A 115343-nucleotide genomic window follows, 5' to 3' on the forward strand; every position below is an offset into this window, starting at 1 on the left:
GCTGCGCCGCGCGCTGGTCGACCCCTCTCGTGACACCGATGCCAAGCGTCAGCTCGGCGACCGGCTGTTCGAGGGCAAGGTCGGCGACGCGGCCCGGCAGGTCCTCGGCTCGCTCGTCGGCCAGCGCTGGTCGGCCGAGCGGGACATGTCCGACGCCCTCGACCTGCTGGGCGCCGAGGCGGTCACCGCCGCAGCCGAGCAGGCCGGTCGTCTGGGGCAGGTCGAGCAGGAGCTGTTCCAGGTCGAGCGCCTCGTGGCCGGCACCCCCGAGCTGCGTGACGCCCTGACCAACCGTCAGCGCGGCGGGCAGGACAAGGCCGACCTCGTGGGTCGGCTGCTCGACGGCAAGGCCGCGCCGGAGACGGTGCAGCTGGCCCGGCTGGCGGCGTTCAACCCGCGCGGGCAGCGGTTCGACCAGGCGATCGAGCGTTACCAGGGCGTGGCCGCGCAGCGGCGCGAGCAGCTGGTGGCGCTGGTGACCGTGGCCAAGCCGCTGAGCCCCGACCTGGCCGAGCGCCTGGAGCAGGCGCTCTCCCGGACGTACTCCAAGCCGGTGCAGCTCAACGTGGTCATCGACCCCGACGTGGTCGGCGGCCTGCGCGTGCAGGTCGGCGACGAGGTCATCGACGGCACGGTGGCGCGCCGCCTCGACGACGCCCGACGGGCGCTGGCCGGCTGAGCCGGCGGGCGACCCGCACCCCACAACTGCAGCAGACAGACCACACCTCGGGACCACCGGTCCCGGCCATGAAGGAGTAGATGATGACGGAGCTCTCGATCCGTCCGGAGGAGATCCGCGACGCGCTGGACGGCTATGTCCAGTCGTACGAGCCGGGCACCGCCTCGCGCGAAGAGGTGGGCCGCGTGGTCGACGCCAGCGACGGCATCGCCCACGTCGAGGGTCTGCCCTCGGCGATGACCAACGAGCTGCTGCAGTTCGAGGACGGCACCCTCGGCATCGCGCTGAACCTCGACGTGCACGACATCGGTGTCGTCATCCTCGGCGAGTTCGGCGGCATCGAGGAGGGCCAGGAGGTCAAGCGGACCGGCGAGGTGCTCTCGGTGCCCGTCGGCGACGCGTTCCTCGGCCGGGTCGTCGACCCGCTGGGCCAGCCGATCGACGGTCTGGGCGACATCCAGTCCGACACCCGCCGCGAGCTCGAGCTGCAGGCGCCCAACGTGGTGTCGCGCAAGTCGGTGCACCAGCCGCTGATGACCGGCATCAAGGCGATCGACTCGATGACCCCGATCGGTCGCGGTCAGCGTCAGCTGATCATCGGCGACCGCAAGACCGGTAAGACGACGATCGCCACCGACACGATCATCAACCAGAAGCAGAACTGGGAGACCGGCGACCCGGAGAAGCAGGTCCGCTGCATCTACGTCGCCGTCGGCCAGAAGAACTCCACCGTCGCCGAGGTCAAGGGCACGCTGGAGGAGGCGGGCGCGATGGAGTACACCACCATCGTCAACGCCCCCGCGGGCGACCCGGCCGGCTTCAAGTACCTCGCGCCGTTCACCGGCTCGGCCATCGGCCAGCACTGGATGTACGACGGCAAGCACGTGCTCATCGTGTTCGACGACCTGTCCAAGCAGGCCGAGGCCTACCGCGCGATGTCGCTGCTGCTGCGCCGCCCGCCGGGCCGCGAGGCCTACCCGGGTGACGTGTTCTACCTGCACTCGCGGCTGCTGGAGCGCTGCGCCAAGCTGAACGACGAGCTGGGCGCCGGCTCGATGACCGGCCTGCCGATCATCGAGACCAAGGCCGGCGACGTGTCGGCGTACATCCCGACCAACGTCATCTCGATCACCGACGGCCAGATCTTCCTGCAGGCCGACCTGTTCAACTCCAACCAGCGCCCCGCGGTCGACGTGGGTGTGTCGGTGTCGCGAGTCGGCGGTGCGGCCATGACCAAGGCCATGAAGGCGGTCACCGGCTCGATCAAGGTCGACCTCGCGCAGTACCGCGAGATGCAGGCGTTCGCCATGTTCGCCTCCGACCTCGACGCGGCCTCGCGCCACCAGCTGGCGCGCGGTGAGCGGCTGATGGCGATGTTCAAGCAGCCGCAGAACGACCCCTTCCCCATGGAGGAGCAGGTCGTCACGATCTGGGCCGGCACCACCGGCAAGTTCGACGACGTCCCGGTCGACGACGTGCAGCGGTTCGAGTCGGAGTGGCTCGACTTCCTGCGGCACAACGACTCGGGGCTGCTCGACGCGATCCGCGAGACCACCAAGCTCGACGACGACGGCAAGAACAAGCTGGAAGACCACATGAAGGCCTTCAAGCAGCAGTTCCAGCCGACCGAGGACCGCGGTGGTGAGGGCTCGGAGCGGCACGACGAGATCACCCAGGACCAGATCGACCAGGCCAAGATCGTCAAGCAGGGCTGACGCCCCGCAGGCTGCAACGTTAAGGAGAGTGCCCGATGGCAGGGCAGCAGCGGATCTACCGCCAGCGCATCCGCTCGGTCCAGGCGACCAAGAAGATCACCCGCGCGATGGAGCTCATCGCTGCCTCGCGCGTGGTGAAGGCGCGGCAGGCGGTGGAGCGTTCCACGCCGTACGCCCTCGCGCTCACTCGCGCGTGCTCGGCGGTGGCGAGCTACTCCGACACCGAGCACCTGCTGACGACCGAGCGGGAGAGCCCGCGCCGGGCGGCGGTGCTGATCTGCACCAGCGACCGCGGCCTGGCCGGGTCCTACTCGGTCAACGCGATCAAGAAGAGCGCCGAGCTGATCGAGCGACTGCAGAACGAGGGCAAGGAGGTCGTGCCCTACCTCGTCGGCCGCAAGGCGGTGAGCTACTACAAGTTCCGCCGCCGCGACTACGCCGCCGAGTGGTCCGGCTTCACCGACTCGCCCCGGTTCGAGGACGCCAAGGAGATCGGTGAGCGCCTCGTAGAGGAGTTCACCAAGGGCTCCGACGAGGGCGGTGTCGACGAGGTCCACGTCGTCTACACCCAGTTCCGCTCGATGGTGACCCAGGAGCCGCGCGACCTGCGGCTGCTACCGCTGGAGGTCGTCTCGGCTGACGAGGCCGGCGAGGAGCAGGTGCACGGCCCGCTGCCGCTGTACGACTTCGAGCCGAACCCGGCCGAGGTGCTCGACGCGCTGCTGCCGAAATACATCACGGCGCGGATCTACAACTGCCTGCTGCAGTCGGCGGCCTCCGAGCTCGCTGCCCGTCAGCGGGCGATGAAGTCGGCGACCGACAACGCCGAGGACCTCATCCGCACCTACACCCGTCTCGCCAACCAGGCCCGCCAGGCGGAGATCACCCAGGAGATCTCCGAGATCGTCGGTGGCGCCAGCGCGCTCGCCGAGGCCTGACCCGGAAGTAAAGGAAGCACAGGACAATGACTGCAACCACCGCAGCCCCGCAGCAGGAGCAGAGCTCCCCGGGTGGCGTCGGTCGCGTCGCCCGGGTCATCGGCCCGGTCGTCGACGTGGAGTTCTCCGGCGACTCGATGCCCGACATCTACAACCTGCTGACCACCGACGTCCAGATCGAGGGCGACGAGCCCAAGCGCATCAACCTCGAGGTCGCCCAGCACGTCGGCGACAACATGGTGCGCGCCATCTCGCTGCAGCCGACCGACGGTCTGGTCCGCGGCGCCCAGGTGCAGGACACCGGCGGCCCGATCACCGTGCCCGTCGGTGACGTCACCCTCGGCAAGGTCTTCAACGCGACCGGCGACTGCCTCAACCTCGAGCCGGGCGAGACGCTCGACGTCACCGAGCGCTGGGGCATCCACCGCAAGGCCCCGGCCTTCGACGCGCTGGAGTCCAAGACCCAGATGTTCGAGACCGGCATCAAGGTCATCGACCTGCTCACGCCGTACGTCCAGGGCGGCAAGATCGGTCTGTTCGGCGGTGCGGGTGTCGGCAAGACCGTGCTGATCCAGGAGATGATCGCCCGCGTCGCGCGCGACCACGGTGGTGTGTCGGTGTTCGCCGGTGTCGGCGAGCGCACCCGTGAGGGCAACGACCTGATGGTCGAGATGGACGAGGCCGGCGTGCTCCCGCAGACCGCGCTGGTGTTCGGCCAGATGGACGAGCCGCCGGGCACCCGCCTGCGGGTCGCGCTGTCCGCGCTCACGATGGCGGAGTACTTCCGCGACGTGCAGAACCAGGACGTGCTGCTGTTCATCGACAACATCTTCCGGTTCACCCAGGCCGGCTCGGAGGTCTCGACGCTGCTCGGCCGCATGCCGTCGGCCGTGGGCTACCAGCCGACCCTGGCCGACGAGATGGGCGTGCTGCAGGAGCGGATCACCTCGACGCGCGGTCACTCGATCACCTCGATGCAGGCGATCTACGTGCCCGCCGACGACTACACCGACCCGGCGCCGGCCACGACGTTCGCCCACCTCGACGCGACCACCGAGCTCTCGCGTGACATCGCCTCGATGGGCATCTACCCCGCCGTGGACCCGCTGACGTCGACCTCGCGCATCCTGGACCCGCGCTACATCTCCAAGGAGCACTACGACACCGCGGTGCGCATCAAGGGGATCCTGCAGCGCAACAAGGAGCTGCAGGACATCATCGCGATCCTCGGCATCGACGAGCTCTCCGAGGAGGACAAGATCCTCGTCAACCGGGCCCGTCGCATCCAGCGCTTCCTGTCGCAGAACACCTACGTCGCCAAGCAGTTCACCGGCATCGAGGGCTCGACCGTGCCGCTGGCCGACACGATCGAGGCGTTCACCAAGATCGCCGACGGCGACTACGACCACGTCCCGGAGCAGGCGTTCTTCATGTGCGGTGGCCTCGACGACGTCGAGCGCAAGGCCAAGGAGCTCGAGCAGAACGGCTGAGCCCGCTCGCCTCGCGACGCACGCAGGATGCACCCTCCCGACCCGCTCGGGAGGGTGCATTCATGTCTGCTCCCGGTGGGTTAGGGTCGGGCTCGTGGCCGAGAAGTTGTTCCTCGAGTGGCCGGTCCTGCGACAGCTGAGGTCCGGTGACTGGTTCGGTCGTGGACCCACGTCCACGTCGAAGAAGACGCGCGCGATCCAGCCGCGCACCGCCACCGCCGACCGGGTCGTGCAGAGCGTCTGCCCGTTCTGCGCCGTCGGCTGCGGCCAGCGGGTGTACGTCAAGGACGAGCGCGTCATCGGCATCGAGGGCGACCCCGACTCGCCGATCTCCCGCGGGCGGCTGTGCCCCAAGGGCGCCTCCAGCGAGCAGCTGGTCAACAACCCGCTGCGCCAGACCACGATCCGTTACCGCGCGCCGTACGCCACCGACTGGCAGGACCTGGACCTGGACACCGCGATCGACATGATCGCCGACCGGTTCCTGGAGTCGCGTCGCCGCGGGTGGCAGGAGCTCGACGACGAGGGCCGCAAGCTGCGCCGCACGATGGCGATCGCCTCGCTCGGCGGCGCGACCCTCGACAACGAAGAGAACTACCTGATCAAGAAGCTGTTCACCGCAGCAGGCGCGATCCAGATCGAGAACCAAGCTCGCATTTGACACTCCGCCACCGTCCCCGGTCTGGGGGCTTCTTACGGTCGAGGCGGCGCGACCCAGTCGCTGCAGGACATGGCCAACGCCGACTGCGTCATCCTCATGGGCGGCAACATGGCCGAGGCGCACCCGGTGGGCTTCCAGTGGGTCTCCGAGGCGCAGGCCAAGGGGGCCAGGGTCATCCACATCGACCCCCGCTTCACGCGCACCGGCGCGGTGGCCGACCGGCACGTGCCGATCCGCGCAGGGTCCGACGTCGTGCTGCTCGGCGCGCTGATCAACCACGTGCTGAGCAACGACCTGTACTTCCGTGACTACGTCGTGGCCTACACCAACGCCGCGACGCTGGTGAACGAGAGCTACCGCGACCCCGAGGACCTCGGCGGGCTGTTCTCCGGCTTCGACCCCGAGACCGGCACGTACGACCCGGCGAGCTGGGCGTACGACCACCCCGACGTGGAGCAGGGCACGGTCGACTCTCCCGGCAAGGACGAGGACGGCGCCGAGGCGACCGCCCGTGCCGCGGGTGACCAGCACGGGTCGGGAGGCCCGTCGCTGGAGAGCGCCGAGGTGCTGCGCGACGAGACGCTGGAGCACCCGCGCACGGTCTTCCAGATCCTCAAGCGGCACTACGCGCGCTACACCCCCGAGATGGTGCGCGACATGTGCGGCATCAGCCTCGAGGACTTCGCCTACGTCGCCGAGTCGATCACCAGCAACTCCGGCCGCGAGCGGACGACCTGCTTCGGCTACGCCACCGGCTGGACCCAGCACACGTTCGGCGCGCAGTTCATCCGCACCGCCGCGATCCTGCAGCTGCTGCTCGGCAACGTGGGCCGCCCCGGCAGCGGGATCATGGCGCTGCGCGGGCACGCCAGCATCCAGGGCTCGACCGACATCCCGACGCTGTTCAACCTGCTGCCGGGCTACCTGCCGATGCCCTCGGCCGGCCAGCACGACACGTTCCAGGACTACCTCAGCTCGCTGTTCTCCAAGGAGCAGAAGGGCTACTGGGCCTACGCCGACACCTACGCCGTGAGCCTGCTCAAGGCGTGGTTCGGCGACGCGGCGACCGCCGAGAACGACTGGTGCTACGACTACCTGCCGCGTCTCACCGGGCCCGCGGGGACGTACCAGACGACGGTCAACATGCTCGACGACGTGGTCGAGGGCTACTTCGTGCTCGGCCAGAACCCGGCCGTCGGCTCGGCGAACGGGCGGCAGGCGCGGCTGGGCATGTCGCACCTGAAGTGGCTGGTCGTGCGCGACCTGAACATGATCGAGTCGGCGACCTGGTGGAAGGACAGCCCCGAGATCGCCTCGGGCGAGCTGCGCACCGAGGACATCGGCACCGAGGTGTTCTTCCTGCCCGCGGCCACCCACGTGGAGAAGGCCGGATCGTTCACCCAGACCCAGCGGATGCTGCAGTGGCGCCACCAGGCCGTGCAGCCGCCGGGCCAGGCGCAGAGCGAGCTGGACTTCTTCTTCGAGCTGGGCCGGCGCATCCGCGCGCGGCTGGCCGACTCGACCGACGAGCGCGACCGTCCGCTGCTGGACATGACCTGGGACTACCCGCTCGACGCGCACGGCAACCCCGACCCCGAGGCGGTGATGTCGGAGATCAACGGTTTCTACGTCTCCGGTCCCGACAAGGGCAAGAACCTGTCGGCCTACGGCGAGATGCGGGCCGACGGCTCGACCGCCGGCGGCTGCTGGATCTACACCGGCGTGTACGCCGACGGCACCAACCACGCCGCCCGCCGGGTGCCGCAGGGCGGGCCGGGGCAGGCGCAGTCGGAGTGGGGCTGGGCCTGGCCCGCCGACCGGCGGATCCTGTACAACCGCGCCTCGGCCGACCCCGAGGGCAAGCCGTGGAGCGAGCGCAAGAAGTACCTGTGGTGGGACGAGCAGGAGCAGCGCTGGGTCGGTCCCGACGTGCCCGACTTCCCGGCCGACAAGGCGCCGGGGGAGCGACCTCCGGTCGGAGTGGGCGGGGCCGAGGGCCTCGCCGGCGACGACCCGTTCATCATGCAGGCCGACGGCAAGGGCTGGTTGTTCGCGCCGCGCGGTCTGGTCGACGGGCCGCTGCCGACGCACTACGAGCCACAGGAGTCGCCGGTCGACAACGCGCTCTACCCGCAGCAGCAGGCGCCGGCGCGCATCATGTTCCCGCGCGAGGACAACCTCGACGCCCCGAGCGCGGGGGAGCCCGGGGTGGAGGTCTACCCGTTCGTCTTCACGACCTACCGCCTCACCGAGCACCACACCGCGGGCGGCATGAGCCGCTGGTCGCCGTTCCTGGCCGAGCTGCAGCCGGAGATGTTCTGCGAGATCTCGCCGGCGCTGGCCGCCGAGCGCGGCCTGACCAACGGCGGGTGGGCGACGATCGTCTCGCCGCGCGCCGCGATCGAGGCGCGGGTGCTGGTCACCGACCGCATGACGCCGCTGCGCATCAACGGCCGGGCGGTGCACCAGGTGGGGCTGCCCTACCACTGGGGAGTCGGGACCGAGGCGGTCGTGCAGGGTGACGCCGCGAACGACCTGATCGGCGTCACGCTCGACCCGAACACCCAGATCCAGGAGTCCAAGGTCGGCTCATGCGACATCGTCGCAGGCCGCCGGCCGCGCGGCGCGGCGCTGCTGCAGCTGGTGCGCGACTACCAGGAGCGCGCGGGCGCCACGACCCAGACCGACAACGTCCGGCTCACCGAGCAGCCGACCAGTCCCGAGGAGGGAAGGACGACCGATGGGTGAGTTCTCCGGCCCGTCCGACCCCGCACCCGACGCGGGGTGGACGGACGACCTGCCGCGCAAGGGCTTCTTCACCGACACCTCGATCTGCATCGGGTGCAAGGCCTGCGAGGTGGCCTGCAAGGAGTGGAACCACAACCCGCGCGACGGCGACCTGGAGCTGTCCGGGATGTCGTACGACAACACCGAGCAGCTCGGCGCGAGCACCTGGCGGCACGTGGCCTTCATCGAGCAGGGCCGTGAGCGCATCGAGGAGGCGCGGGCCAGCGGCCAGCAGCTGATCGACCTCGGCATGCCGCGGGTGGGTCCTCCCGAGACCCGCGCCGCCGCGCAGACCGACACGCTCGTCGACACCACGCCGCCGGACACCCCGGAGTTCCGCTGGCTGATGTCGTCCGACGTGTGCAAGCACTGCACGCACGCCGGCTGCCTCGATGTGTGCCCGACGGGCGCGCTGTTCCGCACCGAGTTCGGCACGGTTGTCATCCAGGACGACGTGTGCAACGGCTGCGGCACCTGCGTGGCCGGCTGCCCGTTCGGGGTGGTCGAGCGGCGCAGCGACGGCACGGCCGCGCCCAAGACCGACAAGCGCGGCCCGCGCGAGCAGCCCGACGTGCCCAACGTGGGCGTCGCCCAGAAGTGCACCCTGTGCTACGACCGGCTGCTCGACGACGAGACGCCGGCGTGCGCCAAGACCTGCCCCACGACGTCGATCAAGTTCGGCGACCACGACGACCTCGTGGTGACCGCGCACGAGCGGCTCGCCGAGCTGCAGGCGCAGGGCCGCACCGAGGCGCGGCTCTACGGCGCCAACGAGCACGACGGCGTCGGCGGCACCGGGTCGGTCTTCCTGCTGCTGGACGAGCCCGAGGTCTACGGCCTGCCGCCCGACCCGCGGGTGCCCACCGCGGACCTGCCGGAGATGTACAAGCGGGTCGGCATGGCCATGGCCGGGATGGCCGCGGCCGCCGCGCTCGCCTTCGTGAAGGGAGGGTGATGACCACCTCGGAGTTCGACGCCTACCGCCCGCCGGAGAAGCCCCGGCGCCGGTTCGGACGTCGCCCCGGTGGACGGCGCCGGCACGGCAACCTCGGCACCCAGCCCGGGGGCGACGGCACCCGCGAGGTGCCGATGGTGCCCGACGCCGAGTTCGTCTCCTACTACGGCAAGCCGGTCGTCAAGCCGCCGCCGTGGGAGTGGCCGGTCGCGCTCTACCTGTTCGTCGGCGGGGTCGCCGGCGGCTCCGGCGTGATCGCCGCCGGCGCGCAGCTGGCCGGGCTCGACACGCTGCGCCGCAACGCCCGGCTCGGGGCGATGACCGCGGTCGGCATCTCCGGTGCCGCGCTGGTCGCCGACCTCGGCCGGCCGGAGCGGTTCTACAACATGCTGCGCACGTTCAAGATCACCTCGCCGATGAGCGTCGGCTCGTGGATCCTCACCGGGTTCAGCTCGGGCATGGGCGTCGCCGTCGCGAACGAGGTGGACCGGATCAGCGGCAACCGGCTGCCGATCGGCCCGGTGCGTCCGGTGCTGCGCGCCGTCGAGGGTCCGGCCGGCATCGGTGCCGGCGTCTTCGGGCCGCCGCTCGCCGGCTACACCGCCGCGCTGCTGTCCAACACCGCCGTCCCGACCTGGAACGGCGCCTACAAGCACCTGCCGTTCGTCTTCGCCAGCTCCGCGAGCCTGGCCTCCGGCGGCCTCGCGATGGTCACCACGCCGACCTCGCAGACCCGGCCGGCGCGCACGCTCGCCGCCATCGGCTGCGCCGCCGACCTGGTCGCCACCAAGGTCATGGAGCGCCAGATGGACCCGGTGCTGGTCGAGCCGCTGCACCACGGCACCCCCGGGAAGCTGCTGCGCTGGAGCGAGCGGCTCGTGGTGGCCGGCGGCATCGGCACCCTGTTCGCCGGTCGGTCGCGCGCGGTCGCCGTGGCCTCGGGCCTGGCGCTGATGACCGCCTCGGCGTTCACCCGGTTCGGGGTGTTCGAGGCCGGGCTGGAGTCGGCCAAGGACCCGCGCTACACCATCGAGCCGCAGAAGCGCCGGCTAGCCGCCCGCCGCGCCGCCGGCATCACGGGCGACTCCATCACCACCGCCTGACCCGCCCGCCCCACCCCGCCCCACCAGCATCAGGGCGCAGGTACCCCACCCGGAGGTGCGCCTCCACCCGCGCATGAAACCGGGTTACGTGCGTTTGACCTCGATGCATCAGGGTCAAACGCACCTAACCCGGTTTCATGCGGGCGTTCTCCGGAGCTGTGACGGTGGTCCCTAGACTGCCGCGGTGATCCAAGGAATGGGCCGGCTCGGCCTGAGCTGGAGCGTGCACGGAGGCGACGGCCGGTTGCGGCCCGACGAGGTCGTACGTCCGGGGGAGCGGCTGACCTGGCCGCGCACCGTCGGCATCGGGGCCCAGCACGTGGTGGCCATGTTCGGCGCGACGTTCCTGGTGCCGCTGATCACCGGCTTCCCGCCGGCGACGACGCTGTTCTTCTCCGCGGTCGGCACGATGATCTTCCTGGTCGTCACCGCCGGCCGGGTGCCGTCCTACCTCGGCAGCTCGTTCGCCTTCCTGGCGCCGATCGGCGCGGCCAAGGCCGAGCACGGGATGGCCGGGGCGCTCGGGGGCGTGGTGCTCACCGGCATCGCCCTGGCCGCCGTCGGGCTCGTCGTCCAGGCGGCCGGCGCCGGGTGGCTGCGGGCGCTGATGCCGCCGGTCGTCACCGGCGCCATCGTGGCCCTCATCGGCCTCAACCTCGCGCCCGCGGCCAAGGACAACTTCGTGAAGTCGCCGCTCACGGCGCTCGCGACCCTCGTGGTGATCCTGCTCGTCACGGTGCTGGCGCGCGGCATCCTCGGCCGGCTCTCGATCCTGGTGGGCGTCGTCGCGGGGTACGCCGTCGCGGCCGTGCGCGGGGAGGTCGACCTGGCCGCCGTGGGGCAGGCCGGCTGGGTCGGGCTGCCGGAGTTCACCACCCCGACCTTCCACCTGGACACCGTGGGCCTGTTCGTGCCGGTCGTGCTGGTGCTGGTCGCCGAGAACATCGGCCACGTGAAGTCGGTCGCCCAGATGACCGGTGACGACCTAGACCCGATGTCCGGCCGGGCGCTGATGGGCGACGGGCTGGCCACGACGCTCGCCGGGCTCGGCGGCGGGTCGGGCACGACGACGTACGCCGAGAACATCGGGGTCATGGCCGCCACGAAGGTCTACTCCACCGCGGCCTACTGGGTCGCCGCGCTCGTCGCGCTGGGCCTGTCGTTCTCGCCCAAGTTCGGCGCCGCGATCTCGACCGTGCCGCCGGGGGTGCTCGGCGGGGCCGCCGTCGTGCTCTACGGGATGATCGGGCTGCTCGGCGCGCGGATCTGGGTCGAGAACCGGGTCGACCTCGGCAACCCGGTGAACCTGATGACCTGCGCCGTGGCGCTGATCATCGGCATCGCCGACTTCACCTGGCGGGTCGGCGAACTGCAGTTCGCGGGCATCGCGCTCGGCACCGGGGCGGCGCTGCTGACCTATCACGTGATGCGCGCGATCGCCCGGCTGACCCGAGCGGTGCCCGACCCGCAGGCGCCGGTACGATAGTTGAAACGCTGCCCCACCCATCGGAGGATCCCGTGAGCCAGCTGACCGTCGAGGTCGTCGCCGCCGACCGCAAGGTCTGGGAGGGCGAGGCCAGCCGGGTGACCGCTCGCACGCTCGACGGCGAGCTGGGCATCCTGCCCGGCCACGAGCCGATGCTGTCGCTGCTCGCGGAGAGCGACGTCAAGGTCGAGCCGCTCGACGGCTCCACCCGAACGGTCCACGTCGACGGCGGTTTCCTCTCGGTCGACCACGACACCGTGCGGATCGTGTCCGAGACGATCACCGACGGCGCCTCGGTCTGACCGAGGCGGTGTGACCGGGTGGGCGAGCTGGTCGTCACAGGAGAGATCCTCGGCGGCCTGCTGCTGCTCTTCGCCCTGATCCTGGCCCTGCTGCTCCTGCGCCGCTCGCGCATCTCCCGCGGCGGCCCGATGGTCCTGATGTCGCTGCACCGCGACGGCTCCTGGCGCTCGGGCATGGCCCGCGTCGGCGGCGAGGACATCGCCTGGTTCCCGTTGTTCGGGGTCACCACGCGCCCCGCGGCCCAGTGGGAGCGCGGCCGGCTCGCGCTCGGCGTGCCGCGCGACAGCGACTACCGCCCCACCGGCATGCCCGACCCGGTGCTCGTGCCGTTCGAGCTGCCCGAGCAGACCGTCGACGTGGTGCTCAGCCGCGCCGACTACACCGCGGTGCGGTCGTGGTCGGAGTCGGCGCCCCCGGGGCTCAACGCCAACAACGTGGCCTAGCGCCCGGGCGCGCGCTCAGCGCTCGCCGCCGGGCACCCACGGCACGTCGCCCTGGGGCAGGTTGGCGACCCGTCCGAGGATGAACAGCAGGTCGGAGAGCCGGTTGAGGTACTGCGCGGTCAGCGGGTTGACCCCGCCGACGCCGCGCTCGCTGCCCGCGGGGGCGACCTCGGTGCCGTACTGCTCGATGGCGGCCCAGGTGGCGCGCTCGGCCCGGCGGACGACCGTGCGGGCGACGTGCAGCTGCGCCGCGGCGGGGGTGCCACCGGGCAGGATGAACGAGCGCATCGGCTCCAGGCCCTCGTTGTAGGTGTCGCACGCCTCCTCCAGCGCGTCGATCCACTCCTGCTGCACCCGCAGCGGCGGGTGCTCGGGGTTCTCGACCAGCGGGGTGCACAGGTCGGCGCCCACGTCGAACAGGTCGTTCTGCACCCGGGTGAGCAGCGCGCGTACGTCCTCGGCCACCTCGGTGGTCGCGAGGACCACGCCGATGCTGCTGTTCGCCTCGTCGGTGTCGGCGTAGGCCACCAGCCGAGGGTCGGTCTTGGACGTGCGGCTGAAGTCGCCGAGCGCCGTCGTGCCCTTGTCGCCGGTGCGGGTGTAGATCCGGGTGAGGTTGACCATGGCGACGATCGTCGCAGACCCGTGACGAGATCGTGACCGCAGCACAGGGCAACTCGTGGGCTCGCCGTGCGTCAATACGCATACACGCGACGGACGACGATCGGGGACGTGATGCGGGGGCACACGGCGAGGGACCAGGTCACGGCGACGATGGATGTCGAGGGCATCACGCTGCAGGGCAGTCTGGGGGTGGCGACCGCCGCCGACGTGCGCGCGCTGCTGCACACCGCGATCGACACCGGCTCGGGCGACCTGGTGCTGCACCTCGGCGAGGCCGAGGTCGAGGACGCCACCGGCCTGGGCGTGATCGTCGAGGCCCACCGGCGGGCCCGGCGGGCGGGGCGTCAGGTGGTCATCGCCGACGCCACGCCGCGCATGCGCCGGCTGCTGCGGGCCACGAAGCTCAGCCGGATCATCCCGACGGCCCCGGTGGCCGAGGCCGTCGCGGTCGCCGGCCCGGTCCCGGCCTGAGCCGGGTCGCCCGGTTCGCCGGGCCCGGCCGGGTCACCCCACGGCGGTCGCTGCGGCCCGGCGCGGGTCGCCCGCGGCGCTGAGGTCGCCCTCGCGCGACACGAGCGCGCCGCCCACGCCGCCGAAGTACATCGCGACCGGGTCGTGCACGTTGCTCGGCCAGCCCAGGGCCTGGACCGCCGCGTCGATGCGCGGGTCGGGCTCGTGCTCGACCACCACCTCGTCGCCGGCGAGCACCCGCAGGTGCAGGCGCGGGTGGTCGATGGCCTGCTGCAGCCCCAGCCCGCCGCACAGGAACCACGCGAGCGTCTGCTGCAGCGCGGTGGTGATCCGGTCGGCCCCGGGGCTGCCGACCGCCAGGGTCGAGCCGTCGGGGTGGCGCGCGGTCGTGGGGGCCATGTTCGACGCCAGGCGGGTGCCCGGCGGCAGGGCGTGCACCCCGTGCCGGTTGAGCTCGGGCTCGCCCAGCGAGTTGTTGAGCAGCAGGCCGGTGCCCGGCACCGTGACGCCCGAGGAGTATCCCGAGGAGGCGGTGATCGCGCAGGCCAGGCCGTCGGAGTCGACCGCCGACACGTGGGCGGTGTTGGGGGAGCGGGGGACGCGGTTCAGCGACAGCGCGTCCAGCGAGGCGAGCAGCTCGGGCCCGGCCACCTCGAGATCGGCGGCGGTGTCGAGGTTGTCGCGGCGATAGGTCAGCACCTCCCGCTGCACCCGGGCCAGGGTCTCCGGGTCCGGGGTGCCGTCGCCCATCAGGCGCAGCATCGTGGCCAGCACCGGGCCGCCGATCGACGGCGGCGGGTTGGTGGCCACCTGCCAGTCGCCGACCGCGCTGAGCGTCGCGGGGCGCACGACCACCTCGTAGTCGGCGAGGTCGGCGCGGGTGACGAGCCCGTCGAGCTCCTGCAGGTGGTCGGCGATGCGGTGGGCGAGGTCGCCGCGGTAGAGCGGCGCGGTGCCTTCCTCCGCCAGCTGCGTCAGCACTCGGGCCATGTCGGGGTTGGTCAGTGCCGCCCCCGGCCCGTGCGGCACCCCGTCGTCGGTGAGCGCGGCCCGGGTGTCGGGGTCGAACGTGAACAGCCCCTCGCCCACCTGCTGCAGGTAGCTGCCGGCGGCCGCGCCGACCCGCCACCCGCGGTCGGCGACGTGGATCGCCGGCGCGAGCACCTGAGCCCACGACGCTCCGCCGAACATCTCGTGCGCGCGCTCCATCGCGGCGAACGCGCCCGGGGTGGCCACGGACCCGGCGCCCGCCTGGATCTCCATGCCGCCGGCGTAGTCGAGCCAGACGTTGCGCACGCCTCGGCCGAACCGCTCGGGCGGCAGTCCGCGCCCCGGCATCTCGGCGTTGCCGTCGACGACCACCGGGTCGCCCTGCACCGGCCAGACCGCGACGAACGCGCCGCCCATCGCACTGACGATGCCGGGCTCGCTGACGAAGGTGACGGCCATGGCGGCCAGGGCCGCGTCGACGGCGGTGCCGCCGAGGGCGACGGCGTCGACACCCGCCTGGGCGGCGAGGGCGTTGGGGGCGGCCACGGCCGTACGTCGTGCTCGGGTCATGCGGGCGATTCTGCACCGTAGGTTGGACCGACCATGACGACATTCACCACTCGACCCACGCTGGCCGGAACCTTCGGGATGGCCGCGAGCACCCACTGGAGCGCGACGGCCACGGCGATGAGCGTGCTGGAGCGGGGCGGCAACGCCGTCGACGCGGCGTGCGCCGCGGGCTTCGTGCTGCAGGTGGTCGAGCCGCACCTCAACGGCCCCGGGGGCGACGCCCCGATCATCGTGTCGGTGCGCGGGGAGCGACCCCGCGTGCTGTGCGGGCAGGGCGTCGCCCCGGCGGGCGCGTCGGCCGAGCGCTACCGGGGGCTCGGGCTGGACCTGGTGCCCGGCACCGGCCCGCTCGCCGCGGCCGTCCCCGGGGCCGTCGAGGCGTGGCTGGTGCTGCTGCGCGACCACGGCAGCTGGGCGCTGCGCGACGTGCTCGACCACGCCATCGGTCTCGCCGAGCGCGGGCACCCGTTCCTGGAGCGGGCGAGCGGCACGGTCGCCTCGGTGCGCGACCTGTTCACCGAGCACTGGCCGACGTCGGCGCAGGTGTGGCTCCCCGGCGGCGCGGTGCCGGCCCCGGGGCGGTTGTTCACCAACCCGGCGCTGGCCGCGACGTGGCAGCGGGTGCTGCGCGAGGCCGAGGCCGCCGGCGCCGACCGCGAGGCGCAGATCGAGGCCGCGCTGCGCACCTGGAAGACCGGCTTCGTCGTCGAGGCGATGGTGCGCACCGCGCAGACGCCCGCGATGGACTCCAGCGGCGAGCCGCACGCCGGCGCGATGACGGCCGACGACCTGGCCGCGCCGCAGGCCCGCTGGGAGGACACGGTCGACGAGCGCTGGGGCGACTGGACGGTGCACAAGGCGGGGGCGTGGAGCCAGGGCCCGGCCTTCCTGCAGCAGCTGCAGCTGCTGAACGACGTTGCGCCGCAGGACATCTCGGACTTCGACCCCGACCTGATGCATCGGCTGGTGGAGGGCACCAAGCTCGCGCTGGCCGACCGCGACGCCTGGTTCGGTGACGCCGCGCCGGTCGACGTCGCCGCGCTGCTCGACCCCGGCTACGCCCGCGCGCGGGCCGGGCTGATCGGCGAGAAGGCGTCGGGCGAGTGGCGGCCGGGGCAGCCGTACGGCCGGGAGGCGCAGCTGCCCGCGCACGTCCGGCGGTTGCTGAGCGGCGACGCGGTGCCGGTCCGGGGCGCGGGCGCGGGCGAGCCCACCGTGCAGGACCACGCGGCCCCGCAGGTCGACCGCGTCGGGCGCACGGCCGGCGACACGTGCCACCTCGACGTCGTCGACCGCTGGGGGACGATGGTGTCGGCGACGCCGAGCGGCGGCTGGTTGCAGTCCAACCCGGTCGTGCCCGAGCTCGGCTTCCCGCTCGGGACCCGGCTGCAGATGACCTGGCTCGACGAGGGGCTGCCGAACACCCTGACGCCGGGCCGTCGGCCACGCACGACGCTGAGCCCGTCGATGGCCTCGCTCGGCGGGGTGCCGGCGATGGCGTTCGGCACGCCGGGCGGCGACCAGCAGGACCAGTGGTCGTTCCACCTGTTCCTGCGGGTGGCGGCCGGCCACGCGCGCACGGGCGAGCTCGACCTGCAGGGCGGCATCGACGCACCCGACTGGCACACGGACGCGCTGATCGGGTCGTTCTGGCCGCGGGCGTACGTGCCGAGATCGGTCGTGCTGGAAGCGAACCACGGGCCGGACGTGGCTGCGGCGCTGCGCGCTCGCGGGCACCAGGTGACCGTGGGTCCGGCGTGGTCGGAGGGCCGGCTGAGCGCGGTGGCGCGCGACCCCGAGACGGGGATGCTCTATGCCGGTGCCAACCCGCGAGGGATGCAGGGGTACGCCGCCGGGCGCTGACATTCGGGTCCGTAGGGAGGTTCCTCGGGGGTCCTGCTGGTGGTTGGCTGGCCGGCATGACGACGCAGGTCACCTTGCAGGTCGACGGTGCCGCACGCACCGTCGACATCGACGTCCGGACCACCCTGCTCGACGCGCTGCGCGAGCGGCTCGGCGAGACCTCTCCGAAGAAGGGCTGCGACCACGGGCAGTGCGGTGCGTGCACGGTGCTGCTGGACGGGCGCCGTCACCTGACCTGCCTCAGCCTCGCGATCGACCACGACGGGGCCGAGATCACGACCGCGGCCGGGCTCGCCGACGGGGAGCGGCTGCACGAGGTGCAGGAGGCCTTCGTCGAGCGCGACGCCCTGCAGTGCGGCTACTGCACCCCCGGCCAGGTGTGCAGCGTGGTCGGCATGCTGGCCGAGGTGCGGGCGGGGCAGCCCAGCTATGTCAGCCCCGACCTCTCCGCCGCGCCGGAGCTGGACGAGGCCGAGGTGCGCGAGCGGCTGAGCGGCAACCTGTGCCGCTGCGGGGCCTACGTCAACATCTGCGCCGCCGCGCTCGACGTCGCCGACGCCGACGTGGACGCGGTGACCGAGGAGGTGGCCGGATGAGCGCCCCGACGTATGCCCGCCCCACCTCGCCCGACGAGGCGGTCTCGGCGGTCGCGGACGACCCGAGCGCGGTCTTCCTCGCCGGCGGCAGCAACCTGGTCGACCACCTCAAGCTCGGCATCGTCGCGCCCAGCACGCTGGTGAGCGTCGCCGGTCTGGGGCTGGACGAGATCACCGAGCAGGACGGCGGCCTGCGCGTCGGCGCCCGGGTGCGCAACAGCGACCTGGCGTCGAATCCGCAGGTGCGCCAACGCTATTCGGTGCTGTCGCGGGCACTCCTGTCGGGCGCTTCCGCGCAGATCCGGCACCAGGCCACGACCGCCGGCAACCTGCTGCAGCGCACCCGCTGCGTCTACTTCCAGGACCGCACGGTGCCGTGCAACAAGCGCGAGCCGGGCTCGGGCTGTCCGGCGCTCGAGGGCTACGGCCGCTACAACGCGGTGCTCGGCGCCTCCGACCGCTGCGTCGCGGTGCACCCCTCGGACATGGCCGTCGCGATGCTCGCGCTCGACGCGCAGGTGGGCGTGCTCGGGGCCGGCGGCGCGCGGTCGCTGCCGATCGACGAGCTGCACCGGCTGCCGGGCGACGACCCGTCGCGCGACACCACGCTCGAGCACGGTGACCTGATCACCCACGTCGACCTGCCCGCCCAGCCCGAGGGCGCCCGCTCGGACTACGTCAAGGTGCGCGACCGAGCGTCCTACGCCTTCGCGCTCGTGTCGGTCGCGGCGAGCCTCACCGTCGACGACGACGGCACGGTCACCGACGTACGCGTGGCGTGGGGCGGCATGGCCCACAAGCCTTGGCGCGCAACGCTTCTCGAAGATGCGATGGCAGGAGGATCGGTGACCGCGGAGAACGTCCGGACGGCCTGCGCGCGCGAGCTGGAGCAGGCCTCGCCGAGCCAGCAGACGGCGTACAAGCTGCCGATGGTCACCGAGGCCACGGCGATGCTGCTGACCAAGCTGGCCGCCGGCGAGGAGTGGACCGATGAGCGAGGCGACCCTGCCCGAGCAGATCCGGGCCCACGCGATGGGCCGGCCCGACCGGCGGCGGGACGCGCGCCTGAAGGTGACCGGACGGGCGACCTACGCCGTCGAGCACGAGACCGACGACACGCTGCAGGCCCACCTGGTGCTGTCGACGGTGGCCAAGGGCGCATCCGGCAGATCCACGCCGACGAGGTGCGCGAGCTGCCGGGCGTCGTCGACGTCGTCGACCACACGAACGCGCCGCGGGTCGCGAGCGACGCCGACCCGGAGCTGGCGATCCTGCAGGACGATCGGGTGCACTATCGCGGGCAGGTCGTGGCCGTGGTGCTCGCCGAGACCGCCGAACAGGCGCGGGCGGCCGCGCAGCAGCTGCGCGTCGACTACGACGAGGAGCCGGCACGCACCGAGTTCGACGCGGACTCCGAGGGCTACGAACCGGATTCGGTCAACGCAGGGTACGAGACCGCCACCGACAAGGGTGAGGTCGACGCGGCTCTGCGCACGGCGGCGGTGGTGGTCGACGAGACCTACCGCACGCCGTACGAGCACCAGATGCCGATGGAGCCGCACGCCACGCTCGGACGGTGGCGGGGCGAGGGGAGACCGACGAGGACCAGCCGACGCTCTGGCTCTACGACTCCACCCAGGGCGTGCACCCGGCGGCGTCGACGGTGGCCGAGCTCATGGGGCTCGACGCGGCCGACGTGCGGGTCACCGCGCCGTACGTCGGGGGCGGCTTCGGGTCCAAGGGCCTGCCGCACCCGCAGGTGGCGACGGTCGCGCTGGCGGCCAAGAAGCACGCCGGTCGGTGGGTGCGGCTGCCGGTCACCCGGCAGCAGATGTTCACGGTGACCGGGTACCGCACGGCCACCGTCCAGCACGTCCGGCTCGGCGCCGACTCCGACGGCAGGCTCACCGCGGTCGACCACCGGGTGCTCGAGCAGACGTCAGCCATCAAGGAGTACGGCGAGCAGACGGCAGAGGTGACGCGGCACGTCTACGCCACGCCCAACCTGCGCACGGCCCACCGGCTGGTCGAGCTCGACGTGTCGGTCCCGACCTGGATGCGGGCGCCCGGCGTCATGCCCGGGATGGTCGGTCTCGAGATCGCGATGGATGAGCTCGCCGAGCGTTGCGGGATCGACCCCATCGAGCTGCGCCGCCGCAACGAGCCCGAGGTCGACCCGGAGTCGGGCAAGCCGTTCGGCCACCGTCGGCTGATGGAGTGCTTCGACCGGGGAGCGCGCGAGTTCGGTTGGGAACAGAGGGCTTCCGAGCCCCGACAGACGCTCGAGGGCGACTGGTGGGTGGGGCTCGGGGTCGCGACGTCGACGTATCCGGCGCACCCCGCGCCGGGCAACACCGCGACGGTGCGGTCAGAGCCGGGGAGCGCTACACCGTCGCGATCGGCGCCGCCGACATCGGCACCGGCGCCTGGACGGTGCTCGCCCAGATCGCTGCCGACGCGCTCGAGGTCGACGCCGACCGGGTGGAGATGCGCATCGGCGACACCCGCGACCCGAAGGCCACCGTGGCGGGCGGCTCGACCGGCACCAGCGGGTGGGGGTCGGCGATCGTCGCCGCGGCGCTGGCCTTCCGCAAGGAGCACGGCGACACCCCGCCGCCGGGGCTCGAGGCGACCGCCGACGCGGCGAGGAACCCGGCGTACAAGACCTTCTCGCTGCACTCCTTCGGCGCGCAGTTCGCCGAGGTGCGGGTCAACCGCTGGACCGGGGAGATCCGGGTGCCGCGGATGCTCGGGGTCTTCTCGGCGGGGCGCATCGTCAACCCCGGCTGGCGCGGTCACAGCTCATCGGAGGCATGACGATGGGCATCGGCGCAGCGCTGTTCGAGGAGTCGGTGCGCGACCCCCGCTTCGGCCACTTCGTCACCCAGGACCTCGCGAGCTATCACGTCCCGGCCCACGCGGACATCCGCGACGTCGAGGCGGTCTGGTTGGACGATGTCGACCCGCGCGCCAACCCGATGGGGCTGCGCGGGGTCGGTGAGATCGGCATCGTCGGAGCGACCGCTGCGGTGGTCAACGCGATCCACCACGCCACGGGCGTGCGCGCCCGCAGCGTCCCGGTCACCGCGGACGAGCTGCTGCCCCGTTCCTGACCGCTCGGTACCACTCGGTCTCGATACGCGCTCGCCCAGCGGCTCGCGCTGCTCGACCAGCGTGGGCTCGCGGTCAGAACAGGCGGGTGGTGGCGTCGTCGATGCCGCGCAGCTCGTCGTAGTCCAGCGTCACGCACCGGATCCCGCGGTCGGTGGCGAGGGTGCGGGCCTGCGGCTTGATCTGCTGGGCGGCGAACACCCCGCTGACCGGGGCCAGGTGCGGGTCGCGGTTGAGCAGCTCGAGGTAGCGGGTCAGCTGCTCCACCCCGTCGATGTCGCCGCGGCGCTTGATCTCGACCGCGACCGTCGCGCCCGTGGGGTCCTTGGCGACGATGTCGACCGGGCCGATGGGGGTCTGGTACTCCCGGCGCACCAGCGTGTAACCCTCGCCGAGGGTGTGGATGTGCTCGGCGAGCAGCGCCTGCAGCTGCGCCTCGACCCCGTCCTTGACCAGGCCCGGGTCGATGCCGAGGTCGTGGCTGCTGTCGTGCAGCACCTCGTGCAGCAGGATGCGCAGCCGGTCGTCGGACTTGGCGTGCTGGACCTGCCAGCACTGGCGTACGCCCTCGGCACGTTCGTCGTCGGTCGGCTCGACCTCGGCCATCGCGCACGGCGGCGCCATCCAGTTGAGCGGCTTGTAGGAGCCGCCGTCGCTGTGCACCAGCACCGACCCGTCGGCCTTGACCATGAGCAGCCGGGTCGCGAGGGGCAGGTGGGCGGTGAGACGGCCCATGTAGTCCACGGAGCAGCGGGCGATGACGACACGCACCCGGACAACCTACCGACCGCCCGCCTTGGAAGACTGGCCCCCATGAGTGATGAGCGCACGAGCGGCATCGACCGCGTCGGAGTGGTCGGGCTCGGCACCATGGGTGCCGGCATCGTCGAGGTGTTCGCCCGCGCCGGGCTGAGCGTCGTGGCAGTGGACGGTACGCCCGAGCTGGCCGAGCGCGGACGCGGCTTCCTGGAGAGGTCGACCGGCAAGCAGGTGCAGCGCGGCCGGCTGAGCGAGGCCGACCAGCAGGCGCTGCTCGAGCGGGTCACCTTCGCGCACGAGCTCACCGCGCTCGCCGACGTCGACCTGGTGGTCGAGGCCGTGCCGGAGCGGATGGAGATCAAGCACGACATCTTCGGCACGCTCGACGGCATCGTGCGCGACGACGCGATCCTGGCCTCCAACACCTCGAGCCTGTCGCTGACCGAGATCGCCGCCGCGACCGCGCGCCCCGAGCGGGTCGTCGGCATGCACTTCTTCAACCCCGCGCCGGTGCTCAAGCTCGTCGAGGTGATCACCACCATCCTCACCGACGAGGCCGTCGTCACGAGCGTGCGCGACCTGGCCGAGCGGCTCGGCAAGAAGCCGGTCGTCGTGCGCGACCGGGCGGGCTTCGTCGCCAACGCGCTGCTCATCGCCTACCTGGCGCGGGCGATCCGGACGTACGAGACCGGTCACGTCACCCGCGAGGACCTCGACGCCGCGGCGACCGCCGGCATCGGGCTGCCGATGGGGCCGCTCACCCTCAGCGACCTCATCGGGCTCGACGTGGTCAAGGAGGTCTGCGACGTGCTCTACGCCGCGACGCACGACCCGGCGTCGGCGCCGCCGGCTCTGCTGCAGCAGATGGTCGCGGCCGGTCGGCTCGGCCGCAAGACCGGTCGCGGGTTCTACGACTACGCCGACGGCGCCCCCGAGACCCCGGCCCCCGAGGGAGAGGTGGTCACCGCCGACACCCCGGAGGCGCTGGCCCAGGCGCTCGCCGCCGACGGGGTGCGGGTCGAGCTGCACACCGAGTCGCCCAAGGGCCGACTCGCCGAGATCGTCTGCGGCGCAACGGCTTCCGAGGCCGACGTCGCCAAGGCGCGGGCGAGCCTCGCCGCCGCCGGGCTGGTGCCGGTCGTGTCGCGCGACCGGGCCGGGCGGGTGCGTGACGCGCTGCTGCTGCCGCACGTCAACGAGGCCGTGAAGATGCTCGACTCCGGCTATGCCTCGGCCGAGGACATCGACACCGCCATGACCGCCGGCTGCGGCTACCCCGAGGGCCTGCTGCAGATGCTCGACCGCTGGGGCGCCCAGCGGGTGCTCGAGGGGCTGCGGGAGATGACGGCCGAGACCGGCGAGCCGGCGCTGCACCCCTCGCCGCTGCTGGTCGAGCACGCCGCCACCGGCCGCCCGTTCCGCGGCTGAGCGATGCCGCGGCGCAACCGCCCGAAGCGGACCGAGCCACGCGGCGATGTGGCCCGGGCCTTCGGCGGGGGCACCCGGCGCGAGGCGTACGCCGGTCGCACCTACGAGGTGCGCTCGGTGCGCGGCAACGACGCCGGGCGCAGCTATGTCTGCCCCGGCTGCCAGTCGCAGGTCAGCAGCGCGGTGCCGCACGAGGTCGTCTGGCCCGCCGACGGGCTGGGCGACGTGAGCGATCGCCGGCACTGGCACACACCGTGCTGGCGGGCGCGCGACCGCAGGCCGCCCCGGGGGTCGTGGCGCTGAGTGGGCTCGCCCCGAGCGCTCAGGCGTGCGCCTGGCGCGGCACCAGCACCTCTTCGTAGAGCAGCAGCAGCCCCGCGGCGATCGGGATCGCCAGCAGCGCGCCGAGCACCCCGAGCAGCGTGCCGCCGGCCAGCGCCGCCACGACCGTGACCGCGCCGGGCACCGACACGGTGCGCTGCATGACGCGCGGGACGATGACGTAGTTCTCGAACTGCTGGTAGATCAGGTAGTAGATGCCGACGACCAGCGCCGTCTGCGGCGAGACGAAGAACGCCACGATCGCCACGATCACGGCGCCGATCGTCGCGCCGACCATCGGGATCAGCCCGAGGAAGCCGACGACCACCGCGAGCACCGCCGCGTAGGGGACGCCGAGCAGCGTCATCATCACCCAGCTGCAGACGGCGTTGATGCTGGCGACGATGACCTGGCCGATGGCGTACGACCCCGTGCGCCGCATGATCTCCTCGGCCAGCGACACGAAGCGGGGGCGGCGGCTGGCCGGCACCATCGCGTAGACCGCGCGCTTGACGGTGGGGAAGGAGGCGAGGAAGTACAGCGTCAGGATCAGCACGGTGAACGCCTGGAACAGCCCGCTCGCGACCGCCTTGCCGGCGCCGAGCACGCCGCCGAAGACCTGGCTGACGAACGCGCCGTCGGTGGTCTTCTCGGTCACCTGCTCGTTGATCTTCTGCCCGATCTGGTAGTCGTGGTCGAGCTGCTGCACCCACTCCTGCTCGGTGAAGCTCTCGGCATAGCTCGGGGCGTTCTCGACCAGCTGCGTGGTCTCCTTGATCAGCGGCGGCACCACGACCCACGCGAGGATCGCGAAGACGCCGACGAGCCCGAGACAGACCAGGGTGACCGCGAGCGAGCGCCGGGCGCCGCGCCGCTCCAGCGCCTCGACGATCGGGTTGAGCGCGAGGGTCAGGAAGAACGCGACGAGCAGCACCGTGAGCGTGGTCTGCAGCTCGGTCAGCATCTTGACCAGGCCGTACGCCAGCGCCACCCCGATCGCGGCCGTGAACCCCAGGTAGAGGGGAGTGGCGGTTGAACGCCTTCCCCAGCTGCCCGTACGCCGTCGCCGCCCGACGCCCGGACGTCGCGTGGGCCGCTCGGCTGGCTCCGTGCCCGCCGGCCTCAGCGGCCTCGTCGTCGGTCGCCTGTCCCGCGCTGGCTCGTCCCGCAGCCGGCTGCCTCGCGTCGTCCCCCGCGGCGTCGTGCTCCGCGGGGTCGTGCTCCGTCGCGTCGCGCTCGACGGCGTCGCCGAGCTCGGTGCGCCCCTCGTCGGGGTGGTCCGCGCCGGTCCGGCGGGCGTCGTCGACGGCTGCGGTGCCGGGGACGTACATCTCGTCGGGGTCCGCCGGCCCCGTCGGCCCCCGCTCACCGGGTGGGTGTCGGGCCGCTGGATGCGGTTGCTCTCGCGCAGCGTCTGCAGCTGCTGCTCCTGGAACTGGCGCCAGCGGCGCATCGCGTCGCCGGGCCGGTACCCACGGCGCGCGGCGCCCTCGGCCTGGGCGTCGGTGCCGGACCCCGGCCCGGTCCCGGAGCCGTGCTCGCCCGCGGGGGTCGCCGCGTCGTCGATGGGCTGTCCGGGGCGCTCCACGGAGAGGCGGATGCGCGGCAGCTGGGGACGGGGCAGGCGCGGCACGACGGCGACTGTGCCACACCCGGGCAGGGACACACAGTGTCCTTGGGGGTGATGTCGTCAGGTGCGGCCCGGCCGCGCGCCGGGTGCTCGCGCGGTGCCTGCGGAGGGCAAGACTTACAGTGGTGCAGGTCACGCCCTCGCGTGCACCCACGTCACCACCGCCGTCGCTGGAGGCTCTTTCGTCATGGCGCAGAACGCTGATCGCACCCCCGTCCTGGTCGCCGGGGCCCGCACCCCGATGGGCCGGCTGCTGGGTTCGCTGAAGGACTTCTCCGGCGCCGACCTGGGTGGCGCGGCCATCCGGGGCGCGCTCGACAAGGCCGGGGTCACGCCCGAGCAGGTCGACTACGTGATCATGGGCCAGGTGCTCACCGCCGGCGCGGGCCAGATCCCCGCCCGGCAGGCCGCGGTCGCCGCGGGCATCCCGATGAGCGTCCCCGCGCTGACCATCAACAAGGTCTGCCTGTCCGGCGTCGACGCCGTCGCCCTGGCCGCGCAGCTGGTGCGGCTCGGCGAGTTCGACATCGTCGTCGCGGGCGGCCAGGAGTCGATGAGCCAGGCGCCGCACCTGCTGGAGAAGAGCCGCGAGGGGTTCAAGTACGGCGACGTCACCATGCGCGACCACATGGCCTACGACGGGCTCTGGGACGCCTTCACCGACCAGGCGATGGGCAACCTCACCGAGTCCGCGAACACCGGGGACCAGGGGTTCAGCCGCGAGGAGCAGGACGCCTTCGCCGCCCGCAGCCACCAGCTCGCCGCGCGCGCCTGGAAGGACGGGCTGTTCGACGACGAGGTCGTCTCGATCTCGATCCCGCAGCGCAAGGGCGACCCGATCGAGTTCAAGTCCGACGAGGGCATCCGCGCCGACACGACCACCGAGTCGCTGGCCAAGCTGCGCCCGGCGTTCAGCAAGGACGGCACGATCACCGCGGGCTCGGCGTCGCAGATCTCCGACGGTGCCGCCGCGGTCGTCGTGACGAGCAAGGCCAAGGCGGAAGAGCTGGGTCTGGACTGGCTGGCCGAGATCGGCGCCCACGGGGTCGTCGCGGGCCCCGACTCCACGCTGCAGTCGCAGCCCGCCAACGCGATCAAGGTCGCCTGCGTCAAGGAGGGCATCGAGCCCACCGACCTCGACCTGGTCGAGATCAACGAGGCGTTCGCGGCGGTCGGCCTGGCCTCCACCAAGGAGCTCGGGCTCGACCCCGACAAGGTCAACGTCAACGGCGGCGCGATCGCCATGGGCCACCCGATCGGGATGTCCGGCGCGCGCATCTACCTGCACCTCGCCCTCGAGCTCGCGCGCCGCGGCGGCGGGGTCGGCGCGGCGGCGCTGTGCGGTGGCGGGGGCCAGGGCGACGCCCTGGTCGTACGCGTGCCGAAGGCTTCGTCCTGACCGACCAGCAGGCGCGGCCCGCCCGGCGGCGACGCCGGGACACCGACGTCACCGGCCTGGTGGCGCAGGCCCGCGAGGGCTCGCCGCGCGCGGTCGCCCGGCTGATCACCCTCGTGGAGAACGCCGACCCGGCGCTGCGCGAGGTGATGGCGGCGCTCGCGCCGCACACGGGGCACGCGCGGATCATCGGGCTCACCGGCTCGCCCGGCGTCGGGAAGTCCACGTCGACGTCGATGCTGGTGCGGGCGTACCGCGACCAGGGGCTGCGCGTCGGGGTGCTCGCGGTCGACCCGACCTCGCCGTTCAGCGGCGGGGCGCTGCTCGGTGACCGCATCCGGCTGGCCGAGCACGCCACCGACCGGGGCGTCTACATGCGCTCGATGGCCAGTCGCGGCCACCTCGGCGGGCTGTCCTGGACCACGCCGCAGGCGCTGCGGGTGCTCGACGCCGCCGGGTGCGACGTGGTGCTGCTGGAGACCGTCGGTGTCGGCCAGTCCGAGGTCGAGGTCGCCGGGCTCGCCGACACCACCGTCGTACTGCTCGCGCCGGGCATGGGTGACGGGGTGCAGGCCGCCAAGGCCGGCATCCTCGAGATCGGTGACGTGTTCGTCGTCAACAAGGCCGACCGTGAGGGCGCCGACGTCACCGTGCGCGACATCCGCGGCATGATCAGCCTCGGCGACCGCACCGAGCCCGGCCTGTGGCGCCCGCCCGTCGTGAAGACCGTGGCCGAGCGCGGGGAGGGCGTCGAGGAGGTCCTCGAGGCGCTCGACAAGCACCGCGCGTGGATGGAGCAGACCGGCACGCTGCGCCAGCGGCGGCTCGACCGGGCCGCGCGCGAGGTCGAGGCCATCGCGGTGCGCACGCTGCGCGACCGGATGGGCGACGTGCGTGCGGGGCGCGGCCTGGACGAGCTGGCCGCCCAGGTCGTCGACGGCCGCACCGACCCGTACGCCGCCGCCGGCACCCTCGTCGCCGAGATCTGATTCCGCTGGCCTCGGTGGGGCGGGCAGGTGGGGTCGGTATCGACCCGAGGTGCCCGGTTTCGTCCGTTCGGGGCGGGCAGGTGGGGTCGGTATCGACCCGAGGTGGCCGGGGCCGCCGCGTAGCCTTGAGGCCATGCTCTTCGCCTTCTCCGTCGCCCCGTCCACGACCGACGACCCGGAGGGGTCGGTGAGCGCGGCCGTCGCCGACGCGATCGCCGTGGTGCGCGACTCCGGCGTGCCCTACCGGCTCGACTCGATGTTCACCACGCTCGAGGGCGAGTGGGACGAGTGCATGCCGGTGATCAAGGCCGCCTGCGACGCCGTCGCGAAGCACTCCCCGCGGGTGAGCCTGGTCGTCAAGGCCGACCTGCGGCCGGGGTTCACCGGGCAGCTGGACGCCAAGGTCGAGCGCGTCGAGCAGCGCCTGCGCGACGCCGGCGCATGAGCGAGGAGCTGGTCCTCTACACCGTCCGCCCACCGCGGCTCGCCGACGCCCCGCAGCTGGGTGAGCTGCACGTGCAGGTCTGGCGCCAGGCGTACGCCGGGATCATGTCCGAGGAGTACCTCGCCGGCCTGCGTCCGGCCGACCGGGCCGAGCGCTGGCGGGCGATCGCGGCGGAGGAGGCCGAGGGGGTCGCGGCCGCCGACGGCAAGGTGACGCGGGTCGCGCAGCACCCCGACGGCCGCCTCGTCGGCTTCGCCACGGTGGCACCGGCGCGCGACGACGAACCGCCAGTTCCGTTGGAGCTGTGGGCGATCAACGTGCTGGCCGAGTTCCACGGCACCGGAGCCGCGGGGCAGCTGCTGGCCGCGACCCTGGGCGACCGCTCGGCATACCTCTGGGTCGTCGAGGGCAACCAGCGCGCCATCGCCTTCTATCGCAAGCACGGCTTCGAGCTCGACGGGGAACGGGCCGTGCACGACGCCAGCGGGACGCCCGAGGTGCGCATGGTGCGCCGCCCCGCCTGAGGCGAATCGGTCCAGGACGACGGCGGCCGCTAGTTTGGCGCCGTGCCGAAACCGTTGCCGTTCGACCCGATCCGCCGCGCGGCGCAGCTGTGGGAGGAGCGGTTCGGCGAGGACAGCCCGGTGGCGGCGATGGCCTCGGCCACGTCGGTCATGCGGGTGCAGCAGATCCTCGTCGCCCGCCTCGACGCCGCCGTCGCGCCGTTCGACCTGACCTTCGCGCGCTACGAGGCGCTGGTGCTGCTGAGCTTCAGCCGCAACGGCGAGCTGCCGATGAGCAAGGTGGGGGAGCGGCTGATGATCCACCCCACGAGCGTGACCAACATCGTGCAGCGGCTGGCGGCGCAGGGTTATGTCGAGCGGGTGCGCAACCCGCGCGACGGGAGGGGATGCTCGCGCGGCTGACCCCGCAAGGACGTACGGCGATGGAGCGGGCCACCGAGGCCCTGCACGAGATCGAGTTCGGGCTGGGTGCGCTCGACGACGACCAGCACCGCGACCTGTTCCGGCTGCTGCACGCCGTGCGCACCGAGCAGGGTGACTTCGAGGAGGGCGAGGCATGAGCGAACGCCTGGACGTGCTGGTCTTCTACGTCCCGGTCGAGGACGCCGAGCGGGTGCTGGCGGCGGTCTTCGCGGCCGGCGGCGGCCGCATCGGTGCGTACGACTCGTGCGCCTACCGCCAGACCGGCACCGGGCAGTTCCGCCCGCTCGACGGCGCCAACCCCGCGATCGGGCGCGTCGGCGACGTCGAGCAGGTCGCCGAAGAACGGTGCGAGCTGGTGCTGCCGCGCCGGCTGCGCGCCGAGGTGGTGGCCGCGCTCGTGGCCGCGCACCCGTACGAGACGCCCGCCTTCCACGTGCTCGAGACGGCCGACATCGACAACTACTAGGACGTCCTAGTATTCTGGGGTCATGTCGACGCAGCCTGACCCCACCACCGGCCGCTCCCGCTGGGAGCAGCGCTTCGCCGCCGCGCAGAGCAAGGGGCAGGTGCGCGACGCCGACTTCACGACCCTGTCCGGCATGGAGGTCGAGCCGGCCTACGGCCCGACCAACGGCGAGGCCCCCGAGCGCATCGGCTGGCCGGGCGAGTTCCCTTACACCCGAGGGCTCTACCCCACCGGCTATCGCGGCCGCACGTGGACGATCCGGCAGTTCGCCGGGTTCGGCAACGCGGTGCAGACCAACCAGCGCTACAAGATGATCCTCGAGCGCGGGGGCGGCGGGCTGTCCGTCGCGTTCGACATGCCGACCCTCATGGGACGCGACTCCGACGACGCGCTGAGCCTCGGCGAGGTCGGCCACTGCGGCGTCGCCATCGACTCGGCGGCCGACATGGACCTGCTGTTCTCCGACATCCCGCTGCAGGACGTCACGACGTCGATGACGATCTCCGGCCCGGCCGTGCCGGCCTTCTGCATGTACCTCGTCGCGGCCGAGCGCCAGGGCGCCGACATCAGCAAGCTCAACGGCACCCTGCAGACCGACATCTTCAAGGAGTACATCGCGCAGAAGGAGTGGCTGTTCGCGCCCGAGCCGCACCTGCGGCTCATCGGTGACCTCATGGAGTTCACGACCGCGAACATCCCTGCGTACAAACCACTTTCGGTCTCCGGCTACCACATCCGCGAGGCCGGCTCGACCGCCGCGCAGGAGCTGGCGTTCACCCTCGCCGACGGCTTCGGCTACGTCGAGCTGGGCCTCTCGCGCGGGCTCGACGTCGACGCCTTCGCCCCGGGCCTGTCGTTCTTCTTCGACAGCCACCTCGACTTCTTCGAGGAGATCGCCAAGTTCCGCGCCGCCCGCCGCATCTGGGCGCGCTGGATGCGCGACGTCTACGGCGCCAAGAGCGAGAAGTCGATGTGGCTGCGCTTCCACACCCAGACCGCCGGCGTCTCGCTCACCGCGCAGCAGCCGATGAACAACGTCGTGCGCACCGCCGTCGAGGCGCTCGCCGCCGTGCTCGGCGGCACCAACTCCCTGCACACCAACGCGCTCGACGAGACGCTCGCGCTGCCGACCGACCAGTCGGCCGAGGTCGCCCTGCGCACCCAGCAGGTGCTCATGGAGGAGACCGGCGTCGTGAACGTCGCCGACCCGCTCGGCGGCAGCTGGTACGTCGAGGCGCTCACCGACAAGATCGAGGCCGAGGCCGAGAAGATCTTCGACAAGATCCTGCAGCTGGGCGGCAGCGACCTCAGCTCCGCCGACCACGCCGGCCTGGCCGCCAAGGTGCGCTCCTCGGTCGGCCAGGGCGGCGACGGCGACTGGCCGATCACCGCCGGGATCCTGCGCGGCATCGAGGACGGCTGGTTCATGTCCGAGATCGCCGAGGCCGCCTTCCAGTACCAGACGGCGCTGGAGAAGGGCGACAAGAAGGTCGTCGGCGTCAACGTGCACACCCACTCGCTGGCCAACGAGCTGGAGATCCTGCGGGTCAGCCACGAGGTCGAGCGCGATCAGGTGCGCGAGCTCGGCGCCCGGCGCAAGGCACGCTCCCAGGCCGACGTCGACGCGGCGCTGCGCACCATGACCGAGGTCGCGCGCGGCGAGGGCAACCTCATCCCGCCGATGCTCGAGGCGGTGCGCGCCGAGGCGACGCTGGGCGAGATCTGCGACGCGCTGCGCGACGTGTGGGGCGTCTACCGCGAGCCCGCACGGTTCTAGATTCCTTCTGGTTCAGCTCCTCCTCCGGGAGCCGCTTGCTGCGCTGCGCGTCTCCCGGCATCGTCGCCGAACCGCTGCGTCCAGGTGGACTGGGTACTCCTGCTCCGGGAGGCGCTTGCTGCGCTACGCGTCTCTCGGCATCGTCGCCGAACCGGGTTCCCGCCGGGGTGAACCATCGGTGAGAATGACGGCATGACTCAGCAGCCTCTGAACGCCGCGCTGCGCGGTGCGGTGGACCTGTCCGGACTGGCCAACAAGCGCCCCGACGCCGGCGGCGCCGCAGCCGGAGCCCCCGGGGCGGGCGGCGGAGGCGGCTCGACCGGCGGCATGGTCGTCGAGGTCGCCGACGCCCAGGCGTTCAGCTCGCTGGTCAGCGCCTCGGTGCGCTACCCCGTGATCATCGCGCTCTACTCCGCCTCGCAGCCCGGCACCCGCACGCCGGTCGACGAGCTGGCCACCGCCGTGCGTGCCCAGGGCGGCAAGATCCAGCTCGGCGCGGTCGACATCGACCGGGTCCCCGAGGTCGCGCAGGCCTTCGCCCAGCTCGGGCAGCAGGTCGCCCAGCAGGGGCAGCTGCCGCCCGGCACCCAGGTGACCACCGTCGCGTTCCTGCAGGGGCAGCCGATGCCGCTGCCGCCGCTGCCCGACGCCGAGGCCGCGACCCAGCTGGTCGACGAGCTGCTGAAGGTCGCCGTCGCCAACGGCATCGCCGGTCGGGTGCCCGACCCGGGCGCCGACGAGGGCGCGCAGGACGACGCCGAGGGGAGGGCGCCGAAGAGGCGCCGCTGTCGCCGGAGCTGCAGCAGGCGTACGACGCGATCGAGGCGGGCGACTACGCCGGCGCCGTGACGGCGTACGAGTCCGCGCTCGCGAAGAACCCCGCCGACGAGGAGGCGCGGCTCGGCCTCGGGCAGGTCAAGCTGCTGCAGCGCACCGAGGGGCTCGACGCCACGGCGGTGCGCGCCGACGCCGCGGCCGACCCGAGCAACCTCACGCTTGCCGCCCAGGTCGCCGACCTCGACGTGCTCGGCGGCCATGTCGAGGACGCCTTCTCGCGGCTCGTCGACCTGGTGCGCACCACCTCCGGGGACGAGCGCAACGCGGTGCGCGAGCATCTCGTGGGGCTGTTCGACATCGTCGGCGCGAGCGACCCGCGGGTGAAGAAGGCGCGCACCGCGCTGATGTCCGCGCTCTACTGAGCGCACCCCGCGCACGGTGGCTGCACGGCGAGAGCCGGCCTGGCTGAGCGCGCCCGCGACCGGCGGGCGCTCGGTCGACCTCGCGCTGGCCAGCGCGCTCGCGCACCCGTTGCCGGTGACGCTGTGGACGCCGGACGGGCTGGGCGACGCCGACGCCGCGCCGCTGGTCTGGTGCCACGACGGCCCGGAGTACGCCCAGCGCGCCGCCCTGCTCCAGTGGGCCGGCGCGCACGTCGAGGACGGTTCGCTGCCGCCGTTCCGGCTGGCGCTCGCGCAGCCGCAGCGGCGCAACCAGATCTACTCCGCCTCGCCGCGCTACCTGCGCTCGTTCGACCGCGCGGTCGCCGACCTGCGGGATCGGGTGCCGGTCGAGTCGCCCCTCGCGGTGATGGGCGCGAGCCTCGGCGGGCTCACCTCGTTGCTCGTCGCCCTGCACGACCCGGGCGTGGGTTGCGTTCTGTCCCAGTCGGGTTCGTTCTTCGAGGCCGGCGGCGAGGACCGCGCGTGGCGGTGGTTCGAGCGGGTGGTGGGCGCCGCCGACCGGGTGCGCGACGGGGCGTTCGCCGACCGCAGCGACGACCTGCTGATCGGGCTCACCTGCGGGCGCGACGAGGGCAACCTGGCCGCCAACCGGCGGATGCGCGACGCGTTGCGGCGCCAGGGGTTCGACGTCGCGTGGCAGACCGCGCGAGGCGGCCACGACTGGGACACCTGGCGCGACACCCTCGACCCGGTGTGGCCCGACCTGCTGCGCCGCGCCTGGTCCGGCTGAGCCGGACCGTCAGGCGCAGGCGGCGGAAGCGGCCTCGGGGCAGGTACGCCCACCGCCCGACCCGCGCTCGACCCGCCAGCTGGCGGTGGCGACGGTGAGCGACGTCAGGCCGAGGGCGATGGCGACCCAGATCGGTGCGCGCAGGCCGAGGCCGGCGTCGATCACCAGCCCGCCGAGCCACGGGCCGGCGGCGTTGCCGACGTTGAAGGCGGACACGTTGACCGAGGCGGCCAGGGTCGGAGCCTCGCCGGCGAAGGCGAAGACGCGGCCGTTCAGCGCGGCGGCGATCGAGAACGAGGTCGCGCCGAACAGGAACGTCGCGACCACCACGCCGACCGGGGACCCGGCGAGCGTGACGAGCGCCAGCAGCGCGAGCACCATCGCCCCGAGGCTGACGAACACGTTGAGCAGCAGGTTGCGGTCGGCGAACCGTCCACCGATCGTGACACCCACGAACGTGCCTACCCCGAAGAGCAGCAGCACCAAGGGAACTCGCGAGGCGGAGATGCCCGACACGTCGGTTAGCAGGGGCGCGAGGTAGGAGAAGCAGGCGAACACGGCCGCCTGGAAGGTCGCGGTGGTCGCCAGAGCGAGCCACACGCGGCGGTCACGGAAGGCGGCCACCTCGCGGCGGACCAGCACCCGCATCGGCGTCGACGCATCGGCGTGCTCCTGGGCGGGAACCATCACCCGCAGCACCACCGTCACCGCGAGCGTGGCAACAGCGACGGCGACGAACGCCGCCTGCCACCCCAGCTGCTCGCCGATCCACGTGCCGAGCGGGACGCCGAGCACGTTGGCCAGGGTGAGCCCTCCGACGATCGCTGCGAGTGCCCGGGCCGTCTGGCCCGGCCCGGCGAGGCGTACCGCGATGACCGCGCCCACGGCCCAGTAGGTCGCGCACGCGACGGCGGCGACGACACGGCCGACCAGGATGGCGGCGTACCCGTCGAACGCCAGCGGGAGCAGGTGCACCGCCGCGAAGACCAGCGCGGCTCCGAGCAGCGTCGCGCGGCGGGGGAGGCGCAGGGTGGCCAGGGTCATCAGCGGCGCGCCGAACGTCATGCCGAGCGCGAACGCCGTGATGAGCAGGCCCGCGCGCGCGATGGACACGTCGAGCCCCGCGGCCAGCTGCGGCAGCAGCCCGGCGAGCATGAACTCCGAGGTGCCGATGCAGAAGGTGCCGAGCGCGAGCACGTAGACGGCCAGCGGGAGGCGGGTGCGGGTGGGTGAGGTTTGGGTCGCGAGGGACACGACGGGACCTTTCTGGACGGATCGGTTCAGAAACATGCCGGGCGTCGATGCCGAGCAGTTCGGGCGGGGCGGGGGTCAGAGGAGCGAGAGGAGCGTGTGCAGTGCCTTCGTGTGGGCCGCCGGGTCGCTGCTGACGCGGGCGCTGATCTGCAGGCCGCTGAGCGTGGCATGGACCACGGCGGCGAGCTCGGCGGCAGGAGTGGTGGCGCTGATCGACCCGTCGTCCTGGCCGCGGGCGATCAGCGCGGCGACCACCGCGCGGAAGCTGTCGAAGCTCGCCCGCGAGAGCGCCGCGATCTCGGGGTCGCTGTCGCCGAGCTCGACGGCAGCGTTGATCGCCATGCAGCTGCGCCGCTCGGGGCTGTCGCACTGCGCATGGAGCACGTCGCCGAGCAGTGCGGCCAGCACCTCACGCCCGGTGCCCGCGCGGTCGAGGTAGTCGCCACGCTCCGCGGCGCGCAGCTCGTCGTAGCGCTCGAGCGCGCGGCGGTAGAGGTCGGACTTGCAGGTGAAGGTGTTGTAGAGGCTGCTGCGGGACAGGCCGGTGGAGGTGCACAGGTCCTGCGTGCTCGTGGCGGCGTAGGTCCCCGACCAGAACGTCTCGAGCGCATGGTCGAGCGCGCGCTGCTCGTCGAACTCCTTGTGCCGGGCCACGGGCTGAGCCTGGCACGTTCTGTACCGATGTGTCCAGAATCGGTCTCGTCAGGCGTCGGACGACCTCGCCCAGATGTTGATGCCCGCGTCGACCGCGTGCTTGTCGATCTTGGCCAGCTCGGCGTCGTCGAACGCGAGGTTGTCGAGCGCACCCACGCTGTTCTCCAGCTGCTCCACGCTCGAGGCGCCGACGAGCACCGACGTCACCCGCGGGTCGCGCAGCACCCACGCCAGCGCGAGCTGCGCCAGCGACTGGCCACGCGACCGCGCGATGCGGTTCAGCGCCCGGATGTGCTTCAGCGCCGTGTCGTCGATCATCTTCGGGTCGAGCGACTTCCTTGTGCCGCACGGGAATCGGCGGGAATCCCCTTGAGGTACTTGTCGGTGAGCATGCCCTGCGCCAACGGCGAGAACGCGATGCAGCCGACACCCTCCTCGCCGAGCACGTCGAGCAGGTCCTCCTCGACCCAGCGGTTGAGCATCGAGTACGACGGCTGGTTGATCAGCAGCGGAGTGCCCAGGTCGCGCAGGATCCGGACCGCCTCGCGGGTGCGCGGCCCGGAGTAGGAGGAGATGCCGACGTAGAGCGCCTTGCCCTGTCGCACCGCCGTGTCGAGCGCGCCGAGCGTCTCCTCCAGCGGCGTGGTGTCGTCGAAGCGGTGGCTGTAGAAGATGTCGACGTAGTCCACCCCCATCCGGGAGAGCGACTGGTCGAGCGAGGCGAGGACGTACTTGCGCGAGCCGCCGCCCTGGCCGTACGGCCCCGGCCACATGTCGTAGCCCGCCTTGGTCGACAGGATCAGCTCGTCGCGGTAGCGACGGAAGTCCTGGGCGAAGACCGTGCCGAAGTTGCGCTCGGCCGAGCCGTACGGCGGGCCGTAGTTGTTCGCCAGGTCGAAGTGGGTGATGCCGAGGTCGAACGCCCTACGGAGAGTAGCCCGCCCGCGCTCCAACGGGACGTCGTCGCCGAAGTTGTGCCACAGGCCGAGCGAGACCGCGGGCAGATCGAGACCGCTCCGCCCGCAGCGGCGGTAGAGCATCGAGTCGTAGCGCGAGCGGTCGGCCTGGTAGTCGTCGGCGTGCAGCGTCATGCCCACCATCCTGGTCCCGGTGTCAACGCTCCGCCGCCGGTGCCGCCCCGGGGTGCGCGCCCCGGGGTGCGCGCATGAAACCCGGTCAGGTGCAGATGACCCTGATGCATCGAGGTCAGACGGACGTAACCGGGTTTCATGCGGCGTGGGGGTGTGCGGGGGTGTGCCGGGGGTCAGGCGGAGGCGGGGACCTCACCGTCAGCCCGTACGTCCTCGTTGGCTCCCGCGACGGGCGCCGGCTCTCCCCGCAGCTGGGTGGCGACGAGCAGCGCGGCCGCCGCGACGACCGCTGCGTCGACGCCGATCGCCACGCGCAGCGCGCCCAGCGACTCCAGGGAGCCGACCGTCGTGGCGACCGCGCTCATGACCGGGACGCCCATGGCGACACCCACCTGCTGGGTCATCGTGGCGAGGCCGGTGGCCAGGCCCTGCTCGTGGTCGGGCAGCCCGGAGGTGGCCGCGACCATGAAGCCGACGATCACGCACACGTGGCCGATCGCGCCGAGGAAGGTGGCGCCGAGCACCAGCCAGATCCAGCCCACCGCGGGGCCGACGAGCAGCAGCAGCGCGGTGAAGACCGCCTGCACAGACAGCCCGCCGACGAGCGCACCGCGCACCCCGAAGGTGGCGATGACCCGCGGCCCGGTCACGCCGCCGAGGATCGCGCCCAGCCCGAGCCCGCCGAGCGTGAGCCCGGTCTGCAGCGGGGTCAGGTCCAGCACGTGCTGCAGGTAGAGCGTCAGCAGGAAGACCAGCGAGCTCTCCATCGAGAAGGTGACGAAGCCCGCGGCGTTGCCCCAGCCGATGGTGCGCCGGCGCAGGATCGCGGTCGGCACCAGCGGGTGCGGGTGGTGCGACTCGGCGCGCCAGAACGCGACGAGCAGCACGACCGAGGCCAGCATCGCCGCGACGGCCCACGGGTCGGTGAAGCCCTCCTCGCCGGCGCGGGTCACGCCGAACACCAGGGCGAGCAGGCCGGTGGTCACCAGCACCGCCCCCGGGACGTCGAGGGGCGACCGTTCGCGGTCGGCGCTGTCGGTGAGCAGCAGCGGCGCGAGCAGCACCACGACCGCGGCGACGGGCACGTTGACCAGGAACGCCCAGCGCCAGCTCAGCAGGTCGGTGAGCACGCCGCCGAGGATCGCGCCGGCGGTGAAGCCGGTCGACATCATCACGCTGTTGAGGCCGAGCGCGCGGGCACGCAGCGGACCCTCCGGGAACGAGGTCGTCAGCAGCGACAGGCCGGCGGGGGTCACGGCCGCGGTGGCGAGGCCCTGCGCCACCCGAGCCGTGAGCAGCATGGCCGGGTTGGTCGCGAGTCCGCCCACGAGAGAGGCGATCCCGAGCGAGGCCATGCCGATGAGGAAGATGCGCCGGCGGCCGACGTAGTCGCCGACCCGGCCGAGCAGCAGCGTGAACCCTGCCGCGCACAGCGCGAACGACGTGGCGATCCACTGCAGGTCGGCCTCGGCGAAGCCCAGGCCGGCGCCGACGGTGGGCAGCGCGACGTTGAGGATGGAGAAGTCGACGGCGAGCATGAACTGAGAGGCCAGCAGCAGCAACAGGATCAGCAGCTGCTTGCGGGTCATCGAGGTGGGGGCCTCGACGGGTGGTGCGGCGGTCACGGGGATCCCCTTCGGGGTCGACGGTCGTGGAACGACCACCAACCTCGGCCCGCGCGGCCGGGCCAGCCAGACCCCCGCGCTGCCTACCCACCGCGTGACTATCACTGACAGGGACAGGCAACCCCGGGCGTACGTCCGCACAATGGTGGGCATGACGACCGAGCTGGGCGAGTTCCTGCGGATCCGACGGGCCGCGATCAACCCCGAGGACGTCGGCGTGGTGTCCTACGGCGCGCGCCGGGTCCCCGGTCTGCGCCGCGAGGAGCTGGCGCAGCTGGCGGGGGTGAGCGCGACGTACTACACGCGGCTGGAGCAGTCGGCGTCGCACAACGCCTCCGACGGCGTCATCGACGCGCTGGCCCGGGCGCTGTCGCTGAACCCGCAGGAGCACGAGCACCTGCGCCGGCTGGCCCACCCCGAGCCCGGTCGGGTGCCGCGGCGGCCCAAGCCGACGCAGGCCCGCCCGGAGACCGTGGCGATGATCAGGTCGATGCACAACCCGGCGGTGATCCTCGACCACTGCAACGACGTGCTGGCGTGGAATCCGTTGGGGCACAAGCTGATCGGCTACCAGACCTGCTTCGAGCACCCGCGGCAGACGCGCAACCGGCCCAACCTGCTGAAGATGTTCTTCCTCGACCCGGACGGCCGCGACCTGTATGTCGACGCCGACCAGGTCGCCAAGGACATGGTCGCCTTCCTGCGCTTCTCCTCCGGCAACAACCCCGAGGACCCGGCGCTCACCGCGCTGGTCGGGGAGCTGTGCCGCAAGAGCGACGAGTTCGCCAGGCTGTGGTCCAAGCACCTGGTGCAGGACTGCGGGTTCGGCGTGAAGCGCTTCCAGCACCCGCTGGTCGGGCGCATCGACGTGGCGTTCGAGGTGCTCAGCCTCTCGGACAGCACCCACCGCATCGGGATCTATCACGCCGAGCCCGGCACGCCGGCCGCCGACGGGCTGGAGCTGCTCGCCCGCAGCTGAGCGAGCGCGTACGTCCTGCGCGGCTCGTTCGACAGGCGGACCCGTTCCCCGTGAACGCTGTGCGCGGCCTCACCCGTAGGACAGGATGTCCCCGTGGACGGCGAGCGGACCCAGCTCCAGGTCCCGGGCACCGACGTCGAGCTCGGGGTGATCCGGCACGGCCACTGGGGCCGGCCGGTGCTGGTCTTTCCCAGCGAGGCCGGGCGGGCCGAGGACTTCGCCGGCAACGGCATGGTCGAGGCGGTGCGCGACCTCGTCGACGGCGGGCGGGTCAGCTTCTTCTGCGTCGACTCCGCCGACCGCTGGTCCTGGTCCGACAACGCCGCCACCACCGAGGAGCGCGCGCACCGGCACCAGGCGTACACCCGGTGGCTGGAGCACGCCGTGGTGCCGTGGATCCGCGGCCAGGTGGGCGACCAGGCGCCGCCGCTGATGACCCTCGGGGTCTCGCTCGGCGCCTACCACGCGGTGCACTTCACGCTCACCCACGCGCACGTCGTCCCGCTCGCGATCGGGATGTCCGGCAGCTACGACGTGACCAGCTGGCACGGGCACGGCGAGCACGGCGACGCGACCTACTTCGCCAACCCGATGAGCTATGTCGCCGGCATGCACGGCGAGCACCTCGAGTGGCTGCGCCGGCACGCGTCGGTCCTGCTGACCGTCGGGCAGGGGCCGTTCGAGGTGCAGCCCACCCGCGCGCTGCCGTCGACGCAGGAGCTCGCGGAGCTGCTGCAGCGCAAGGGCATTCCCTGCGAGCTCGACCTGTGGGGCCACGACGTCGCGCACGACTGGCCGTGGTGGCGCAAGCAGCTGGCCCATCACCTGCCGCGGTTCTGCTGACCGCCGAAGCTGCCCGAGAGTCCGCCGAACCGAGCGAAGGAGCACGATGACCGAGCATCTGATCGGACTGCTGCTGGGGGCCGAGGAAGACTGGCCCCAGGCGCTGGAGGAGCTCGTGCGCCGAGTCGGCCCGATCGCCGGGCCCGACGGCGACAAGCACGAGCTGCGCACCGAACGGCTCACGATCGAGCCGTTCAACCTGCGCTCCACGCCACGGCAGCAGCTGGTCATCGATCGGTTGGCGCACTGGTACTACCACCCGCGCGAGTGGCTCAAGAAGGCCGCGCTGATGGACGACGTCTACCTGCTCAACAGCCCGTTCACGTTCCAGTCGATGGAGAAGCACTCGGCCTACTGCGCCCTCATGCGGCTCGGGATGCACGTGCCCGAGACGGTGCTGGTGCCCTACAAGAACCCCCTCGACAACGTGCGCTGGGCCTACACCTCCTCGAAGTACAACCGCTCGTTCGACCTCGACGCGGTCGCGGCCGAGCTGGGCTACCCCATGTTCATGAAGCCGTTCGACGGCGGCGCCTGGCGCGGCGTCTCGATGATCCGCGACGAGCGCGACCTGCACCAGTCGTACGACGACTCCGGCGAGATGCTCATGCACCTGCAGAAGGCCGTCGACGGGTTCGAGGTGTTCGCCCGGGCGCTCACCATCGGCCCCGAGACGATGGTCATGAAGTTCCGCCCCGACGAGCCGATGCACGAGCGCTACGCGGTGTCGTACGACTTCCTCTCGCCCGAGGTCGGGCAGGAGACGGTGACGATCGCCCAGACGGTCAACGCCTTCTTCCGGTGGGAGTTCAACTCCTGCGAGATGCTGGTCAAGGACGGCGTCGTCTACCCGATCGACTACGCCAACGCCTGCCCCGACGTCGCGCTCACCTCGCTGCACTACTACTTCCCCTGGGCCATCAAGAGCCTGCTGAAGTGGTCGGCCTACTGCGTGGTGTTCGACCGCACCGCCAAGACCCAGATCGACACCGGGCCGTGGTTCGAGGTCGCCGACGACGACGCGCTCGACTACGGCGCCAAGCTCCAGGCCTACCAGGAGCTGGCCGACGACCACTTCGAGACCGAGCGGTACCGGGAGTTCGTCGACGACGCCCTCGGGCACGTCGACGAGATGGTGCTCGACTGGGTCGTGTCCGACGACTTCGACCGGCTGCTGGTCGAGACGGTGCGCTCGACCTACCCCGCCCACGAGCACGAGAAGTTCCTCGGGCACTTCCGCGGCCTCACCGGGCTGTGGGCCAAGGACGAAGCCGGCCGGCTGGGCTGATCGACGTGCAGATCGGCATTCCGCGGGAGACCGCGACGGGTGAGACGCGCGTGGCCGCCACCCCCAAGACCGTCGGGCAGATCCGCGACCTCGGCTACGACGTGGTCGTCGAGTCGGGTGCGGGGGAGCGGTCCTCCTACCCCGACCAGGCGTACGCCGACGCGGGCGCGACGATCAGCGACGCCGCCGCCGTGTGGGCGAGCGACGTCGTGCTCAAGGTGCGCGCGCCGTCCGAGCCCGAGGTGGCCGCGCTGCGACGCGGGGCGACGCTGATCTCGCTGCTCAGCCCGGCGCTGTCGCCGGAGCTGGTGCAGCGGCTCGCCGACCAGGGCGTCACCGCGCTCGCGATGGACGCGGTGCCGCGCATCTCGCGCGCGCAGTCGCTCGACGTGCTCTCGTCGATGGCCGGGCTCGGCGGCTACCGCGCGGTCATCGAGGCGGCGCACGAGTTCGGCTCGCTGTTCACCGGGCAGGTGACCGCCGCCGGGAAGGTGCCCCCGGCCCGGGTCTTCGTGATCGGTGCGGGCGTCGCCGGGCTGGCCGCGATCGGCACCGCCTCCAGCCTGGGCGCGGTGGTGCGCGCGTTCGACGTGCGGCCCGAGGTGGCCGAGCAGGTCGAGTCGATGGGGGCCGAGTTCGTGCGCCTCGACGTCGACGCCTCCAGCGACTCCGGCTATGCCACCGAGCTCACCGGCGACGCCGAGCGGATGACGATGGAGCTGTATGCCGCCGAGTGTGCCGCCGCCGACATCGTCATCACCACGGCGCTCATCCCCGGGCGGCCCGCGCCGCGGCTGATCACCGCCGAGACGGTGGCGGCGATGCGGCCAGGCTCGGTGATCGTCGACATGGCCGCGGCCAACGGCGGCAACTGCGAGCTGTCCGAGCCCGACCGGATCGTGTTGAGCGACAACGGAGTTCGCGTCGTCGGCTACACCGATCTGCCGGGGCGGCTGCCCACGCAGGCGTCGCAGCTGTTCGGCACCAACATCGTCAACCTGCTGAAGCTGCTCACGCCCGAGAAGGACGGTGAGCTGCGGCTCGACCTGGACGACGTCGTACAGCGGGGGCTGACGGTCACCCGCGACGGCGAGGTGCTCTGGCCGCCCCCGCCGGTGCAGGTGTCGGCCGCCCCGGCGCCGGCGAAGGCCGCGGAGCCGGTCGAGACCGAGCCGCCCCCGCCGCCCGACCCGCGGCGGCGATACGTCGCGATGGCGCTCGGCGCGGCGCTGTTCGCGCTCGCCGCGGCGTTCGCGCCGGCATCGTTCCTCGGGAGCTTCACGGTGTTCGCGCTCGCGGTGATCGTCGGGCTGTACGTCATCTCCAACGTCGCGCACGCGCTGCACACGCCGCTCATGGCCGAGACCAACGCGATCAGCGGCATCATCCTGGTCGGCGCGCTGCTGCAGGTGGGCAGCGACGACCTGCTGGTGCGCACGCTCGCGTTCGCCGCGGTGGTGGTCGCGAGCATCAACATCTTCGGCGGCTTCGCGGTGATGGGCCGCATGCTGCGCATGTTCACCCGGGACGACACCCGATGAGCGGCAACCTGGTGCAGGCGGCGTACGTCATCGCGGCCGTGCTGTTCGTGATGTCCCTCGCCGGGCTGTCCAAGCACGAGACGGCCAGGCGCGGGAACGCGTACGGCGTGATCGGGATGGTCGTCGCGCTCGGCGCGACGATCTGGCTGGCGGCCGACCGGGCGAGCAACCCGGGGCTGACGGTGCTGCTGATCGCGGTGGCGATGTCGATCGGCGCGGCGATCGGTCTGTGGCGCGCGCGGGTCGTGCAGATGACCGAGATGCCGCAGCTGATCGCGATGCTGCACAGCTTCGTCGGCCTCGCGGCGGTGCTCGTGGGCTACAACTCCTACCGCGAGTCGCACGGGCTGACCGGCGCCGAGGCCAACGTGCACCTGGTCGAGGTGTTCCTCGGGGTGTTCATCGGTGCGGTCACGCTGTCCGGCTCGGTCGTGGCCTTCCTGAAGCTGTCGGCCAAGATGTCGTCGAAGCCGCTGATGCTGCCGCGCCGGCACCTGCTCAACCTGCTCGCGCTGATCGTCTGCGCCGGGCTGCTGGTGTGGTTCGTCGCGGCGCCGTCGTTCGTCCCGCTGATCGCCATGACCGTGATCGCGCTCGCCTTCGGTTGGCACCTGGTCGCCTCGATCGGTGGCGGCGACATGCCCGTCGTGGTGTCGATGCTCAACAGCTACTCAGGGTGGGCCGCGGCGGCCGCCGGCTTCATGCTCGGCAACGACCTGCTGATCGTCACCGGAGCGCTCGTGGGCGCCTCGGGTGCGATCCTCAGCTACCTGATGTGCAAGGGCATGAACCGCTCGTTCGTGTCGGTGATCGCCGGCGGGTTCGGTTCGGACGGAACGGTTTCCGGCGAGGAGCGCGACTACGGCGAGCACCGCGAGACCTCCGTCGACGAGGTGGCCGAGCTGCTGCGAGAGGCGAGGTCGGTCGTCATCGCGCCCGGCTACGGCATGGCGGTGGCCCAGGCGCAGTACCCCGTCGCCGACCTGACCTCGCGCCTGCGCAAGGCCGGCGTCGACGTGCGCTTCGGCATCCACCCGGTCGCCGGCCGGCTGCCCGGCCACATGAACGTGCTGCTGGCCGAGGCGAAGGTGCCCTACGACGTCGTGCTCGAGATGGACGAGATCAACGACGACCTCCCCGAGACCGACGTGGTGCTGGTGATCGGCGCCAACGACACGGTCAACCCCTCGGCCGCCGAGGAGCCCGGGTCGCCGATCGCGGGGATGCCGGTGCTGCACGTGTGGGAGGCCAAGGACGTCGTCGTGTTCAAGCGTTCGATGGCCACCGGCTACGCGGGGGTGCAGAACCCGCTGTTCTTCCGCGACAACACCCGGATGCTGTTCGGCGACGCCAAGGAGCGGGTGGAGCAGATCGCCGCGGCGCTCTGAGCGGTCGACGCCCCTTCGTCAGGGGGTGCTGCTGACCACCCAGGCGATGCCCGCGGCGAAGCACAGGAGCATCGCGAGCCCGGCGTACGCCATCGGCCGGCGCGGGTTCGCCCGTCCCTTGCCTCGACGGAGCCAGGCGAGCGCGATGCCGACCACGGCGAGCGGGATCTGCGGGGCGGCCGCGAGCACGCTGCCGCGTGCGACGCCCGTCTCGCACGCGACCTGCGCGCAGTCCACGGCCAGGACCCGCGAGCTCATGCCCACCCACGACAGCACCAGCGCCAGCAGGGCCAGGATGATCGCGGCGCCCTCGATGTTCTGCTGCGGCCCGGGCTGCTGCGACTCGCTCTGCTGCGGGCCGGATTGATCGGGAGTCGCCACGGCCTCAGCCCTCCGGGGTCTCGACGACGGCCTCGTGCTGGCGCTTGATGATCTCCAGCACCGTCTCCGGCACGTCACGCTCGGCCGGGTCGAGCCGCAGGCCGACCGCGTCCGAGCCGTCGGTCGCACCTGCGTCGCCCGTCGGTCCGAGCAGCACCAGGTGCAGCGTCTCGGGGGCGGCGATCTCGAGGTAGTCCTCGAAGAACAGGCTCGGGATCTCCTCGGCGATCACCGCGTCGAACCCGGCGGCGCGGTAGGTGTCGGCCAGCACCAGACCGCCGGCGTAGCGGAAGAGCAGCTGCTCCACCGCCTCGCTGCTCGGCTCGTCGCCCACCTCGGCGCGACCGCTGACCACGACGTCGCCGACGACCTCGCCGTCGATGAACACCGCCTTGGTCAGCGTCTCGGCCAGGGCACGCCCGACCGTGGTGCGCGCCGGCTCGGCGCTGCTGATGACGAACAACCGCCCCGTCTCGGTCTGGTCCTCCACGGGCGCCACTCTGGCACAGGCGCGCTCAACCCAGCGCCGCGCCCACGACCTCGCGCGCCTCGGCCTGCACCTGCTCGAGGTGCTCGGGGCCGCGGAAGGACTCGGCGTAGATCTTGTAGACGTCCTCGGTGCCCGACGGGCGCGCGGCGAACCAGGCGTTCTCCGTGGTGACCTTCAGCCCGCCGATCGCGGCGCCGTTGCCTGGCGCCTCGGTGAGCTTCGCGGTGATCGCCTCGCCGGCGAGGGAGTCGGCCTCGACGTCGTCGGGCGACAGCGCCTTGAGCTTGGCCTTCTGCGCACGGTCGGCCGGTGCGTCGACCCGGGCGTAGGCCGGATCGCCATGCGCCGCAACGAGATCGGCGTAGTGCTCGCTGGGGCTCTTGCCGGTGGCGGCGAGGATCTCCGAGGCGAGCAGCGCCAGGATGATGCCGTCCTTGTCGGTGGTCCACACGGTGCCGTCGGTGCGCAGGAACGACGCACCCGCCGACTCCTCGCCGCCGAACCCGACCGAGCCGTCGAGGAGTCCGGGCACGAACCACTTGAACCCGACGGGCACCTCCCACAGCTCCTTGCCGAGGTCGGCGGCCACCCGGTCGATCATCGAGGAGGAGACGAGCGTCTTGCCGACGCGGTCGGAGCGCCAGCCGGGCCGCGCGCCGCCGTAGAGGTACTGGATCGCCACGGCGAGGAAGTGGTTGGGGTTCATCAGGCCGCCGTCGGGCGTGACGATGCCGTGCCGATCGGAGTCGGCGTCGTTGCCGGTGGCGATCTGGAACTCGTCCTTGCGCGAGATCAGCGACGCCATGGCGTACGGCGAGGAGCAGTCCATCCGGATCTTCTCGTCCCAGTCCAGCGTCATGAACCGCCACGTCGGGTCGACCAGCGGGTTCACCACGGTCAGGTCGATCCCGTGCCGCTCGGCGATCTCGCCCCAGAAGGCGACGCTCGCACCGCCCAGCGGGTCGGCCCCGATGCGGATGCCGGCCTCCTTAACCTTGGCCAGGTCGACGACGTTCGGCAGGTCGTCGACGTAGGTCCCGAGGAAGTCGTACGTCTGCGCGGCCGCGCGCGCCCGCGCCAGCGAGACCCGGCGCACCTGCTCGTCCTTGCCGCGCAGGTAGGCGTTGGCGCGGTCGGCGATGACCGTCGTGGCGTCGGTGTCGGCCGGGCCGCCGTGCGGCGGGTTGTATTTGAAACCGCCGTCGGCCGGCGGGTTGTGCGACGGCGTGACGACGATGCCGTCCGCGAGCCCGATTCCCTTGCGGCTCAGGTCTTTTCCGCGGTTGGCGCGCAGGATCGCGTGCGACACCGCGGGCGTCGGAGTGAACCCGTCGCGGTCGTCGACCAGCACCGTCACGTCGTTGGCCGCGAGCACCTGCAGCGCCGACGACCACGCCGGCTCGGACAGCCCGTGCGTGTCGCGGCCGAGGAACAGCGGCCCGTCGATGCCCTGCTCGCGGCGGTAGTCGCAGATCGCCTGCGTGGTCGCGAGGATGTGCCCCTCGTTGAACGCCCCGGCGAACGAGGAGCCGCGGTGCCCGGAGGTGCCGAACGTGACCTGCTGGTCGACGTCGTCGGGATCGGGCTCGGTCATGTAGTACGCCGTGACCAGCGCGGCCACGTCGACCAGGTCGCGCGGCTCGGCCGGCTGTCCTGCACGGGAGTCACTCATCGTCGCCATCCTTCGTTCGAACCATCATCGGGGTCTCGATACGGCCTCCGCAGGCTCCGGCCTACTCGACCGGCTTGGGTGCCTCGACCGGCTTGGTGGCCTCGACCGGCTTGGTGGCCTCGGCCGGCTTGGTCGTCTCGACCGGCTTGGTCGTCTCGGCCGGCTTGGTCTCCTCGGGGACGAACCACACGGTCGACAGCGGACCGAGCGTGACGCGGGCGGAGGCGGGCTGGCCCTGGTGCGGCTCGGCGACGGCCTCGACCGCGCCGAGGTTGCCGGCGCCGCTGCCGCCGTACGCCTCGGCGTCGGTGTTGAGCACCTCCAGCCAGCGGCCCTGGTGCGGCATCCCGATGCGCAGGTCCTGACGCTGCGACCCGCTGAAGTTGCAGACCGCCACCACGCTCGGCCGGTCGGCGCCCTCGCCCTCGCCGTAGCGCACGAAGGCGTACGTGTTCCCGGCCGCGTCGTCGGCGTCGAGCCACTGGAAGCCGTCGGGGACGTGGTCGTACTCCCACAGCGCCCGGTGCTCGCGGTAGATCCGGTTGAGGTCCTTGGTCAGCGCGTGCACGCCCCAGTGCGCCGGCTGGTCGAGCAGCCACCAGTCGAGGCTGCGCCCGTCGGCCCACTCGGCCTCCTGCGCGAACTCGGTGCCCATGAACAGCAGCTGCTTGCCGGGGTGGGACCACATGAAGCCGAGGTAGGCGCGCAGGTTGGCCAGCTGCTCCCACCGGTTGCCGGGCATCTTGCGCAGCAGCGAGCCCTTGCCGTGCACGACCTCGTCGTGGCTGATCGGCAGCACGAACTTCTCGCTGAAGGCGTACGTCAGCCCGAACGTCATCTTGTGGTGGTGGTACTTGCGGTAGACCGGCTCCTTGGCGAGGTACTCCAGGGAGTCGTGCATCCAACCCATGTTCCACTTCAGGCCGAAGCCCAGGCCGCCGTCGCTCGTCGGTGCGGTGACCCCCGGCCACGAGGTGGACTCCTCGGCGATCGTGACCACGCCGGGCACCCGCTTGTAGACCGTCGCGTTGGTCTCCTGCAGCAGCTGGACGGCCTCGAGGTTCTCCTTGCCGCCGAACTGGTTCGGCACCCACTGGCCGTGCCCGCGGGCGTAGTCGAGGTAGAGCATCGAGGCGACGCCGTCGATGCGCAGCCCGTCGACGTGGAACTCCTCGAGCCAGTAGACGGCGTTGGCGACCAGGAAGTTGCGCACCTGCGGCCGGCCGAAGTCGAAGATGAACGAGCCCCACTCGGGGTGCCAGCCGCGCCGCGGGTCGGGGTGCTCGTACAGCGGGGTGCCGTCGAAGCGGGCCAGCGCCCACTCGTCGGTGGCGAAGTGGCCGGGCACCCAGTCCAGGATCACGCCGATGCCGTTCTGGTGCAGCGTGTCGACGAGCTGCTTGAAGTCGTCGGGGCTGCCGAACCGGGCGTTCGGGGCGTAGTAGCTGGTGACGTGGTAGCCCCAGCTCGGCGGGTAGGGGTGGTCCATGACCGGCATCAGCTCGACGTGGGTGAAACCCAGGTCCTTGACGTAGTTGACCAGGTGCTCGGCCAGGTCGAGGTAGCCGTGGTCCTGGCGCCAGCTGCCGAGGTGGACCTCGTAGGTGCTCATCGGCCCGTGGTGCGGGTTGTGCTCGACCCGTCGCCGCATCCACTCCTCGTCGTCCCACTCGTGGGTCGAGTCGGTGACGACCGACGCCGTCTGCGGAGCCACCTGCGCGCGCCGCGCCATCGGGTCGGCCTTCGCGCGCCACTCGCCGTCGGCGCTGAGGATGTTGAACTTGTACGCACTCCCCGGCTCGACGCCGGGCACGAACAGCTCCCAGACGCCCGAGCTGCCGAGCACCCGCATCGAGTGCCCGCCGCCGTCCCAGCGGTTGAAGTCGCCGACGACCTGCACCGCGCGGGCGTGCGGCGCCCACACCGCGAACGAGGTGCCGCGCACCTCGCCCAGCTCGCTGGGATAGGTGCGCACGCGGGCGCCCAGCACCTGCCACAGCTGCTCGTGCCGGCCCTCACCGATCAGGTGGATGTCGATCTCGCCGAGCGTCGGGAGGAAGCGGTAGGGGTCGTCGGCGACGTGCTCGACGCCGTCGTCGTACGTCGTCACGACCCGGTAGTCGGGCACCCCGTCGCCGGGCACCAGGCCCGACCAGATGCCCTCGTAGTCGTGCTGCAGGTCGACCGTCTCGCCGTCGGCCAGGCGCAGCTGCACGCGGTCGGCGAGCGGGCGCAGCACGCGCACGGTCGCTCCGTTCTTGCTCGGGTGCGCCCCGAGGAGGAGTGCGGCCCGCGGTGCAGCCCGCGCAGCAGCAGGTCGGCCTCGGCGTGGTCGAGGGGGCCGGACCCGAGCCGTCGGCGCGCTCGTCGCCGGTGGTGGGCGCGGGCGCGGCTGCGGGGGCGGCGGCCCGGCCGGGCAGCGGAGCCGCGAGGCGACCCTGGCCCCCGCCGCGTGCGAGGTAGACCGACGACGCGGTGGAACCGGTCCGCGCACCTGTGGTGGTCGGCGAATCTCCTTGCGGTCGTTCGGTGTTCATGTCATCTCCAGTCGACTGTGCGGTGGCCAGACGGTCCACCGCAGCACGCGGGATCCCGACCCAGTCGGGCCGGTGGCGGGTCTCGTAGACGAGCTCGTAGAGCGCCTTGTCGAGCTCGTACGCCCGCAGCAGCGGGTCCTGCTCGCTCAGTCCGCCGTCGGCGGCGTAGCCCTCGAGGAAGGCGGTGCGCGCGTCGCGCGCCCAGGCCGTGCGGTCCAGGCCGTCGGTCTGCTGGACCGACCCGGCGGCGTAGTCGAACGAGCGCAGCATGCCGGCCACGTCGCGCACGGCGGCGTCGGGCTCGGCCCGCTCGGCCAGCGGCCGCAGCGGCTCGCCCTCGAAGTCCAGCAGTACCCAGCCGAGGCCGGGGGCGTCGAGCACCTGCCCGAGGTGGTAGTCGCCGTGCACCCGCTGCAGCGGCGGCCAGTCGGCCGACTCCAGCCGCTGGAAGACCCGCTCGACGGCGTCGCGGTGCTCGGCCACTGACGGGTCGGCCGCGATCGCCTCCTCGAGCCGGGCGCGCATCCCGGCGATGGTGCCGGCGACGCGCTCGGCGTCGGCGTCGGCGGTCGGCTGCCCCGCGGCGAGCTGGGCGTGCACGTCGGCCGTCGCCTCGCCGAGCGCGCGCGCCTCACGGGTGAAGTCGCGGTTGTCGGTGGCCGCGCGCAGCGCCTCGCGCCAGGCGTCCTGCACCCCGGGGAGGAACTGCTGGGCCATCGCGAGGTCGCCGGTGTGGCGGGTCCCGGTGGCCTGGTCGGTCCAGCCGCCCTGCAGCCACCCGAGCATCCGCGGCACCCGCGTGCTGCCCGCGGCGGTGAGGCTGCCCTGCAGCTCCACGTCGGGGTTGCGCCCGTCGTGCAGCACCCGGAACACCTTGGTGATGACCTGCAGCTCCTGGCCGTCGAGGGTCACGTTGGCGATGAGCGAGGTGTTGGACTGCTCACCGGTCAGCACCCGCGCGCTGGTCACCGCCAGGTCGTGCTGGGTGCCGTCGCCGTGCCGCGGACGGGTGCCGAGCAGGCCGCTGCCCTTGCACGTCGCGGTGCTGGGGCGGGACTCGCCGGAGTCGGCGACGACCTGGCCCGCCTCGCTGCCGCCCTGCACGATCGCGCGCAGCAGCTCGGTGGCGTACACCGGGTCGTAGGCCGCGTCGTAGACGTAGCGGGTGCCGAGCACCGAGTGCTGCATCTCGCCGAGGAACGCGCGCTCGGGCGCGCTCTCCAGCGGCGCGCCGCGATAGCTGAGCGGCACCTGGTAGAGCACCGGCGAGGCCCCGGACTCGTCGAGCAGCAGCAGGGTCTCCAGGCCCACCTCGCCGTCGGGGTCGTCGAACCGGTACGCCGCCAGCTGGCGCAGCGCGGGCGTGCCGGTGCCGGCGTACCACCGACGGTCGGCGATCCAGCGGGAGACGATCGTCACCTTGTCGGGCTCGAGGGTGGCCCGGTGGATGGTCGCCATGTCAGTCCTTGTCCTGGGTCGTGAGGGAGAACCAGAAGAAGTCGCGCGACCCCAGGGTCAGCTGCAGCGTCCCGTCGTCGGCGACGTCGGGGAAGCCGACCCCGCCGAACAGGTCGCCGACCTCGGCCCCGGCCAGCTCCTCGGGCAGCTGGATGCGGGTCGCCTGCGGGCGGGAGGACAGGTTGTTGACGCACAGCACCCGGCGGTGCCGGGCGTTCTCGGACTGGGCGTCCGCCTTGCTCATCGTGCGCGTGTAGGCGAGCACCGCCTCGTTGTCCGCGGGGGCGACCACGAAGTCGCCGAGCCCGAAGACCGGGTGCTGCGCGCGTACGGAGAGCATGCCCCGGACCCAGTGCAGCAACGAGGAGCTCGACGCCATCTGCGCCTCGACGTTCACGTTGTTGTAGTGGTAGACGAGGCTGGACACGATCGGCAGGTAGAGCTTGCCCGGGTCGGACGCGGAGAACCCGGCGTTGCGGTCGGGCGACCACTGCATCGGGGTGCGCACCGCGTCGCGGTCGTCGAGCCAGATGTTGTCGCCCATGCCGATCTCGTCGCCGTAGTACAGGCACGGCGAGCCGGGCAGCGACAGCAGCATCGCGTGCGCCAGCTCGATCTCCGGCCGCGAGTTGTCCAGCAGCGGAGCCAGCCGCCGACGGATGCCGACGTTGGCGCGCATCCGGGCGTCGGGGGCGTACCAGCCGTACATCGCGGCGCGCTCCTCGGGCGTGACCATCTCGAGCGTGAGCTCGTCGTGGTTGCGCAGGAACGTGCCCCACTGCGTGCCGCCCGGGATCGCGGGGGTCTCGGCGAGCACGTCGATGATCGGGGCGGCCTTCTCCTCGCGCAGCGAGTAGAACAGCCGCGGCATCACCGGGAAGTGGAAGCACATGTGGCACTCCGGCTCCTCCTCGGTGCCGAAGTAGTCGACCACCTCGTGCGGCAGCTGGTTGGCCTCGGCGAGCAGGATCCGCCCGGGGTACTCCTCGTCGACCTTGGCGCGCAGCCGGGCGAGGAACTCGTGCGTGCGCGGGTGGTTCTCGCCGTTGTGCCCGTCCTCCTCGAACAGGTAGGGCACGGCGTCGAGCCGGAACCCGTCGATGCCCATGTCCAGCCAGAACCGCATGACGTCGAACATCGCCTCGGCCACGGCCGGGTTCTCGAAGTTGAGGTCGGGCTGGTGGGAGAAGAAGCGGTGCCAGAAGAACTGCCGGCGCACCGGGTCGAAGGTCCAGTTCGACACCTCGGTGTCGACGAAGATGATCCGCGCGTCGGGGTAGCGCTCGTCGGTGTCGGACCAGACGTAGAAGTCGCCGTAGGGGCCCTCGGGGTCCGAGCGCGACGCCTGGAACCACGGGTGCTGGTCGCTGGTGTGGTTCATCACCAGGTCGGTGATGATCCGGATGCCGCGCGCGTGCGCCTGGGTGACCAGCTCGGTGAACTCCGGCAGCGTCCCGAACTCGGGGAGCACCGCGGTGTAGTCGCTGATGTCGTACCCGCCGTCGCGCAGGGGAGAGGCGTAGAACGGGGGCAGCCACAGGCAGTCGACGCCGAGCCACTGCAGGTAGTCGAGACGTTGCAGCAGGCCGGAGAAGTCGCCCGAGCCGGACCCGGTCGAGTCGCCGAAGCCGCGCACGAGCACCTCGTAGAACACGGCTTTCTTGAACCACTGCGGGTCGTGCCGCAGACCCGGCTGCTGCAGGTTGAGACCTTGCACCACTGCTCAGAACCTCCTGACCTGGACGATGTGCACGGGTTCCTTCCCTGCCCCCAGCTCCACCCAGTTGTGCTGCCCCCAGCGCCACTCCGCGCCCGTGATCAGGTCGTGCGCGGTGAACGACTCGTCGGGCTGCAGCCCCAGCTCGGCCAGGTCGAGGTGGATCCAGGTCTGCCGCGTGCTGTGCGGGTCGCAACCGGCGACGACGACGATGACGTCCTCGGTCCCGTCGTCGAGCACCCGCCGCTTGGAGAAGCACAGCACCGTCTCGTCGTCGGTCTCGTGGAAGCGCAGGTTGCGCATCCAGTCCAGGGCCGGGTGCTGGTGGCGAATCTCGTTGAGCCGCGTGAGGTACGGCGCGAGCGACTGCCCCTCGCGGGGACCGCCCGGCTCGTAGTCGGCCCAGCGGCGGTCCTTGAACTCGTACTTCTCGTTGTCGATCTGCTCCTCGGCGCCCGGCCGCGCGACGTTCTCCATCAGCTCGTAGCCGGCGTAGATGCCGTACGTCGGCACCAGCGTCGCGGCCAGCGCCGCCCGCATCTTCCAGGCCGTCGGGCCGCCGTACTGCATGAACGGGGTGAGGATGTCGTGCGTGGTCGGCCAGAACGAGGGCCGCATGTAGTACGACGCGTCGCCGGCGAGCTCCTCGCAGTACTCCCGCAGCTCGGCCGCCTCGTTGCGCCAGGCGTAGTAGGTGTAGCTCTGCTGGAAGCCGACCTTGGCCAGCGTGTGCATCATCGCCGGGCGGGTGAACGCCTCGGCCAGCCAGATCACGTCGGGGTAGGTCTGCGCCACGTCGGCGATCAGCCACTGCCAGAACTCGGTGGGCTTGGTGTGCGGGTTGTCGACCCGGATGATCCGCACCCCGTGCTCGAACCAGACCTCGAGCGCGTCGCGCACCGCGCGGTAGAGCCCGTCGGGGTCGTTGTCGAAGTTCAGCGGGTAGATGTCCTGATACTTCTTCGGCGGGTTCTCGGCGAAGGCGATCGTCCCGTCGGCGCGCGTGGTGAACCACTCGGGGTGCGTCTGCACCCACGGGTGGTCGGGCGCGCAGTTCAGCGCCAGGTCGAGCGCGACCTCCATGCCGAGCTCCTCGGCGCGCTCGCGGAAGGCCTCGAAGTCGGCCCAGCTGCCGAGCTCGGGGTGCACCGCCTCGTAGCCGCCCTCCTTGCTGCCGATGGCGTACGGCGAGCCGGGGTCGCCGGGCTCGGCGGTGAGGGTGTTGTTCTTGCCCTTGCGGTTGACCGCGCCGATCGGGTGGATCGGGGTCAGGTAGACCACGTCGAAGCCCATCGCCGCGATGCCGGGCAGCCGGTCGGCGGCGGTGCGCAGCGTTCCGGTCGTCCACTCGCCGGTCTGCTCGTCGCGGTGCGCCCCCTCGCTGCGGGGGAAGATCTCGTACCACGCGCCGGTGAGCGCGCGCTCTCGCTCGACGAGCCAGGCGTACGTCCGGCTCGCGCTCACGACGTCGCGCAGCGGGCGGCGCACGGTCAGGTCGCGCAGCTCCTGGCTGAGTCCGGCGCCGAGCCGCGCGTCGACCGGCAGGTCGGTGTCGCGCAGGTCGCTCGTGGCGCCGGTGACCAGCGTGCGGTCGGCCGGCTCGAGGTCGAGCTCGGCAGCGAACCGCTCCAGCAGCCGGGCGCCCTCCTCGAGCATCAGCTCGGTGTCGACCCCGGCGGCCACCTTGATCGCGGCGTCGTGCGCCCACGTGCCGTAGGGGTCCGACCAGCCTTCGATGCGATAGCTCCACAGCCCCGTGCGGTCGGCCGCCACCTGCGCCTCCCACCGGTCGAGACCGGGGTTGGTGCAGGTCATCGGGACGTAGGTGACGGCTCCGTCGGGGTCGGTCACGACGACGCTGGCGTTGACCGCGTCGTGCCCTCGCGGAAGACCGTGGCGCTCACCTCGAGCGGCTCGGCCACGACGCTCTTGGTGGGCAGCGCGCCCCCGTCGACGGCAGGACGGACGTCCTGGACGGGGATGCGACCGATCGGTCTGGGCTCGGGCGCGCCGGAGCGGGTCGTGGCGGTCGTGGCGGGCAGTCGGTACGAACGTTGCTGCTGCTCAGTCACGTCGCCGACGCTACTCGTTCCGGGCAGGGCACAGCACCCCGATCCCGCCGGTGGGTCCGGTGAGCTCGGGGGAGGTGCGGGGTGCGGATGCCTGGGGCGTCCCACCCGACCGCGTTGCTGACTGACCCCGACGGTTCTGACCCGCCCCCGCGTTCCTGACACACCTGCCTGCTGCAGCACACCGGTGTGTCAGAAACGTCGAATCGGGGTGTCGTCGGGGCGTTCTCGACGTACCGCTACGCGTGACCCGACAGGATGCCGCCATGCTGAGACTGCTCGAGGCGGCGCGCGCCCGTCCGTTCGGGCGACGCTGGCGCCGTTTCGCGCGGTGGCGTCACGAACGGGGGCAGCAGCCCGGTGCGGTTGGTTCAGTGCTGGGCACGCTGGACGAGGGGCCCAAGGACTGGCGCGACCGCGAGGTCGTCAAGCTCGTCGCCGTCGCGGTTCTCGCCATGCTGCTGGTCGCGGTGAGGTTCTCGACTCGGGACGCCTGGGCGTGGGTGGCCCTGCCGGCCGTCGTGGCTTTCCTCGCCTGGTGGGCGCTCGAGCTGGGTGTCGTCCGCCCGGACGCTCGGAGCGCGTGTTCGATCTGGGCGCTGATCGACGATCGGCTGGTGTCCGGTGGCGAGGTGCCCACGCCGGCCCCGGGCGTGGTCGTGCCCCAGCGCGCCATGCGGGCCGGCTGCTCGGAGCTGCTGCGATCGCGTGAGCGGGACGCGCCCGCCCAGCTGCGGCGCATCGAAGGCACGCGACTGACGTACGCCTTCACCGGAGTGATCGAGTGCTCGCGCCCACCGAGCGCGGCCGTGCTGAGCACCGCGCTGGCGACCTTCGTCGCGGTGCCGGACGAGGCGCGGCCGGCTCGCCTCCGCGACGGCACGGTCGCGTCGATCTCGCCACGCTTCCTCGCACCGGAGGTCGGTTCGGTCGCGGCGGGTCGGTGCACCTTCCGGCTGATGGCCGACGACGAGCCCGGCGGTCTCGACCAGTCGGACGTCCGACGCGACTGGCGCGTCGTCGAGGTCGTGGACGATGCCGCCTCGGCGGCGCGGCGGGGGACGTGGGAGGTCCGGATCGAACCGGTCCACGTCATCGGTGAGCCGGATCGGTGACCAACCGTGCGCTCAGCCGCACGCCTGCTCACCGATCCGACTCACCGATCCCGGTGGCACGCCGCTCAGGCGAGCCAGACGCGGTCCAGGTAGTCGCGCATCGAGCGGTCGCTGGAGAAGAAGCCGGTGCGGGCGACGTTGAGGATCGCCGACCGGGTCCAGGCGTCGCTGTCGCGGTAGGCCTCGTCGACCCGCGTCTGCGCGTCGAGGTAGGACCGGAAGTCGGCGAGCGCCATGAATGGGTCGTCGTGCAGCAGGTTCTGCACCAGCGGGGCGCTGGCCGAGGCGTCGCCGCCGGTGAAGATGCCGGAGCCGAGCAGGTCGAGGGTGCGGCGCAGCTTCTCGTCCGAGCGGTAGAACGTCTTGGGGTCGTAGCCGTCCGCGCGCAGCTGCTCGGCCTCGGGCTCGGTGAGCCCGAACAGGAAGAAGTTGTCGTCGCCGACCAGTGCCCGGATCTCGACGTTGGCGCCGTCGTCGGTGCCGATCGTCAGGGCCCCGTTGAGCGCGAACTTCATGTTGCCGGTGCCCGAGGCCTCCTTGCCGGCGAGCGAGATCTGCTCGGACAGGTCGGCGGCCGGGACCACCTTCTCGGCCAGGGTCACGTTGTAGTTCGCCGGGAACGCGACCGACAGTGCGCCCTCGATCCGCTTGTCCTCGTTGATGGTTCGGCCGACGGAGTTGATCAGATAGATGATCTCCTTGGCCATGTAGTAGCCCGGCGCGGCCTTGGCGCCGAAGACGAACGTGCGCGACACCATGTCGGCGGGTGAGACGTCCCCGGAGATGAGGTCGTCGTACAGCGAGACGATGTGCAGCAGCTTGAGGGTCTGGCGCTTGTACTCGTGGAGCCGCTTGACCATCACGTCGAGCATGGCGTGCCGCGGCAGCTCCAGCCCGTCGCGGGCGCGCAGCTCGCGGTAGAGCCGCTCCTTGTTGGCCTGCTTGACCGCCTGGAACTGCTCGCGGAAGCCGGCGTCGTCGGCGTAGGGCTCCAGCCCGCGCAGCTGCTCCAGGTCGGTGACCCACGACGGGCCGATCGCCTCGGTGATGAGGGTCGACAGCAGCGGGTTGGCCTGGTGCAGGAAGCGGCGCGGCGTCACGCCGTTGGTGATGTTGGTGAACTTGTCCGGCCACAGCTCGGAGAAGTCGGGGAGCACCTTCTCGCGCAGCAGCTGCGACTGCAGCTCGGCCACACCGTTGACCCGCGAGCCACCGATCGTCGCGAGGTACGCCATCCGCACCGCGCGCTGCGGACCCTCGGCGATGATCGACATCCGGCTGACCCGGTCGGCGTCACCGGGGTAGGCCTCGCGCACCTCGTCGAGGAAGTTGTCGTTGATCCGGTAGATGATCTCCAGGTGGCGCGGCAGCAGCCGTCCGAGCAGCTCGACCGGCCACACCTCCAGCGCCTCAGGCAGCAGCGTGTGGCAGGTGTAGGCGAAGCACTCGCGGGTGATGTCCCAGGCCTCGTCCCACTCGAATCCCTTGAGGTCCACCAGGATTCGCATCAGCTCGGGGATGCCGATGACCGGATGGGTGTCGTTGAGCTGGAAGATGATCCGCTCGGGGAGGCGGCGCAGGTCGAAGTCGCGGGGGAGGGTGTTCTCGATGAAGTCGTGCAGCGAGCAGGCCACGAAGAAGTACTGCTGCTGGAGCCGCAGCTCCTTGCCCTGCGGCGTTGAGTCCTCGGGGTAGAGCACCTTGGAGATGTTCTCCGCGAAGGTCTGCGAGCGGACGGCCTCGGCGTAGTCGCCGGAGTTGAAGATCTGCAGGTCGAACGCCTGGGTGGCCTTCGCGCTCCACAGCCGCAGCGTGTTCACCGAGCCGTTGCGGTAGCCGGGAACCATGTAGTGGTAAGGGATTCCGAGCACGTCCCACGCCGGGACCCAGGTGGTGCGCTCGCGGCCCTGCTCGTCCGTGGTGGTCTCGGTGCGACCGCCGAACGCGACGCGCACCTGACGCTCGGGGTGGGGGAACTCCCACGGGCTGCCGAGCGACAGCCACGAGTCGGGCACCTCGGCCTGCCGGTCGTCGACGAAGGTCTGGCGGAAGATGCCGTACTCGTAGCGGATGCCGTAGCCGATGCACGGCACGTCGAGCGTGGCCAGGGAGTCGACGAAGCACGCCGCCAGGCGCCCGAGGCCGCCGTTGCCCAGCCCCGGCTCGATCTCCTGCGCGCGCAGCCGCGCCAGGTCCAGACCGCACTGGGTCATCGCCTCCTCGGCGATCTCGCCGAGCGTCGTCGCCATCAGCGCGTTGTCCAGCTGGCGCCCGAGGAGGTACTCGGCCGAGAGGTATCCGATGATCTTGCGGTCGCCCTGGCGCCGCCGCGCCCCGGTCTCGAGCCAGCCGGCCACGAGGTACTGCTGCACCGTGCGGGCCAGCGCGAGGTACTGGTCGTTGACGGTCGAGCGCGACAGCAGCACGCCCTGCCCGAAGTTCAGCTCGCGCAGGAACGCCTCGACGAACCCGTCGACCGTGTGCGCCGGCGGGTTCACCGGCCCCTGGGCGACCGGGTTGCGCACCGGCATCGTCGGACCGACCACGTTGGCGTCGGTCGTCTGCAGTTCGTCGGCGGCGGACTTGCCCGTGTTCGCATCAGTCACGGCGTACAGATTGCCGCACTGCCCGCCGCCGCGCGTAGTGCGACCGGCGATCAGGCCGTTCGTGTCGAGGACGTACGCTTTCCTGCCGTGGTCCCCGTCCTCACCGGCGCCCTCGTGGCCAGCCTGCTGCTGCTCGCCGGGCTCGCCGCCCTCGCCACCGCGCGCGGGCGGGCGGTGGACAACCCCACCTTCTACGCCGCCGCGCTGGTCGAGCTGCTCCTCGTGGTGCAGGTCGTCGTCGGGATCGCGCTGCGCGACGACGCCCCGCACGGCCTCTCCACCGGCCTGTTCGTCGCCTACCTGCTCGGCATGGCCGTGGTGCCGCCGGCGGCGTTCTACTGGGCGCTGGCTGACCGAGAATCCCGTTGGGGCACAGGAGTTCTCGCGGTCGCGGCGCTCGGGCTCATGGTGATGGTCGGCCGCCTCCTGCAGATCTGGAACGGCCAGTGAGCGGCGACGGCCGCGTCGAGCGGCGCAGCACCAGCAGCGGCCCGGGCCGCGTGCTCGTCGCGGTCTACGCGTTGTTCGCGCTCGCGGCCACCGGCCGGTCGGTGCTGCAGATCACCGAGTACTTCGACCGCGCGCCCGCGGCCTACCTGCTCTCGGCGCTCGCAGCGTTCATCTACGTCGTGGCGACGGTCGCGCTCGCGCGCGGGGATCGTACGTCCGCGCGCGTGGCACGCATCACCATCGCGATCGAGCTGGTGGGCGTGCTGGGGGTCGGGCTGTGGTCGTACGTCCAGCCCAGCGCGTTCCCCGACAAGACGGTGTGGTCGCACTTCGGCCAGGGCTACGGCTTCGTGCCGCTGCTGCTGCCGCTCGTCGGTCTGTGGTGGCTGCGCCGCACCGGCAACCTCACGCCGGCCGACTAGTTGCGGACGGACGTGCGAGGCTGGGGCCACTCGACGAGGGAGGCACCCATGAGCACGTTCCGTTGGCCCGAGCTGCGGGTCGAGGACTGGGAGGACACGCGCGACACCCTGCACCTGTGGATGCAGATCCTCGGCAAGGTGCAGCTGGTCTCGACCTCGCTGGTGAACCACTGGTGGAACGTCTCGTTCGAGGTGAGCGCGCGCGGGCTGCGCACGCACCTGATGCGCGGGCCGGAGGCCGAGGTCGACGGCGAGTTCGACTTCGTCGACCACCGGCTGGTGCTGCGCAGCACCAACGGCGAGCAGCGCGAGATCGCGCTGGAGCCCAAGACGGTCGCCGCGTTCTGGCAGGAGGTGCAGGAGGCGCTGCCGCAGCTGGGCGCGGAGTGCTCGATCGACGCGCGTCCCAACGAGCTGGCGACGGCGATCCCGTTCGCCGAGGACACCGAGCACAAGTCGTACGACGCCGCCTCCGCGAACGCCTTCTGGCGCCAGCTGGTCAGCGCCGAGAACGTCTTCAGCGCCTGGCGCGCGGGCTTCGCGGGCAAGGACAGCCCGGTCCAGGTGTTCTGGGGCTCGATGGATCTGGCCTGCGCGCGGTTCTCCGGGCGGCCGGCGCCCAAGCACACCGGGAGCGTGCCGAACTGCCCGCCGTGGGTGATGCAGGAGGCCGAGTCGCGCGAGAACTCCGCGGCCGGCTTCTGGCCCGGCGGCTCCAGCGAGGGCACGTTCTACGCGTACGTCTATCCCGAGCCCGACGGCTACCGCGACGGCGACCTGTCGCCCGCCACGTTCGACACCGAGCTGGGGGAGTGGGTGCTGCCCTACGAGACGGTCCGCACGAGCGACGACCCCGACCAGACGCTCATGGACTTCCTCGACCGCACCTACGCCAAGGCCGCTGACCTCGCCGGCTGGGACCGCAAGTTGCTCGAGGTCGACCCGCACCGCCTGGACCGCTACCTCTACCCCCGCGGCGAGAAGCACTGGCCGCGCAGCGCGAAGAGCTAGCAGGCGCCGGCCGTCGCGCTGCATTTCGTACGTCAACGCACGATCTGAGGCGGCGCCGCCCGGGATTCCGGGGTGGCCGCTGCATTTCGTGCGTCAACGCACGATCTGCCAGACCCGGCACCCGCCGCGCCGCTCCCGTCCGGCGCTCAGACCCCTTGGAACAGCAGGAAGTTCGCGCCCACCACCGGGTAGGCCTCGCCGGGGGCGGCCTCGCGGTCGGTGACCTCGCCCGGGTGCTCCCAGGCGCTGTCCCACAGCAGCCGCCACCGACGTACGCCGGGCTGACGGGGAGCACCACCTCGCCGCCGTCGGTCGAGCCGTGCAGCACCATCAGCAGCCGGTCGTCGCCCACGTCGGCGCCGTCGAACACCGCCTGCAGCGTGCGGGTCTCGGGGAGTCCCACCGCTGCGCGGTCATCAGCTCGCCGTCGATCGCGTGCCAGTGCAGCGCGGCGCGCTCGTCGCCGTCGATCGGGTCGCCGGGGAAGAAGTGCCGCTGACGCAGCACCCGGTGCTCCCGGCGCAGCCGCAGCAGGGCGCTCGTGGTGTCGATCAGGTCGTGCTGCCAGGGCGCCAATCCCCAGTCGTACCAACTGATCTCGTTGTTCTGGCAGTACGGGTTGTTGTTGCCGCCCTGGGTGCGGCCGAGCTCGTCGCCGCCGAGGAGCATCGGCACCCCCGACGACAGCGCGAGCGTGGCGAGCAGGTTGCGCCGCGACCGCCGCCGCAGCGTCTCGGTCTCCTCGTCGGCGGGCCCCTCGACGCCGTGGTTCCACGACCGGTTGTCGTTGCTGCCGTCGCGGTTGCCCTCGCCGTTGGCCTCGTTGTGCTTGCGGTCGTAGGCCGTGAGGTCGGACAGCGTGAAGCCGTCGTGCGCGGTGACGAAGTTGACCGACGCGAGCGGTCCCCGGTGCGCCGAGCCGAACCGGTCGGCCGAGCCGGCGATGCGGGTGGCGAGCTCGCGCACGCCGTGCCCCGGCCGCCCGTCGAGCGTGCCGGCGACGTCGGGCAGCCAGAAGGTGCGCACGGTGTCGCGGAAGGTGTCGTTCCACTCGGCGAACGGCGGCGGGAACTGCCCGGTGCGCCAGCCGTCCGGCCCCAGGTCCCACGGCTCGGCGACGAGCTTCACCCGCGACAGCACCGGGTCGGTGCGCAGCGCCACGAGCAGCGGGTGGTCGGGGTCGAACGCGCCGTCCTTGCCGCGCGCCAGCGCCACCGCCAGGTCGAACCGGAAGCCGTCGACGTGCATCTCCTGCACCCAGTAGCGCAGCGAGTCCAGCACCAGCCGCACCGGCACGGTGTGCTGCGGCGCGACGGTGTTGCCGCAGCCGGTGACGTCGACGTCGACGCCCTGCTCGTCCAGCCAGTAGTAGGTCCGGTTGTCGAGCCCGCGCCACGACAGCGTCGCCCCGCCGGCCGCCGACTGCTCGGCGGTGTGGTTGTAGACGACGTCGAGCAGCACCTCGATGCCGGCCGCGTGCAGCAGCTTGACCATGCCCTTGAACTCGGCGACCACACCCTGCGGGTCGCGCGCGGCGGCGTGCCCCGCGTGCGGCGCGAAGAAGCCGAGACTGTTGTAACCCCAGTAGTTCTCGAGCCCGCGCTGCACCACGGCCGGCTCGCTGGTGAAGCTGTGCACCGGCAGCAGCTCGACGGTGGTCACGCCCAGCCGTCGCAGGTGCTCGATCGTCACGGGATGCGCCACCCCGGCGTACGTCCCCGCAGGTGCTCGGGCACGTCCGGCAGGAGCATGGTCAGTCCGACCACGTGGGTCTCGTAGATCACGGTGTGCCGCCAGCTGTGCTGCGGCGGCCGGTCATCGCCCCAGTCGAAGGTGGGGTCGACGACGACGCTGCGCGGGACGTACGCCGCGCTGTCGCGGTCGTCGCGCGTCAGCCCGTCGCCGGCGAACGACTCGTCCACCCGGTGCCCGAAGACCTCGGGGCGCCAGTCGACCGTGCCGTCGACGGCCCGGGCATAGGGGTCGAGCAGCAGCTTGGCCGGGTTGTGCCGGTGGCCCGCGGCGGGGTCCCACGGCCCGTCGACGCGGTAGCCGTAGCGCTGACCGGGCCCGACGCCCTCGACCCGCAGTGACCACGCGCCGTGCGAGTGCTCGTCCATCGCCAGGTGGCGCTCGCGTCCCTGCTCGTCGAACAGGCACAGGGTGACGGCGTCGGCGTGACCGGCGTGCACGCAGAACTCCACACCGCCCTCGACGGGGTGCGCCCCGAGCGGCGGAGGGACGTCGGCGGGGGCGGTGCGAGCAGCGCGTGCGGCGGCCTCGACGGGCAACGGGGCGGGCATGGTGGCCAGCGTATTGAGCGGTTACGTTGGCCCCATGACTGATCCCACGTCACTGCCGAACTTCCCGCCCCCGTCCGACGAGTCGCCGCTGCGCGGTCGCGTGCTGGATGCGCTGCAGGACGACGGCTATCGCCCCGACATCGACGCCGACGGCGACGTGAGCTTCAAGGTGCAGGGCCAGCAGCTGTTCGTGAAGGCCATGGACGGCGACGTGCCGCTGATGCGCGTCTTCGGCCAGTGGCAGATCGCCGACGAGCTGCCGAGCGACCTCCTCACCCAGCTCGACGCCGCCAACGACGTCACCCTGAGCCTCAACATCATCAAGGTCGGGATCGCCGGCGGCACCCTCGTGGTCACCGCCGAGCACCTCGTCGGCCCCGACGCCGACCTGAAGACCCTGCTGCAGTCGACCGTCCAGATGCTGCTGCAGGCGGTGCAGATGTGGCACATGTCGGTCAACGGTGACCAGCACGTCTCGACCGGCGGCACCCCCGCCTTCATGCAGGACCCGCCCCCGGCGCCGGCCCCGACGGCGCGCCGCAGGACGGGCCGCAGTGACCCAGTTCGGCGAGTTCGTCTCGACCAGCGTCGAGGACGGCATCGGCACGCTGCGCATCGACCGGCCCAAGCTCAACCCGCTCAACGCCGCGATCCAGGAGGGCATCGCGGCCGCGGCGGCCGAGCTGGCGGCCGACGACGCCGTCGCGGCGGTCGTGCTCTACGGCGGCGAGAACGCCTTCGCCGCCGGAGCCGACATCAAGGAGATGCTGGACATGTCGTACGCCGACATGGCCAAGCGCGCCGGTCGCCTCAGCGAGTGCTTCACGGCCGTCGCCCGCATCCCCAAGCCCACCGTCGCCGCCATCGAGGGCTATGCCCTCGGCGGGGGCTGCGAGCTGGCGATGGCCTGCGACTTCCGGGTCGCGGGCCAGAACGCCAAGCTCGGCCAGCCCGAGATCCTGCTCGGCGTCATCCCCGGCGCGGGCGGGACCCAGCGCCTGGCGCGCCTGGTCGGGCCGGCCCGGGCCAAGGACATCGTCTTCTCCGGCCGGTTCGTCGACGCCGACGAGGCGCTCGCGATCGGCCTGGTCGACGAGCTCGCCGAGCCCGGCGAGGTCTACACCGCCGCGCTCGCCCGGGTGAAGCCGTACGTCGGTGCCGCCGCCATGGCGCTGCGCGCCGCGAAGGAGGCCATCGACCGCGGCCTCGACGGCGACCTCGACACCGGCCTCGCCATCGAATCCCAGCTGTTCGCCGGGCTGTTCGCGACCGACGACCGCGAGATCGGCATGCGGTCCTTCGTCGAGAACGGCCCCGGCAAGGCGACCTTCACCGGCCGCTGACGGGTCGCGCCGAGGCGGGTGCGCGGTACATTGCGCAGCACGTCGCGCCGTACCCGCGACACCCGCCCCGGTCGCCGACCGTCACTGCCCGGAGAGGAACAGCCGTGACCATCAAGGCCTGGCACATCGACAAGGACTGGCAGGAGACGTTCGTCGCCGCGCTGGGCAAGCGGGGGCGTCGCCGCAGGCCGTCAACCACGCGCTCGAGGTGGTCGACGACGCGCTGACCGCCAGCGGCAGCACCGCCCAGGAGGAGTTCGGCGACCCGGAGGAGTACGCCGGCAAGGTCAGCATCGCCGACGACCCCGAGGCCGCCCGCGCCTCGCAGACCAAGGCGGTGCTGCTGGCGCTGCTCGGCCTGGTCGGCATGTTCCTCGCGCTGTGGGGCTTCACCGCGCTGACCCGCGACGTCGACCGGCTGATCGGGATGCCGCCGGTCCTGCCCCTGGTCGTCGGACTGGTCGTCGTGGTCGGCGCCGCGGTGGCCGACAGCCTGCTCGGCCAGCGCGCCGACATCTACCGCGCCCGGGTCGGGGCCGCCGAGGCGCCGGGCGTGCTGGCCTTCGTGGTCAACCGGCTCGGCCCCTGGATCATCGTGCTGCTCACCCTCGTGGGGATGCTGCTGATCTGGATCCGCTACGCCTGAGGGTCGCCCACCGACCCTCACCCCTGCGCCCCGTTACCGGTCGGTAGCATCAGGGTCGCAGGACTCCCTCGCACGACAGCGACAGGAATGAGGACGAACGACATGAACATCGTCGTCTGCGTGAAGTACGTGCCCGACGCCCAGGCGGAGCGCACCTTCACCGAGGACAACACCACCGACCGCGAAGGCGTCGACGGGCTGCTCTCCGAGCTGGACGAGTACCCCATCGAGGCCGCGCTGCAGATCAACGAGGCGGCGGGCGGCGGTGAGATCACCGTCCTGACCGTCGGCCCCGAGCAGGCCGCCGACGCGGTGAAGAAGGCGCTGCAGATGGGTGCCGACAAGGCCGTGCACGTCGTCGACGACGCGATCGCCGGCTCCGACGCGCCCGCGACCTCGCTGGTGCTCGCCGAGGCGATCAAGAAGATCGGCAACCCCGACCTGGTCCTCATGGGCCTGGCCTCCACCGACGGCTCGATGAGCGTCGTGCCGGCCATGCTCGCCGAGCGCCTCGGCCTGCCGCAGGTCACCCAGATCTCCACGATCGAGGTCACCGACGGCAAGGTCACCGGGCGCCGCGACGGCGACGTCGCGAGCGAGACCCTCGAGGCCTCGCTGCCGGCCGTCGTCTCGGTCACCGACCAGACCAACGAGCCGCGCTACCCCTCGTTCAAGGGGATCATGGCCGCCAAGAAGAAGCCGGTCGAGACCTGGAGCCTCGCCGACCTCGGCGTCGACGCCGGTCAGGTCGGCCTCGACAACTCCTGGACCGAGGTCGAGTCCTTCACCGCGCGCCCGCCGCGCGAGCAGGGTCAGATCGTCACCGACGAGGGCGACGGCGGCAGCAAGCTCGCCGAGTTCCTCGTCTCCAAGAAGTTCGTGTGAGGGAGAGCATCCATGGCTGAAGTACTCGTCCTGGTCGACCACACCGACGGTGAGGTCAAGAAGACCACCGCAGAGCTGTTGACCATCGCCCGCCAGTTCGGCACTCCCGCAGCGGTTTTCGTCGGCAGCAACGTCGAGGCCGCCCGCCCGCGCCTCGCGCAGTTCGGCGCCGAGAAGGTCTACGTCATCGACAACGCCGACGTGTCCGACTACCTCGTGGCCCCGCTCGCCGAGGCCCTCGCGGCGGTCGTCGAGCAGTCCCAGCCCGCCGCGGTGCTGCTGCCCGCGACGCCGCACAACACCGAGGCCGGCGCCCGCCTGGCGATCAAGACCGGCTCCGGCCTGGTCACCGACGCCGTCGCGGTCGAGGGCTCCGAGGGCGCGCTCACCACGACCCAGTCGGTGTTCGCCGGGTCCTACACGCTCACCGGCAAGGTGAAGCAGGGCACGCCGATCATCACGGTCAAGCCCAACGTCGTCCCGCCGTCGGCCGCGCAGGCCAGCGCGACGGTGGTGCCGGTCGAGGTGTCCGTCAGCGACGGCGCCAAGACCGCCCGCATCACCGACCGCAAGGCCAAGGAGAAGAGCGGCCGTCCCGAGCTGACCGAGGCCGCGATCGTGGTCTCCGGCGGCCGCGGCACGGGCGGCGACTTCAGCCCGGTCGAGACGTTCGCCGACAGCCTCGGCGCCGCCGTCGGCGCCTCGCGCGCCGCGGTCGACTCGGGCTGGTACCCCCACTCCAGCCAGGTCGGCCAGACCGGCAAGCAGGTGTCGCCGCAGCTGTACGTCGCGTGCGGCATCTCCGGTGCCATCCAGCACCGCGCCGGCATGCAGACGTCCAAGACGATCGTCGCGATCAACAAGGACGAGGAGGCGCCGATCTTCGAGCTGGTCGACTTCGGTGTCGTCGGCGACCTGTTCACCGTGCTGCCGCAGGCCACCGAGGCCGTGCAGAAGGCTCGTTCCTGACGCGCTCTTCCACGCCAGCAGCGAGGCCCTCCGGTTCCGACCGGAGGGCCTCGCTGCGGCTAGCCGCAAGAGTCACGCTGGTCGAGCGCCCTGAGGAGCGCGAGGGACGAGCGCTCCCAAGGTGGTCGAGTAGGCCGAGCCGCTAGGCGAGGCCGTATCGAGACCCGTCACCTCGGTCTGCGGTCACCGAAAGGCGCCTGGAGGCGGGAGTGGGTGCCTGGTCGGCCCGGTCTGGCGGCTCGCGGTGGTGACGTTTCTGACAGAGCCCGACGTTGTTGACACGGACTGGCGTTGTTGACAGACCTGGGTGCTGTAGCAGCCCTTCGTGTCAACAACGCACTGCCGTGTCGAGATCGTGGGGTCGGGTCAGGAAGGACCCCGCCCAGGCTGGCCAGAAACTCCCAGACTGGTCGCGAGCTAACAGACGGGTCAGTTGCAACCGACCAGTTTGTTAGTTCGTGACCATTCTGGCGATGTACGCCGGCGGCGACTCGCGAGTCCGACGTCACCACAGGCGTACTCACGCCTCCCGGCGCCTTTCGGTCACCACTCGACAAGGTGACGTGGTCTCGATACGGGCTCCGCTGCGCTCCGCCCTACTCGACCAGCTTGGTGACGTGGTCTCGATACGGGCTCGCCTAGCGGCTCGCCCTACTCGGCCGACGTGCCGGGGCGGGGGTGACTAGCTGCTGGGGCTCGGCGCGGGCGTACCCGACCCGGTCGAGGGGGCAGGCGAGCTCGAGCCCGACGGCGCCGAGGACGACGGCGCCGACGAGGACCCGCTGGGCCTGGGCTTCGGGGCCGGCTTGGGGTAGGGCGGGTTCTCGTTCTTGTTGTAGAACGCCGCGTCACCGGTGTTGGAGGTCGCCCGCGAGCGGTAGATCACCTGCAGGTCCTTCAGGTCCGACGCCGAGCCCTTCGGGGCCCAGAAGATCAGCGTGTACGTCCGCGTCTGGCCCGCGGGGACCAGGTCGCTGGAGAGGTTCTCGCCCTCGGTGCCGAGCTGGCTGTAGCCGCACAGGTTGTTCTTGCCGTCGACCATCTGGAACATGTTGCGCTCGACGAACGCGACCGAGCCCACGGCCTCGACCTTCACGGTGACCTCGAGGCCGTCGACGTTGTTGGGGTGGCGGTCGCTCGGCTCCAACGTCTTCGGCCGGGGTGGCTGACCGCGACCCGGACCGCGCCGGTGCGGGGGTCGCCGATCGTGTCGCGCTCGCCACCGAAGGAGGTGCGCTCGACACCGTCCTCCAGACCCATCGGGCTCGGCTTGTTGCTGCAGGTCGTGGCGCTCACGGACTTGGGGGCCGTGCCCTCGGAGGACCACTTGGCCGCCGCGGTGCGCGAGCTGGGGTCGCCGACGTAGACCACGGAGTACTCGGACAGGTCGGCGTCGTCGGGCACCAGGAAGCCCACGGTCCCGGTGACCGACTTGCGCTCGTCGATCTCGCTCACCGCGAGCGGCGAGGGCAGTGCGCTCGTGCGCGGGCGGGTGCACTGCTTGCCCTGCGGGTCGACCAGCACGAACGAGTCGGGACTCACCGCGAAGACACCGTTGGTCAGCACGCTCGCGTGCACCTTCAGCTGCGCCACAACCCAGCCCCGCGCGCCGCTGGACACCTTGGTGAGGGTCGGCTCCGAGGTCTGCACGCCGACCGACTCGTCCTGGTCGACCTTGGCGACCGAGTCGTACGCCTGGGTCGTGCCCGTGAACTTCGGCGCCGCCGGGCCGTCGCACCCGGTGAGGGTCGGGCGGGCCGAGGAGGAGGGGCGTCGCTGCGCGAGTCGGACGCGGAGTCGTCGGACGAGCACGCGCTCAGCGCGGTCGCCAGCGAGACGGCGGCGATCACCGGGAGGACGCGGCGGGGAGCAGGACGCATGAAGGCACCTTGGCTGGGGGAGCGGGCGAGGGACAGTGTGACAAACCCCGTGGTCGGGAGCGAAACCTCGTCCGGTGGCCGGGCCGGGCCGTCGGTGCCCCGACGTACCATCGACGAGTGCCTTCCCAGCCCGTCTATCTCGACCACGCCGCCACCACCGCGGTGCTGCCCGACGTGGTCGCCGAGGTCTCCGCGCAGCTGAGCACCCTCGGCAACGCCTCGTCGCTGCACGCCCAGGGCCGGGCCGTGCGCCGGGTGGTCGAGGAGTCGCGCGAGCGCATCGCGACCGCGCTGGACGCCCGCCCGTCGGAGGTGGTGTTCACCTCCGGCGGCACCGAGTCCGACAACATCGCCGTGCTCGGCGCCCACCGGGCCCGCCGGGGCGCCGACCCGGCCCGCGACCGGCTCGTGGTCAGCACCGTCGAGCACCACGCGGTGCTCGACGCGGTCGAGCACCTGGTCAAGCACGAGGGCGCCCGGGTGACCTGGCTCGAGGTCGACGAGACCGGCCGGGTCGACCCCGCGGCGCTGACCGACGCGCTCACCGGTGGCGACGTCACCGTCGCCAGCGTCATGTGGGCCAACAACGAGGTCGGCACCGTGCAGCCGGTCGCCGAGCTCGCGAGCGCCGCCCACGCGGCGGGCGTGCCGCTGCACACCGACGCCGTGCAGGCCGTCGGTCAGGTGCCGGTGTCGTTCGCCTCCTCCGGCGTCGACCTGCTGAGCATCACCGGCCACAAGCTCGGCGGCCCGGTCGGGGTGGGCGCGCTGCTCGCCCGGCGCGACGCGACCGTCGAGCCGCTGTCGTACGGCGGTGGCCAGGAGCGTCAGCTGCGCTCGGGCACGCTCAACGCACCCGGCATCGCCGGCCTGGCGCTCGCGGTCGAGCGGGCCGTCGCCGAGCAGGAGCAGCACGCCCGGCGGCTGGCCGCGCTGCGCGACCGGCTCGTCGCGGGCGCGCTGGCGCTCGACCTCGGCATCACGGTGAGCGGTGCGTACGCCCCGGGCGAGGTCACCCGGCGGCTGCCCGGCAACGCCCACCTGGTCGTGCCCGGGTGCGAGGGCGACTCGCTGCTCTACCTGCTCGACGCGGCCGGTGTCGCGGCCTCCACGGGTTCGGCGTGCACCGCCGGGGTGCCCCAGCCGAGCCACGTGCTGCTCGCGATGGGACTGCCCGAGCAGGCGGCCCGCGGCGCCCTGCGCCTGACGCTCGGTCACCCCTCCACCGAGGCCGACGTCGACCGCTTCCTGCAGGTGCTGCCCGGGGCGGTGGAGCGCGCCCGCAAGGCCTCGTCGGCATCGCGGGGTGCCTCGTGAGGATCGTCGCCGCGATGAGCGGCGGGGTCGACTCGGCCGTCGCCGCCGCCCGCATGCTCGACGCCGGCCACGACGTCGTCGGGGTGCACCTGGCGCTGTCGCAGTCGGCCGCCACGCTGCGCGAGTCGGCCCGCGGCTGCTGCACGATCGAGGACGCCGGCGACGCGCGCCGGGTGGCCGACCGGCTCGGCATCCCGTTCTACGTCTGGGACATGGCCGAGCGGTTCCGCGCCGACGTGGTCGACGACTTCGTGTCGGAGTACCAGGCGGGTCGCACCCCAACCCGTGCCTGCGCTGCAACGAGCGCATCAAGTTCGCCGGGCTGCTCGACAAGGCGCTCGCGCTCGGCTTCGACGGGGTGGCGACGGGTCACTACGCGCAGATCGTCGAGACGCCGCAGGGGCGCGAGCTGCACCGCGCCGTCGACCCCGCCAAGGACCAGTCCTACGTCCTCGGCGTGCTCACCGCCGACCAGCTCGCCGCCGCGCACTTCCCGCTCGGCGACACCACCAAGCCGCAGATCCGGGCCGAGGCGGCCGAGCGCGGCTTCGCCGTGGCCAAGAAGCCCGACAGCCACGACATCTGCTTCATCGCCGACGGCGACACCCGCGGCTGGCTGACCGAGCGGCTCGGCGAGCAGCCCGGGCCGATCGTCGACACCGACGGCGAGGTCGTGGGCGAGCACGCGGGGGCCTACGGCTACACCGTCGGTCAGCGGCGCGGCCTCGGCCTGAAGGTGCCGCGGGCCGACCACGCCAAGCGCTACGTCGTCGGCGTCGAGCCGCAGCGCCGCACCGTCGTCGTCGGCACGGCCGACCTGCTGGGGGTCGACCTGATCGAGGCCGACCGGCTGCGGTGGTGCGGTGCTGCGCCCGAGGGTGAGCAGGCGTACGGCGTGCAGCTGCGGGCGCACGGCGAGGAGCTGCCCGGCCGGGCCCGGGTCGACGAGCAGGGCGGCTCGTGGTGCGGCTCGCGGAGCGCACCCGCGGCGTCGCCCCCGGCCAGTCCGTGGTGCTGTACGCCGGCACCCGCGTCGTCGGGTCCGGCACCATCACCGGCGCCCGCCGCGCGGACCGCGATGCCTCGGAGTCGTGAGCGCGCCGCACTAGTCTGAGCGCAGACTTCGCTCAGGGAGGGATCGCATGAAGCCTCGTCAGACCTTCGGCGCCGTGGTGGTCGCCGTGCTCCTGCTGTTCACCGCGGCCTGCGGCAACGACGACGGCCCGACGGTGTCGGCGCCGTCGGCCACCCCGACCTCCTCGGCGCCGAGCGCGAGCCCGACCTCCGACCCCGGCCCGGTCGCCTCGGCGAGCACCGCCCAGCCGACGACGCCCAGCAGCAGCTCGACGTCGGCGCGCCCGACGCCCCCGAGCCAGCCGTACAAGGTCGGGCAGTGCCTCGGCCCGAAGCCGGGCTACACCCAGACGTCGTGCTCGCAGCCGCACACCTACGAGGTGTTCAGCGTGCGCAACGACTCGCGCGACTCCGGCGACCTCGTCAAGCGCGCCGCGTGGAAGACCGCGACCTGCAACCAGGACGGCGCCGGCTTCTTCGGCAGCCAGTCCTTCCTGCTGTCCCGCCTCGACGCGATCCCGCTCCCCGACGCGGCCATCAGCAAGCCGGACGCCGAGATCGTCTGTGTCGCTTATGAGTTCCGCGAGTCGCTGAGCGGTCTGGTCACCAACACCGGCTCGCTGAAGAACAAGCTCAAGGGCGACGGGTTCTACAGCTACAACGTCTGCACCAAGGGGCGCCCGAGCACCAGCGACGACGTCGAGGTCGTCTCGTGCAAGGAGCCGCACTCGGCAGAGGCGACGGGGGCCAAGCTCAACGGCAAGCCCGGCGACACCTTCCCCGGCAGCGACAAGGTCCAGTCCCAGGCCGTGAAGTTCTGCCTGCCGCTCGGCCAGAAGTTCCTCGGCGGGAAGCGCTCGGACATCATCGCCTCGCAGAACTCCGGCGGCAGCGCTCCCTGGTCGCGCGGGCTGATGGTGACCGGCTGCTTCGTCGAGGTGACCAACGGCACGGTCAAGAAGTCGTTGCGCGGCATCGGCAACAAGCCGCTCGACTCCTACCGCTGAGGTGCCGCGCGCGAGCGGGGTCGGGTCGTGGCCCGGACTGCAGATCACCGAGGCAGTCCGTCAGGTCCGTGACCTGCTCGTCGTCGAGCAGGGGCTGCCCTACCTTCCCGAGCTGCCCGCCCGCGGGCCCGGCGCCGACCTGGTCGGGCGCAGCGCCGGGCTGCTCGTCGAGCTGCCGGTCGACCTGCAGCCGTCGGGCTGGCGGCTGACCGACGCACCGGGGCGCGACGTGCGCCGGGCGCGCTCGCTGCTCGGTGAGGACCTCGACGCGCTCGCCGAGGCGTACGACGGTTTCGCTGGCGAGCTCAAGGTCCAGGTCGCCGGCCCGTGGACGCTCGCCGCGTCGATCTTCCTGCCGCGCGGCGAGCGGGCGGTCCACGACCCCGGGGCGGGCCGCGACCTCGCGGCGAGCCTGGCCGAGGGGTGCGCGACCACCTCGCCGCCCTGGCCCGGCTGGTGCCCGGCGCTCGCTGGGTGCTGCAGGTCGACGAGCCGGCGCTGCCCGGGGTGCTCGGCGGCGTGCTGCCGACCGCCTCCGGGCTCGGGGTGCTGCCGGCGATCGAGCCCGACGTGGTCCGCGCCGGGCTCACCGAGGTGCTGGCGGCCGCGGCCGAGCGCGCCACGACCGTCGTGCACTGCTGCGCCCCCGACGTGCCCGTCGAGCTGCTGCGCGCGGCCGGGGCCGACGCCGTCTCGATCGACACCAGCCTGCTGGACCGCCCCGGCTGGGAGGAGCTGGGCGCGGTGGTCGAGCGCGGGGCGACCGCGTGGGCCGGCATCGTGCCGACCGACGCCACCGCGCCCCGTCCCGACGACCTACTGCGCCCGCTGCTCGGCGCCTGGGAGTCGCTGGGCCTCGGCGACGACCGGCTCGACGCGGCCGTCCTGACCCCCGCCTGCGGCCTCGCGGGGGCGACCCCGCGCCAGGCGCTCGACCTGCAGCGGGCCGCTGTCGCGGCCGCCGACCTGCTGGCCGAGCGGCTCGCCTGACCCGCGGCGCACCGGGTGCTGTCGGCCTGTCGGTGCCGTGCGCCAGGATGAGCGGGTGAGCGAAACGTCCGTGCCCGAGGCCGACCCCGACGCCGCTGCCACCCAGCCGCCCGACGACGTCCGCCACACCTGGGCCGACCTGGCCGAGCAGCTGCGCGCCCACCAGTTCGCCTATCACGTCAAGGACGCGCCGACGATCAGCGACGGCGAGTACGACGCGCTCTACCGCGAGCTCGACCGGCTCGAGCAGGACTACCCCTCGCTGCGCACGCCCGACAGCCCGACGCAGCAGGTCGGCGGCGCGACGTTCAGCACCGACTTCGCCGCGGTCACCCACCGCGAGCGGATGCTCAGCCTCGACAACGTGTTCAGCCCCGAGGAGCTCGACGGCTGGCTCGAGCGCGTCGAGCGCGAGACCGGCGGCGCCACCGTGCACTACCTGTGCGAGCTCAAGATCGACGGACTGGCCATCAACCTGCTGTACGACCGCGGTCGCCTCGTGCGCGCCGCCACCCGCGGCGACGGCACCACCGGCGAGGACGTCACCCAGAACGTCCGCACCATCGAGGGCATCCCGCACCAGCTGCGCGGCGACGACGTGCCCGAGCTGGTCGAGGTGCGCGGCGAGGTGTTCATGTCGATGAGCGACTTCGAGCAGCTCAACGCCGAGCTGGTCGAGGCCGGCAAGCCGCCGTTCGCCAACCCGCGCAACACCGCCGCCGGCTCGCTGCGGCAGAAAGACCCCGGGTCACCGCCCGCCGCGCGCTGCGCATGCTGGTGCACGGCATCGGCGCCCGCACCGGCTTCGACATCACCCGCCAGTCCCAGGCGTACGACCTGCTGCGCGAGTGGGGCCTGCCGGTCTCGACCCACTCCAAGGTCGTCAGCAAGCCGGCGCAGGTGCAGAAGTTCGTGCGCGACGCCGGCGCCGACCGGCACGCCGTCGAGCACGAGCTCGACGGGGTCGTGGTCAAGGTCGACGAGGTGCCGCTGCAGCGTGCGCTGGGGTCGACCTCGCGCGCGCCCCGGTGGGCGATCGCGTACAAGTACCCGCCCGAGGAGGTCAACACCACGCTGCTCGACATCGCGGTCAACGTCGGACGCACCGGGCGCGTGACGCCGTACGCCGTGATGGAGCCGGTGGTCGTCGCCGGGTCCACGGTCAGCCAGGCCACGCTGCACAACGCCTCCGAGGTCGAGCGCAAGGGCGTGCTCATCGGCGACACGGTGGTGCTGCGCAAGGCGGGCGACGTGATCCCCGAGGTGCTGGGGCCGGTGGCCGACCTGCGCGACGGGTCCGAGCGCCCGTTCGTCATGCCCACCGAGTGCCCCGCGTGCGGCACCCCGCTCGCCTACGAGAAGGAGGGCGACAAGGACATCCGCTGCCCCAACTCGCGCAGCTGCCCGGCGCAGCTGCGCGAGCGGCTGTTCGGGCTCGCCGGCCGCGGCGCGTTCGACATCGAGGCGCTCGGCTGGGAGGGGTCGATCGCGCTGCTGGAGTCGGGGGTGCTCACCGACGAGTCGACGCTGTTCGACCTCACCCGCGACGACCTGATCCGGGTCCCGCTCTACACCCGCGCCGCCCGCAAGTCCGACGACCCCGACCAGGTCGTCGACGGGCGCACCCTGTCCGCCGGCGGCGTCGCCCTGCTCGACAACCTGGCCCACGCCAAGGAGCAGCCGCTGTGGCGGGTGCTCGTCGGGCTGTCGATCCGTCACGTCGGGCCGACCGTGGCCCGGCTGCTGGCGACCGAGTTCGGGTCGATGGACGCGCTGCGCGCCGCCGACGCCGAACGCATCTCGGCCACCGACGGGGTCGGCCCGGTCATCGGCGAGGCCGTCGAGCAGTGGTTCGCCGTCGACTGGCACCGCGAGCTGGTCGACCGGTGGGCGGCGGCCGGGGTGCGGATGGCCGACGAGCGCGACGAGTCGGTGGCCCGCACGCTCGAGGGGCTCACCGTCGTCGTCACCGGCTCGCTCGAGGGGTTCTCCCGCGACGAGAGCAAGGAGGCGATCATCGCCCGCGGCGGCAAGGCGTCCGGCTCGGTGAGCAAGAAGACCGACTACGTCGTCGTCGGCGCCAACGCCGGCTCCAAGGCCGACAAGGCCGAGCAGCTGAAGGTCCCGGTGCTCGACGAGGAGCAGTTCGTCGAGCTGCTCGAGACCGGCCGGGTCGAGGGTGTGACGCCCGAGCCCGAGGGTGACGGCGAGGGCGCGGCCGACGACGGCGAGGCGGCGGAGCAACGCGGTGGCGACGACGCGGGGGAGGCGTCGTGAACGGGGACCGGCGGTGCCGCTCGACGACGTGCGCACCCACGTGGACCGGGCGCTGCGCGGCATGGCCGCGACCCTGCGTGACCTGGGCGACGACCTGGCCAACGTGCGGCCCGACCTGCCCGGCGCTAACAGCCCGTACGCCATCGTCACCCACTGCCTCGGCGTCATGGAGTTCTGGGGCGGGCAGGTGCTGGCCGACCGGGTCGTCGAGCGCGACCGCGAGGCGGAGTTCGTGGCCACCGGTGCGGTGGCGCCGCTGCTGGAGCGCATGGAACAGCAACGCGCCCGCTTCGAGCGCGACCTCGCCGGCTTCGACGGCGCTGCGCCCCCGCGCGGCCCGATCCCCGACCGCGACCAGGCCGACATGCCCGAGTTCACCGCCACCCAGGGCGGCGTGCTGCTGCACGTCCTCGAGGAGCTCGTCCAGCACCGCGGCCAGCTCGACGTGACCGCCGACCTGGTCCGCCCCCGCACCTGACCCGACCGCGGCCCCCGATTTCTCAGCGCAGGCCTCCCACGCCCCGCCCCGTCACGCGGGGGCGGTCCACCGCCGGGGGTGCGCTCAGCCGCACGATCCAGCGGTGGTCCGCGAGGGCGTACGTCATTTCCCCCGATATCGGCGCTACTGACAGGTCCACGCGCCTGGGACACGTCACAACCCCCGGTATCGGCGCTTGTGACGGGCGCGTACGCCTGGGGCGCGTCATTTCCCCCGGTATCGGCGCTACTGACAGGTCCACACGTCAGCAGCCCGTCACAACCCCCGGTATCGGCGCTTGTGACGGGCGCGTACGCCTGGGGCGCGTCATTTCCCCCGGTATCGGGGTCAGCGGCGGGGAGCGGGGCGCTCACCGCACGCGCGGGCGGGCCTCCGGAGCGGCGGCGGTCCAGCTCGGCGTCGAGCGCGCGCAGGCCGCCCTCGGTGAGCAGGTGGTTGGCGAGGACGTACTCCCCGAGCTGCTGCGAGGGGTTGCTGCCGAACGGGACGGCCAGCGCCTCCGACGCCTGCCGGAACTTGCTGGCCAGCCAGCCCTCCGACTTGGCGGCGCCGAGCCACTGGCCGCAGGTGCGCAGCAGCACGCCGCGCGGCACGGTGTAGCTCGGGTCCTTCATCCGTCCGCGGCGCAGCAGCACCGCCGCGAGCGCCGCGGCCACCTGCCAGTCCTGGCCCGCCGGGGGCGACTGGATCGAGGCGACGTTCCACCCGGTCGTCACGGTCGAGGCCGGGTCGGCCGCAGCCGGCGCCCCGGATGCTCCGGCAGCCCCGGGCGCGGCACCACCGGACCGGGGAGGTGCTGCTGCCGGTCGGGGTTGACCACCACGGTGGCCTGCGCGCCGGTCGAGGTGTGCAGCAGCAGCTGGACCGGCGGGCGGAACGTCGCCTCCTCGCCGTCCTCGAGGCTGCCGGCCACCCGGCCGTCGGCACGCTTGACCTCCAGGGTCCCCTGCCGCTGCTGGCAGCGCACGTGCACCAGCCCGCCGGTCTCGGCCCGCAGCTCGAACGCCGAGCGCGACACCCGGCTCGAGGTGGACACCACCACGGTCCCTTCGTGCCCGGCACGGCCGAACACCAACGTCTCGCCCTCGCGCAGCGGCAGCTCCTCCTGCCCTCCGTCGCGCCGCAGCACCACCAGTCCGATCGTCACGGGTTCCCTCTCCGCCGTACGTCTGCCGCCGCTCTCCGCGAGAGCATCCTCTCGTTCCGTGGCCAGACTCGCCCCGCAACGCGTCTACTCAGTGTTACCGCACCCGGTGAGGGGAGCCCGGGAGCGGGTGACGGCGAGCAGTCGGCGCAGCCGAGTCGTCTGGGTCTGTCGGGGGCGACCCAGCCGGCCCAGGCGCCGGGGTTCGCCGGCGGCCGTGGGGGCGGCCGCCGCGCCGGTCGGGCCGGCGGGGTCATGTGGCGGCCCCACCGGCCGGGCCGGCGCCGACAGCGTCCGCCAGGGCACGCGCCGCCGCCGTCCACAGCCTCGCGACTTCCGCCCGCACGCGCGCCCCCGACCTGCCATCCTTCGCTCACGCTCGACGGTCGGGCGCCGCGAAGGGGGATCGATGAGCACCCAGGACGACCCGTACGCCGCGCCGGGCCAGGCGTCCGACCCGGCCGTCCCGCCGCCGCAGCCGGCCGCCCCGAGCGGGCCGACGGCGTACGCCCAGCCGCAGCCGGCGTACGCCCAGCCGCAGCCGACGTACGCCTATCCCACGCCGGGATACGGCGGCGCCAGCGGCTCGGGCCGCGGGCTGGCCGTCGCCGCACTGGTGGTCGCGGTGCTCGCGCTGGTCGCAGCGGGCGTCGCCCTCGTGGTCGTGCTGCTCGCGCTGTTCCCGGGCGACCCCGGGCCGTACGGCCCCTACGACGAGGCCATCACCGGCACCCTGGCCCAGGCCGAGGCCGGCCAGCCGTACGCCGGTGCCGACCTGGCCGACGAGGTCGCCCGGGCGTTCGACACCTACTACGGGCCGGACTCGATCAGCGGCACGACCTGCCCCGACCTGCCCTCGGTGAGCGAGGGGAGAGCGTCACCTGCACCGCGACGGTGCTCGACGTGCCGTCCGACCTCGAGGTGGTGCTCACCGACGACCGGGGCCACTTCGAGGTGCTGGAGTCTCCGTCCTGAGGGCCGAACGGGCCGCCGGCGAGGGCCGCGGCACCGCCCCGAGCCGGGGCCGCGCGGCCGCTCTAGACTGACCCGCATGTCCACGCTCTCCCGCGACGACGTCGCGCACGTCGCCATGCTCGCCCGGATCCAGCTCTCCGACGAGGAGCTGGACCACCTGGCGGGGCAGCTGGACCAGATCGTCGGCTTCGTCGCGAGCGTCAGCGAGGTCGCTGCCGCCGACGTGCCGCCGATGTCGCACCCGCTGCCGCTGCGCAACGTCACCCGGCCCGACGAGGTGCGCCCGAGCCTGTCCGCCGAGGAGGCGCTCGCCGCCGCCCCCGCGCAGGACCTGCAGCGCTTCGAGGTGCCGCGCATCCTCGACGAGGACTGACCGGCCACCGCTCCGCCACCCGCACCCCGCACCGAAGGACCCACGTGACCAGCGACCCCACCCGGCTGTCCGCGGCCGAGCTCGCCGACCGGTTGGCCGCCGGCGAGCTCAGCTCGGTCGAGATCACCCAGGCGCACCTCGACCGCATCGACGCGGTCGACCCCAAGGTCCACGCCTACCTGCACGTCGACCGCGACGGGGCGCTCGCCCAGGCCGCCGAGGCCGACCGGCGCCGCTCCGCGGGCGAGGACGTGGCCGCGCTCACCGGCGTGCCGATCGCGGTCAAGGACGTCGTCACCACCAAGGGCCTGCCCACCACCGCGGGGTCGCGCATCCTGCAGGGCTGGATCCCGCCGTACGACGCCACGCTGGTCACCCGCCTGAAGCAGGCCGGCATGCCGATCCTCGGCAAGACCAACATGGACGAGTTCGCGATGGGCTCCTCCACCGAGCACTCGGCCTACGGCCCGACGCGCAACCCGTGGGACCTCGAGCGCATCCCGGGCGGCTCCGGCGGCGGGTCGGCGGCCGCGGTCGGCGCCCACCTGGCGCCCCTGGCGATCGGCACCGACACCGGCGGCTCGATCCGCCAGCCTGCCTCGGTGACGGGCACGGTCGGGGCCAAGCCGACGTACGGCGGGGTGTCGCGCTACGGCCTCATCGCCCTGGCGTCCTCGCTGGACCAGGCCGGCCCGTGCACCCGCACGGTGCTCGACTCGGCCCTGCTGCACGAGGTCATCGGCGGGCACGACCCGATGGACTCCACCTCTATCGACGCGCCCGTGCCGCCGGTCGTCGAGGCCGCGCGCCGCGCCGACGTGACGGGGCTGCGCATCGGCATCGTGCGCGAGCTGACCGGCGACGGCTACGCCCCCGACGTGCAGCGCCGCTTCGACGAGGCGGTCGCGCTGCTCACCGACCGCGGCGCCGAGATCGTCGAGGTCTCCTGCCCGCACTTCGAGCAGGCGCTCGCGGCCTACTACCTGATCCTGCCGAGCGAGGCGTCGTCCAACCTCGCCAAGTTCGACGCGATGCGCTACGGCCTGCGGGTCGGGCCCGAGGGGGTCGAGCGGCCCAGCGCCGAGCAGGTCATGGCCGCGACCCGCGACGCCGGCTTCGGCGACGAGGTCAAGCGCCGGATCATCCTCGGCACGTACGCCCTCTCGGCCGGCTACTACGACGCCTACTACGGCCAGGCGCAGAAGGTGCGCACCCTCGTGGCACGCGACTTCGCCGCCGCGTTCGAGCAGGCCGACGTGCTGGTCAGCCCGACCGCGCCCACCACGGCGTTCAAGCTGGGCGACAAGCTCGACGACCCGATGGCGATGTACCGCAACGACATCGCGACCATCCCCGCCAACCTCGCCGGCATCCCCGGCCTGTCCGTCCCCGCCGGCCTCGGCGACGACGGGCTCCCCGTCGGGTTCCAGGTGCTGGCCCCGGCCACCCGCGACGAGCTGATGTACGGCGTCGGTGCGGCCCTCGAGGCCGCGCTGCTGCAGGAGTGGGGCGGGCCGCTGCTCGACCGGGCGCCCGCGCTGGAGACGATGGAGGTCGCCCGATGAGCACCGCAACCACCGACGCCGTCGTCCCGTTCGACGAGGCCGTGCAGACGTACGACCCGGTGATGGGCCTGGAGGTCCACGTCGAGCTCGGCACCGCCACCAAGATGTTCTGCGGCTGCGCCACGGCGTTCGGCGCCGAGCCCAACACGCAGGTGTGCCCGGTGTGCCTTGGTCTGCCCGGTGCGCTGCCCGTGGTCAACGCGACCGCGGTGGAGTCGGCCATCCGCATCGGTCTGGCGCTGCACTGCGACATCGCCGAGTGGTGCCGGTTCGCCCGGAAGAACTACTTCTACCCGGACATGCCGAAGAACTTCCAGACCAGTCAGTACGACGAGCCGATCGCCTTCGACGGCTACCTCGACGTCGAGCTCGACGACGGGGATGTCTTCCGCGTCGAGATCGAGCGCGCGCACATGGAGGAGGACACCGGCAAGTCGCTGCACGTGGGCGGCTCGACCGGTCGCATCCAGGGCGCGGCGTACTCGCTGGTCGACTACAACCGGGCCGGCATCCCACTCATCGAGATCGTGACCCGGCCGATCCTCGGCGCGGGGGAGCGGGCGCCGGAGGTGGCGCGGGCGTACGTCGCGACGCTGCGCGACCTGCTGAAGGCGCTCGACGTCAGCGACGTGAAGATGGAGCAGGGCTCGATGCGCTGCGACGCCAACGTCTCGCTGAAGCCCAGGGGCGCTGAGCAGCTCGGCACCCGCACCGAGACCAAGAACGTCAACTCGCTGCGCTCGGTGGAGCGGGCGGTGCGCTACGAGATCTGCCGGCACGCGGCCGTGCTCGACGCGGGCGGCAGCATCACCCAGGAGACCCGGCACTGGCACGAGGACACCGGCGTCACCACGTCGGGCCGGCCCAAGTCCGACGCCGACGACTACCGCTACTTCCCCGAGCCCGACCTGGTGCCGGTGGCGCCGTCGCGCGAGGACGTCGAGCGGCTGCGCTCCACCCTGCCGGAGCCGCCGGCCGAGCGGCGCAAGCGGCTCCAGTCCGCCTGGGGCTACAGCGATCTCGAGATGCGCGACGTCATGAACGCCGGTGCCGTCGAGATCATCGAGGAGACCGTGGCCGCGGGTGCGAGCCCGGCCGCGGCGCGCAAGTGGTGGAGCGGTGAGCTGGCCCGCCGCGCCAACGCCGAGGGCAAGGCGGTCACCGACTTCGGCGTACGTCCGCAGGACGTCGCCGAGCTCGACGGCCTGGTCACCTCGGGCCGGCTCAACGACTCCATGGCGCGCCAGGTGCTCGACGGCGTGGTCGCCGGGGAGGGCACGCCCACCCAGGTCGCCGACGCGCGCGGGCTTGAGCTGGTGCAGGACGACGGGGCGCTGGAGGCCGCCGTCGACGAGGTCATCGCGGGCAACCCCGACGTCGCGCAGAAGGTGCGCGACGGCAAGGTGCAGGCGGTCGGGGCCCTCATCGGCCAGGTCATGAAGGCGATGAAGGGCCAGGCCGACGCGGCCAAGGTGCGCGAGCTGCTGCTGCAGCGGCTGGGCTGAGCGGCGTCGTTCTCCCGCCGTTCATCCCTGAGGGCCTGGCAAGCCCCAGGGTGCTGTCGTAGTCTGACGGCACGCGCGGGGGTCGTGCGCGTTTGCCGAGGGAGCAACCGCTGGAATCTCGATCCCCCGATGCCTGGGCACCTGAGAGTCAGGAGCCCAGTCACCTGAGAGGTGTGAGTATGAAGACCACGACGCCGCACCGTCGCCTGGGTCTGGCCGCTGCTGTCGCGCTGAGCGGGGGATGCTGTTCGCCGGCGTCTCGACCGCCACCGCGGCCACGAGCGGCAACCTGGAGACCAAGGGCCCGCTCTACTACTGCGAGGACGGCTACCCCCAGATGGTGGTCTACGTCCGGCCGACCAAGACCGACGAGACCGTCTCCTACACCAGCAGCCCCGACCGCGGTGACGGTCAGTGGAACCTGTCGGCCGGCGACAGCTACGGCCAGGTCTACAGCCGCGGCTCCTCGTTCGCGGGCTACGACGGCACCATCACCTTCAAGGGCTCGGAGACCGACAGCTCGCTGACGGTCAACGTCAACATCCCCGAGCGGTGCGGCGACCTGCCGAAGGAGCGCCCGGAGTCCGGCTGGGAGGGCACCGCCGTGCAGCCCACCTCGGTCCCGACCTCGAGCACCTCCTCTTCCTCGAGCTCGACCACCGCCAGCCCGACCTCCACGGACTCGCCGACCGGCCCGCCCGTGCAGACCGGCTACGAGCCCAAGGACAGCAGCAACGCCGGCGCCCTCGCGCTGATCGGCATGCTGGCTGCCGGCGCCGCCGTCACCGGCACCGCGGCGACCCGTCGACTGGGCGGTCGCTGATCCGATGCGTCGATCTCTGACGGCGGCGGCCGTGCTCATGACCACCGGGCTCCTGGCCGGATGCGCCAGCGACCCCGCGGCCAACGAGTCCAGGCCGTCGCCGTCGGGGTCGAACGGCATCCCGACCTCGGTGCCGGGCGGGGGCAGCACGCCCACGGGCGGCACCCCCACCGGCGGCACCCCGACCGGCGGCACGCCCTCGGGCTCCGCCGGCGAGAACAACCCGCGGGCCGCGAGCACCGGCGTCAACGGCGCCGCGCCCGAGGCCTCCGCGCCCGGCGGCAAGACCAAGGCTGCCGCCGGCGCCCCGGCCCAGCTGCAGATGCCCACGATCGGGTTCGACAAGGCCGTCACCAAGCTCGGCCTCAACGCCAAGGGCGAGATCAACCCGCCGGCCGGAGTCGTGCAGTGGTACGACAAGAGCGTCTCTCCCGGCCAGCCCGGCATCTCGGTGATCGCCGGCCACGTGCTCTACAACGGCCCCGACGTGTTCTACAAGCTCGACAAGCTGAACGCGGGCGACGTCGTCACGGTCACGTACGGCAACGGCGCGAAGAAGCAGTTCCGCGTCTACGCCGAAGAGGCCATCAACAAGAAGGACCTGCAGAAGGACCCGCGGGTCTGGGGCACCTCGTCCACTCCCGTCCTTGCGCTCATCACCTGCGACTCCGGGTCGCAGGTCGTGCAGAACCACCACGTCGACAACTACGTCGTGTGGGCCAAACCGATCTGATCCGAGGGGATTCGGCATGCGTCGCGGCTACGTCGCGCTTCCGGCCGCGCTCTGCGCCGCCGCGTTGGTGCTGACCGGGTGTGGAGAGTCCGATCCGGAGGCGCAGCAGACGCGCTCCGCCGCGCCGCCCAGTCCGTCGGACACACCGACACCCACGAGCACGCCCAGCACACCGACGACCTCGTCGAGCTCGGCGACCAGCAGCTCCACCTCGTCCACGGCGGCCTCGACGAGCTCGAGCTCGAGCGCGACGACGCCGCCCAGCTCCACCTCGCGCACCGCCGCCTCCTCGACCAGCAGCAGCCCGTCGAGCACCCGCGCCCCGCGCAGCTCCACCAGCAGCGCCAGCGAGACCGAGCGCCCGTCGGCCACCCGCACCTCCAACGCGCGCACCGTGCGCACGGGTCAGCCGACCCGGCTGCAGATGCCCGCCCTCGGCTTCGACCAGCCGGTGCGCGCCATGGGCCTGAACAACGGTGCGATCAACCCGCCCCCGCACGTCGTGCAGTGGTACACCGGCTCCGTCCGGCCAGGCTCCACCGGCATCTCGGTCATCGCCGGCCACGTCGCGCCGTACGGCGGCAGGGCCGGGATCTTCTCGCGCCTCAACAACCTGTCGGTCGGCGACACCGTGACCATCGGCTACGCCGGCGGCGGCGAGCGCACCTTCCGCGTCTACGCCAAGGACGCCGTCGGCAAGACCGAGCTGCAGCGTGACTCGCGCGTGTGGGGCTCTTCGTCCCGCCCGGTCGTTGCGCTCATCACCTGTGACTCCTCCGCCCCCTCGCAGGGCGGCCACAGCACCCGCAACTACGTCGTCTGGGCCAGCCCCGTCTGATCTTCTTGTCTCGGCTCCTCCTCCGGGAGCCGCTTGCTGCGCTGCGCGGCTCCCGGCATCGTCGCCGAGACCTTGATTCCTTTGCCGTCGGAGTCTTCTTGTCTCGGCCGTCGGAGTCTTCTTGTCTCAGCTCCTCCTCCGACGGCCCGTCGCAAGCTCCGGTCCGCCGGCATCGTCGCCGAGACCTTGATTCCTTTTGCCGTCGGAGTCTTCTTGTCTCTGCTCCTCACGCAGGAACCCAAGAAACGATGCGGTCGTCGCCGTCGCGGGGGTCGCCGCGGAAGGTGTTGCTGCTCATCAGCCACAGGCGCCCGTCGGGGGCGACGGCGATGGTGCGCACCCGGCCCAGGTCCGGGGTGTCGGCCTCTTCGGGCGTGCCGGGCCGGCCGTCGGTGAGCGGCACCCGCCAGACCCGTTCGCCCCGGAGCGCGGCGACGTACGCCGCGCCGTCCCCACCGATCGCGAGTCCGCTCGGGGAGGCCTCGTCGGTCGTCCACGTGACCAGCGGGTCGACCAGCCCCGAGCGGCCGCCGCGGCCCTCGACCGTCGGCCAGCCGTAGTTCTGCCCGGCGCGGATCTGGTTCAGCTCGTCGAAGGTGTCCTGCCCGAACTCGGTCGCGAACATCCGCCCGTCGGCGTCCCACGCCAGGCCCTGCACGTTGCGGTGGCCGAGCGACCACACGGGGGAGCCGGGGAAGGGGTTGCCGGCGGGCGGGCGCCCCTCCTGGTCGATGCGCAGGATCTTGCCGCCGAGGCTGCTGCGGTCCTGCGAGCGGCTGGTCTCGCCGGCGTCGCCGGTGCCGACGTACAGCTGGCGGTCGGGTCCGAACGCCAACCGGCCACCGTTGTGCACCGACGCCTTCGGGATGCCGGACAGGACCACCCGGTCCGGCCGCAGCGCCGACCCGTCCCAGGTGAAGCGCTCGATGCGGTTGTCGTCGGCGGCGGTGTAGTAGACGAACACCCGGCGGTCGGTCGCGAACGTGGGAGAGACCGCGATGCCGAGCAGCCCCGCCTCACCCTCGGGTCGCACCGCGCCGATGGTGGCGACGGTGCGCGGCGCCTGGCCCGAGCGCAGCTGCACCACCTGGCCGCGGTCGCGCAGCGTGACCAGGGCCGACCCGTCGGGCAGGAAGGCCAGCCCCCACGGCACGTCCAGCCCGGTGGCGACGGTCTGCGGCGGCCCGGTCGGTACGCCTGTGCCGGGTGCGGCGCTGCTCGCACCACCCGGGGTGGCCGGCCCTGACGTGGGCGCCGGCGAGGTGCTCGACCAGGTGGCCGGGCCCGAGGTCGCCGGGGGCGAGGAGGAGCTGTTCTGCGGGCCGGAGGAGCAGGCGGCCAGCAGCGCCAGCGTCCCGGCGGACAGGCAGGCGGTGAGGCGTCGGCGGCGCAGGGTGTCCATGGGTCATTCAACCTCGCCCGCCTGTGCGGCGGGGCCGCCGCGGGCCTACCGTGCACCCATGGCTGTGGTCTCGATCCCCGACCCGCGCTGGGTCGACGCGCTGTCCGACGTCCCCGGTGTCGAGCTGGTCGAGTGGGACATGAAGTCCCCGCCTCCGCGCTCGGACATCGAGGTGGTGGTGCCGCCCTACATGTCCTCGCCCAAGCGGCTCGAGCACCTGGCGGCGCTGCCCGACCTCGAGGCCGTGCAGCTGGTGACCGCGGGCTACGACCACGCGCTGCCCTACCTGCCCGACGGCGTACGGCTCGCGAACGGCGCCGGCATCCACGACACGTCCACGGCCGAGCTGACCCTGGCGCTCGTCCTCGCCGCGCAGCGGGGCATCCCGGACTTCGCCCGGGCGCAGGAGCGCGGTGAGTGGCTGCGCGCGGCGGGCCGCCCTCGCTCGCCGACCGGCGGGTGCTGGTCGTGGGCTACGGGTCGGTCGGGCGGGCGATCGTCCGCCGGCTGCAGGCGTTCGAGACCGACGTCACCGTGGTCGCGTCGCGGGCCCGGGAGGGCGACGACCTGGTCGAGCGGGTGCACGGCATCGACGAGCTGCGGGCGCTGGCGCCCCGGGCCGAGATCCTGGTGCTCATCGTGCCGCTGACCGACGACACCCGCGGCCTGGTCGACGCCGAGCTGCTGGCGCTGCTGCCCGAGCAGGCTCTCGTGGTCAACGTGGCGCGCGGACCCGTCGTCGACACCGACGCCCTGGTCGAGGCCTGCCAGGCCGGGCGCGTGCGCGCCGCGCTCGACGTCACCGACCCCGAGCCGCTGCCCGAGGACCACCCGCTGTGGAGCGCCCCGGGCGTGCTGATCAGCCCGCACGTCGGCGGCGCCTCGACGGCCTTCGAGCCGCGCGCGCTGGACTTCCTGCGCGAGCAGCTGGGGGCGCACGCCCGCGGCGAGGGCCTCACCCACGTGGTGCACCCGCGATGACTGCCAGGATGTGCTCATGAACGACGCGCCCACCCGCACCCTCGTCCTGCTCCGGCACGCCAAGGCCGAGGACTCCAGCACCGCGCAGACCGACCACGAGCGCGCGCTCAGCCCCGGGGCCGCGCCGACGCGGCCGCCGCCGGCGAGTGGCTCAAGGAGCAGGAGATCGCACCCACCCTGGTGCTGTGCAGCACCGCGCTGCGCACCCGCGAGACCTGGGCGGCGGTCTCGGAGACCAGCGGCTTCGGCGGCCTGGTCGAGCACGAGCGGCGCATCTACAACGCCCCCGTCGAGCAGCTGCTGCAGGTGGTGCAGGGCGCCGACGAGGACGCCCGGGTCGTCGCCCTGGTCGGTCACTCGCCCGGTGTGCCCGGCCTCGCCGCGACGCTCGCCGGGGAGGGCAGCGACGCCGACGCGGTGCGCACCCTGGAGGAGGGCTACCCCACCTGCACGATCGCGGTGCTGGAGATCTCGGGAGACTGGGCCGACCTGGCTCCCGGCAGCGCGCGCCTGCTCGCGGTGCACACCGCGCGCGACGGCGCCGAGGCGTGACCGCCGAGGCGTGACCACCGAGGCCTGACCCCGCGTCCACGGCCCCGGCCGGCTGCCCACGCTGACCACATCCCGGGAGCGGCGTCCCACCCAGCGGACACGAACGTACGATCAGGGCATGACCAGCACGCCCGACATCAAGCCCCGCAGCCGCGACGTCACCGACGGTCTCGAGAAGGCCGCGGCACGCGGGATGCTCCGCGCGGTCGGCCTCGGCGACGAGGACTTCGCCAAGCCGCAGATCGGCGTCGCGAGCTCGTGGAACGAGATCACCCCGTGCAACCTGTCGCTGGACCGGCTGGCCGGCGCGGTCAAGAACGGCGTGCACGCGGCGGGTGGCTACCCGTTGGAGTTCGGGACGATCTCGGTCAGCGACGGCATCTCGATGGGGCACGAGGGGATGCACTTCTCGCTCGTGTCGCGCGAGGTCATCGCCGACTCGGTCGAGACGGTGATGAGCGCCGAGCGGCTCGATGGCTCGGTGCTGCTGGCCGGCTGCGACAAGTCGCTGCCGGGCATGCTCATGGCCGCCGCGCGGCTCGACCTGGCCTCGGTGTTCCTCTACGCCGGCTCGATCCTGCCGGGCAACGTCGACGGCCGCGACGTGACGATCATCGACGCCTTCGAGGCGGTCGGCGCCTGCCTCGCCGGCAAGATCAGCCGCGAGGAGGTCGACAAGGTCGAGCGCGCGATCTGTCCGGGCGAGGGTGCCTGCGGCGGCGCGTACACCGCGAACACCATGGCCGCCGTCTCCGAGGCGCTCGGGCTCGCCCTCCCCGGCAGCTCCGCGCCGCCGGCGGTCGACCGGCGCCGCGACGGCTTCGCCCACCGCTCGGGCGAGGCCGTGGTCGAGATGCTGCGCCAGGGCATCACCGCCCGCCAGATCCTGACCAAGGAGGCGTTCGAGAACGCCATCGCCGTCGCCATGGCGCTCGGCGGCTCCACCAACGCCGTGCTGCACCTGCTGGCCATCGCCAACGAGGCCGAGGTCGAGCTCACCCTCGACGACTTCACCCGCATCGGCGCCAAGGTGCCGCACCTCGCCGACATGAAGCCGTTCGGGCGCTACGTCTGGGTCGACTTCGACCGCGTCGGCGGCATCCCGGTGATCATGAAGGCGCTGCTCGACGCCGGCCTGATGCACGGCGACGTGCTGACCGTGACCGGCCGCACCATGGCCGAGAACATCGCCGAGCTCGACCCGCCGGCGCTCGACGGCCGCGTCGTGCGCACCCTCTCCGAGCCGATCCACAAGACCGGCGGCCTGACCATCCTCAAGGGCAGCCTCGCGCCCGAGGGCGCGGTCGTGAAGTCGGCCGGCTTCGACGCCGACGTGTTCGACGGCACCGCGCGGGTCTTCGACGGCGAGCGCGCCGCGATGGACGCCGTCGAGGCCAACTCGCTCAAGCCGGGCGACGTCGTCGTCATCCGCTACGAGGGACCCAAGGGCGGCCCCGGCATGCGCGAGATGCTCGCCGTCACCGGTGCCATCAAGGGCGCCGGGCTCGGCAAGGACGTGCTGCTGCTCACCGACGGCCGGTTCTCCGGCGGCACCACCGGGCTGTGCGTGGGGCACGTGGCGCCGGAGGCGGTCGACGAGGGGCCGATCGCGTACGTCCGCGACGGCGACCCGATCCGGCTCGACGTGGCGAACGCCCGGCTCGACCTGCTGGTCGACGAGGAGGAGCTGCAGCGGCGGCGCGCCGAGGGCGTGCAGCACCCCGAGGCGAAGTACTCCCGCGGCGTGCTCGCGAAGTACCGCGCGCTGGTGCGCAGCGCGAGCGTGGGCGCCGTCACCGGCTGACCCGCCGCGGAGGGTCTCGCCGCGTCCCGAGGAATGCCCGCGGCGCGCTGCGACGTTGGGGCTGTCGCGGGCGCAGGAGAGGGGCGGGATGACGGTCGAGCACGGCAGCGCAGGGAGCCGGCGCGAGGAGCAGGTGCGCGAGCAGGTGGCGCTGGAGCAGACGTACCTCGACGGCGCGCACGCACGACGGGTCGAGCTGCGCGACGAGGCCGCGCTGCGGCTCGCGGACCTGGGGCCGGGCAGCGCCGGTGACCCGACGGCCCGGGCCCGGCAGGCGCGGCTGCGCGGCCGGGTGCGCGAGCTCGAGCTGGCCGAGCAGGGACTGATCTTCGGCCGGGTCGACCTCGACGACGGCGCGCAGCACCGCATCGGACGCACCGGCCTGCCCGCCCGCGACGACGAGGGCGACCCGGTGGTGGTCGACTGGCGCGCGCCGGTGGCGAGGGCGTTCTACACCGCGACCGCGGTCGACCGGCAGGGCGTGCGCCGCCGCCGCCACGTCCGCACCGACGGGCCGCTGGTCACCGGGGTGGACGACGACCTGCTGGAGGAGTCCGGCGACGGGCTCGTGGGGAGGCCTCGCTGCTCGCCGCGCTCGGGCAGGGACGCACCGGGCGCATGGGCACCGCCGTCGCCACGCTGCAGCGCGAGCAGGACGACATCGTGCGCGCACCGGCCACCGGTCCGCTGGTGGTGCAGGGCGGTCCGGGCACGGGCAAGACCGTGGTCGCGCTGCACCGGGTCGCCTACCTGCTGTTCAGCAGCGAGCGGATCGCCGAGCGCGGAGTGCTCGTGCTGGGTCCCAATCACACGTTCCTGCAATACATCTCGCAGGTGCTGCCCGCGCTCGGGGAGACCGCGGTGGTGTCGACGACGGTCGACGACCTGCTGCCCGGGCTCGCGGTCGAGCGCGCCGAGAGCCGGGCCGTGGCCGAGATCAAGGGGCGCGAGATCTGGCTCGAGGTCATGCGCCGGCACGTCGACACCCTGCTGCCGTCCGACGGCGGGCTGTCGCTGCGGTTCGACGGCGAGACCCACGACATCGGCGCCGCCCAGGTCGAGCGTCTGCTGGCCGCTGCCCGCACCGACACGCGCAGCCTGCGCGAGGTGCGCGACCGCGCGGTCGAGCGGGTGCTCGACCTGCTCGTCGACGCCGTCGCCGACCGCCACGCCGAGACGCTGGCAGGCATGGAGGAGGGGCTCGAGGACATCCTCGCCGGGGTCGACCGCAGCCTCGCCCGGCGCGACGACCGCGGGGTGGCGTCGGGCGACACCGGCGTCGACGTGGACGGCCAGCTGTCCGACGCCGACGTCGAGCGGCTGCGCGAGCGGGTCACCCTCGACCCCGACGCACGCCGGCAGCTGCTCGCGTGGTGGCCGATCCCCGATCTCGGGGCCGAGTTCCGCCGGATGACGCGCGACGCGGACCATCTGCGGCGCGTCGCACCCGAGCTGGACGACGCCGAGATCGCTTCGGTGACAGGCGAACCCGAGGGCCGGTCGTCCTCCGACATCCCGCTGCTGGACGCGCTGCGAGCGGCGCTCGACGCCTCCCCGCGGGCCGCCGATCAGGGTGAGTTCCTCGCCGAGCGCGCCGCCGACGACCCCGACTGGGTCTACGGCCACGTCGTGGTCGACGAGGCGCAGGAGCTGTCACCGATGCAGTGGGCGATGGTGCTGCGCCGGGCCGGTGGTCGGTCGATGACCGCCGTGGGTGACATCGACCAGGTCGAGGCCGCGCACCCGCACACCACCTGGGACGCCCTGCTCACCCCCGTCCTCGGAAACCGTTGGGAGACAAGCGCGCTCACGATCTGCTATCGCACGCCGCGCGAGGTCATGGCCCTCACCGGGCCGGTGCTCGAGGCGGCCGGCAGCAGCAACGTGCCGCCCACGGCGGTGCGCTCGTCGGGCGTCGCGCCATGGGCACGCGAGACTCAGGAGGCGCACCTCGCAGCCTGCGTGGTCGAGACGGTCGCCGGGCTGCGCGACCGGCACCCCGACGGCTCGGTCGGCGTGGTGGTCCCCGAGCGGCGCCGGGCCGCGCTCGCGGCGACGGTCGCGCGCGAGCTGGGCGAGGGCGTACCCGTGCTCAGCGCCACGGGCGCGAAGGGACTGGAGTGGGACGCCGTGCTGGTCGTCGACCCAGACGGGATCAGCTCCGAGCCGCGCGGCTGGAACGGCCTCTACGTCGCCCTCACCCGCTGCACCCAGGAGCTCGGGCAGCTCCTCGTGCGCCCGCGGGACTCCCAGGACTGATCGGGAAGACCCCAGCGTGCCTACGCGCCTCGATCGTTCTCGGGCGTCTCGGCGCGGGCGCGCAGCACCCGTCGCTCGGCGTCGGTGCGCGCCAGGTCCGCCGCGAGCCCGTACGCCCTCGCCGCCTCCGCGTGCCGGCCCAGCCGGGCGAGCATCTCCGCGCGGGCGGCAGGCAGGTAGGCATAGCCGCGCAGCGCCGGCTCGCTGGCCAGCGCGTCCACCAGTGCGAGCCCGGCCTCGGGTCCCTGTGCCATCGACACGGCGACCGCCCGGTTGAGCGCGACCACGGGGACGGTTGCCGCGCGAGCAGCGCGTCGTAGAGCGTGACCAGCTCGGTCCAGTCGGTCGCGGCATGGCTCGGTGCCGTCGCGTGCACGGCGGCGATCGCGGCCTGCAGCAGATAGGGCCCGCTGGCCCCCGCGCGCAGGCAGCCGACGACCGTGCGGTGCGCGCGGTCGATCGCGTCGCGGTCCCAGCGCGAGCGGTCCTGCCCGGACAGGGGCACCGGCGTGCCGTCGTCGTCGGTCGCGGTCGCCGCGCGGGCCCGCAGCAGCTCCAGCAGCGCGCCGAGCCCCAGCAGCTCGGGGTCGTGCGGCACGTGCCGGCGCAGCAGCGTCGCCAGCTCGACGGCCCGGTCGAGCAGCTCGCCCTGCTGCCGGCGCTCGCCCGAGGTCGCGGCGTGCCCGAGCGTGCCGAGCAGGTAGGTCACGTCGAGCACGGCCGGCAGCCGCTCGGGCAGCTGCTCGCGGCGCGGCACCGCGAACGGGATGTGCGCCCGCGCGATCTTCCGCTTGGCGCGGGTGATCCGCGCGGCCATCGTCGCGGTCGGCACGAGGAACAGCGCGGCCACGTCGGCGGTCGGCACGCCCAGCACCAGCCGCAGGGTGAGGGCTGCGCGGGCGGCGTCGTCGAGCGCCGGGTGGCAGCACATGAAGATCAGCCGCAGCCGGTCGTCGTGCAGCACCGGCGCGAGGTCGCCCGGCAGCAGGTCCGGCCCCGGCGGGTCGTCCCCGTCGGGGACCACGAGCAGGGGCAGCTTGCCGCGCAGACTCGCCTGCCGACGTACGACATCGGTCGCCCGGCGCCGCGCCGTCACCGTGAGCCATGCGGCCGGGTTGTGGGGGACGCCGTCGCGCGCCCAGGCCTCCATCGCCTGGGCGTAGGCCTCCTGCACGCTCTCCTGCGCGAGGTCGAGGTCGCGGGTGGTGCGCGCGGTCGCGGCGAGCACGCTCGCCCAGTCGTGCCGGTGCGCCTGGGCGAGCGCACCGGCCACGACGGCCCGCGGCGTCCTCACGTGGTGACGCCTCCGGTGCTCGACTCGATCGGCTCGGTCGGGCGCACCTCGACCCCGCCGCCCTGGTCGTGGATCGGGTTGCGCCCGGCCAGCTCCAGCGCCTCGTCGAGGCTCGGCACGTCGATGACGTAGAACCCCACGACGACGTCCTTGGTCTCGGTGAACGGGCCGTCGGTGACCACGCCGCCACGGATGCTGGTGGTGGCGGTGTGGTCGGCGAGCGGCGTGCCGAACACCATGACGCCCGAGCGCTGCAGCTCCTCGCCGTGGCGCACGTGCGCCGCGAGGGCCTCGGGGTCGGGGTCGGCGGAGATCCGGTCGGCGGGGAAGTGCAGGAACACGGCGTACTGCGGCATGGGTTCATCCTTGCGGTCGGGCCGGCGCGGTGCCGGCGTCACGGGCGAACGGGTGCTCGCCTCACTGGTCCGTCGCACGGGACCGCCCAGATCGACACCCCGGACCGGACCTTTCACCCCGGCGGGGGAGCAGGTTTGTTTGACTGGCCGCATGGATCTCGGGGAACCAGCGCTCGTCCTGGACGGGCTCACCAAGCAGTTCGGACCGCAGTACGCCGTCGCCGGCCTCAGCCTGGCGGTGCCGCAGGGGTCGATGTTCGGGGTGGTCGGACCCAACGGGGCCGGCAAGACCACCACCTTGTCGATGGTCACGGGGCTGCTGCGTCCCGACGCCGGCCGCGCGGTCGTGCTCGGTCACGACGTGTGGACCGACCCGGCGCGGGCCAAGGCGCTCATGGGCGTGCTGCCCGACGGGCTGCGCACCTTCGACCGGCTCACCGGCAGCGAGCTGCTGCGCTATCACGGGCTGCTGCGCGGCCTGCCCGCCGGCGTGGTCGCCGAGCGCGGCGAGCAGCTGCTCGCGTCGCTCGGTCTCGCGGGTGACGGCGACAAGCTCGTCGTCGACTACTCCGCCGGCATGACCAAGAAGATCGGCCTGGCCTGCGCGCTGATCCACGCGCCCCGGCTGCTGCTGCTCGACGAACCGTTCGAGGCCGTGGATCCCGTTTCAGGACAAGTGATTCGGCAGATCCTCGCCCAGTTCGTGAGGGGCGGCGGCACGGTCGTGCTGTCCAGCCACGTGATGGAGCTGGTCGAGAACCTGTGCGACCACGTAGCGGTGATCGTCGACGGCCGCGCGATCGCCTCCGGAGCCCTCGACGACGTACGCCAGGGGCAGTCGCTCCAGGAGCGCTTCCTCGGTCTGGTCGGGGTGCAGACCGGTGACGAGGAGGTGCTGTCGTGGTTGCAGTCCTCGCGCGACTGAAGTGGACGCTGCTGGTGCGCGCGCTGCGCACCAGCGTCTGGCGCACGGCCGGGGTGGTCCTCGGTGCGCTCGGCGGCCTGGTCGTCGCGATCGGCTGGGTCGTCACCATGCTGCTGATCGGAGCCGACGACGCGGGCCAGACCCAGGCCGCGGTCGTCCTCAGCCTCGCGGGCGTGGTGGCCGCGTGGGTGGTCATGCCGCTGCTGGTCTTCGGGATCGACGAGACCCTCGACCCGGTCCGCTTCGCGCTGCTGCCGCTGTCGGCCGAGCGACTCCGACCGGGACTGCTGGTCGCCGGATTCATCGGCGTACCAGGCGTTCTCACCGCCGTCCTGTCGCTCACGCCGCTGCTGGCGTGGGTGCAGCACGGGCTCGCAGCGGCGCTGGCGGCTCTGGTGTCGGGGGTGCTGTTCACGCTCACCTGCTTCCTCGGCGCACGGGCGCTGACGTCGGGGTTCGCCGGCGCGCTGGCGTCACGCCGCTACAAGGACTTCGCCGCGGTGCTGCTCGCCGCCGTCGTCATGTGCGTCGGCATCGGGGTGAACGTGCTGTCCAGCCGGGCGGCCGAGTCGCCGGAGCAGGCGCGGCAGGTCATCACCACGGGCGCGAGCGTGCTGGGCTGGACGCCGCTCGGCTGGGCGGCCGCCTTCCCGGGTGACGTCGCGCGCGGCGACTGGCTCGTCGCGGCGCTGCGGCTGGCGCTCGCGGTCGGTCTGGTCGCGGTGCTGTGGGCGGTGTGGGGCCGGTTCCTGCAGCGCGGGCTCACTTCGATCAGCGAGTCCGACACCTCGGGGCCGGGGAGGCCAGCGACCTGCCCGAGCGGGTCTTCGGCACCTCGCCGACCGGGGCCGTGGCCGCCCGCTGCGCCCGCTACTGGCGGCGCGACCCGCGCTACCTCGCCTCCGTCGTGAGCTTCGTCGTGCTGCCGATCATGATCGGCGTCTCCACCTCGGTCGGTGGTGGCGGCGGCGACGCGTTCTTCGTCGGGCCGCTGATCCTCGCCGCGCTCACCGGCCCGGGGCTCACCTCCGACCTGGCGTACGACAGCTCGGCCCTGTGGACGCACGTCGTCACCGGGGTGCCGGGCCGGGCCGACCGGGTGGGTCGCGCGCTCGCGATGGGCGTCGTCATCGTGCCGCTCGTGATGATCACCGCGGTCGTCGCGCTCGCGGTCACCGGCCGGTGGGAGTGGGCGCCCGGTTATCTCGCCGCGCTCGTCTGCCTGGTGCTGGTCGGCATGGGCGTCGGGCTCGTGACCGGGAGCGTGCAGCCCGGCCAGGCTCCGCCGCCCGGCTCGAGCCCGTTCGCTACGGGCGGCAGCGGCGGGCTGCTGACCGTCGCGATCTTCGCCGGCGGCGTCGTCGCGGCCGGGCTGCTGTCGCTCCCGGTGCTGGTCCCGCTGGCCGTCTGGGGGCTGGACTCGCTGCCGGTCCAGCTGCTGCTCCTCGTGGTCGCCGTGGCCTGGGGCGGGCTGCTCTTCCGGCTCGCGGCGACCTGGTCCGGCCACCGCCTCGAGCGCCACTGGCCCGAGCTGCTGGCGCGGGTGAGCAACTGAGCGAGCGAGCGCGTACGCCTGGGCGGCCCTCCGCCGGGAGGTGCGCTCGGGCGCACCGGTTGGCGGTGGTCCGGCGCGGCGTGACCGGTGGCGGGGGCGTACGCCTGGGCGGTCCTCCGCCGGGAGGTGCGCTCGGGCGCACGGGTCGGCGGTGGTCCGCGAGGGCGTACGCAAGTCAGCGCCCGCATCGCGAGACGTGCGTCTCAGCATGTTGACGGGGGTGGGGCGGCGGGCGCAGGATGCTCGCGTGGCACGAATTCTCGTACTTCCGTAGCGCGCTCGGCGAACAGCCCAGCGCGCTAGCCCTCATTGCCGAGACCGGCTGAGGGTTTTTTTGTGCCCTAGCGACGATGACGAAAGCGGTGACCGACGTGACCGACCTGCAGGCCAAGCCGGCAGATCCTCGCCCTCCTCGCCCGCCGACCTCGCGCAGCGCCCCGCTCGCGTCGAGGTCGAGCCACGCACCGTCACCGGTGCGCAGAGCCTGGTCCTGGCGCTCGAGGCGGTCGGCGTCGACACCGTATTCGGCCTTCCCGGCGGGGCGATCCTCCCCGCCTACGACCCGCTGCTCGACTCGGTCAAGCTGCGTCACGTGCTGGTGCGCCACGAGCAGGGTGCGGGGCACGCGGCCCAGGGCTACGCCTCGGCCACCGGCAAGGTGGGCGTCTGCATGGCGACCAGCGGTCCGGGCGCGACCAACCTCGTCACGCCGATCGCCGACGCCTACATGGACTCGGTGCCGATGGTGGCCATCACCGGCCAGGTCAGCTCGCGCACCATCGGCACGGACGCCTTCCAGGAGGCGGACATCCGCGGCATCACCATGCCGATCACCAAGCACAACTACCTCGTGACCGACCCGGCGGAGATCCCGCGGGCGATCGCCGAGGCGTTCCACGTCGCCGCCACCGGCCGACCCGGCCCGGTGCTGGTCGACATCACCAAGGACGCGCTGCAGGCCAGCACCACCTTCAGCTGGCCGCCGACCTTCGAGCTGCCGGGATATCGCCCCGTCACGCGTCCGCACACCAAGCAGATCAAGGCCGCCGCGGAGCTGATCCGCGCCGCCCGCAAGCCGGTGCTGTACGTCGGCGGCGGCGTGATCCGTGGCGGGGCCGCCGCCGAGCTGCGCGAGCTCGTCGAGGTCGCCCAGATCCCGCTCGTCACCACGCTGATGGCGCGTGGCGCGGTGCCCGACAGCCACGAGCTGCACCTCGGCATGCCCGGGATGCACGGCTCGGTGCCGGCGGTGACCGCGCTGCAGAAGTCGGACCTGCTGATCACGCTCGGCGCCCGGTTCGACGACCGGGTGACCGGCGAGCTCAGCTCCTTCGCACCCGAGGCGAAGGTGATCCACGCCGACATCGACCCGGCCGAGATCTCCAAGAACCGGCACGCCGACGTGCCGATCGTCGGCGACGCCAAGGAGGTCATCCGCGACCTGACGGCGGCCGTCAAGGCCGACATCGACGCGGGCCGGGGCGGTGACTACGCCGCCTGGCGCAAGCGTACGGCGGGGTGGAAGGCCGACTTCCCGATCGGCTACACCGCCCCCGAGGACGGCAGCATCGCCCCGCAGTACGTCATCGAGCGGCTCGGCGCGCTGACCGGCGCCGAGGGCACCTACGTCGCGGGCGTCGGCCAGCACCAGATGTGGGCCGCGCAGTTCGTGCAGTACGAGCGCCCCAACTCCTGGCTCAACAGCGGCGGCCTGGGCACGATGGGCTACTCCGTGCCGGCGGCGATGGGCGCCAAGGCTGCCGAGCCCGAGCGCACCGTGTGGGCGATCGACGGCGACGGTTGCTTCCAGATGACCAACCAGGAGCTCGCGACCTGCGTGGTCAACGAGATCCCGATCAAGGTCGCGATCATCAACAACTCCAGCCTCGGCATGGTGCGCCAGTGGCAGACGCTGTTCTACAACGAGCGCTACTCCAACACCGACCTGCACACGGCGCACGACGGCCGGCGGGTGCCGGACTTCGTGAAGCTGGCGGAGGCGTACGGCTGCGTCGGGCTGCGCTGCGAGCGCCCCGAGGACGTCGACGCGACGATCCAGCAGGCGCTGGAGATCAACGACCGGCCCGTGGTCATCGACTTCGTCGTCGAGCGCGACGCGATGGTGTGGCCGATGGTCCCGGCCGGCGTCAGCAACGACAAGGTCACCATGGCCCGGGCGATGACCCCGGTCTGGGACCGCGAGGACGACGAGGCCGTCGACCAGGCCGACCCCACCGAGGAGGACGAGGCATGAGCACCCACACCCTGTCCGTGCTGGTCGAGAACAAGCCCGGCGTGCTCGCGCGCATCGCGGGCCTGATCTCGCGGCGCGGCTTCAACATCGAGTCCCTCGCGGTCGGCCCGACCGAGCACGAGGAGATCTCGCGCATGACGATCGTGTTCGACGTCGACCCCGTCGTGCTCGAGCAGGTCACCAAGCAGCTCAACAAGCTCGTCGAGGTGCTCAAGGTCGTCGAGCTCGAGCCGGGGGCGTCGGTGCAGCGCGAGGTGCTGCTCATCAAGGTCCGGTGCGACAACGGCGCCCGCGCGCAGGTGCTGCAGCTGGCCGACGTGTTCCGCGCCAACGTCATCGACCTGCAGCCCGACTCGGTCATCATCCAGACGACCGGGGCACGCGAGAAGGTCGCGGCCTTCCTGGCTGCGCTCGAGCCGTACGGCGTGCGCGAGCTGGTGCAGTCCGGCGTCATCGCGATGGGGCGCGGCTCGCGCTCGATCACCGACCGCGCGCTGCGCTCCGCCTAGTCACGCTGGTCGAGTAGCGGCGAGGAACGAGCCGCGTATCGAGACCACCACCAAGAACGACCCTGCGAAAACCGCTACAACACAAGGAGATTCCCGTGGCTGAGATGTTCTACGACGACGACGCCGACCTGTCCGTGATCCAGGGCAAGAAGGTGGCCGTCATCGGTTACGGCAGCCAGGGCCACGCGCACGCCCTCAACCTGCGCGACAGCGGGGTCGACGTGCGCGTCGGTCTCGCCGAGGGCTCCAAGAGCAAGGAGAAGGCCGAGAACGAGGGCCTGCCCGTGAAGTCGGTCGCCGACGCGGTCAAGGAGGCCGACGTCGTCGTCATCCTCACCCCGGACCAGGTGCAGCGCACCGTCTACGCCGAGGAGATCAAGCCCAACCTCAACGAGGGTGCGGCGCTGCTGTTCGGCCACGGCTTCAACATCCGGTTCGACTACATCGAGCCCGAGGCCGGCTCCGACGTCGTCATGGTCGCCCCGAAGGGCCCCGGTCACCTCGTGCGCCGGGAGTACGTCGACGGCCGGGGCGTGCCGGTCATCGTCGCCGTCGAGCAGGACGCCTCGGGCCAGGCCTGGGACCTCGCGAAGTCCTACGCCAAGGCGATCGGCGGCCTGCGCGCCGGCGGCATCAAGACCACCTTCACCGAGGAGACCGAGACCGACCTGTTCGGCGAGCAGGCGGTGCTGTGCGGCGGCGCCTCGCAGCTCGTGCAGTACGGCTTCGAGACCCTCGTCGAGGCGGGTTACCAGCCCGAGGTGGCCTACTTCGAGTGCCTCCACGAGCTCAAGCTCATCGTCGACCTGATGGTCGAGGGCGGCATCGCGAAGCAGCGCTGGTCGGTCTCCGACACCGCGGAGTACGGCGACTACGTCTCCGGCCCGCGGGTCATCGACGAGCGGGTGAAGGAGAACATGAAGGCCGTGCTGGCCGACGTGCAGAACGGCACCTTCGCCAAGCGGTTCATCGACGACCAGGACGCCGGCGCGCCGGAGTTCAAGGCGTTCCGCGAGAAGGCGGCCCAGCACCCGATCGAGGGCACCGGCAAGGAGCTGCGCAAGCTCATGGCCTGGGTCGACACCAGCCAAGACACCGACTACACCGAGGGCAGCTCGGCTCGTTGATGGTCCCGGCTCGCTGATCTCGGATGGTGGGAAACGGGTTCCGTGACGTGGACACCCCACCCTACGGTTCTCGTTATGCAGCGGCAGGCTCTCATCATTCGCAGCCGCGGCGGGTCGCTCTAGTCGACAGGCCCGTCGCGGAGACCCCGCGATGCCGTCGGCAGACCCACCAGACATTCACCGCCCGCCCCTGCGGGGGCCGGAGCGGTCGCACGCGAAGGACGCACATCATGACCGAAGAGCAGCTGGACGCCCGTCGGGCGTTGCAGGAGTCGTTGGACCTGCGCGACTGATCTCCCGCGCAGGGACATGCAGGGGAAGGAAGCCCCCGGCCGAACTGGACAGCGGCCGGGGGCTTCCGCCTGTCCGGGGCCGGGCAGGCGTCCGCCTGTCCGGAGCCGGGCCGGCGTCAGTCCCGGCCGGCGTCCTCGGTCTCCTCGTCGGCCGCGCGCAGCTCGCCCGACTCGAGCTCGGCGATCAGGGTGCGGGCGTCGTACGCCCCGATGTGCCGCCGGTCGCCGACGAAGAAGGTCGGGGTGCCGCGCGCCCCGCTCGCCTCGGCGCTGTCGGCGTCGGCGCGCACCCGCTCGAGCAGCTCAGGGTCGGACAGGTCGCGGGCGAAGCGCTCGACGTCGAGGCCGGCGCGGTCGGCGTGGCCGAGCAGGTCCTCGAACTCCAGCTCGTCCTGGTTCTCGAACAGCACGTCGTGGAACTCCCAGAACTTGCCCTGCCGGGCCGCCGCCTCGGCCGCCACCGCGGCCTCCTCGGCGTGCGGGTGCACGTCGGTGAGCGGCAGGTGGCGGAAGACGTAGCGCAACCGGTCGCCCAGCTGCTCGCGCACCTCGCGCAGCATGCCGGTCGCCTTGCCGCAGAACGGGCACTCGAAGTCGCCGTACTCCACGAGGGTGAGCGGCGCGTCGGGGTTGCCGCGGACGTGGTCGCGCTCGGGGTCGACCGGCCGGTCGAGCACCGTCGGCAGGCTGGCGTAGCGGTGGCCGAACACGCTGCGCGACACCCAGAAGACCAGGCCGCCGAGCAGCGTCGCGCCGACGGCCGCGAGCAGCACGCCGACCGTGGCCTGGCTGCGCAGCGCGGCGTCGTCGAACGCGAGGCCGATGATCAGCAGCGAGACGGTGAAGCCGATGCCCGACATCGCCGCGCCGCCCATGACCTGCGAGGGGCTCACACCCTGCGGCAGCTGCCCGAGCCGCAGCCTCACCGCGCCGATCGCGCCGAGGCCGATGCCGAGGAACTTGCCGATCACCAGGCCGGCGACGACGCCCCAGGTGACCGACGAGCGCAGCGCCTCCTGCAGCACGCCGCCGCGCAGGTCGACGCCCGCGTTGGCGAAGGCGAACAGCGGGACGATGACATAGCTGGTCCACGGGTGCAGCACCACCTGCAGCCGCTCGTTGACCGGCACGGCGCGCTGCAGCCCGAGCTTGGCGTGATAGCCGACGTCGGCGAGGGGGACTGGCGGAACGAGCGGAACGCGGTGGTGGCGCGGTCGACGGCCTCGCGGCCGGGGGCGTACGCCGGCACGAGCAGTCCGGCGACCATCCCGGCGATCGAGGGGTGCAGCCCGGACTCGAGGGTGGCGAGCCACAGGACCACGATGACGAGGGCGTACGGCCAGGTGCGCCACACGCCGAGCCGCCCCAGCACGCACAGGGCCAGCAGCGCCAGCGCCATGACGACCAGGGCCGGCACGTTGGCCTCGTCGGAGTAGGCCACGCCGATGACCGACACCGCGACGATGTCGTCGAAGACGGTGAGGGTGAGCAGGAAGATGCGCAGCTGCGCCGGGCAGGCCGGCCCGAGCAGGGCGACCGCGCCCAGCATGAACGCGGTGTCGGTGCCGATGACCACGCCCCAGCCGGCGGCCGCGGGGCCGGAGGGGTTGAGCGCCAGGTAGATCGCGGCCGGCACGACGATGCCGAGCAGGGCCGCCACGAGCGGCACCACGATACGGCGCCGGTCGGTGAGCTCGCCCATCGACAGCTCTCGACGCACCTCCATGCCGACGACGAGGAAGAACACGACCATCAGGCCGTCGTTGATCCACTCGTGCAGGTTGAGGTCGAGCCGCCAGGAGCCGATCTCGATCAGCGTGGGCGTCTCCCACAGGTGGGCGTACGTCTGGCTGCCCGGCCAGTTGGCCCAGACCAGCGCGGCGAGCGCGGCGACCGCGAGCAGGCCGGCGCCGCCGGCCTCGGTCGACAGGAACGAGCGCAGCGCCGACGGGACGCCCGACAGGCCGCCCGAGGGAGTGGCGTAGGACCGAAGACCTCGGCCGCGAGAGGTCCTGGTGCGCGTCGCCATGCGGGGGATTCTGTCAGGCCGTGCGCCCGCCTAGAGTCCGGAGCATGACGACAACCTCAGCACTCGTGGTGACCGGACCGGACGAGATGTCCGTGCAGGAGATCGACGTCGCGGCACCGGGTTCGGACGAGACCCAGGTCGAGGTGGCCGCGGCCGGGGTCAACTTCATCGACGTCTACCAGCGCCAGGGCGTCTACCCCGTCGAGACGCCGTTCGTGCTCGGCTCCGAGGGCGCCGGTACGTCCTCGTCGGGCGAGCGGGTCGCGTGGCCCCAGCACCTCGGCAGCGCGGCCGGCGTCGTGAACGTCCCGACTGACAAGCTGGTGCCGGTGCCCGAGGGCGTCGAGCTCGAGACGGCTGCGGCCGTGATGCTGCAGGGGCTCACCGCGCACTACCTGGTGACCAGCACGTTCCCGGTCAAGGAGGGCGACGTCGCGCTGGTGCACGCGGCGGCCGGGGAGTGGGCCAGCTGCTGGTGCAGCTGATCACCGCGCGCGGGGGCCGGGTGATCGCCACGGCCGGCACCGAGGAGAAGCGGGGAAGGCGCGCGACCTCGGCGCCGAGACGGTGATCGACTACTCCGACCCCGGGCTCGACCTGGCCCAGGCGGTGCGCGACGCGACCGGCGGCCGCGGGGTCGACGTCGCGTACGACGGCGTCGGCAAGGCGACCTTCGACGCGTCGCTGGCGTCGCTGCGCCCGCGCGGGATGCTCGTGCTGTTCGGCGGCGCGAGCGGGCAGGTGCCGCCGTTCGACCTGCAGCGGCTCAACTCCGCCGGGTCGGTGTTCGTGACCCGGCCGACGCTCGGGCACTACCTGCAGGACCGCGAGGAGCTGCTCTGGCGCGCCGACGAGGTGCTCGGTGCGGTCGCCGACGGGTCGTTGCGGGTGGAGATCGGCGGGCGATACCCGCTCGCGGAGGCCGCGCAGGCGTACGCCGATCTGGAGGGCCGGCGCACCACGGGCAAGCTGCTGCTCCTCCCGACCGCAACGCTGGTCGAGTAGGCGGCGAGGGACGAGCCGCCGTATCGAGACCCCTCCCGCATCGCGAGATCTGGCGCCCACGATGCAAGACGCCCGCCTACCCTCACAGGTATGGCAGACGAGGCGAGCAACGCACAGATCAACCTGGCCGTCATCGGCGGTGACGGCATCGGACCCGAGGTCGTCGCCGAGGGTCTGAAGGTGCTCGACGCCGTCTCGTCGGCCAAGGTCGAGCGCACGGAGTACGACCTCGGCGCCCGCCGCTGGCACGCCACCGGCGAGACGCTGCCCGACTCGGTGCTCGGCGAGCTGCGCGGGCACGACGCGATCCTGCTCGGCGCCATCGGCGACCCGACCGTCCCGAGCGGTGTGCTGGAGCGAAACCTGTTGCTGCGCATCAGGTTCGAGCTCGATCACTTCGTCAACCTGCGCCCCTCGAAGCTGTTCCCCGGCGTGACCAGCCCGCTCGACCTGGAGCAGGTCGCGCCCGACGGCATCGACTTCGTCGTCGTGCGCGAGGGCACCGAGGGGCCCTACACCGGCAACGGCGGCGCGCTGCGCGTCGGCACGCCGCAGGAGCTCGCGACCGAGGTCAGCGTCAACAGCCGGTTCGGCGCCGAGCGGGCGGTGCGCGACGCCTTCGCCCGCGCCCAGGCGCGCGAGCGCAAGCACCTCACGCTGATCCACAAGCACAACGTGCTCAGCCACGCCGGGCACCTGTGGCGCCGGACCGTCGAGGAGGTCGGTGCGGAGTTCCCCGAGGTCGAGACGGCCTACGCCCACGTCGACGCCGCCACGATCTACCTCGTGCAGGACCCGGGCCGCTTCGACGTGATCGTCACCGACAACCTGTTCGGCGACATCGTCACCGACCTCGCCGCGGCCGTGACCGGCGGCATCGGCCTGGCCGCCTCGGGCAACATCAACCCCGACCGCACGGCGCCGTCGATGTTCGAGCCGGTGCACGGCTCGGCGCCCGACATCGCCGGGCAGGGCAAGGCCGACCCGACCGCCACGATCCTGTCGGTCGCGATGCTGCTGGCCCACCTCGGCCGCGACGACGAGGCCCGGCGCATCGAGGAGGCCGTGTCGGCCGACCTCGCCGAGCGCGGGCGTACGCCGCGCAGCACCACCGAGGTCGGCGACGCCATCGCTGCCCGGGTCTGAATCCTTTTGCGGCGGCCTCCGCCCCCGTGGCACAGACCCAGGTGGCCGGAGTGGGTGTGAGGGCCTCACCCCGGGCAACTAACCTGCTGATCACGCGGTCAGCGTCGACCGCACTGTCCAGCAAGGAGCCCGTGATGTCCCTGTCGTTCACCGTCACCGAACGGTCCGACCGCCTGCCCGACGCCGAGCGCGAGGCGATCCTGGCCGACCCCGGCTTCGGGAAGAGGTTCACCGACCACATGGTGCGGGCGACCTGGACCCGCGACGGCGGATGGCACGACGCGCAGGTCACCGCCTACGGGCCGTTCCAGCTCGACCCCGCCGCTGCCGTCCTGCACTACGCGCAGGAGATCTTCGAGGGGATGAAGGCCTACCGCCACGCCGACGGGTCGGTGTGGACCTTCCGGCCCGAGGCCAACGCCGCCCGCTGGAACCGCTCGGCCCAGCGGCTCGCGCTGCCCGGCATGGAGGAGGCCGACTTCATCGGCGCCCTCAAGGCGCTGGTCGAGGTCGACAAGGCGTGGGTGCCCGACTCCACCAGCGGTGAGGCGTCGCTCTACCTGCGGCCGTTCATGTTCGCTTCCGAGGCGTTCCTCGGGGTGCGCCCCGCCGAGGAGGTCACCTTCTCGGTGATCGCCTCGCCGGCGGGTTCCTACTTCACCGGCGGCCTGAAGCCGGTGTCGCTGTGGATCTCCGAGCACTTCTCGCGCGCCGGCAAGGGCGGCACGGGCGCGGCCAAGTGCGGCGGCAACTACGCCGCGTCCCTCGCCGCGCAGATCGAGGCGGCCGAGAACGGTTGCGACCAAAGCGTTTTCCTCGACTCGCTCGAGCAGAAGTACATCGAGGAGCTCGGCGGCATGAACGTCTTCCTCGTGCACAAGGACGGCCGCCTCGTCACCCCGTCGCTCACCGGCTCGATCCTCGAGGGCGTCACCCGCTCCTCGATCCTCGAGCTCGCCAAGGACCTCGACCTCGAGCCCCAGGAGCGCAAGATCAGCCTCGAGGAGTGGCGCGCCGACGCCGAGTCGGGCGAGATCACCGAGGCGTTCGCCTGCGGCACCGCCGCCGTCGTGACGCCGATCGGCCGACTGGTGTCGACGCAGGGCGAGTTCCGCACCGGACCCGAGGGCGAAGGCGGCCCGGTGGCCAGCAAGATCCGCAAGGCCCTGCTCGACGTGCAGACCGGTCGCGCCGAGGACACCCGCGGCTGGCTGACCCGGCTCGCGTGACCGAGCGGCCCCGCCTGGTCGCCACCGACCTCGACGGCACCCTGCTGGCGAGCGACGGGACGGTGAGCGAGCGCACCGGCGCCGCGTGGGCGCGGTTGCCCGAGCTCGGCATCGAGTCGGTGCTGGTCACCGCCCGGCCACCGCGGTGGATCGACCCGCTGTCGGCGATCGTCGGCAAGCACGGCATGGCGATCTGCACGAACGGCGCGTTCGTCTACGACGTCGCCAACCACCGCGTGGTCGAGCAGCACGGCATGCCGCGAGAAGTGGTGCTGCGCCTCGCGATCCGGCTGCGCGAGCGGTTCCCCGACGTCGGTCTGGCCACCGAGTGCGCCGACGGGATGTATCGCGAACCGGTCTATCCCGACCCGCACCAGGAGCAGCTGGACATGCCGTTCCAACCGATCGAGGAGCTGCCCGAGCACGTCGTCGTCGGCAAGCTGCTGGCGGCGCGGCCGGGCCCCATCGACCCGGAGTTCGTCGCGACGGTCACCGAGGTCGTCGGCGCCGACGGCGAGGTCGCGTTCTCCGGCGTCGGTGCGCTCGCCGAGATCTCCGCCGCCGGCGTGACCAAGGGCGCGGCGCTGCAGCGGTGGGCCGCCGAGCTCGGCATCGACGCGGCCGACGTCTGGGCGTTCGGCGACATGCCCAACGACCTGCCGATGCTGCGCTGGGCGGGCCGGTCGTACGCCGTCGCCAACGCCCACCCCGACGTCGCCGCCGCCGCGACGCACCGGACCGCGAGCAACGACGACGACGGCGTCGCCCAGGTGCTCGAGCAGCTCTGAGCGACCCGGCGCCCATCCCCGCCCGGCCTGCCGCCGGTCCGGGCGCCCGCCCGGCACCGATCCGGGGCAGACTGACGGAGCCGCGCCCGCGGCGCAGAGAGGCGTCACCCATGACCCGACCCGAGCCGGCCATCGTGGTCGAGCGGACCCTGGAGGTGACCGCGCCTCCCGAGGCGGTCATCGCCTACCTGCGCGACTTCGGCAACACCACCGAGTGGGACGACGGCACCGTCTCGTGCGAGCAGGTCGACGACGGCCCGATCGGCGTCGGCACCCGCTTCCGCAACGTGTCGAGGTTCGCCGGGCGCGAGACCGAGCTGACCTACACCCTGGTCGACGACCGGCCCGACCACGTGCGGTTCGAGGGGCGCAACAAGACCGCCCGCACCGCCGACGACATCACCGCGCGGCCGTCGGCGCAGGGGTCCGGCTCGCGGGTCGACTACCGCGCCGAGCTCGACTTCGTCGGGTGGGCCCGCATCCTCACCCCGGCGCTGCGCCTCGTGTTCGGTCGCCTCGCCGACCGGACCGAGCGGCAGCTGCAGACCGTCCTCGACGACCTCCCGACGCGCGGCCCGGGCTCGGCCGCGTGACCGCCCTCCTGTGGCTGCGCCGCGACCTGCGGCGGGCCGACCACCCCGCGCTGCGGGCCGCCGTCGACGAGGCGGGGGAGGGCGGCGTGCTGCCGGTCTTCGTGCTCGACCCCGGGCTGTGGGACGCCGCGGGTGACGCCCGCCGCGAGTGGCTCGGGGCGACCCTGGCCGCGACCGCGGCGCGGTTCGACGACGCGCTGGTGCTGCGGCTCGGCGACCCGGTCGAGCAGATCCCTGCGCTGGTGCAGGAGGTCGGCGCCGACGCGGTGCACGTCACCGCCGAGACGACCCCGTTCGGTCGCCGGCGCGACGCGGCCGTGGCCCGGCGCCTCGCCGAGGCCGGGGTCGCCTGGCGCGAGACCGGCACGCCGTACGCCGTCCCGCCCGGCTCGGTGCGCAACGGCAGCGGGAAGCCCTACCGCGTGTTCACCCCGTTCCGCAGCGCGTGGTGGCGGCACGGGTGGGAGCAGCCGCACCCTCGCCGCGCGGCGTCACCTGGGCGAGCGCCGACCCGCACCCGGAGGCGGTGCGCCGGGTCGAGGAGGCCGCGAGGGCGTACGCCGGGCGCAACCGTCTCCCGGCCGGCGAGGAGGCCGCCCGGCGCCGCTGGCGAGCGTTCGTCGCGGACCACCTGCTCGACTACGACGAGGGCCGCGACCGGCCCGACCTCGACGTCACCTCCCGCATGTCGCCCTACCTCAAGCTCGGCGTCGTGCACCCGCGCACGCTGCTGCACGACGTCGCGCCGCTCGTCCACGAGCACGGCGGGGCGCGCGACCTCGCCAGCGAGCTCGCCTGGCGGGAGTTCTACGCCGACGTCGTGCACCACCACCCGCGCTCGCTCTGGTCGGACCTCACCGACGGGCTGCGCGCGATGCGCTACGACGAGCCGGTCGAGGACGTCGAGGCCTGGCGCCAGGGCCGCACCGGCTTCCCGATCGTCGACGCGGGCATGCGCCAGCTGCTCGCCGAGGGCTGGATGCACAACCGGGTGCGGATGATCACCGCGAGCTTCCTCACCAAGGACCTGCACGTGTGGTGGCCGACCGGCGCCCGGCACTTCCTGGACCACCTCATCGACGGCGACGTCGCCTCCAACAACCACGGGTGGCAGTGGGTCGCCGGCACCGGCACCGACGCGGCGCCGTACTTCCGGGTCTTCAACCCGATCACCCAGGGCCGCCGGTTCGACCCGAGCGGTGCGTACGTCCGCCGCTGGGTCCCCGAGCTGCGTCACCTCGACGGGCCGGCCGCGCACGCCCCGTGGGAGGCCGACGACGGCTACGCGCACGGCTACCCCGAGCCGATCCTCGACCACGCCGTGGAGCGGCGCGAGGCGCTCGCGAGGTACGAAGCGACCCGCTGACCGACGCGGTGAGGCGTCCCGGTGGGCAAGACGGGCGTACCGCCATGTGGTTCACCCGTGGGAGGGTGTGCGCGTGATGAGCCTGGAGCGAGCGGTCACCCCCGCCTCGACGATCATTATCTAGCGCGCGCCGGATCTTTCTCCGACGCGCGAACCTCCCGTACCCCGGGAGGTTTTTTCGTTCCCAGGCCACATCCCGGTCTGCCGGAGCAGCGCAGCGGAGAAGATCGTCACCAGGACCGTCACCGCCCACCCGAACCCAGCCGGAAGAGCCAGCACCATGACCACCGTCCACGTCTACGACACGACGCTTCGCGACGGCGCCCAGCAGGAGGGTCTGAACCTCTCGGTCGCCGACAAGCTGGCCATCGCCGGCCACCTCGACGAGCTCGGGGTGGGCTACATCGAGGGGGCTGGCCGGGCGCCAACCCCAAGGACACCGAGTTCTTCCGCCGCGCCCGCAGCGAGCTCGACCTGCGCAATGCCGTGCTCGCGGCCTTCGGGTCGACCCGTCGCGCGGGCGGCACCGCGGCCGACGACCCGCAGGTGCAGGCGCTGCTCGACGCCGAGACCCCCGTGGTCACCCTGGTCGCCAAGTCGCACGTGCGGCACGTCGAGCAGGCGCTGCGCACCACGCTGGAGGAGAACCTCGCGATGATCGGCGACACCGTCGCCCACCTGGTCGGCCAGGGGCGGCGGGTCTTCCTGGACTGCGAGCACTTCTTCGACGGCTACCAGCTCGACCGTGACTACGCCCTCGACGTGGTGCGCACCGCCCACGACGCCGGCGCCGAGGTCGTCGTGCTGTGCGACACCAACGGGGGCATGCTGCCGCCGCAGGTCAGCGAGATCGTCGCCGCCGTGCGCGAGGAGACCGGGGCCGACCTCGGCATCCACTGCCACAACGACACCGGCTGCGCGGTCGCGAACTCGATGGCCGCGCTCGAGGCCGGGGCGATGCACGTGCAGGGCACGATCAACGGCTACGGCGAGCGCACCGGCAACGCCGACCTGGTCACCGTGGTCGCGAACCTGCAGCTCAAGCGCGGCTACGACCTGGTCGAGCCGGAGCGGCTGCGGCACGCGCTGCACCTCTCGCACGCCATCAGCGAGGTGACCAACGTCGTGCCCTACGGGCGCCAGCCGTACGTCGGTGCCAGCGCCTTCGCGCACAAGGCCGGCCTGCACGCCAGCGCGCTCAAGGTCGACCCCGACCTCTACCAGCACATCGACCCCGCGCTCGTCGGCAACTCGATGCGCACCCTGGTGTCCGACATGGCCGGACGCGCCTCGATCGAGCTCAAGGGCAGGGAGCTGGGGTACGACCTCGCCGGGCAGCCCGAGCTGCTCGCCCGGGTGGTGGCCTCGGTCAAGGAGCGTGAGCTGCGCGGGTGGACGTTCGACGCGGCCGACGCCTCGTTCGAGCTGCTGCTGCGCCAGGAGGTGACCGGGGAGGCGTTGCGCTACTTCGACGTCGAGTCCTGGCGGGTCATCGTCGAGGCGGCGCACCGGGACGACGCCGCCGAGGCGACCGTCAAGCTGCACGCGGGGGAGAAGCGGGTCGTCGCGACCGGCGAGGGCAACGGCCCGGTCAACGCGCTCGACCACGCCCTGCGCGAGGCGCTCGCCGAGGTCTATCCCGAGCTGGAGAAGTTCGAGCTGATCGACTTCCGGGTGCGCATCCTGGACTCCTCGCACGGCACCGACGCCACCACCCGGGTGCTCATCGAGTCGACCGACGGCGAGCGCACCTGGGAGACGATGGGCGTCGCCCCCAACATCGTCCAGGCCGCCTGGGCCGCGCTGGTCGACTCCTTCACCTACGGGCTGATGAAGGCGGGCGTGGACCCGCGCTGAGCGCTGAGCCTCAGGGCCGCGTCAGAGATCTATCTGTACGCCCTCGGGGGAGTGACCAGCTCGGACTTCGGTGGGGCCGAGAACGTCGGCACAGCGTTCCACTCGGAAAATTCCATCTCGCCCTGGGTCGGGTGGGTCGCGTACAACAAGCGCTTATCGTCGTCGTCCGTGACGAAGTAGACCTGTCCTGTGCTCGAGTCATCCAGTCTCAGGGCGGGGACTCCGTTGCGAGTGGTTCTGCTCACCGAGGTGGTCTCCGGGTTGATCGAGTCAGGATCGCTGGGGTCCGGATTGCTCGCTTCGTTGACGAAGTCCCTGATCGTCGTCTTGTCGAAAACTGCATCCCGCGTCGCGGACAGCTCGACGTACTTGCCGGCGACGGACTTGGCTTCGCTCGGGGACGCGCCGATCCCCATCCAGTACTTCTCGTCGCCCTTCAGAAAGTCTTTGACTACGAAGGCGTTCTCGGCCACAGAGAGGACCTCGACCTTCCCCTTGGTGCCGAGATCGAAGGAGACGACCTGATTCTCCGGACTGACAGAGCCCCGCATGGTCATGCGGAGGTTCTGGCCACCCTGCGTGATGTTCGCCGTTACCCGAAGACTCTTGACCCGTCGCATCGTGACGTTTGACCGGTTGATCACCGTTGAGGCATCAAGTGACGTGCTGGTCGTCGCTGCCCCCGGCGGCGGCGTAGTCGTACTTGCTGCGGGACCACCTCCAGCGGGGGATTGGGGAGGTTGCGATGTCGCCGAGCCTGCGGTGGGCGATGTACTGAGCACCGCGGAGGAGGCGGTGTTCCCTGTCGCAGAACCGGAACCACTCTGTTCAGCTTGACCGCAGGAGGTCAAGGCGAGTGTCGCCGACAGCGAAGCAGTTAACGGGACGAGCTTGCGGCGCAACAACATTGATCCCCCTAGGTCCGAGTGTCTCCAGGTCCGACCTTGGCACACCGGCGGGCCGATGTGTTCTTCCCCGGTTGACGAAGCTGGGATTGAATGAGCCCGGTCGGGCATGAACGAAGTCGCTGGGGCCTCGTCCACAGGTTCTTTCGGAGGGGCCGCGGCGGCGCCGGGCGTGGGAGCCTGGCAGGATCACCGCACCTTCCAGGAGTCGCAGCATGCAGCGTCGCACCGCACTCGTCCTCGGCATCGGTCTGCTCGGAGCGGGCGCCGTCCCGCTCGTCGGCCACACCACCAGCGCGCAGGCCGCGCCCGAGCAGGGTGGTACGTCGCGCTCGGCGACTCCCTCGTCGCCGGCTACCAGCCCGGCGCGGGTGACGACCGCGACGGCGGCTACGTCGGGCCGGTGCTCGACGCCGCGCGCAAGGGCGCGCCGGGGCTGGAGCTGAAGAACCTCAGCTGCAGCGGCGAGGACACCACCACGATGACCTCCGGCACCAAGTGCAGCTATCCCGAGGGCAGCCAGCTCGCCGCCGCCGAGAAGTTCCTGCGCAGCGAGGGCGACGCGGTGCGCCTGGTGACCGTGCAGGTCGGCGCGAACGACGTCCAGCGCTGCGCCGAGGGCACGAACATCGACATGGCCTGTCTGCAGGCGGGCATGCAGGCGGTGCAGCGCAACCTGCCGACGATCCTGGGCAAGCTGCGCGCGGCCGCGCCGAACGCGCGGATCGTCGTCGCGAACTACTACAACCCGTTCCTCGCCACCTGGCTGCTCGGCCCCGAGGGCCAGTCGGTCGCGCGGCTGTCGGCCACGCTGCAGGGCAGCCTCAACGGCGCGATCGCCACGGCCGCGAAGGGGATCAACGCGCCGGTCGCCGACGTCGCGAGTGCGTACGACAGCAACGACTGGACCCCCATCACGACCGACCGCGGGGAGCTGCCGACCAACGTCGCCACCATCTGCAGCCTGACCTGGATGTGCGCGAAGAACGACATCCACGCCAACGACGCGGGATACCAGCGGATCGCGCAGGCCGTGATCGCCGCGATGGGCCGGATCACGGGGCCCGGCGTGCCGAGCCCGACCGGCTCGCCCACCACGCGACCCACCGGCAAGCCCACGAACCCGCCCACCACCAGGCCCACCACCAGGCCCACGAGCAAGCCGACCTCGCCGACGCCGGCGCCCACCGCGCAGCCCAGCGGACCGCTCGTGCAGACCGGGTGAGACGAGGCCGCCGAGGGCGCGTGCCCTCTCTAGGCTGGCCCTCATGCGCATCGCGAGATACACCACGGGAGAGGACCCGACGTTCGGCCTGGTCGACGGCGCGGGCGAGAAGATCGCGGAGATCACCGGCGACCCGCTCTACACCAAGATCGAGCTGACCGGGCAGACGACCACCGTCGACGAGGTACGCCTGCTCGCCCCGGTCATCCCGCGCAGCAAGGTCATCGGCATCGGCCGCAACTACGCGGCGCACGCCGCCGAGCTCGGCAACGAGACGCCGGCCGAGCCGCTGATGTTCCTCGTGCCCAACACCGCGGTCGTGGGTCCCGACGACCCGGTCGTGCTGCCGCCGCAGTCGCAGGACGTCCACTTCGAGGGTGAGCTCGCGGTCGTCATCGGCCGGCTCTGCCGCAACATCACCGCCGAGGAGGCGCGGCAGGTCGTGTTCGGCTACACCTGCGCCGACGACGTCACCGCGCGTGACCTGCAGCAGTCCGACGGGCAGTGGGCGCGGGCCAAGGGCTTCGACACCTTCTCCCCGCTCGGCCCGTGGATCGAGACCGACCTCGACCCGAGCGACCTGCGGGTGCGCACCCGGGTCGACGGCGAGGTCCGCCAGGACGGCACCACCGCCGACATGATCACCGGCGTCTTCGACCTGATCGCCTACGCCTCGCAGGCCTTCACCCTGCTGCCCGGCGACGTGATCCTCACCGGCACGCCCGAGGGTGTCGGGCCGGTCACGGCGGGGCAGCGCGTCGAGGTCGAGATCGAGGGCATCGGCACGCTGGGCAACCCGTTCCTGCGCCGCGACGACGACTGACGAGGGCGTCCGGCGCCACCCGCAGGGCACCCCGCGAGTCGTCGGTCACAACGACCGCGAGAATGCCGGGAAGAGGCCACCTGACCTCTACCCTGGGCGGCGTGTCTGACGCGCCGATCGGGATCTTCGACAGCGGGTTCGGCGGTCTCACCGTGGCGCGCGCGGTGCTCGACCAGCTGCCCCACGAGTCGGTGGCCTACCTCGGCGACACCGCCCGCGCGCCGTACGGCCCGCGCCCCATCGCGCAGACCCGCGCCTTCGCGCTGGAGTGCCTCGACCGGCTCGTCGACCACGGCGTCAAGGCGCTGGTGATCGCGTGCAACACCGCCAGCGCGGCGGTGCTGCACGACGCCCGCGAGCGCTACGACGTGCCGGTCGTCGAGGTGATCCGCCCGGCGGTGCGCCGGGCCGCGCGGGCCACCCGCAACGCGCGCGTCGGCGTCATCTCGACGCGGGGCACGCACCAGTCGCGCGCCTACCTCGACGCGTTCGCGGCGGCGCCGCAGATCGACGTCACCTCCCAGCCGTGCCCGCAGTTCGTCGACTTCGTCGAGGCCGGCGTGACCGGCGGCCCCGAGCTGATCGGCGTCGCCCACGGCTATCTCGACCCGCTGCGCGAGCGCGGCGTCGACACTCTCGTGCTCGGGTGCACGCACTACCCGCTGCTCACCGGCGTCATCTCCTACGTCATGGGCGAGGACGTCACGCTCGTCAGCTCCGCCGACGAGACCGCGAAGGACGTCTTCCGGGTGCTCGCCGACGCCGACGAGCTCGCCGAGCCCGGCCCGCCGCCCGGGCACTCCTTCACCACCACCGGTGACCCCGAGACCTTCCGCGCCCTGGCCAAGCGGTTCCTCGGCCTGGGGCCGGAGTTCGACCACGTCTTCCGCAACAACTTCCACCACACCTCGGTGCAGGCAGGAGCTTCATGAAGGTCACCGTCGTCGGCTGCGCCGGATCGTTCGCCGGACCGGAGTCACCCGCGTCCTGCTACCTCGTGCAGGCCGAGCACGAGGGGCGCACCTGGAGCGTCGCGCTCGACCTGGGCAACGGCTCGCTCGGGGCGCTGCAGCGCTACGTCGCGCTCGACCAGCTCGACGCGGTCGTGCTCAGCCACCTGCACCCCGACCACTGCGCCGACCTCACCGGCTTCTACGTCGTGCGCACCTATCACCCCGAGGGCGCGATGCCGCCGATCCCGGTGCACGCCCCCGCGGGCGCGGCCGAGCGCCTCGCCCGGATGTACGCCGTCGACCGGCCCGAGGACCTCGGCGACCGCTTCGACTTCCGCGACCTGAGCGACGGATCCGCTTTCACCGTAGGCCCGTTCACGATCAAGCCGTTCCTCGTCGAGCACCCGGTCGAGGCGTACGGGCTGCGCGTCGAGGCCGACGGGACGGTCGTCGCCTACACCGGTGACACCGACGAGACGCCCAACCTGTGCCCGCTGATGCACGGCGCGGCGCTGGTGCTCGCCGACGCGGCGTTCGTCGACGGTCGCGACGACGACAAGCCCGGCGTGCACCTATCGGGCAGCCGCGCCGCGCGCGCCGCCGTGCAGGCCGGGGAGTGCAGCAGCTCGTGCTCACCCACATCCCCGCCTGGAACGACCCGGAGGTGTGCCGCAAGCAGGCCGCCGAGGTGTGGCCGGGCGAGGTCGGGCTCGCCCGGGCCGGGCAGACGTACGACCTGGACTGAGCCGGCGGGGCGGCGCGCGGTCAGGCGCCGGTCTGGGCGTTCGGAGCGCCCACCGGCTTGCTCTCGGGTGACCCGCGCTCGCGAAGGAACACCGCGAGGAACGCCATCGAGGCCACGGCCAGGAACTCCGACTGCCAGTTCTGCAGGCTGCGCTCCCAGAAGTCGGGGCCGGTGACGTACTGCCCCCATGTCAGGTCGCCCAGCCCGGCCGACTCCCGCTCCTCGTTGTAGGCGAGCCGGCCGGTCACCGACTGCGCCAGCCACGACCCGACGAACAGCACCAGCATCACCAGGCCCAGCGAGCGGGAGTAGAGCTGGCCGCGCAGGCCGCCCACGCGGGCCCAGTGCGGTGAGTCGGGGCGGGCGTGCGCGCCGACCTGCTGCTCGCTGTCGCTGCCGCGGCCGGCGTCGCTCGGCTGCTTGGACTCGGGGGAGCCGCGCTGCACGAGCCAGACGGTGAGGGTGATGAGCAGGAAGAACTGCAGGTACTCGCTCTGCCAGTTCTCGGCCACGTCGACCAGGAAGGCCGGCCCGGTCACGTAGGCGCCGAACGTCTCGGTCTCGCTGCCCTGCATCTGCTGCTCGGCGTTGTAGGCCGCGTGCCCCACGAACGCCTGCCCGACCAGCGCGGCCAGGAACAGCCCGAGGAAGACGAGCGTCAGGCTGTTGTCCCGGAGGCGTCGTGCGAATGAGCCCATCCCGGCACGCTAGCGCTCGGCGGGCGGCCCGCCACCACCCTTGGGCGTTCAGGCCGGCCGGGCCTGAAGCGTCAGGCCGCGTGCGCCCGGGCGCGGCGGCGCAGCAGCAGACCGGCGCCGAGCACCGCGAACCAGATCAGCGAGGCGAGCAGGCCCTGGCGGGTGTCGTCGGCCAGGGTCAGCGTCCACACGACGAAGGCGAAGAAGACCAGCACCATCCACGTGGTGACCACGCCGCCGGGCATCCGGTAGTGCGACCGCTCGTGCCGCTCGGGAAGGTTGCGGCGATAGACGAGGTAGGACACCAGGATCAGCGTCCAGACGAACAGGAAGAGGACCGAGCTGACCGTCGTGGCCAGGGTGAACGCCTCCGCGACGCCGCCCGTGGCGTACAGCAGCGGCACGGCCAGCAGCAGGCAGACGGCCGAGACCAGCAGCGCCCGGTCGGGCGTGTGCCGCGAGCTGAGGTGGTCCAGGGCCTTGGGCGCGCTGCGCCGCGAGGCGAGGCCGAGCAGCATCCGGCTCGTGGAGTAGGTGCCGGAGTTGCAGCTGGAGGCCGCCGACGTGATCACGACGAAGTTGATGACGCCGGCGGCCGCGGCCAGACCGGCGAGCGCGAAGGTCTGCACGAACGGGCTCTGGTCGGCCCGGGCGTTGGTCCACGGCGTGACCATCATCAGCACGACGAGGGCCGCGACGTAGAACAGCAGGATGCGGATCGGGATCGCGTTGATCGCCCGGGGGAGCGTGCGCTGCGGGTCCTTCGCCTCGGCCGCGGTCGTGCCCACCAGCTCGAGCCCGACGAAGGAGAAGATCGCGATCTGGAAGCCGGTGAGCACCCCGTGCATGCCGTTGGGGACGATGCCGCCGTGCTCCCACAGGTTCGACACCGAGGCGGTCGTGCCGTCCGAGCCGGTGAAGCCGGTGATGACGAGCCACAGGCCGACGCCGACCAGGGCGACGATCGCGACGATCTTGATCAGCGCGAACCAGAACTCCATCTCGCCGAACAGCCGGACGGCCATCATGTTCAGCCCGACGATGAGCGCGACCATCGCGACGGCGGGGATCCACGGCGGCAGGTCGGGCCACCAGTAGGCGACGTACGTCGTCACGGCCACGACCTCGGCGATGCCGGTGATGATCCAGCACAGCCAGTAGGTCCAGCCGATGCTGAAGCCGGCCCACGGGCCGAGGATGTCCTCGACCATGTCGGAGAAGGTGCGGTAGCGCCCGTCGGACAGCAGCATCTCGCCCATCGCGCGCATCATGAAGAACAGCATCAGGCCGATGACGGCGTAGACCCCCGCGATGGCCGGACCGGCGAGCGAGATGCCCTTGCCGGACCCCATGAACAGGCCGGTGCCGATGGCCCCGCCGATCGCCATGAGCTGGATGTGCCGGTTCGACAGGCCGCGCTGGAGCGTCTGCTCCTCCGGCGCGGTCTCGGTGTCGTGCATGGCGTGCGCCATGGAGGCCTCCCTTGCCTGCGTCGGGGCCGCGACGGTGCGGTCCCGACGGGCTACCGTGCCAGAGCCGTCGCGCGGCGCCGCACCCGACACGCGACCGACCGGTAGGACACCTACTCTCGGACGTATGACCGACACCCCTGCTCTTCGACACGACGGCCGCGCCCCCGACCAGCTGCGCGAGGTCCGGTTCACCCGCAACTGGCTCGACCACGCCGAGGGGAGCGTGCTGGTGGAGTTCGGCCGCACCCGCGTGCTCGTCGCCGCGTCGTTCACCGAGGGCGTGCCGCGCTGGCTGAAGGGGCAGGGCAAGGGCTGGGTGACCTCGGAGTACGAGATGCTCCCGCGCTCGACCAACACCCGGTCCGACCGCGAGGCTCGCAAGGGCAAGGTCGGCGGGCGCACCCACGAGATCTCGCGCCTGATCGGCCGCAGCCTGCGCGCGGTCATCGACACCACCGCGCTCGGCGAGAACACCATCGTCGTCGACTGCGACGTGCTGCAGGCCGACGGCGGCACCCGCACCGCGTCCATCACAGGTGCGTACGTC

General features: G+C 72.4%; 98 protein-coding genes and 13 pseudogenes (2 of these 111 running past the window's edge). 80 read left to right on the forward strand and 31 right to left on the reverse strand.

Going from position 1 to position 115343, the window contains the following annotated elements:
- The 10 genes from QUE40_RS04365 to QUE40_RS04410 form a co-directional block, all read left to right on the forward strand.
- Window positions 1-679 carry the 3' portion of a F0F1 ATP synthase subunit delta gene (locus QUE40_RS04365; protein ID WP_289232422.1) on the forward strand. It extends 131 nt beyond the left edge of the window, so the window shows 679 of its 810 coding nt (coding positions 132-810); the start codon falls outside the window, past its left edge; it ends in the stop codon at window positions 677-679.
- 83 nt (window positions 680-762) lie between these two features.
- Window positions 763-2394, forward strand: a complete 1632-nt coding sequence (gene atpA, locus QUE40_RS04370) for a F0F1 ATP synthase subunit alpha (protein ID WP_289232423.1) — start codon at window positions 763-765, stop codon at window positions 2392-2394.
- A 35-nt stretch (window positions 2395-2429) separates the two neighbouring features.
- Window positions 2430-3332: a F0F1 ATP synthase subunit gamma gene (locus QUE40_RS04375; protein ID WP_142004568.1), complete on the forward strand. Its 903-nt coding sequence runs from the start codon at window positions 2430-2432 to the stop codon at window positions 3330-3332.
- A 26-nt stretch (window positions 3333-3358) separates the two neighbouring features.
- A complete protein-coding gene (gene atpD / locus QUE40_RS04380; RefSeq protein WP_142004569.1) occupies window positions 3359-4822 on the forward strand; it encodes a F0F1 ATP synthase subunit beta in 1464 nt (487 codons plus the stop codon).
- Window positions 4823-4916: 94 nt separating this feature from the next.
- The gene (gene fdh, locus QUE40_RS04385) at window positions 4917-8231 is read left to right on the forward strand and encodes a formate dehydrogenase (protein WP_268885469.1); all 3315 of its coding nucleotides are present in this window, start codon (window positions 4917-4919) and stop codon (window positions 8229-8231) included.
- Window positions 8224-9225 (forward strand): 4Fe-4S dicluster domain-containing protein, encoded by a 1002-nt coding sequence (locus QUE40_RS04390; protein ID WP_142004572.1) that lies wholly within the window; start codon window positions 8224-8226, stop codon window positions 9223-9225. Before fdh ends, QUE40_RS04390 begins: the two co-directional genes overlap by 8 nt.
- Window positions 9225-10328 carry an NrfD/PsrC family molybdoenzyme membrane anchor subunit gene (gene nrfD, locus QUE40_RS04395; RefSeq protein WP_142004573.1) on the forward strand — a complete coding sequence of 368 codons (1104 nt, stop codon included), beginning with the start codon at window positions 9225-9227 and terminating at the stop codon, window positions 10326-10328. Before QUE40_RS04390 ends, nrfD begins: the two co-directional genes overlap by 1 nt.
- A 196-nt stretch (window positions 10329-10524) precedes the next feature.
- On the forward strand, window positions 10525-11814 hold the full coding sequence (locus tag QUE40_RS04400; protein ID WP_289233007.1) for a uracil-xanthine permease family protein: 1290 nt from the start codon (window positions 10525-10527) through the stop codon (window positions 11812-11814).
- A gap of 32 nt (window positions 11815-11846) precedes the next feature.
- On the forward strand, window positions 11847-12116 hold the full coding sequence (locus tag QUE40_RS04405; RefSeq protein WP_289232424.1) for a F0F1 ATP synthase subunit epsilon: 270 nt from the start codon (window positions 11847-11849) through the stop codon (window positions 12114-12116).
- An 18-nt stretch (window positions 12117-12134) separates the two neighbouring features.
- The gene (locus QUE40_RS04410) at window positions 12135-12560 is read left to right on the forward strand and encodes a DUF2550 family protein (protein ID WP_289232425.1); all 426 of its coding nucleotides are present in this window, start codon (window positions 12135-12137) and stop codon (window positions 12558-12560) included.
- A gap of 15 nt (window positions 12561-12575) precedes the next feature.
- On the opposite strand, the gene QUE40_RS04415 is transcribed toward QUE40_RS04410, so the two are convergent.
- A complete protein-coding gene (locus QUE40_RS04415; RefSeq protein ID WP_289232426.1) occupies window positions 12576-13184 on the reverse strand; it encodes a cob(I)yrinic acid a,c-diamide adenosyltransferase in 609 nt (202 codons plus the stop codon).
- A 150-nt stretch (window positions 13185-13334) separates the two neighbouring features.
- On the opposite strand from QUE40_RS04415, the gene QUE40_RS04420 reads away from it, so the two are divergent.
- Window positions 13335-13655 (forward strand): STAS domain-containing protein, encoded by a 321-nt coding sequence (locus tag QUE40_RS04420; protein WP_142007391.1) that lies wholly within the window; start codon window positions 13335-13337, stop codon window positions 13653-13655.
- A gap of 33 nt (window positions 13656-13688) precedes the next feature.
- Here QUE40_RS04420 and QUE40_RS04425 read toward each other — a convergent pair whose 3' ends face one another.
- Window positions 13689-15215 (reverse strand): gamma-glutamyltransferase, encoded by a 1527-nt coding sequence (locus tag QUE40_RS04425; RefSeq protein WP_142004577.1) that lies wholly within the window; start codon window positions 15213-15215, stop codon window positions 13689-13691.
- A gap of 33 nt (window positions 15216-15248) precedes the next feature.
- Here QUE40_RS04425 and QUE40_RS04430 point away from each other — a divergent pair, with 33 nt between their 5' ends.
- From QUE40_RS04430 to QUE40_RS04455, 5 genes and pseudogenes are all read left to right on the forward strand, one after another.
- On the forward strand, window positions 15249-17078 hold the full coding sequence (locus tag QUE40_RS04430) for a gamma-glutamyltransferase family protein (RefSeq protein ID WP_289232427.1): 1830 nt from the start codon (window positions 15249-15251) through the stop codon (window positions 17076-17078).
- Window positions 17079-17134: 56 nt separating this feature from the next.
- Window positions 17135-17674: a 2Fe-2S iron-sulfur cluster-binding protein gene (locus QUE40_RS04435; RefSeq protein ID WP_289232428.1), complete on the forward strand. Its 540-nt coding sequence runs from the start codon at window positions 17135-17137 to the stop codon at window positions 17672-17674.
- Window positions 17671-19194: pseudogene (locus QUE40_RS18870) on the forward strand (FAD binding domain-containing protein); the annotation flags it as partial. The gene QUE40_RS04435 and the pseudogene QUE40_RS18870, both read left to right, overlap by 4 nt.
- A gap of 122 nt (window positions 19195-19316) precedes the next feature.
- Window positions 19317-19775, forward strand: a pseudogene (locus QUE40_RS04450) (molybdopterin cofactor-binding domain-containing protein); the annotation flags it as partial.
- Between the two features lie 332 nt (window positions 19776-20107).
- Window positions 20108-20787: pseudogene (locus QUE40_RS04455) on the forward strand (xanthine dehydrogenase family protein molybdopterin-binding subunit).
- Between the two features lie 73 nt (window positions 20788-20860).
- Here the strand turns inward: QUE40_RS04455 and nucS are convergent.
- Window positions 20861-21556 (reverse strand): endonuclease NucS, encoded by a 696-nt coding sequence (gene nucS, locus QUE40_RS04460; protein ID WP_142004582.1) that lies wholly within the window; start codon window positions 21554-21556, stop codon window positions 20861-20863.
- Between the two features lie 42 nt (window positions 21557-21598).
- Between nucS and QUE40_RS04465 the strand changes: the two genes are divergently transcribed.
- Window positions 21599-22972, forward strand: a complete 1374-nt coding sequence (locus QUE40_RS04465) for a 3-hydroxyacyl-CoA dehydrogenase (protein ID WP_142004583.1) — start codon at window positions 21599-21601, stop codon at window positions 22970-22972.
- Window positions 22973-23020: 48 nt separating this feature from the next.
- Window positions 23021-23275, forward strand: coding sequence for an Rv1322 family protein (locus QUE40_RS04470; protein ID WP_338070548.1), 255 nt, complete (start codon window positions 23021-23023; stop codon window positions 23273-23275).
- 19 nt (window positions 23276-23294) lie between these two features.
- Here QUE40_RS04470 and QUE40_RS04475 read toward each other — a convergent pair whose 3' ends face one another.
- Entirely contained in the window at window positions 23295-24926 is a 1632-nt protein-coding gene (locus QUE40_RS04475) for an AI-2E family transporter (protein WP_289232429.1), read from the reverse strand.
- Between the two features lie 184 nt (window positions 24927-25110).
- Between QUE40_RS04475 and QUE40_RS04480 the strand changes: the two genes are divergently transcribed.
- From QUE40_RS04480 to QUE40_RS04530, 11 genes are all read left to right on the forward strand, one after another.
- Window positions 25111-26322 (forward strand): acetyl-CoA C-acetyltransferase, encoded by a 1212-nt coding sequence (locus tag QUE40_RS04480; RefSeq protein ID WP_142004585.1) that lies wholly within the window; start codon window positions 25111-25113, stop codon window positions 26320-26322.
- 56 nt (window positions 26323-26378) lie between these two features.
- The gene (gene meaB / locus QUE40_RS04485; RefSeq protein ID WP_236022437.1) at window positions 26379-27308 is read left to right on the forward strand and encodes a methylmalonyl Co-A mutase-associated GTPase MeaB; all 930 of its coding nucleotides are present in this window, start codon (window positions 26379-26381) and stop codon (window positions 27306-27308) included.
- Window positions 27309-27441: 133 nt separating this feature from the next.
- Entirely contained in the window at window positions 27442-27753 is a 312-nt protein-coding gene (locus QUE40_RS04490; protein ID WP_142004586.1) for a thiamine-binding protein, read from the forward strand.
- Window positions 27750-28277 carry a GNAT family N-acetyltransferase gene (locus QUE40_RS04495; RefSeq protein WP_142004587.1) on the forward strand — a complete coding sequence of 176 codons (528 nt, stop codon included), beginning with the start codon at window positions 27750-27752 and terminating at the stop codon, window positions 28275-28277. The genes QUE40_RS04490 and QUE40_RS04495 overlap by 4 nt, the downstream gene beginning before the upstream one ends.
- 42 nt (window positions 28278-28319) lie before the next feature.
- On the forward strand, window positions 28320-28679 hold the full coding sequence (locus QUE40_RS04500; RefSeq protein ID WP_289232430.1) for a MarR family winged helix-turn-helix transcriptional regulator: 360 nt from the start codon (window positions 28320-28322) through the stop codon (window positions 28677-28679).
- On the forward strand, window positions 28664-28837 hold the full coding sequence (locus QUE40_RS04505; protein ID WP_289232431.1) for a hypothetical protein: 174 nt from the start codon (window positions 28664-28666) through the stop codon (window positions 28835-28837). The genes QUE40_RS04500 and QUE40_RS04505 overlap by 16 nt, the downstream gene beginning before the upstream one ends.
- Window positions 28834-29166: a YqfO family protein gene (locus QUE40_RS04510; protein ID WP_142004589.1), complete on the forward strand. Its 333-nt coding sequence runs from the start codon at window positions 28834-28836 to the stop codon at window positions 29164-29166. Before QUE40_RS04505 ends, QUE40_RS04510 begins: the two co-directional genes overlap by 4 nt.
- 22 nt (window positions 29167-29188) lie before the next feature.
- Window positions 29189-30943: a coenzyme B12-dependent isobutyryl-CoA mutase large subunit gene (icmA, locus tag QUE40_RS04515; protein ID WP_142004590.1), complete on the forward strand. Its 1755-nt coding sequence runs from the start codon at window positions 29189-29191 to the stop codon at window positions 30941-30943.
- A gap of 192 nt (window positions 30944-31135) precedes the next feature.
- A complete protein-coding gene (locus tag QUE40_RS04520; protein WP_289232432.1) occupies window positions 31136-31792 on the forward strand; it encodes a thioredoxin domain-containing protein in 657 nt (218 codons plus the stop codon).
- The gene (locus QUE40_RS04525) at window positions 31789-32142 is read left to right on the forward strand and encodes a tetratricopeptide repeat protein (protein WP_289232433.1); all 354 of its coding nucleotides are present in this window, start codon (window positions 31789-31791) and stop codon (window positions 32140-32142) included. Before QUE40_RS04520 ends, QUE40_RS04525 begins: the two co-directional genes overlap by 4 nt.
- A gap of 16 nt (window positions 32143-32158) precedes the next feature.
- Window positions 32159-32914, forward strand: a complete 756-nt coding sequence (locus QUE40_RS04530; protein WP_142004592.1) for an alpha/beta hydrolase — start codon at window positions 32159-32161, stop codon at window positions 32912-32914.
- A gap of 9 nt (window positions 32915-32923) precedes the next feature.
- Here QUE40_RS04530 and QUE40_RS04535 read toward each other — a convergent pair whose 3' ends face one another.
- The 4 genes and pseudogenes from QUE40_RS04535 to QUE40_RS04550 all read right to left on the reverse strand — a co-directional run bounded on the left by QUE40_RS04535 (window position 32924) and on the right by QUE40_RS04550 (window position 37538).
- On the reverse strand, window positions 32924-34168 hold the full coding sequence (locus QUE40_RS04535) for a Cmx/CmrA family chloramphenicol efflux MFS transporter (RefSeq protein ID WP_211344520.1): 1245 nt from the start codon (window positions 34166-34168) through the stop codon (window positions 32924-32926).
- Between the two features lie 75 nt (window positions 34169-34243).
- On the reverse strand, window positions 34244-34822 hold the full coding sequence (locus QUE40_RS04540) for a TetR/AcrR family transcriptional regulator (RefSeq protein WP_142004594.1): 579 nt from the start codon (window positions 34820-34822) through the stop codon (window positions 34244-34246).
- A 48-nt stretch (window positions 34823-34870) separates the two neighbouring features.
- Window positions 34871-35913, reverse strand: a pseudogene (gene mgrA / locus QUE40_RS04545) (L-glyceraldehyde 3-phosphate reductase).
- A 173-nt stretch (window positions 35914-36086) separates the two neighbouring features.
- A complete protein-coding gene (locus QUE40_RS04550) occupies window positions 36087-37538 on the reverse strand; it encodes an MFS transporter (RefSeq protein WP_350227069.1) in 1452 nt (483 codons plus the stop codon).
- Between the two features lie 151 nt (window positions 37539-37689).
- Here QUE40_RS04550 and QUE40_RS04555 point away from each other — a divergent pair, with 151 nt between their 5' ends.
- From QUE40_RS04555 to pntB, 5 genes are all read left to right on the forward strand, one after another.
- Window positions 37690-38517, forward strand: a complete 828-nt coding sequence (locus tag QUE40_RS04555) for a helix-turn-helix transcriptional regulator (RefSeq protein WP_170206764.1) — start codon at window positions 37690-37692, stop codon at window positions 38515-38517.
- A 93-nt stretch (window positions 38518-38610) separates the two neighbouring features.
- Window positions 38611-39360, forward strand: coding sequence for an esterase family protein (locus QUE40_RS04560; protein WP_289232434.1), 750 nt, complete (start codon window positions 38611-38613; stop codon window positions 39358-39360).
- A 46-nt stretch (window positions 39361-39406) separates the two neighbouring features.
- On the forward strand, window positions 39407-40648 hold the full coding sequence (locus QUE40_RS04565; protein ID WP_289232435.1) for an ATP-grasp domain-containing protein: 1242 nt from the start codon (window positions 39407-39409) through the stop codon (window positions 40646-40648).
- Between the two features lie 5 nt (window positions 40649-40653).
- Entirely contained in the window at window positions 40654-42189 is a 1536-nt protein-coding gene (locus QUE40_RS04570; protein WP_289232436.1) for a Re/Si-specific NAD(P)(+) transhydrogenase subunit alpha, read from the forward strand.
- Entirely contained in the window at window positions 42186-43577 is a 1392-nt protein-coding gene (gene pntB / locus QUE40_RS04575) for a Re/Si-specific NAD(P)(+) transhydrogenase subunit beta (protein ID WP_142004603.1), read from the forward strand. Before QUE40_RS04570 ends, pntB begins: the two co-directional genes overlap by 4 nt.
- Window positions 43578-43595: 18 nt before the next feature.
- Here pntB and QUE40_RS04580 read toward each other — a convergent pair whose 3' ends face one another.
- The 7 genes and pseudogenes from QUE40_RS04580 to QUE40_RS04610 all read right to left on the reverse strand — a co-directional run bounded on the left by QUE40_RS04580 (window position 43596) and on the right by QUE40_RS04610 (window position 53823).
- Complete coding sequence (locus QUE40_RS04580) at window positions 43596-43958, reverse strand: hypothetical protein (protein WP_289232437.1); 363 nt, start codon at window positions 43956-43958, stop codon at window positions 43596-43598.
- Window positions 43959-43962: 4 nt separating this feature from the next.
- Window positions 43963-44448 carry a hypothetical protein gene (locus QUE40_RS04585; protein WP_289232438.1) on the reverse strand — a complete coding sequence of 162 codons (486 nt, stop codon included), beginning with the start codon at window positions 44446-44448 and terminating at the stop codon, window positions 43963-43965.
- A gap of 25 nt (window positions 44449-44473) precedes the next feature.
- Window positions 44474-46120 carry a phosphoglucomutase (alpha-D-glucose-1,6-bisphosphate-dependent) gene (gene pgm / locus QUE40_RS04590; RefSeq protein ID WP_289232439.1) on the reverse strand — a complete coding sequence of 549 codons (1647 nt, stop codon included), beginning with the start codon at window positions 46118-46120 and terminating at the stop codon, window positions 44474-44476.
- A gap of 61 nt (window positions 46121-46181) precedes the next feature.
- Window positions 46182-48365: a 1,4-alpha-glucan branching protein GlgB gene (glgB, locus tag QUE40_RS04595; RefSeq protein ID WP_433997042.1), complete on the reverse strand. Its 2184-nt coding sequence runs from the start codon at window positions 48363-48365 to the stop codon at window positions 46182-46184.
- 1489 nt (window positions 48366-49854) lie between these two features.
- A pseudogene (locus QUE40_RS04600) lies at window positions 49855-50115 on the reverse strand (maltokinase N-terminal cap-like domain-containing protein); the annotation flags it as partial.
- Window position 50116: 1 nt separating this feature from the next.
- Complete coding sequence (gene treS, locus QUE40_RS04605) at window positions 50117-51832, reverse strand: maltose alpha-D-glucosyltransferase (RefSeq protein WP_142007396.1); 1716 nt, start codon at window positions 51830-51832, stop codon at window positions 50117-50119.
- A gap of 6 nt (window positions 51833-51838) precedes the next feature.
- Window positions 51839-53823 (reverse strand): annotated as a pseudogene (locus QUE40_RS04610) (alpha-1,4-glucan--maltose-1-phosphate maltosyltransferase).
- A gap of 452 nt (window positions 53824-54275) precedes the next feature.
- On the opposite strand from QUE40_RS04610, the gene QUE40_RS04615 reads away from it, so the two are divergent.
- Entirely contained in the window at window positions 54276-55016 is a 741-nt protein-coding gene (locus tag QUE40_RS04615) for a hypothetical protein (protein WP_142004608.1), read from the forward strand.
- A 65-nt stretch (window positions 55017-55081) separates the two neighbouring features.
- On the opposite strand, the gene QUE40_RS04620 is transcribed toward QUE40_RS04615, so the two are convergent.
- Window positions 55082-57547, reverse strand: coding sequence for a glycogen/starch/alpha-glucan phosphorylase (locus tag QUE40_RS04620; RefSeq protein ID WP_289233009.1), 2466 nt, complete (start codon window positions 57545-57547; stop codon window positions 55082-55084).
- A 162-nt stretch (window positions 57548-57709) separates the two neighbouring features.
- Between QUE40_RS04620 and QUE40_RS04625 the strand changes: the two genes are divergently transcribed.
- Genes QUE40_RS04625 through QUE40_RS04635 form a run of 3 tightly spaced genes read left to right on the forward strand, consistent with a single transcriptional unit; the run spans window position 57710 to window position 59505 of the window.
- Window positions 57710-58072, forward strand: a complete 363-nt coding sequence (locus QUE40_RS04625; RefSeq protein ID WP_142004609.1) for a hypothetical protein — start codon at window positions 57710-57712, stop codon at window positions 58070-58072.
- Window positions 58069-58494 (forward strand): hypothetical protein, encoded by a 426-nt coding sequence (locus QUE40_RS04630; protein ID WP_142004610.1) that lies wholly within the window; start codon window positions 58069-58071, stop codon window positions 58492-58494. Before QUE40_RS04625 ends, QUE40_RS04630 begins: the two co-directional genes overlap by 4 nt.
- Window positions 58495-58542: 48 nt before the next feature.
- Window positions 58543-59505: a DUF5996 family protein gene (locus QUE40_RS04635; protein ID WP_142004611.1), complete on the forward strand. Its 963-nt coding sequence runs from the start codon at window positions 58543-58545 to the stop codon at window positions 59503-59505.
- Window positions 59506-59835: 330 nt separating this feature from the next.
- Here QUE40_RS04635 and QUE40_RS18875 read toward each other — a convergent pair whose 3' ends face one another.
- From QUE40_RS18875 to QUE40_RS04645, 3 genes are read right to left on the reverse strand one after another with little or no spacing between them, the layout of a single operon-like run.
- Window positions 59836-61197, reverse strand: a complete 1362-nt coding sequence (locus QUE40_RS18875) for a glycogen debranching protein (protein ID WP_350227070.1) — start codon at window positions 61195-61197, stop codon at window positions 59836-59838.
- Entirely contained in the window at window positions 61194-61808 is a 615-nt protein-coding gene (locus tag QUE40_RS18880; RefSeq protein ID WP_350227071.1) for a GlgX family protein, read from the reverse strand. Before QUE40_RS18880 ends, QUE40_RS18875 begins: the two co-directional genes overlap by 4 nt.
- 49 nt (window positions 61809-61857) lie before the next feature.
- A complete protein-coding gene (locus QUE40_RS04645; protein WP_289232440.1) occupies window positions 61858-62280 on the reverse strand; it encodes a hypothetical protein in 423 nt (140 codons plus the stop codon).
- Window positions 62281-62362: 82 nt separating this feature from the next.
- Between QUE40_RS04645 and QUE40_RS04650 the strand changes: the two genes are divergently transcribed.
- The 5 genes from QUE40_RS04650 (at window position 62363) to QUE40_RS04670 (ending at window position 65651) form a co-directional block, all read left to right on the forward strand.
- Entirely contained in the window at window positions 62363-63151 is a 789-nt protein-coding gene (locus QUE40_RS04650; RefSeq protein WP_142004615.1) for an enoyl-CoA hydratase/isomerase family protein, read from the forward strand.
- 104 nt (window positions 63152-63255) lie between these two features.
- On the forward strand, window positions 63256-63378 hold the full coding sequence (locus tag QUE40_RS04655) for a hypothetical protein (protein ID WP_289232441.1): 123 nt from the start codon (window positions 63256-63258) through the stop codon (window positions 63376-63378).
- Window positions 63360-63797 (forward strand): hypothetical protein, encoded by a 438-nt coding sequence (locus tag QUE40_RS04660; protein ID WP_289232442.1) that lies wholly within the window; start codon window positions 63360-63362, stop codon window positions 63795-63797. The genes QUE40_RS04655 and QUE40_RS04660 overlap by 19 nt, the downstream gene beginning before the upstream one ends.
- Window positions 63798-63899: 102 nt before the next feature.
- Complete coding sequence (locus QUE40_RS04665) at window positions 63900-64682, forward strand: electron transfer flavoprotein subunit beta/FixA family protein (protein ID WP_142004616.1); 783 nt, start codon at window positions 63900-63902, stop codon at window positions 64680-64682.
- Window positions 64683-64694: 12 nt separating this feature from the next.
- Window positions 64695-65651, forward strand: a complete 957-nt coding sequence (locus QUE40_RS04670) for an electron transfer flavoprotein subunit alpha/FixB family protein (RefSeq protein WP_142004617.1) — start codon at window positions 64695-64697, stop codon at window positions 65649-65651.
- A 682-nt stretch (window positions 65652-66333) separates the two neighbouring features.
- Here QUE40_RS04670 and QUE40_RS04675 read toward each other — a convergent pair.
- Both QUE40_RS04675 and QUE40_RS04680 read right to left on the reverse strand, forming a co-directional pair.
- Window positions 66334-66747, reverse strand: a complete 414-nt coding sequence (locus QUE40_RS04675) for a hypothetical protein (RefSeq protein WP_289232443.1) — start codon at window positions 66745-66747, stop codon at window positions 66334-66336.
- Window positions 66744-67463: a DUF4352 domain-containing protein gene (locus tag QUE40_RS04680; RefSeq protein WP_289232444.1), complete on the reverse strand. Its 720-nt coding sequence runs from the start codon at window positions 67461-67463 to the stop codon at window positions 66744-66746. The genes QUE40_RS04675 and QUE40_RS04680 overlap by 4 nt, the downstream gene beginning before the upstream one ends.
- Before the next feature lie 185 nt (window positions 67464-67648).
- On the opposite strand from QUE40_RS04680, the gene QUE40_RS04685 reads away from it, so the two are divergent.
- The 6 genes and pseudogenes from QUE40_RS04685 to QUE40_RS04710 all read left to right on the forward strand — a co-directional run bounded on the left by QUE40_RS04685 (window position 67649) and on the right by QUE40_RS04710 (window position 74674).
- Window positions 67649-68848, forward strand: a complete 1200-nt coding sequence (locus tag QUE40_RS04685) for a cysteine desulfurase family protein (RefSeq protein ID WP_142004619.1) — start codon at window positions 67649-67651, stop codon at window positions 68846-68848.
- Window positions 68845-69943: pseudogene (gene mnmA, locus QUE40_RS04690) on the forward strand (tRNA 2-thiouridine(34) synthase MnmA). The gene QUE40_RS04685 and the pseudogene mnmA overlap by 4 nt, the downstream one beginning before the upstream one ends.
- A 47-nt stretch (window positions 69944-69990) precedes the next feature.
- Window positions 69991-70929 carry a septum formation family protein gene (locus QUE40_RS04695; RefSeq protein ID WP_142004621.1) on the forward strand — a complete coding sequence of 313 codons (939 nt, stop codon included), beginning with the start codon at window positions 69991-69993 and terminating at the stop codon, window positions 70927-70929.
- A 423-nt stretch (window positions 70930-71352) separates the two neighbouring features.
- Window positions 71353-71919 (forward strand): uroporphyrinogen decarboxylase/cobalamine-independent methonine synthase family protein, encoded by a 567-nt coding sequence (locus tag QUE40_RS18885; protein ID WP_350227072.1) that lies wholly within the window; start codon window positions 71353-71355, stop codon window positions 71917-71919.
- A gap of 55 nt (window positions 71920-71974) precedes the next feature.
- Window positions 71975-74196 (forward strand): annotated as a pseudogene (gene ligA / locus QUE40_RS04705) (NAD-dependent DNA ligase LigA).
- Between the two features lie 13 nt (window positions 74197-74209).
- A complete protein-coding gene (locus QUE40_RS04710) occupies window positions 74210-74674 on the forward strand; it encodes a mycothiol transferase (protein ID WP_289232445.1) in 465 nt (154 codons plus the stop codon).
- 733 nt (window positions 74675-75407) lie between these two features.
- Here QUE40_RS04710 and QUE40_RS04715 read toward each other — a convergent pair.
- Window positions 75408-75842, reverse strand: coding sequence for a hypothetical protein (locus QUE40_RS04715; RefSeq protein WP_289232446.1), 435 nt, complete (start codon window positions 75840-75842; stop codon window positions 75408-75410).
- A gap of 1048 nt (window positions 75843-76890) precedes the next feature.
- Here QUE40_RS04715 and gatC point away from each other — a divergent pair.
- From gatC to QUE40_RS04740, 5 genes are all read left to right on the forward strand, one after another.
- Window positions 76891-77187: an Asp-tRNA(Asn)/Glu-tRNA(Gln) amidotransferase subunit GatC gene (gene gatC / locus QUE40_RS04720; RefSeq protein WP_142004626.1), complete on the forward strand. Its 297-nt coding sequence runs from the start codon at window positions 76891-76893 to the stop codon at window positions 77185-77187.
- Window positions 77188-77231: 44 nt separating this feature from the next.
- Complete coding sequence (gene gatA / locus QUE40_RS04725; protein WP_289232447.1) at window positions 77232-78752, forward strand: Asp-tRNA(Asn)/Glu-tRNA(Gln) amidotransferase subunit GatA; 1521 nt, start codon at window positions 77232-77234, stop codon at window positions 78750-78752.
- The gene (gene gatB / locus QUE40_RS04730) at window positions 78749-80257 is read left to right on the forward strand and encodes an Asp-tRNA(Asn)/Glu-tRNA(Gln) amidotransferase subunit GatB (protein WP_289232448.1); all 1509 of its coding nucleotides are present in this window, start codon (window positions 78749-78751) and stop codon (window positions 80255-80257) included. Before gatA ends, gatB begins: the two co-directional genes overlap by 4 nt.
- A 241-nt stretch (window positions 80258-80498) precedes the next feature.
- Window positions 80499-81080: a hypothetical protein gene (locus QUE40_RS04735; RefSeq protein ID WP_289232449.1), complete on the forward strand. Its 582-nt coding sequence runs from the start codon at window positions 80499-80501 to the stop codon at window positions 81078-81080.
- Between the two features lie 4 nt (window positions 81081-81084).
- A complete protein-coding gene (locus tag QUE40_RS04740) occupies window positions 81085-81813 on the forward strand; it encodes a class F sortase (protein ID WP_289232450.1) in 729 nt (242 codons plus the stop codon).
- A gap of 27 nt (window positions 81814-81840) precedes the next feature.
- Here QUE40_RS04740 and QUE40_RS04745 read toward each other — a convergent pair whose 3' ends face one another.
- A complete protein-coding gene (locus QUE40_RS04745; RefSeq protein ID WP_289232451.1) occupies window positions 81841-82206 on the reverse strand; it encodes a hypothetical protein in 366 nt (121 codons plus the stop codon).
- 1 nt (window position 82207) lies between these two features.
- Between QUE40_RS04745 and QUE40_RS04750 the strand changes: the two genes are divergently transcribed.
- Window positions 82208-82651 (forward strand): class F sortase, encoded by a 444-nt coding sequence (locus QUE40_RS04750; protein WP_289232452.1) that lies wholly within the window; start codon window positions 82208-82210, stop codon window positions 82649-82651.
- Window positions 82652-82877: 226 nt separating this feature from the next.
- Here the strand turns inward: QUE40_RS04750 and QUE40_RS04755 are convergent, their stop codons facing one another.
- On the reverse strand, window positions 82878-84053 hold the full coding sequence (locus tag QUE40_RS04755) for a PQQ-dependent sugar dehydrogenase (RefSeq protein WP_289232453.1): 1176 nt from the start codon (window positions 84051-84053) through the stop codon (window positions 82878-82880).
- 468 nt (window positions 84054-84521) lie between these two features.
- Here QUE40_RS04755 and QUE40_RS18890 point away from each other — a divergent pair, with 468 nt between their 5' ends.
- The 5 genes and pseudogenes from QUE40_RS18890 to QUE40_RS04780 all read left to right on the forward strand — a co-directional run bounded on the left by QUE40_RS18890 (window position 84522) and on the right by QUE40_RS04780 (window position 89649).
- A complete protein-coding gene (locus tag QUE40_RS18890) occupies window positions 84522-85034 on the forward strand; it encodes an NAD(P)-dependent oxidoreductase (RefSeq protein ID WP_350227129.1) in 513 nt (170 codons plus the stop codon).
- A 180-nt stretch (window positions 85035-85214) separates the two neighbouring features.
- Complete coding sequence (locus tag QUE40_RS04765) at window positions 85215-85586, forward strand: SixA phosphatase family protein (RefSeq protein WP_491018187.1); 372 nt, start codon at window positions 85215-85217, stop codon at window positions 85584-85586.
- A gap of 118 nt (window positions 85587-85704) precedes the next feature.
- Entirely contained in the window at window positions 85705-87390 is a 1686-nt protein-coding gene (gene ilvD / locus QUE40_RS04770; protein ID WP_142004634.1) for a dihydroxy-acid dehydratase, read from the forward strand.
- A gap of 88 nt (window positions 87391-87478) precedes the next feature.
- Window positions 87479-87883 (forward strand): annotated as a pseudogene (locus tag QUE40_RS19815) (AAA family ATPase); the annotation flags it as partial.
- Window positions 87884-88008: 125 nt separating this feature from the next.
- A complete protein-coding gene (locus QUE40_RS04780; protein ID WP_289232455.1) occupies window positions 88009-89649 on the forward strand; it encodes a HelD family protein in 1641 nt (546 codons plus the stop codon).
- On the opposite strand, the gene QUE40_RS04785 is transcribed toward QUE40_RS04780, so the two are convergent.
- Window positions 89588-90943 (reverse strand): RNA polymerase sigma factor, encoded by a 1356-nt coding sequence (locus tag QUE40_RS04785; protein ID WP_289232456.1) that lies wholly within the window; start codon window positions 90941-90943, stop codon window positions 89588-89590. The genes QUE40_RS04780 and QUE40_RS04785 overlap by 62 nt on opposite strands.
- Window positions 90940-91299, reverse strand: coding sequence for a YciI family protein (locus QUE40_RS04790; RefSeq protein WP_289232457.1), 360 nt, complete (start codon window positions 91297-91299; stop codon window positions 90940-90942). The genes QUE40_RS04785 and QUE40_RS04790 overlap by 4 nt, the downstream gene beginning before the upstream one ends.
- A gap of 151 nt (window positions 91300-91450) precedes the next feature.
- Here QUE40_RS04790 and QUE40_RS04795 point away from each other — a divergent pair, with 151 nt between their 5' ends.
- The 6 genes from QUE40_RS04795 (at window position 91451) to ilvC (ending at window position 97669) form a co-directional block, all read left to right on the forward strand.
- Window positions 91451-92224: an ABC transporter ATP-binding protein gene (locus tag QUE40_RS04795; RefSeq protein WP_142004637.1), complete on the forward strand. Its 774-nt coding sequence runs from the start codon at window positions 91451-91453 to the stop codon at window positions 92222-92224.
- A complete protein-coding gene (locus QUE40_RS04800) occupies window positions 92200-93135 on the forward strand; it encodes a hypothetical protein (RefSeq protein WP_289232458.1) in 936 nt (311 codons plus the stop codon). Before QUE40_RS04795 ends, QUE40_RS04800 begins: the two co-directional genes overlap by 25 nt.
- A complete protein-coding gene (locus tag QUE40_RS04805) occupies window positions 93132-93779 on the forward strand; it encodes a hypothetical protein (RefSeq protein WP_289232459.1) in 648 nt (215 codons plus the stop codon). Before QUE40_RS04800 ends, QUE40_RS04805 begins: the two co-directional genes overlap by 4 nt.
- Window positions 93780-94113: 334 nt before the next feature.
- Window positions 94114-96033 carry an acetolactate synthase large subunit gene (locus QUE40_RS04810; RefSeq protein WP_289232460.1) on the forward strand — a complete coding sequence of 640 codons (1920 nt, stop codon included), beginning with the start codon at window positions 94114-94116 and terminating at the stop codon, window positions 96031-96033.
- Window positions 96030-96542 carry an acetolactate synthase small subunit gene (ilvN, locus tag QUE40_RS04815; protein ID WP_142004640.1) on the forward strand — a complete coding sequence of 171 codons (513 nt, stop codon included), beginning with the start codon at window positions 96030-96032 and terminating at the stop codon, window positions 96540-96542. Before QUE40_RS04810 ends, ilvN begins: the two co-directional genes overlap by 4 nt.
- A 95-nt stretch (window positions 96543-96637) precedes the next feature.
- Window positions 96638-97669: a ketol-acid reductoisomerase gene (gene ilvC, locus QUE40_RS04820; protein WP_142004641.1), complete on the forward strand. Its 1032-nt coding sequence runs from the start codon at window positions 96638-96640 to the stop codon at window positions 97667-97669.
- 409 nt (window positions 97670-98078) lie between these two features.
- Here the strand turns inward: ilvC and QUE40_RS04825 are convergent, their stop codons facing one another.
- Both QUE40_RS04825 and QUE40_RS04830 read right to left on the reverse strand, forming a co-directional pair.
- Window positions 98079-99038 (reverse strand): Na+/H+ antiporter NhaA, encoded by a 960-nt coding sequence (locus QUE40_RS04825; RefSeq protein WP_289233011.1) that lies wholly within the window; start codon window positions 99036-99038, stop codon window positions 98079-98081.
- Window positions 98930-99991, reverse strand: coding sequence for a Na+/H+ antiporter NhaA (locus QUE40_RS04830; protein WP_289232461.1), 1062 nt, complete (start codon window positions 99989-99991; stop codon window positions 98930-98932). The genes QUE40_RS04825 and QUE40_RS04830 overlap by 109 nt, the downstream gene beginning before the upstream one ends.
- Before the next feature lie 44 nt (window positions 99992-100035).
- Here QUE40_RS04830 and QUE40_RS04835 point away from each other — a divergent pair.
- The 8 genes and pseudogenes from QUE40_RS04835 (at window position 100036) to cimA (ending at window position 107975) form a co-directional block, all read left to right on the forward strand.
- Window positions 100036-100996: pseudogene (locus QUE40_RS04835) on the forward strand (quinone oxidoreductase family protein).
- Between the two features lie 90 nt (window positions 100997-101086).
- Window positions 101087-102142 (forward strand): 3-isopropylmalate dehydrogenase, encoded by a 1056-nt coding sequence (locus QUE40_RS04840; protein WP_142004644.1) that lies wholly within the window; start codon window positions 101087-101089, stop codon window positions 102140-102142.
- Between the two features lie 134 nt (window positions 102143-102276).
- Window positions 102277-103371: a branched-chain amino acid aminotransferase gene (locus QUE40_RS04845; protein WP_289232462.1), complete on the forward strand. Its 1095-nt coding sequence runs from the start codon at window positions 102277-102279 to the stop codon at window positions 103369-103371.
- The gene (locus tag QUE40_RS04850; RefSeq protein WP_289232463.1) at window positions 103368-104159 is read left to right on the forward strand and encodes an HAD family hydrolase; all 792 of its coding nucleotides are present in this window, start codon (window positions 103368-103370) and stop codon (window positions 104157-104159) included. Before QUE40_RS04845 ends, QUE40_RS04850 begins: the two co-directional genes overlap by 4 nt.
- 110 nt (window positions 104160-104269) lie before the next feature.
- The gene (locus QUE40_RS04855; RefSeq protein WP_289232464.1) at window positions 104270-104752 is read left to right on the forward strand and encodes an SRPBCC family protein; all 483 of its coding nucleotides are present in this window, start codon (window positions 104270-104272) and stop codon (window positions 104750-104752) included.
- Window positions 104749-105156 (forward strand): annotated as a pseudogene (locus tag QUE40_RS18895) (deoxyribodipyrimidine photo-lyase); the annotation flags it as partial. The gene QUE40_RS04855 and the pseudogene QUE40_RS18895, both read left to right, overlap by 4 nt.
- Window positions 105157-105212: 56 nt before the next feature.
- A complete protein-coding gene (locus QUE40_RS04860) occupies window positions 105213-106118 on the forward strand; it encodes a cryptochrome/photolyase family protein (RefSeq protein WP_350227073.1) in 906 nt (301 codons plus the stop codon).
- A gap of 280 nt (window positions 106119-106398) precedes the next feature.
- Window positions 106399-107975 (forward strand): annotated as a pseudogene (gene cimA, locus QUE40_RS04865) (citramalate synthase).
- A 29-nt stretch (window positions 107976-108004) separates the two neighbouring features.
- On the opposite strand, the gene QUE40_RS04870 reads toward cimA, so the two are convergent.
- Complete coding sequence (locus tag QUE40_RS04870) at window positions 108005-108532, reverse strand: hypothetical protein (RefSeq protein WP_289232465.1); 528 nt, start codon at window positions 108530-108532, stop codon at window positions 108005-108007.
- 457 nt (window positions 108533-108989) lie between these two features.
- On the opposite strand from QUE40_RS04870, the gene QUE40_RS04875 reads away from it, so the two are divergent.
- The 5 genes and pseudogenes from QUE40_RS04875 to QUE40_RS18900 all read left to right on the forward strand — a co-directional run bounded on the left by QUE40_RS04875 (window position 108990) and on the right by QUE40_RS18900 (window position 112626).
- A complete protein-coding gene (locus QUE40_RS04875) occupies window positions 108990-110105 on the forward strand; it encodes an SGNH/GDSL hydrolase family protein (protein ID WP_289232466.1) in 1116 nt (371 codons plus the stop codon).
- Between the two features lie 43 nt (window positions 110106-110148).
- Complete coding sequence (locus tag QUE40_RS04880) at window positions 110149-110928, forward strand: fumarylacetoacetate hydrolase family protein (RefSeq protein WP_289232467.1); 780 nt, start codon at window positions 110149-110151, stop codon at window positions 110926-110928.
- A gap of 101 nt (window positions 110929-111029) precedes the next feature.
- A complete protein-coding gene (gene murI, locus QUE40_RS04885; RefSeq protein ID WP_142004652.1) occupies window positions 111030-111860 on the forward strand; it encodes a glutamate racemase in 831 nt (276 codons plus the stop codon).
- Window positions 111857-112435: pseudogene (locus QUE40_RS04890) on the forward strand (MBL fold metallo-hydrolase); the annotation flags it as partial. The gene murI and the pseudogene QUE40_RS04890, both read left to right, overlap by 4 nt.
- A 62-nt stretch (window positions 112436-112497) precedes the next feature.
- On the forward strand, window positions 112498-112626 hold the full coding sequence (locus tag QUE40_RS18900) for a hypothetical protein (protein ID WP_350227184.1): 129 nt from the start codon (window positions 112498-112500) through the stop codon (window positions 112624-112626).
- A gap of 20 nt (window positions 112627-112646) precedes the next feature.
- Here the strand turns inward: QUE40_RS18900 and QUE40_RS04895 are convergent, their stop codons facing one another.
- Both QUE40_RS04895 and QUE40_RS04900 read right to left on the reverse strand, forming a co-directional pair.
- The gene (locus QUE40_RS04895) at window positions 112647-113324 is read right to left on the reverse strand and encodes a DUF6766 family protein (protein WP_289232468.1); all 678 of its coding nucleotides are present in this window, start codon (window positions 113322-113324) and stop codon (window positions 112647-112649) included.
- Window positions 113325-113395: 71 nt separating this feature from the next.
- Window positions 113396-114796: an amino acid permease gene (locus tag QUE40_RS04900; protein ID WP_142004655.1), complete on the reverse strand. Its 1401-nt coding sequence runs from the start codon at window positions 114794-114796 to the stop codon at window positions 113396-113398.
- A 124-nt stretch (window positions 114797-114920) separates the two neighbouring features.
- Between QUE40_RS04900 and rph the strand changes: the two genes are divergently transcribed.
- Window positions 114921-115343, forward strand: the 5' portion of a protein-coding gene (gene rph / locus QUE40_RS04905) for a ribonuclease PH (protein ID WP_289232469.1). The gene runs 339 nt beyond the window's last position; only the first 423 of its 762 coding nucleotides appear in the window; the start codon lies at window positions 114921-114923; its stop codon lies off the right edge, out of view.

Source organism: Barrientosiimonas endolithica (assembly GCF_030296655.1).
GTDB classification, from domain to species: Bacteria; Actinomycetota; Actinomycetes; order Actinomycetales; family Dermatophilaceae; genus Barrientosiimonas; species Barrientosiimonas humi.

Bases quoted from the DNA above. Each gene is read 5' to 3' on its own strand.
- atpA (WP_289232423.1), top strand. From the start codon at position 763: ATGACGGAGCTCTCGATCCGTCCGGAGGAGATCCGCGACGCGCTGGAC.
- QUE40_RS04375 (WP_142004568.1), top strand. From the start codon at position 2,430: ATGGCAGGGCAGCAGCGGATCTACCGCCAGCGCATCCGCTCGGTCCAG.
- atpD (WP_142004569.1), top strand. From the start codon at position 3,359: ATGACTGCAACCACCGCAGCCCCGCAGCAGGAGCAGAGCTCCCCGGGT.
- QUE40_RS04390 (WP_142004572.1), top strand. From the start codon at position 8,224: ATGGGTGAGTTCTCCGGCCCGTCCGACCCCGCACCCGACGCGGGGTGG.
- nrfD (WP_142004573.1), top strand. From the start codon at position 9,225: ATGACCACCTCGGAGTTCGACGCCTACCGCCCGCCGGAGAAGCCCCGG.
- QUE40_RS04400 (WP_289233007.1), top strand. From the start codon at position 10,525: ATGGGCCGGCTCGGCCTGAGCTGGAGCGTGCACGGAGGCGACGGCCGG.
- QUE40_RS04415 (WP_289232426.1), bottom strand. From the start codon at position 13,184: ATGGTCAACCTCACCCGGATCTACACCCGCACCGGCGACAAGGGCACG.
- QUE40_RS04420 (WP_142007391.1), top strand. From the start codon at position 13,335: ATGGATGTCGAGGGCATCACGCTGCAGGGCAGTCTGGGGGTGGCGACC.
- QUE40_RS04425 (WP_142004577.1), bottom strand. From the start codon at position 15,215: ATGACCCGAGCACGACGTACGGCCGTGGCCGCCCCCAACGCCCTCGCC.
- QUE40_RS04430 (WP_289232427.1), top strand. From the start codon at position 15,249: ATGACGACATTCACCACTCGACCCACGCTGGCCGGAACCTTCGGGATG.
- QUE40_RS04435 (WP_289232428.1), top strand. From the start codon at position 17,135: ATGACGACGCAGGTCACCTTGCAGGTCGACGGTGCCGCACGCACCGTC.
- QUE40_RS04465 (WP_142004583.1), top strand. From the start codon at position 21,599: ATGAGTGATGAGCGCACGAGCGGCATCGACCGCGTCGGAGTGGTCGGG.
- QUE40_RS04480 (WP_142004585.1), top strand. From the start codon at position 25,111: ATGGCGCAGAACGCTGATCGCACCCCCGTCCTGGTCGCCGGGGCCCGC.
- QUE40_RS04490 (WP_142004586.1), top strand. From the start codon at position 27,442: ATGCTCTTCGCCTTCTCCGTCGCCCCGTCCACGACCGACGACCCGGAG.
- QUE40_RS04495 (WP_142004587.1), top strand. From the start codon at position 27,750: ATGAGCGAGGAGCTGGTCCTCTACACCGTCCGCCCACCGCGGCTCGCC.
- QUE40_RS04505 (WP_289232431.1), top strand. From the start codon at position 28,664: ATGCTCGCGCGGCTGACCCCGCAAGGACGTACGGCGATGGAGCGGGCC.
- QUE40_RS04510 (WP_142004589.1), top strand. From the start codon at position 28,834: ATGAGCGAACGCCTGGACGTGCTGGTCTTCTACGTCCCGGTCGAGGAC.
- icmA (WP_142004590.1), top strand. From the start codon at position 29,189: ATGTCGACGCAGCCTGACCCCACCACCGGCCGCTCCCGCTGGGAGCAG.
- QUE40_RS04520 (WP_289232432.1), top strand. From the start codon at position 31,136: ATGACTCAGCAGCCTCTGAACGCCGCGCTGCGCGGTGCGGTGGACCTG.
- QUE40_RS04555 (WP_170206764.1), top strand. From the start codon at position 37,690: ATGACGACCGAGCTGGGCGAGTTCCTGCGGATCCGACGGGCCGCGATC.
- QUE40_RS04565 (WP_289232435.1), top strand. From the start codon at position 39,407: ATGACCGAGCATCTGATCGGACTGCTGCTGGGGGCCGAGGAAGACTGG.
- pntB (WP_142004603.1), top strand. From the start codon at position 42,186: ATGAGCGGCAACCTGGTGCAGGCGGCGTACGTCATCGCGGCCGTGCTG.
- pgm (WP_289232439.1), bottom strand. From the start codon at position 46,120: ATGAGTGACTCCCGTGCAGGACAGCCGGCCGAGCCGCGCGACCTGGTC.
- QUE40_RS04620 (WP_289233009.1), bottom strand. From the start codon at position 57,547: ATGCCGGTGCGCAACCCGGTCGCCCAGGGGCCGGTGAACCCGCCGGCG.
- QUE40_RS04635 (WP_142004611.1), top strand. From the start codon at position 58,543: ATGAGCACGTTCCGTTGGCCCGAGCTGCGGGTCGAGGACTGGGAGGAC.
- QUE40_RS18880 (WP_350227071.1), bottom strand. From the start codon at position 61,808: ATGCCCGCCCCGTTGCCCGTCGAGGCCGCCGCACGCGCTGCTCGCACC.
- QUE40_RS04665 (WP_142004616.1), top strand. From the start codon at position 63,900: ATGAACATCGTCGTCTGCGTGAAGTACGTGCCCGACGCCCAGGCGGAG.
- QUE40_RS04670 (WP_142004617.1), top strand. From the start codon at position 64,695: ATGGCTGAAGTACTCGTCCTGGTCGACCACACCGACGGTGAGGTCAAG.
- QUE40_RS04695 (WP_142004621.1), top strand. From the start codon at position 69,991: ATGAAGCCTCGTCAGACCTTCGGCGCCGTGGTGGTCGCCGTGCTCCTG.
- gatC (WP_142004626.1), top strand. From the start codon at position 76,891: ATGTCCACGCTCTCCCGCGACGACGTCGCGCACGTCGCCATGCTCGCC.
- gatB (WP_289232448.1), top strand. From the start codon at position 78,749: ATGAGCACCGCAACCACCGACGCCGTCGTCCCGTTCGACGAGGCCGTG.
- QUE40_RS04735 (WP_289232449.1), top strand. From the start codon at position 80,499: ATGCTGTTCGCCGGCGTCTCGACCGCCACCGCGGCCACGAGCGGCAAC.
- QUE40_RS04740 (WP_289232450.1), top strand. From the start codon at position 81,085: ATGCGTCGATCTCTGACGGCGGCGGCCGTGCTCATGACCACCGGGCTC.
- QUE40_RS04755 (WP_289232453.1), bottom strand. From the start codon at position 84,053: ATGGACACCCTGCGCCGCCGACGCCTCACCGCCTGCCTGTCCGCCGGG.
- ilvD (WP_142004634.1), top strand. From the start codon at position 85,705: ATGACCAGCACGCCCGACATCAAGCCCCGCAGCCGCGACGTCACCGAC.
- QUE40_RS04780 (WP_289232455.1), top strand. From the start codon at position 88,009: ATGGGCACCGCCGTCGCCACGCTGCAGCGCGAGCAGGACGACATCGTG.
- QUE40_RS04790 (WP_289232457.1), bottom strand. From the start codon at position 91,299: ATGCCGCAGTACGCCGTGTTCCTGCACTTCCCCGCCGACCGGATCTCC.
- QUE40_RS04795 (WP_142004637.1), top strand. From the start codon at position 91,451: ATGGATCTCGGGGAACCAGCGCTCGTCCTGGACGGGCTCACCAAGCAG.
- ilvN (WP_142004640.1), top strand. From the start codon at position 96,030: ATGAGCACCCACACCCTGTCCGTGCTGGTCGAGAACAAGCCCGGCGTG.
- QUE40_RS04830 (WP_289232461.1), bottom strand. From the start codon at position 99,991: ATGGCGACGCGCACCAGGACCTCTCGCGGCCGAGGTCTTCGGTCCTAC.
- QUE40_RS04840 (WP_142004644.1), top strand. From the start codon at position 101,087: ATGGCAGACGAGGCGAGCAACGCACAGATCAACCTGGCCGTCATCGGC.
- QUE40_RS04845 (WP_289232462.1), top strand. From the start codon at position 102,277: ATGTCCCTGTCGTTCACCGTCACCGAACGGTCCGACCGCCTGCCCGAC.
- QUE40_RS04855 (WP_289232464.1), top strand. From the start codon at position 104,270: ATGACCCGACCCGAGCCGGCCATCGTGGTCGAGCGGACCCTGGAGGTG.
- QUE40_RS04870 (WP_289232465.1), bottom strand. From the start codon at position 108,532: ATGACCATGCGGGGCTCTGTCAGTCCGGAGAATCAGGTCGTCTCCTTC.
- QUE40_RS04875 (WP_289232466.1), top strand. From the start codon at position 108,990: ATGAACGAAGTCGCTGGGGCCTCGTCCACAGGTTCTTTCGGAGGGGCC.
- QUE40_RS04880 (WP_289232467.1), top strand. From the start codon at position 110,149: ATGCGCATCGCGAGATACACCACGGGAGAGGACCCGACGTTCGGCCTG.
- QUE40_RS04895 (WP_289232468.1), bottom strand. From the start codon at position 113,324: ATGGGCTCATTCGCACGACGCCTCCGGGACAACAGCCTGACGCTCGTC.
- QUE40_RS04900 (WP_142004655.1), bottom strand. From the start codon at position 114,796: ATGGCGCACGCCATGCACGACACCGAGACCGCGCCGGAGGAGCAGACG.